This window comes from Pseudomonas sp. P20 (assembly GCF_016463925.1).
Classification (GTDB): Bacteria; Pseudomonadota; Gammaproteobacteria; order Pseudomonadales; family Pseudomonadaceae; genus Pseudomonas; species Pseudomonas aeruginosa.
This window is the reverse complement of sequence record NZ_JAEMVM010000035.1, coordinates 56343-168833: the sequence shown is the minus strand read 5'-3', so window position 1 is coordinate 168833 and position 112491 is coordinate 56343. Positions and strand designations below refer to the sequence as shown.

At 68.1% G+C, this 112491-nt stretch carries 100 protein-coding genes (1 of these 100 cut by a window edge); 42 read left to right on the top strand and 58 right to left on the bottom strand.

Going from position 1 to position 112491, the window contains the following annotated elements; all coding sequences use genetic code 11:
* Positions 1–804, bottom strand: the 5' portion of a protein-coding gene (locus tag JHD77_RS29265) for a LysR family transcriptional regulator (protein ID WP_003089777.1). Its footprint begins 111 nt before the window's first position; 804 of the gene's 915 nt are visible here — the first part of the coding sequence; the start codon lies at positions 802–804; its stop codon lies beyond the left edge, outside the window.
* Between the two features lie 124 nt (positions 805–928).
* Between JHD77_RS29265 and gtdA the strand changes: the two genes are divergently transcribed.
* The 5 genes from gtdA to JHD77_RS29240 all read left to right on the top strand — a co-directional run bounded on the left by gtdA (position 929) and on the right by JHD77_RS29240 (position 5735).
* A complete protein-coding gene (gene gtdA, locus JHD77_RS29260; RefSeq protein ID WP_016852839.1) occupies positions 929–1990 on the top strand; it encodes a gentisate 1,2-dioxygenase in 1062 nt (353 codons plus the stop codon).
* 12 nt (positions 1991–2002) lie between these two features.
* On the top strand, positions 2003–2701 hold the full coding sequence (locus JHD77_RS29255; protein ID WP_003089781.1) for a fumarylacetoacetate hydrolase family protein: 699 nt from the start codon (positions 2003–2005) through the stop codon (positions 2699–2701).
* A 77-nt stretch (positions 2702–2778) separates the two neighbouring features.
* Positions 2779–4125 carry an MFS transporter gene (locus tag JHD77_RS29250; RefSeq protein WP_003160377.1) on the top strand — a complete coding sequence of 449 codons (1347 nt, stop codon included), beginning with the start codon at positions 2779–2781 and terminating at the stop codon, positions 4123–4125.
* Positions 4126–4137: 12 nt separating this feature from the next.
* Positions 4138–4782 (top strand): maleylacetoacetate isomerase, encoded by a 645-nt coding sequence (maiA, locus tag JHD77_RS29245; protein ID WP_003109561.1) that lies wholly within the window; start codon positions 4138–4140, stop codon positions 4780–4782.
* Between the two features lie 41 nt (positions 4783–4823).
* On the top strand, positions 4824–5735 hold the full coding sequence (locus JHD77_RS29240) for a SphA family protein (RefSeq protein WP_031755333.1): 912 nt from the start codon (positions 4824–4826) through the stop codon (positions 5733–5735).
* Here JHD77_RS29240 and JHD77_RS29235 read toward each other — a convergent pair.
* From JHD77_RS29235 to dsbD, 4 genes are all read right to left on the bottom strand, one after another.
* Positions 5717–7051: a cytochrome P450 gene (locus JHD77_RS29235; RefSeq protein WP_031755331.1), complete on the bottom strand. Its 1335-nt coding sequence runs from the start codon at positions 7049–7051 to the stop codon at positions 5717–5719. The genes JHD77_RS29240 and JHD77_RS29235 overlap by 19 nt on opposite strands.
* Positions 7052–7123: 72 nt before the next feature.
* Positions 7124–7894 (bottom strand): thiol:disulfide interchange protein DsbG, encoded by a 771-nt coding sequence (dsbG, locus tag JHD77_RS29230; protein ID WP_003089790.1) that lies wholly within the window; start codon positions 7892–7894, stop codon positions 7124–7126.
* Positions 7891–8727, bottom strand: coding sequence for a TlpA family protein disulfide reductase (locus JHD77_RS29225; RefSeq protein WP_003089792.1), 837 nt, complete (start codon positions 8725–8727; stop codon positions 7891–7893). Before JHD77_RS29225 ends, dsbG begins: the two co-directional genes overlap by 4 nt.
* A complete protein-coding gene (gene dsbD, locus JHD77_RS29220) occupies positions 8727–10490 on the bottom strand; it encodes a protein-disulfide reductase DsbD (RefSeq protein ID WP_191519438.1) in 1764 nt (587 codons plus the stop codon). Before dsbD ends, JHD77_RS29225 begins: the two co-directional genes overlap by 1 nt.
* Before the next feature lie 162 nt (positions 10491–10652).
* On the opposite strand from dsbD, the gene JHD77_RS29215 reads away from it, so the two are divergent.
* Both JHD77_RS29215 and JHD77_RS29210 read left to right on the top strand, forming a co-directional pair.
* Positions 10653–11333 carry a response regulator gene (locus JHD77_RS29215; RefSeq protein ID WP_031755329.1) on the top strand — a complete coding sequence of 227 codons (681 nt, stop codon included), beginning with the start codon at positions 10653–10655 and terminating at the stop codon, positions 11331–11333.
* Complete coding sequence (locus JHD77_RS29210; RefSeq protein ID WP_003103567.1) at positions 11330–12652, top strand: ATP-binding protein; 1323 nt, start codon at positions 11330–11332, stop codon at positions 12650–12652. Before JHD77_RS29215 ends, JHD77_RS29210 begins: the two co-directional genes overlap by 4 nt.
* A gap of 175 nt (positions 12653–12827) precedes the next feature.
* Here JHD77_RS29210 and JHD77_RS29205 read toward each other — a convergent pair whose 3' ends face one another.
* The 4 genes from JHD77_RS29205 to JHD77_RS29190 all read right to left on the bottom strand — a co-directional run bounded on the left by JHD77_RS29205 (position 12828) and on the right by JHD77_RS29190 (position 16234).
* A complete protein-coding gene (locus JHD77_RS29205; protein ID WP_031755328.1) occupies positions 12828–13703 on the bottom strand; it encodes a c-type cytochrome in 876 nt (291 codons plus the stop codon).
* On the bottom strand, positions 13700–14353 hold the full coding sequence (locus JHD77_RS29200) for a c-type cytochrome (protein ID WP_015648902.1): 654 nt from the start codon (positions 14351–14353) through the stop codon (positions 13700–13702). Before JHD77_RS29200 ends, JHD77_RS29205 begins: the two co-directional genes overlap by 4 nt.
* A 114-nt stretch (positions 14354–14467) precedes the next feature.
* Positions 14468–15469: an LLM class flavin-dependent oxidoreductase gene (locus JHD77_RS29195; protein ID WP_003089806.1), complete on the bottom strand. Its 1002-nt coding sequence runs from the start codon at positions 15467–15469 to the stop codon at positions 14468–14470.
* 150 nt (positions 15470–15619) lie between these two features.
* A complete protein-coding gene (locus JHD77_RS29190; protein WP_003089808.1) occupies positions 15620–16234 on the bottom strand; it encodes a TetR/AcrR family transcriptional regulator in 615 nt (204 codons plus the stop codon).
* Between the two features lie 187 nt (positions 16235–16421).
* Between JHD77_RS29190 and JHD77_RS32915 the strand changes: the two genes are divergently transcribed.
* Together JHD77_RS32915 and ptrC are read left to right on the top strand one after the other, a co-directional pair.
* Positions 16422–16541: a PA2485 family small membrane protein gene (locus JHD77_RS32915; RefSeq protein WP_279632135.1), complete on the top strand. Its 120-nt coding sequence runs from the start codon at positions 16422–16424 to the stop codon at positions 16539–16541.
* Between the two features lie 16 nt (positions 16542–16557).
* Positions 16558–16752, top strand: a complete 195-nt coding sequence (gene ptrC, locus JHD77_RS29185; RefSeq protein ID WP_003089814.1) for a type III secretion system co-regulatory protein PtrC — start codon at positions 16558–16560, stop codon at positions 16750–16752.
* 25 nt (positions 16753–16777) lie between these two features.
* On the opposite strand, the gene JHD77_RS29180 is transcribed toward ptrC, so the two are convergent.
* Positions 16778–17050: a hypothetical protein gene (locus JHD77_RS29180; protein ID WP_003089816.1), complete on the bottom strand. Its 273-nt coding sequence runs from the start codon at positions 17048–17050 to the stop codon at positions 16778–16780.
* A gap of 97 nt (positions 17051–17147) precedes the next feature.
* On the opposite strand from JHD77_RS29180, the gene JHD77_RS29175 reads away from it, so the two are divergent.
* From JHD77_RS29175 to JHD77_RS29165, 3 genes are all read left to right on the top strand, one after another.
* On the top strand, positions 17148–17912 hold the full coding sequence (locus JHD77_RS29175) for an AraC family transcriptional regulator (RefSeq protein WP_003122659.1): 765 nt from the start codon (positions 17148–17150) through the stop codon (positions 17910–17912).
* Positions 17913–17938: 26 nt separating this feature from the next.
* Positions 17939–18754 (top strand): AraC family transcriptional regulator, encoded by an 816-nt coding sequence (locus JHD77_RS29170; protein WP_003113300.1) that lies wholly within the window; start codon positions 17939–17941, stop codon positions 18752–18754.
* Between the two features lie 80 nt (positions 18755–18834).
* Positions 18835–19209, top strand: a complete 375-nt coding sequence (locus JHD77_RS29165; protein ID WP_003089825.1) for a cupin domain-containing protein — start codon at positions 18835–18837, stop codon at positions 19207–19209.
* A 58-nt stretch (positions 19210–19267) separates the two neighbouring features.
* Here JHD77_RS29165 and mexS read toward each other — a convergent pair whose 3' ends face one another.
* Positions 19268–20287 (bottom strand): oxidoreductase MexS, encoded by a 1020-nt coding sequence (mexS, locus tag JHD77_RS29160; RefSeq protein WP_003103552.1) that lies wholly within the window; start codon positions 20285–20287, stop codon positions 19268–19270.
* A gap of 220 nt (positions 20288–20507) precedes the next feature.
* Here mexS and mexT point away from each other — a divergent pair, with 220 nt between their 5' ends.
* The 4 genes from mexT (at position 20508) to oprN (ending at position 27522) form a co-directional block, all read left to right on the top strand.
* Positions 20508–21422 (top strand): multidrug efflux system transcriptional regulator MexT, encoded by a 915-nt coding sequence (mexT, locus tag JHD77_RS29155; RefSeq protein ID WP_003089829.1) that lies wholly within the window; start codon positions 20508–20510, stop codon positions 21420–21422.
* Between the two features lie 230 nt (positions 21423–21652).
* Positions 21653–22897 (top strand): multidrug efflux RND transporter periplasmic adaptor subunit MexE, encoded by a 1245-nt coding sequence (mexE, locus tag JHD77_RS29150; RefSeq protein ID WP_003103549.1) that lies wholly within the window; start codon positions 21653–21655, stop codon positions 22895–22897.
* A gap of 21 nt (positions 22898–22918) precedes the next feature.
* Positions 22919–26107, top strand: coding sequence for a multidrug efflux RND transporter permease subunit MexF (gene mexF, locus JHD77_RS29145; protein WP_003089834.1), 3189 nt, complete (start codon positions 22919–22921; stop codon positions 26105–26107).
* Complete coding sequence (gene oprN, locus JHD77_RS29140) at positions 26104–27522, top strand: multidrug efflux RND transporter outer membrane subunit OprN (RefSeq protein ID WP_003089836.1); 1419 nt, start codon at positions 26104–26106, stop codon at positions 27520–27522. The genes mexF and oprN overlap by 4 nt, the downstream gene beginning before the upstream one ends.
* A 154-nt stretch (positions 27523–27676) precedes the next feature.
* On the opposite strand, the gene JHD77_RS29135 is transcribed toward oprN, so the two are convergent.
* The gene (locus JHD77_RS29135; RefSeq protein WP_003089838.1) at positions 27677–28192 is read right to left on the bottom strand and encodes a DinB family protein; all 516 of its coding nucleotides are present in this window, start codon (positions 28190–28192) and stop codon (positions 27677–27679) included.
* 58 nt (positions 28193–28250) lie between these two features.
* A complete protein-coding gene (locus JHD77_RS29130) occupies positions 28251–29129 on the bottom strand; it encodes a LysR substrate-binding domain-containing protein (protein WP_003116874.1) in 879 nt (292 codons plus the stop codon).
* A gap of 127 nt (positions 29130–29256) precedes the next feature.
* Here JHD77_RS29130 and JHD77_RS29125 point away from each other — a divergent pair, with 127 nt between their 5' ends.
* The 3 genes from JHD77_RS29125 to JHD77_RS29115 are packed head-to-tail and all read left to right on the top strand — an operon-like array spanning position 29257 to position 31585.
* Positions 29257–29889: an ankyrin repeat domain-containing protein gene (locus JHD77_RS29125; RefSeq protein ID WP_003109549.1), complete on the top strand. Its 633-nt coding sequence runs from the start codon at positions 29257–29259 to the stop codon at positions 29887–29889.
* Positions 29890–29906: 17 nt separating this feature from the next.
* Positions 29907–30362, top strand: a complete 456-nt coding sequence (locus tag JHD77_RS29120) for a nucleoside deaminase (RefSeq protein WP_003122651.1) — start codon at positions 29907–29909, stop codon at positions 30360–30362.
* The gene (locus JHD77_RS29115; protein WP_003120087.1) at positions 30359–31585 is read left to right on the top strand and encodes a CynX/NimT family MFS transporter; all 1227 of its coding nucleotides are present in this window, start codon (positions 30359–30361) and stop codon (positions 31583–31585) included. Before JHD77_RS29120 ends, JHD77_RS29115 begins: the two co-directional genes overlap by 4 nt.
* Before the next feature lie 43 nt (positions 31586–31628).
* On the opposite strand, the gene JHD77_RS29110 is transcribed toward JHD77_RS29115, so the two are convergent.
* Together JHD77_RS29110 and JHD77_RS29105 are read right to left on the bottom strand one after the other, a co-directional pair.
* Positions 31629–31796, bottom strand: a complete 168-nt coding sequence (locus JHD77_RS29110) for a hypothetical protein (RefSeq protein ID WP_003089849.1) — start codon at positions 31794–31796, stop codon at positions 31629–31631.
* Between the two features lie 103 nt (positions 31797–31899).
* Entirely contained in the window at positions 31900–33240 is a 1341-nt protein-coding gene (locus tag JHD77_RS29105; protein WP_031755873.1) for a leucine-rich repeat-containing protein kinase family protein, read from the bottom strand.
* Between the two features lie 117 nt (positions 33241–33357).
* Between JHD77_RS29105 and JHD77_RS29100 the strand changes: the two genes are divergently transcribed.
* Entirely contained in the window at positions 33358–34611 is a 1254-nt protein-coding gene (locus tag JHD77_RS29100) for an ankyrin repeat domain-containing protein (protein ID WP_023118541.1), read from the top strand.
* A gap of 3 nt (positions 34612–34614) precedes the next feature.
* Here JHD77_RS29100 and JHD77_RS29095 read toward each other — a convergent pair whose 3' ends face one another.
* Positions 34615–35232 carry an immunity protein Imm33 domain-containing protein gene (locus JHD77_RS29095; RefSeq protein ID WP_003089860.1) on the bottom strand — a complete coding sequence of 206 codons (618 nt, stop codon included), beginning with the start codon at positions 35230–35232 and terminating at the stop codon, positions 34615–34617.
* A 251-nt stretch (positions 35233–35483) separates the two neighbouring features.
* Complete coding sequence (locus JHD77_RS29090; RefSeq protein ID WP_003109544.1) at positions 35484–36830, bottom strand: OprD family porin; 1347 nt, start codon at positions 36828–36830, stop codon at positions 35484–35486.
* Between the two features lie 362 nt (positions 36831–37192).
* Here JHD77_RS29090 and JHD77_RS29085 point away from each other — a divergent pair, with 362 nt between their 5' ends.
* Positions 37193–37411 (top strand): hypothetical protein, encoded by a 219-nt coding sequence (locus tag JHD77_RS29085; RefSeq protein WP_003089862.1) that lies wholly within the window; start codon positions 37193–37195, stop codon positions 37409–37411.
* Positions 37412–37568: 157 nt separating this feature from the next.
* Here the strand turns inward: JHD77_RS29085 and catA are convergent, their stop codons facing one another.
* From catA to JHD77_RS29070, 3 genes are read right to left on the bottom strand one after another with little or no spacing between them, the layout of a single operon-like run.
* Positions 37569–38501: a catechol 1,2-dioxygenase gene (gene catA, locus JHD77_RS29080; RefSeq protein ID WP_003089863.1), complete on the bottom strand. Its 933-nt coding sequence runs from the start codon at positions 38499–38501 to the stop codon at positions 37569–37571.
* Between the two features lie 44 nt (positions 38502–38545).
* Positions 38546–38836, bottom strand: coding sequence for a muconolactone Delta-isomerase (catC, locus tag JHD77_RS29075; RefSeq protein ID WP_003089864.1), 291 nt, complete (start codon positions 38834–38836; stop codon positions 38546–38548).
* A 31-nt stretch (positions 38837–38867) separates the two neighbouring features.
* Positions 38868–39989 (bottom strand): muconate cycloisomerase family protein, encoded by a 1122-nt coding sequence (locus JHD77_RS29070; protein ID WP_003120080.1) that lies wholly within the window; start codon positions 39987–39989, stop codon positions 38868–38870.
* Between the two features lie 161 nt (positions 39990–40150).
* Here JHD77_RS29070 and JHD77_RS29065 point away from each other — a divergent pair, with 161 nt between their 5' ends.
* Entirely contained in the window at positions 40151–41023 is an 873-nt protein-coding gene (locus tag JHD77_RS29065; protein ID WP_003089870.1) for a LysR family transcriptional regulator, read from the top strand.
* 8 nt (positions 41024–41031) lie between these two features.
* Here JHD77_RS29065 and JHD77_RS29060 read toward each other — a convergent pair whose 3' ends face one another.
* The gene (locus tag JHD77_RS29060; RefSeq protein ID WP_003116868.1) at positions 41032–42033 is read right to left on the bottom strand and encodes an AraC family transcriptional regulator; all 1002 of its coding nucleotides are present in this window, start codon (positions 42031–42033) and stop codon (positions 41032–41034) included.
* Positions 42034–42349: 316 nt separating this feature from the next.
* Between JHD77_RS29060 and antA the strand changes: the two genes are divergently transcribed.
* Genes antA through antC form a run of 3 tightly spaced genes read left to right on the top strand, consistent with a single transcriptional unit; the run spans position 42350 to position 45273 of the window.
* Positions 42350–43744, top strand: a complete 1395-nt coding sequence (gene antA / locus JHD77_RS29055) for an anthranilate 1,2-dioxygenase large subunit (RefSeq protein WP_003113310.1) — start codon at positions 42350–42352, stop codon at positions 43742–43744.
* On the top strand, positions 43741–44232 hold the full coding sequence (antB, locus tag JHD77_RS29050; RefSeq protein ID WP_003116865.1) for an anthranilate 1,2-dioxygenase small subunit: 492 nt from the start codon (positions 43741–43743) through the stop codon (positions 44230–44232). Before antA ends, antB begins: the two co-directional genes overlap by 4 nt.
* 18 nt (positions 44233–44250) lie before the next feature.
* Positions 44251–45273 (top strand): anthranilate 1,2-dioxygenase electron transfer component AntC, encoded by a 1023-nt coding sequence (gene antC / locus JHD77_RS29045; RefSeq protein WP_031755875.1) that lies wholly within the window; start codon positions 44251–44253, stop codon positions 45271–45273.
* A 5-nt stretch (positions 45274–45278) separates the two neighbouring features.
* On the opposite strand, the gene JHD77_RS29040 is transcribed toward antC, so the two are convergent.
* The 8 genes from JHD77_RS29040 to JHD77_RS29005 all read right to left on the bottom strand — a co-directional run bounded on the left by JHD77_RS29040 (position 45279) and on the right by JHD77_RS29005 (position 56215).
* Positions 45279–46040 (bottom strand): 1,6-dihydroxycyclohexa-2,4-diene-1-carboxylate dehydrogenase, encoded by a 762-nt coding sequence (locus JHD77_RS29040; RefSeq protein ID WP_003113313.1) that lies wholly within the window; start codon positions 46038–46040, stop codon positions 45279–45281.
* A 24-nt stretch (positions 46041–46064) separates the two neighbouring features.
* Positions 46065–47078 (bottom strand): benzoate 1,2-dioxygenase electron transfer component BenC, encoded by a 1014-nt coding sequence (gene benC / locus JHD77_RS29035; RefSeq protein WP_031755877.1) that lies wholly within the window; start codon positions 47076–47078, stop codon positions 46065–46067.
* Positions 47079–47111: 33 nt separating this feature from the next.
* The gene (gene benB / locus JHD77_RS29030) at positions 47112–47600 is read right to left on the bottom strand and encodes a benzoate 1,2-dioxygenase small subunit (protein ID WP_003113314.1); all 489 of its coding nucleotides are present in this window, start codon (positions 47598–47600) and stop codon (positions 47112–47114) included.
* The gene (benA, locus tag JHD77_RS29025) at positions 47597–48964 is read right to left on the bottom strand and encodes a benzoate 1,2-dioxygenase large subunit (RefSeq protein WP_003113315.1); all 1368 of its coding nucleotides are present in this window, start codon (positions 48962–48964) and stop codon (positions 47597–47599) included. The genes benB and benA overlap by 4 nt, the downstream gene beginning before the upstream one ends.
* A gap of 116 nt (positions 48965–49080) precedes the next feature.
* On the bottom strand, positions 49081–50037 hold the full coding sequence (locus JHD77_RS29020; protein WP_003109534.1) for an AraC family transcriptional regulator: 957 nt from the start codon (positions 50035–50037) through the stop codon (positions 49081–49083).
* A 206-nt stretch (positions 50038–50243) separates the two neighbouring features.
* Positions 50244–53399: an efflux RND transporter permease subunit gene (locus JHD77_RS29015; protein WP_031755879.1), complete on the bottom strand. Its 3156-nt coding sequence runs from the start codon at positions 53397–53399 to the stop codon at positions 50244–50246.
* Positions 53400–53421: 22 nt separating this feature from the next.
* Positions 53422–54876 carry an efflux RND transporter periplasmic adaptor subunit gene (locus JHD77_RS29010; RefSeq protein ID WP_003109532.1) on the bottom strand — a complete coding sequence of 485 codons (1455 nt, stop codon included), beginning with the start codon at positions 54874–54876 and terminating at the stop codon, positions 53422–53424.
* A 52-nt stretch (positions 54877–54928) separates the two neighbouring features.
* Entirely contained in the window at positions 54929–56215 is a 1287-nt protein-coding gene (locus JHD77_RS29005) for a TolC family protein (RefSeq protein WP_003113317.1), read from the bottom strand.
* Positions 56216–56727: 512 nt separating this feature from the next.
* On the opposite strand from JHD77_RS29005, the gene JHD77_RS29000 reads away from it, so the two are divergent.
* Positions 56728–57402, top strand: coding sequence for a heavy metal response regulator transcription factor (locus tag JHD77_RS29000; protein WP_003089900.1), 675 nt, complete (start codon positions 56728–56730; stop codon positions 57400–57402).
* The gene (locus JHD77_RS28995; RefSeq protein WP_003089902.1) at positions 57399–58817 is read left to right on the top strand and encodes a sensor histidine kinase; all 1419 of its coding nucleotides are present in this window, start codon (positions 57399–57401) and stop codon (positions 58815–58817) included. Before JHD77_RS29000 ends, JHD77_RS28995 begins: the two co-directional genes overlap by 4 nt.
* Positions 58818–58825: 8 nt before the next feature.
* On the opposite strand, the gene JHD77_RS28990 is transcribed toward JHD77_RS28995, so the two are convergent.
* The 5 genes from JHD77_RS28990 to muxA all read right to left on the bottom strand — a co-directional run bounded on the left by JHD77_RS28990 (position 58826) and on the right by muxA (position 68201).
* Positions 58826–59059: a hypothetical protein gene (locus JHD77_RS28990; RefSeq protein WP_016561952.1), complete on the bottom strand. Its 234-nt coding sequence runs from the start codon at positions 59057–59059 to the stop codon at positions 58826–58828.
* A gap of 133 nt (positions 59060–59192) precedes the next feature.
* Positions 59193–60689 carry a multidrug efflux RND transporter outer membrane subunit OpmB gene (gene opmB / locus JHD77_RS28985; protein ID WP_031755881.1) on the bottom strand — a complete coding sequence of 499 codons (1497 nt, stop codon included), beginning with the start codon at positions 60687–60689 and terminating at the stop codon, positions 59193–59195.
* Positions 60686–63796: a multidrug efflux RND transporter permease subunit MuxC gene (gene muxC / locus JHD77_RS28980; RefSeq protein ID WP_003089914.1), complete on the bottom strand. Its 3111-nt coding sequence runs from the start codon at positions 63794–63796 to the stop codon at positions 60686–60688. Before muxC ends, opmB begins: the two co-directional genes overlap by 4 nt.
* Positions 63793–66924, bottom strand: a complete 3132-nt coding sequence (muxB, locus tag JHD77_RS28975) for a multidrug efflux RND transporter permease subunit MuxB (RefSeq protein ID WP_003089920.1) — start codon at positions 66922–66924, stop codon at positions 63793–63795. Before muxB ends, muxC begins: the two co-directional genes overlap by 4 nt.
* A complete protein-coding gene (gene muxA, locus JHD77_RS28970) occupies positions 66921–68201 on the bottom strand; it encodes a multidrug efflux RND transporter periplasmic adaptor subunit MuxA (RefSeq protein ID WP_003111498.1) in 1281 nt (426 codons plus the stop codon). Before muxA ends, muxB begins: the two co-directional genes overlap by 4 nt.
* A gap of 256 nt (positions 68202–68457) precedes the next feature.
* On the opposite strand from muxA, the gene JHD77_RS28965 reads away from it, so the two are divergent.
* The 3 genes from JHD77_RS28965 to ptaA all read left to right on the top strand — a co-directional run bounded on the left by JHD77_RS28965 (position 68458) and on the right by ptaA (position 72537).
* Entirely contained in the window at positions 68458–69891 is a 1434-nt protein-coding gene (locus tag JHD77_RS28965; RefSeq protein WP_003113321.1) for a TldD/PmbA family protein, read from the top strand.
* Positions 69891–71216: a TldD/PmbA family protein gene (locus JHD77_RS28960; RefSeq protein ID WP_003113322.1), complete on the top strand. Its 1326-nt coding sequence runs from the start codon at positions 69891–69893 to the stop codon at positions 71214–71216. Before JHD77_RS28965 ends, JHD77_RS28960 begins: the two co-directional genes overlap by 1 nt.
* 196 nt (positions 71217–71412) lie before the next feature.
* On the top strand, positions 71413–72537 hold the full coding sequence (gene ptaA, locus JHD77_RS28955; protein WP_003113323.1) for a pyoverdine biosynthesis transaminase PtaA: 1125 nt from the start codon (positions 71413–71415) through the stop codon (positions 72535–72537).
* A 149-nt stretch (positions 72538–72686) separates the two neighbouring features.
* On the opposite strand, the gene tpx is transcribed toward ptaA, so the two are convergent.
* The 3 genes from tpx to JHD77_RS28940 form a co-directional block, all read right to left on the bottom strand.
* The gene (gene tpx / locus JHD77_RS28950) at positions 72687–73184 is read right to left on the bottom strand and encodes a thiol peroxidase (protein ID WP_003089950.1); all 498 of its coding nucleotides are present in this window, start codon (positions 73182–73184) and stop codon (positions 72687–72689) included.
* Positions 73185–73318: 134 nt separating this feature from the next.
* Positions 73319–74668 (bottom strand): alanine/glycine:cation symporter family protein, encoded by a 1350-nt coding sequence (locus JHD77_RS28945; RefSeq protein WP_003113324.1) that lies wholly within the window; start codon positions 74666–74668, stop codon positions 73319–73321.
* A gap of 155 nt (positions 74669–74823) precedes the next feature.
* The gene (locus JHD77_RS28940; protein ID WP_003120066.1) at positions 74824–75735 is read right to left on the bottom strand and encodes a LysR family transcriptional regulator; all 912 of its coding nucleotides are present in this window, start codon (positions 75733–75735) and stop codon (positions 74824–74826) included.
* Between the two features lie 118 nt (positions 75736–75853).
* Here JHD77_RS28940 and JHD77_RS28935 point away from each other — a divergent pair, with 118 nt between their 5' ends.
* The gene (locus JHD77_RS28935; protein WP_003113326.1) at positions 75854–76849 is read left to right on the top strand and encodes an aldo/keto reductase; all 996 of its coding nucleotides are present in this window, start codon (positions 75854–75856) and stop codon (positions 76847–76849) included.
* 230 nt (positions 76850–77079) lie between these two features.
* On the opposite strand, the gene JHD77_RS28930 is transcribed toward JHD77_RS28935, so the two are convergent.
* The 9 genes from JHD77_RS28930 to JHD77_RS28890 form a co-directional block, all read right to left on the bottom strand.
* Complete coding sequence (locus JHD77_RS28930; protein ID WP_003089962.1) at positions 77080–78015, bottom strand: phosphatidate cytidylyltransferase; 936 nt, start codon at positions 78013–78015, stop codon at positions 77080–77082.
* A gap of 1 nt (position 78016) precedes the next feature.
* Positions 78017–78646, bottom strand: a complete 630-nt coding sequence (locus tag JHD77_RS28925) for a lysophospholipid acyltransferase family protein (protein WP_003113327.1) — start codon at positions 78644–78646, stop codon at positions 78017–78019.
* Between the two features lie 11 nt (positions 78647–78657).
* A complete protein-coding gene (locus JHD77_RS28920) occupies positions 78658–79110 on the bottom strand; it encodes a hypothetical protein (RefSeq protein WP_003158539.1) in 453 nt (150 codons plus the stop codon).
* Positions 79103–80452, bottom strand: coding sequence for a phosphatase PAP2/dual specificity phosphatase family protein (locus JHD77_RS28915; RefSeq protein WP_034022990.1), 1350 nt, complete (start codon positions 80450–80452; stop codon positions 79103–79105). The genes JHD77_RS28920 and JHD77_RS28915 overlap by 8 nt, the downstream gene beginning before the upstream one ends.
* The gene (locus JHD77_RS28910) at positions 80452–82212 is read right to left on the bottom strand and encodes a bifunctional alpha/beta hydrolase/class I SAM-dependent methyltransferase (RefSeq protein ID WP_004349997.1); all 1761 of its coding nucleotides are present in this window, start codon (positions 82210–82212) and stop codon (positions 80452–80454) included. The genes JHD77_RS28915 and JHD77_RS28910 overlap by 1 nt, the downstream gene beginning before the upstream one ends.
* Before the next feature lie 89 nt (positions 82213–82301).
* Positions 82302–82937 (bottom strand): CDP-alcohol phosphatidyltransferase family protein, encoded by a 636-nt coding sequence (locus tag JHD77_RS28905; RefSeq protein ID WP_003104477.1) that lies wholly within the window; start codon positions 82935–82937, stop codon positions 82302–82304.
* A gap of 134 nt (positions 82938–83071) precedes the next feature.
* Positions 83072–86737, bottom strand: coding sequence for a translocation/assembly module TamB domain-containing protein (locus tag JHD77_RS28900; protein WP_031756735.1), 3666 nt, complete (start codon positions 86735–86737; stop codon positions 83072–83074).
* Complete coding sequence (locus tag JHD77_RS28895; RefSeq protein WP_003122638.1) at positions 86734–88473, bottom strand: autotransporter assembly complex protein TamA; 1740 nt, start codon at positions 88471–88473, stop codon at positions 86734–86736. Before JHD77_RS28895 ends, JHD77_RS28900 begins: the two co-directional genes overlap by 4 nt.
* Before the next feature lie 133 nt (positions 88474–88606).
* Entirely contained in the window at positions 88607–89320 is a 714-nt protein-coding gene (locus JHD77_RS28890; RefSeq protein ID WP_003139068.1) for a GNAT family N-acetyltransferase, read from the bottom strand.
* Between the two features lie 144 nt (positions 89321–89464).
* Between JHD77_RS28890 and xthA the strand changes: the two genes are divergently transcribed.
* Positions 89465–90277, top strand: coding sequence for an exodeoxyribonuclease III (gene xthA, locus JHD77_RS28885; protein WP_003104469.1), 813 nt, complete (start codon positions 89465–89467; stop codon positions 90275–90277).
* A gap of 110 nt (positions 90278–90387) precedes the next feature.
* Here the strand turns inward: xthA and JHD77_RS28880 are convergent, their stop codons facing one another.
* The gene (locus JHD77_RS28880) at positions 90388–90819 is read right to left on the bottom strand and encodes a VOC family protein (protein WP_003124543.1); all 432 of its coding nucleotides are present in this window, start codon (positions 90817–90819) and stop codon (positions 90388–90390) included.
* Between the two features lie 94 nt (positions 90820–90913).
* Here JHD77_RS28880 and JHD77_RS28875 point away from each other — a divergent pair, with 94 nt between their 5' ends.
* From JHD77_RS28875 to JHD77_RS28860, 4 genes are all read left to right on the top strand, one after another.
* Positions 90914–91828, top strand: coding sequence for a LysR family transcriptional regulator (locus JHD77_RS28875; protein WP_075604361.1), 915 nt, complete (start codon positions 90914–90916; stop codon positions 91826–91828).
* Positions 91829–91887: 59 nt separating this feature from the next.
* Positions 91888–93282: a substrate-binding domain-containing protein gene (locus JHD77_RS28870; protein ID WP_003139062.1), complete on the top strand. Its 1395-nt coding sequence runs from the start codon at positions 91888–91890 to the stop codon at positions 93280–93282.
* A gap of 149 nt (positions 93283–93431) precedes the next feature.
* Positions 93432–94475 carry a TerC family protein gene (locus JHD77_RS28865; RefSeq protein ID WP_003104462.1) on the top strand — a complete coding sequence of 348 codons (1044 nt, stop codon included), beginning with the start codon at positions 93432–93434 and terminating at the stop codon, positions 94473–94475.
* A complete protein-coding gene (locus JHD77_RS28860; RefSeq protein WP_003089995.1) occupies positions 94432–94623 on the top strand; it encodes a hypothetical protein in 192 nt (63 codons plus the stop codon). The genes JHD77_RS28865 and JHD77_RS28860 overlap by 44 nt, the downstream gene beginning before the upstream one ends.
* 42 nt (positions 94624–94665) lie before the next feature.
* Here the strand turns inward: JHD77_RS28860 and JHD77_RS28855 are convergent, their stop codons facing one another.
* Positions 94666–95895, bottom strand: coding sequence for an acyl-CoA dehydrogenase (locus tag JHD77_RS28855; protein ID WP_003089998.1), 1230 nt, complete (start codon positions 95893–95895; stop codon positions 94666–94668).
* A gap of 173 nt (positions 95896–96068) precedes the next feature.
* Here JHD77_RS28855 and JHD77_RS28850 point away from each other — a divergent pair, with 173 nt between their 5' ends.
* Complete coding sequence (locus JHD77_RS28850) at positions 96069–97001, top strand: LysR family transcriptional regulator (RefSeq protein WP_003090000.1); 933 nt, start codon at positions 96069–96071, stop codon at positions 96999–97001.
* Positions 97002–97117: 116 nt separating this feature from the next.
* On the opposite strand, the gene JHD77_RS28845 is transcribed toward JHD77_RS28850, so the two are convergent.
* The 6 genes from JHD77_RS28845 to JHD77_RS28820 all read right to left on the bottom strand — a co-directional run bounded on the left by JHD77_RS28845 (position 97118) and on the right by JHD77_RS28820 (position 104962).
* On the bottom strand, positions 97118–98245 hold the full coding sequence (locus tag JHD77_RS28845) for an acyl-CoA dehydrogenase family protein (RefSeq protein WP_003090001.1): 1128 nt from the start codon (positions 98243–98245) through the stop codon (positions 97118–97120).
* A 28-nt stretch (positions 98246–98273) separates the two neighbouring features.
* Complete coding sequence (locus tag JHD77_RS28840; RefSeq protein ID WP_003108823.1) at positions 98274–99464, bottom strand: acetyl-CoA C-acyltransferase; 1191 nt, start codon at positions 99462–99464, stop codon at positions 98274–98276.
* A 17-nt stretch (positions 99465–99481) separates the two neighbouring features.
* Positions 99482–100249 carry a 3-hydroxyacyl-CoA dehydrogenase gene (locus JHD77_RS28835; RefSeq protein ID WP_003102518.1) on the bottom strand — a complete coding sequence of 256 codons (768 nt, stop codon included), beginning with the start codon at positions 100247–100249 and terminating at the stop codon, positions 99482–99484.
* A 19-nt stretch (positions 100250–100268) separates the two neighbouring features.
* Complete coding sequence (locus JHD77_RS28830; RefSeq protein WP_003102517.1) at positions 100269–101936, bottom strand: acyl-CoA synthetase; 1668 nt, start codon at positions 101934–101936, stop codon at positions 100269–100271.
* A gap of 177 nt (positions 101937–102113) precedes the next feature.
* Positions 102114–103199 carry an AraC family transcriptional regulator gene (locus JHD77_RS28825; RefSeq protein WP_023130680.1) on the bottom strand — a complete coding sequence of 362 codons (1086 nt, stop codon included), beginning with the start codon at positions 103197–103199 and terminating at the stop codon, positions 102114–102116.
* A 68-nt stretch (positions 103200–103267) separates the two neighbouring features.
* Positions 103268–104962 carry an AMP-binding protein gene (locus JHD77_RS28820; protein ID WP_003113337.1) on the bottom strand — a complete coding sequence of 565 codons (1695 nt, stop codon included), beginning with the start codon at positions 104960–104962 and terminating at the stop codon, positions 103268–103270.
* 220 nt (positions 104963–105182) lie between these two features.
* Here JHD77_RS28820 and JHD77_RS28815 point away from each other — a divergent pair, with 220 nt between their 5' ends.
* Both JHD77_RS28815 and JHD77_RS28810 read left to right on the top strand, forming a co-directional pair.
* Positions 105183–105875, top strand: a complete 693-nt coding sequence (locus JHD77_RS28815) for an MgtC/SapB family protein (RefSeq protein ID WP_003102512.1) — start codon at positions 105183–105185, stop codon at positions 105873–105875.
* Positions 105876–106011: 136 nt separating this feature from the next.
* Positions 106012–106158 (top strand): PSPA7_2676 family Cys-rich small protein, encoded by a 147-nt coding sequence (locus JHD77_RS28810; protein WP_003090016.1) that lies wholly within the window; start codon positions 106012–106014, stop codon positions 106156–106158.
* Positions 106159–106197: 39 nt separating this feature from the next.
* On the opposite strand, the gene JHD77_RS28805 is transcribed toward JHD77_RS28810, so the two are convergent.
* Positions 106198–106740, bottom strand: a complete 543-nt coding sequence (locus tag JHD77_RS28805) for a DUF4946 domain-containing protein (RefSeq protein WP_003090018.1) — start codon at positions 106738–106740, stop codon at positions 106198–106200.
* 318 nt (positions 106741–107058) lie between these two features.
* Here JHD77_RS28805 and srfA point away from each other — a divergent pair, with 318 nt between their 5' ends.
* On the top strand, positions 107059–107289 hold the full coding sequence (gene srfA, locus JHD77_RS28800; protein ID WP_003090022.1) for a stress response facilitator SrfA: 231 nt from the start codon (positions 107059–107061) through the stop codon (positions 107287–107289).
* 74 nt (positions 107290–107363) lie between these two features.
* On the opposite strand, the gene plzR is transcribed toward srfA, so the two are convergent.
* Positions 107364–107651 (bottom strand): type 4 pili assembly inhibitor PlzR, encoded by a 288-nt coding sequence (gene plzR / locus JHD77_RS28795; protein WP_003102510.1) that lies wholly within the window; start codon positions 107649–107651, stop codon positions 107364–107366.
* A gap of 168 nt (positions 107652–107819) precedes the next feature.
* Here plzR and ctpH point away from each other — a divergent pair, with 168 nt between their 5' ends.
* A complete protein-coding gene (gene ctpH / locus JHD77_RS28790; RefSeq protein ID WP_014602850.1) occupies positions 107820–109526 on the top strand; it encodes a methyl-accepting chemotaxis protein CtpH in 1707 nt (568 codons plus the stop codon).
* A 126-nt stretch (positions 109527–109652) separates the two neighbouring features.
* Here ctpH and JHD77_RS28785 read toward each other — a convergent pair whose 3' ends face one another.
* Positions 109653–110165, bottom strand: coding sequence for an anti-virulence regulator CigR family protein (locus JHD77_RS28785; RefSeq protein WP_003090028.1), 513 nt, complete (start codon positions 110163–110165; stop codon positions 109653–109655).
* 356 nt (positions 110166–110521) lie between these two features.
* Between JHD77_RS28785 and JHD77_RS28780 the strand changes: the two genes are divergently transcribed.
* The gene (locus JHD77_RS28780) at positions 110522–112009 is read left to right on the top strand and encodes a SulP family inorganic anion transporter (protein ID WP_031756733.1); all 1488 of its coding nucleotides are present in this window, start codon (positions 110522–110524) and stop codon (positions 112007–112009) included.
* A 250-nt stretch (positions 112010–112259) separates the two neighbouring features.
* On the opposite strand, the gene JHD77_RS28775 is transcribed toward JHD77_RS28780, so the two are convergent.
* Positions 112260–112469, bottom strand: a complete 210-nt coding sequence (locus JHD77_RS28775; protein ID WP_003102501.1) for a hypothetical protein — start codon at positions 112467–112469, stop codon at positions 112260–112262.
* Positions 112470–112491: the final 22 nt, after the last annotated feature.

Sequence of the window (112491 nt, the reverse complement as noted above, 5' to 3'; positions counted from 1 at the left end):
CAGCGCCAGCCTGGCCACCAGGCCGAGCCCGGCAAGGTGCTCGACCACCCGCGCCGAGCCGATGGACAGCATGTCGCTGCCACGCAACAATTCGATGTTGGCCAGCATCGACGATGACTCCAGGCGGTAGGCCGGCGGCTGCCGGCCGCCCTGGGTCAGGGCCATGTCGAGCTTGCTGCGGATCGGCGAGCCGGGCGGCCAGACGATCCAGTCGTAGCGCCGCACGTCTTCCCAGTCCAGCGCGGCGGCCTGGGCCAGGGGGTGACCGGGGCGCGCCATCACCACGATCGCCTCGCTGTAGAGCACCTCGCAGCGCAGGCTGGCGCGCGGCGCATAGTTGTCCAGGCGCCCCACCACCACATCGAGCTGGCGTTTCTCCAGCCGCTCGAGAAGGCCGTTCATGGTGCCTTCGAGCAGTTCCACCTGGGCCCCGGGGTAGCGTCCGAGGAACGCCCGCAATGCGCGCGGCACCAGGCTCGGCGCGGAGGCCGGCGACGTGCCGAGGAGCACCCGGCTGCCGCTGCCGCTGCGCATCGCCTCGAGGTTCTGCCGCGCCCGCTCCATCTCGGTGAGCACGCGCTGGGCGTGGTTGAACAGGGTCATGCCATAGGGCGTCGGGCGCAGGCCACGGGCGTGACGCTCGAACAGCGGCGCGCCGACGTCCTCCTCCAGTTCCTTGAGCCACTTCGACAGGCCCGGTTGGGTGGTGTGTGCGGCCCGGGCGGTGCCGCTGAGGTTGCCGGTCTCCATCAGGCTGACCAGCAGTTGCAGGTGTTGCAGGCGCAGGCGGCGGGTCCAGTCCATCGCAAGCCATCCTCAAATACGTATAGGTCGATGTCTAAATATCATTATTCGGTTATGCCTTCACCTCGAATAATGACTACCAGACCGAGGCGGCCCCGCCTCCTCCCGCCGGAGATTCATCGGTATGCATAACGACAATTCCACCGAGAAGCGCGCCGACTTCTATCGACGCATCCGCCAGCAGCACCTCACCCCGCTCTGGGAAGCCCTGCACAGCCTGGTCCCGGCGCAACCCGCCGGCGGCTGCCAGGCGGCGCTGTGGCGCTATCGCGAACTGCGCCCGTTCCTGCTCGAGGCAGGCGACCTGATCAGCGCCGAGGAAGCGGTGCGCCGCGTGCTGGTGCTGGAGAACCCGGACCTTCCCGGCCAGTCGGCGATCACCCCGAGCCTCTACGCCGGCCTGCAACTGATCCTGCCGGGCGAGATCGCCCCCAGCCACCGGCACACCCAGTCGGCCCTGCGCTTCGTCGTCGAGGGCTACGGCGCCTACACCTCGGTGGACGGCGAACGCACCCGCATGGAGCCGGGCGACTTCATCATCACCCCGTCCTGGACCTGGCACGACCACGGCAACCGCGCCGCCGCGGAAGGCGGCGAGCCGGTGGTCTGGCTGGACGGCCTGGACATCCCGATGCTGCGTTTCTTCGGCGCCACCTTCGCCGAGAGCTACGGCGAACCGGTGCAGCCGTTGCGACGTGGCGAAGGCGACAGCCTCGCCCGCTACGGCAGCAACATGCTGCCGCTGCGCCACCAGCCGACGACGCCGACCTCGCCGCTGTTCAGTTACCCCTACGCGCGCAGCCGCGAGGTCCTCGAGCGCCTGGCGCGCCTCGAACGGCCCGATCCCTGGGAAGGCCACAAGCTGCGCTACGTCAACCCGGCCACCGGCGGCTGGGCCATGCCGACCATCGCCACCTGCCTGCAACTGCTGCCGGCCGGCTTCTTCGGGCAGCCCGCGCGCAGCACCGACGCCAGCGTCTATTCGGTGGTGGAAGGCAGCGGCGTGGCGCAGATCGGCGACCGGCGCTTCGCCTTCGAGGCCAAGGATCTGTTCGTCGTGCCCTCCTGGGTCGAGCTGCGCCTGGAAGCCGGCGCCACCGACTGCGTGCTGTTCAGTTTCTCCGACCGCCCAGTGCAGCAGGCGCTCGGCATCCTCCGCGAATCCCGCGAAACCCTCGCCCACTGAAGGACCCGTCCCATGAACCATCTCTTCGCGCCCGAAGCACCCGTCAGCCTCACCATCCATGGCAGCGACCAGACCTTCCCGGTGCGGCGGGTCTACTGCGTCGGCCGCAACTACGCCGCCCACGCCCGGGAAATGGGCTTCGATCCCGAGCGCGAGCCGCCGTTCTTCTTCTGCAAGCCGGCCGACGCGGTGGTCCCGGTCGCCGCCGGCAGCACCCTGGAGCTGGCCTACCCGAGCCAGACCGGCAACTACCACTACGAGATCGAACTGGTGGCGGCGATCGGCAAGGGCGGCTGCGACATTCCCCTGGAGCAGGCCGAGGAACACGTCTGGGGCTACGCGGTGGGCCTGGACATGACCCGCCGCGACCTGCAGATGCGCATGCGCGAGATGGGCCGGCCCTGGGAGATCGGCAAGGCCTTCGACCGCTCGGCGCCGATCGGCCCGCTCTACCCTGCCAGCCAGGTCGGCCATCCGCGCCACGCCGCCATCAGCCTCCAGGTCGACGGCGAGGATCGCCAGCGCAGCGACATCGACCAGTTGATCTGGTCGGTGGCGGAAACCGTCAGCTACCTGTCGCGCTTCTTCGAGCTGCGCCCCGGCGACCTGGTCTTCACCGGCACCCCGGAAGGCGTCGGCGCGGTCGAGCGCGGCGAGCGGATGCTCGGCGCCATCGACGGCCTCGGCGAACTCAGCGTCCGCGTGGTCTGACCCACCGCCCGCGCACGGCGCGGGCCCACCCTGCCCTTCATCCGGGCTGTCGCCGCGGCGACGGCCGAGGAACGCTCATGCCTACGCCCGACAAGAACAACAAGATCGACGTCCAGGCTTTCATCGATGCGCAGGCGGTTTCCGCCTTCCAGTTGCGAGTGCTGTCGCTGTGCTTCCTGATCGTCGCCATGGACGGATTCGACACCGCCGCCATCGGCTTCATCGCCCCGGCCCTGGCCCACGACTGGCAACTGAGCCCGGCGCAACTCAGCCCGATCCTCGGCGCCGCGCTGGCCGGCCTGGCCCTCGGCGCCTTCGCCGCCGGCCCGCTGGCCGACCGTTTCGGACGTAAGAGCGTGCTCCTGCTCTCGGTGCTGTTCTTCGGCGGCTGGAGCCTTGCCTCGGCCTACGCCGGTTCGGTGGAAACCCTGGCCCTGCTGCGCTTTCTCACCGGCCTCGGCCTGGGCGGGGCGATGCCCAACGCGATCACCCTGACCTCCGAATACTGCCCGCGCCGGCACCGCGCGCTGATGGTCACCGCGATGTTCTGCGGCTTCACCCTCGGCTCGGCGCTGGGCGGCCTGCTCGCCGCGCGGATGGTCCCGGCGCTGGGCTGGGAAAGCGTGCTGCTGCTCGGCGGCGGCCTGCCCCTGGCGAGCCTGCCGCTGCTCTGGGCATGCCTGCCGGAGTCGGTGCGCTTCCTCGCCCGCCGCGCACCGGACGCGGCGCGCCTGCGGCGCATCCTCGAACGCCTGGGGCGCCTGCCCGACGGCTGGGCCGGACGCCTCGAACTGCCCGCCGACGAGTCCGACGGCACCTCGCCCCTGCGGCAGATCCTCGGCGCCGAGCTGCGCGGCGGCACCCTGCTGCTCTGGGCCACCTTTTTCATGGGCCTGCTGATCATCTACCTGCTGACCAACTGGCTGCCGACGCTGATCGGCGGCACCGGCTTCAGTCTCGGCGAGGCGGCGACGATCAGCGCCATGTTCCAGCTCGGCGGCACCCTCGGCGCACTCCTCCTGGGCAGCGCCATGGATCGCTTCGACGCGCACCGGGTGCTGAGCCTGGCCTACGTCGGCGGCGCCCTGTTCATCCTCGGCATCGCCAGCCTCTACCACAGCTTCGCCCTGCTGGCGCTGTGCGTCGCCGGCGTCGGTTTCTGCATCAGCGGCTCGCAGGTCGGCGCCAACGCCCTGGCCGCCGATTTCTATCCGACCCGCAGCCGCGCCACCGGGGTCAGCTGGGCCCTCGGCCTGGGCCGCATCGGCTCGATCGTCGGCTCCCTCAGCGGCGGCGCCCTGCTCGGCCTGGGCCTGGGCTTCAGCGGCATCCTCGCCCTGCTGGTGATCCCGGCGCTGCTCGCCGCCGTGGCCGTGCATCGCCTGGGCCGGCGCCGGGCCAGGCCTTCTTCCGTCACTCTCTGAACAGGACTTCCCATGCAGCTCTACAGCTTCTTCAACAGCTCCACGTCCTATCGGGTGCGTATCGCATTGGCCCTGAAAGGCCTGGATTACCAGGTAGTGCCGGTCAACCTGCGGCAGGGCGAGCAACTGCGCCCGGCCGACCGCCAGCGCAACCCGATGGGCGCGCTGCCGACCCTGGTCGACGCCGACGGCCGTCGGTTCAGCCAGTCGCTGGCGATCATCGACTACCTCGACGCCGTGCAGCCCGAACCGCGCCTGATCCCTCTCGACCCGCTGCATCGCGCCCAGGCGCTGGAACTGGCCCTGCTGGTGGCCTGCGACATCCATCCGCTGAACAACGTGCGGGTGCTCAAGTACCTGACCCAGGTCCTCGGCATAGACGCCGAGGACCGCCAGCGCTGGTACGCGCACTGGGTCGCCGAGGGCCTGGCGGCGGCGGAGACCCTGCTGAACCGACACCGTCGCGGCGCCTTCTTCGCCGGCACCGCAGCGGGCATCGTCGAGTGCTGCCTGGTGCCGCAACTGGCCAACGCCCGGCGCATGGGCTGTGTCCTGGCGCCCTACCCGGCGTTGCTCGAACTGGAGGGGCGCTGCCTGGCGCTCGAAGCCTTCCAGCGCGCCAGCCCCGAGCGCCAGCCCGACTACCTGCCGGACTGACGCGCTGCCCCGTGGAAAACAACAACAAGAAGGACACGCCCATGACCACCCGCATCCGGGCCAGCCTGCTGGCCCTGCCCCTGCTGCTGCCCTCGTTCCAGGCTATCGCCGCGCTGCCGGGGATGAACCTCGGCCAGACCTCCTTCCTCGACGGCAAGGCCCTGCCCGGCACGCTGTTCCAGCAGTTCGTGAATATCTACGAGGCCGACGACTTCATGGACGCCAACGGTCACCGGCGCCCGCTCGACAACCGCCTGCGCACCCTGCTCGCCACCAGCCACTTCGCCCACATCAGCCAGCACCAGCTGTTCGGCGCCTACTACGGCGCGGAAATCCTCGTCCCGGTGCTGCTCGCCGATCCCGACTTCGAACCCCACGCCGGCAGCGCCAACGGCCTCGGCAACCTGATCGTCAGTCCGTTCATCCTGCAATGGCCGCAGACCGAGCTGTTCGGCCGGCCCTACTGGCAGCGCCTGAACCTCGCCTTCCAGTTACCCACCGGGCGCTACGACAGGCATCGGGCGATCAATCCCGGCAGCAACCACTGGAGCTTCAACCCGCACTACGCGCTGACCTGGGAATTCGCCGAAGGCTGGGAAGCCAGCGCTCGCCTGCAGTACCTGTTGCCGGGCAAGAATCGCGACCCGGCGCCGCCGTTGGCCGACGACTACCTGCAACCGGGCCAGGCGTTCCACGCCAACTACTCGGTATCGCTGGCGCTGGATGCGCATTGGCGGCTCGGGTTGTCCGGCTACAGCCTGCGACAGATCACCGACGAGCGGGTCGACGGCCACGACCGCCCGGACTCCCGCGAGCGGGTCGATGCCATCGGCCCGGCGCTGATGTTCGGCTGGGGCAAGTCGCGGCTGTTCCTCAACGCCTATCACGAATACGGCGCACGCAACCGCAGCGAGGGCAGCCGGCTGATCCTGCGCTACTCGCTGGTCTTCTGAGCGTCGCCTTCCGGGACGATCGGCAAGCGCTCCAGGGTGCGGAACACCGAGCTGCGCCGCCAGCGCAGGTCCGTCGGTTCCGAGGCCAGGGCGAAACGGCGACGCACCAGGCCGCGCAATGCGCATTGCAATTCGAGCCGGGCCAGGTACGCGCCCAGGCAGTAGTGCGGACCATGGGCGAACGCCACGTGCTGCTTGGCGTTCGCTCGCTGCAACTGCAGGCGGTCGGGGGCGGCGAACATCTCCGGGTCGCGGTTCGCCGCGAGGAAGCTCAGCCAGACCTTCTCTCCAGGCGGAATCCGCTGGCCGCCGATCTCCACCTCCTCCAGGGTGCAACGCACGCCGCCGCGCACCGCGCCATCGAAGCGCAGCAGTTCCTCCACCGCGTTCGCCGCCAGCTCCGGGCACCGCCGCAGCAGGTCGAGCTGGTCGGGATGGGTGAGCAGCGCCAGCGTAGCGTTGCCGACCATGCTGATGGTGGTTTCGAAGGCGGCCATGAACACCATGGCATAGGCCGCTACCAGGTCCTCGAGGCCCAGTCCGGCCTCCAGCATCGCGGCGCCGTCGAGGATGCTCGGCGCCGCGCCGGACGGCGGGCGCGAAGAGCCATCGCTCCAGCCGCGCGCCTGGCGTTGCAGGTAGTCGCTGAAGGCGGCCGCGCTGCGGTTGATCTGCCCGGCATCGCCGTGGCTGGCGGCGAGATCGAGCCCGGCGGCCAGATCGCGGCCCCAGGGCAGCAGTTGCCCGGTATCTTCGCGGGGAAAGCCGAACAGCTCGGCGGCCACCCGGATCGTCAGCGGTTCGGCGAAATCCCTGAGCAGATCGGGCTCGCGGCGCTCCAGCAAGCTGTCGAGGAGTTCTTCCACCAGCACCTCGATGCGCGCTTCCCAGCGGCGCACGGCGTCGGGGCCGAAGGCCGGAGCGAACAGCCTGCGCAGGCGGGTGTGCCGCGGCGCGTCGTTGAACAGCATGAAGTTGTCGTAGAAGCGCGCCAGCGGTTGCAATTGCTGGTGGCCGAACCAGCTGGCGCCGCCCTGGCGGACGCCGGCGGCGCCAAGGCGAGCGGGGTCGGCGGAGAAACGGCGGTCGCGCAGGCACGCCGAAACATCGGCATAGCGACTGATCCACCAGATCGAGGCCTGGTCGCGGCAGACCGGCGCACGGGAGCGGATCAGCCGCAACAGCGGATAGGGATCGGCGACGAAGTCGGGATGGTAGGTGTGGATGTCGAAACCGTCGCTCCGCGGGGCCAGCGCCGGACGCTGAGCGTCATGGCGCGGCTGCGCGCTGCCTTCCTCGCTGAATGCGTCGTCCATGGCCCTTGCTCCGCTGGGTTGGCGTAACGCAGGGAGTATAGATGGCCGGCGGCTCGGCGCCGGCCCGGAGGATCAGCGCGGACCGAGGATCTCCGCCAACTGGTCCGGCTGCGGCGCGCCCTGTTGCTGCTGCATGCGCCCCTCGGCATTGAGATAGAAGATCGCCGGGGTCGCCGCGGCGCCCATCGACTCCATCAGTTCCATGTTGCCGGCGAGCTGCTTGCGCACCGCCGCCGGGATCTTCGCCAGCGGCTTCAGGGTGCTGGCCTTGCCCGCCTGCTCATGGTCGTGCAGGGCCTTCTGCGGGTCCTTGCTGGCCAGCAGCGCGGCGGACTTGGCTTCGCTGTCCTCGCGGATGATGCCGACCATGATATGCCGCAACTGCACCTTGCCGGCATCCACCCAGGGTCGCGCCTGCTCCCAGAACATGGTGCAGTACGGGCAGTTCGGGTCGCTGAACAGGTAGACCACGCGCGGCGCGTCGGCACGGCCATCGGCGATCCAGGCGCTCTGCTCCATCTTCTGCCACATTTCCTTGGCCAGCGGCGCATACACCAGGCGCTCCAGCGGTTCGCGGCTGAGGTCCTTGCCCTGGGCGTCGAACAGGTGGCCGGTGAGTACGTGCTTGCCGTCGGGCGTCAGGTACAGCGCCATGCCCTGGTTCTGGTATTCGGCGGCATAGCCGCGCAGGCCATCCGGGGCGTCGAAGCTGCCGAGGATGCGGGCGCCCTTCTCCTGGACCATGCGGATCGGCGCCGGCAGCTCCTCCGCCGCCGTGGCCAGGCCGGCGTTGAGGAGGGTCAGGCCCAGGCCAAGGGTGATCAGGTTGCGCGGCAGTCTCATTCGGAACTCCTGGTTGCGGGGGCGGCAGCGGCCGGCTCGAAGGCTTCGAGGTAGCGCGCCAGGCTGCCGCGGGACAGTTCGCCGAGATGGCTGCCCAGCAGGCGGCCCTCGGCGGTGTAGAAAACGGTGGTGGGCAAGGCGACCGAGCCGACCTGCTGGCCAAGCTGCCCGCCGTTGTCGAACAGCAGGTTGTCCAGGCGCAGGTTCTCGCCCTGGAGGAAATGGCGCACGGTCTCGGCGCTCTCGCCCTGGTTGGCGAAGAGGAACACTACGTCGGGATTCTCCGCCTGCGCCTGTTGCAGCACCGGCATCTCGCGCCGACACGGCGGGCACCAGCTGGCCCAGAGATTGATCACCAGCGGGCGGCCCCGGAAATCGGCCAGTTGCACCGACTCGCCGGCGGCGTTGCGCAGGCTCAGTTCGGGCAGGCGCGTACCGCGCTCGTAGATGCCCAGGCCCAGGCTGCCAAGCAGCCAGAACGCCAGTCCGAGGCTGGCGCCGACACCCAGCGAGCGACGTAGCGCCGGTCGCCGCCAGGCCCAGAACAGCGCGCCGAGCACGGCGGCGAGCAGGCCTGGCCAGGCGAGGAAACCGCCATCGCGGATATCCAGCATCTGTGCGAAGTCGCCGCGGTACTGCGGCCAGTAGCGCACCACGAAAGCCAGGCGCGCCACCAGCAGGCCGAGCAACAACAGGTTGAACAGCACCGGCTCGGCGTTGCGCCCGCCACCGCGCGCCGCCAGCCAACCGCCGAGCAGCGCGGCGCCGAGGGCGAGGAACAGCAGCAGGTGTTGCAGCGAGACCACCAGCGGCCCCAGGGAAAAACTCAGCATCAGCCGCGCTCCCGGGTCGCCTGCCAATGGGCGAGGAAGCCGCCGGCGTCGACTTCGCCGGTCAACCGGCGCGCGCGGCGCTCCTCGCCTTCCGGGCCGATCCAGATCAGGCTCGGCGGGCCGGGTACCTGGTAGCGGTGCAGCAGCTCGCGGCTGGCGGCGTTGTCCGCGGTCACGTCGAGCCGCAGCAGGCGCACGCCCTGCAGGGCGGCGAGCACATCGGGCTTGGCGAACACCTGTTTCTCCATGATCCGGCAGGACACGCACCAGTCAGCGTAGTAGTCGAGCAGCACCCATTGTCCCTCGGCCTTGGCCGCAGCCAACTGACGGTCCAGCTCGGCCGGCTGGCTCACCGTGAGGAACGCCTCGTGCGCGCTGGCCGTCGGCGTAGCGCCCCGGTTCGCCGCCGCATACACCTGTAGCGGACGCCAGGGGTCGTCGGCCCCGGCCGCGGCGCCCAGCAGCATCGCCGCGCCCCAGAGACCGAAGATGCAGCCCGCCGCGCCGAACAGCACCGCGTGCCGCGCCAGGCCTCGCGCCGTGTGCAGCGCGGCGTAGGCCAGGACCAGCAGCAACGCGCCGCCAAGGCCGATCCACAGCGCCTCGCCGAGCAGCGGACGCAGGAGTATCCAGGCGGTGCCGAGGAAAAGGAAGCCGAACACGCCCTTGACCAGGTTCATCCAGGGACCGGGCTTGGGCAGGAAGCGGCTGCCGACCGTCACCAGCAGCAACAGCGGCATGCCGATGCCGAGGCCCAGGCTGAACAGCACCAGGCCGCCATGCAGGGCATTGCCGGTCTGCGCGATATAGAGCAAGGCGCCGGCCAGCGGCGCGGTCATGCACGGTCCCACCAGCAGCCCGGACAACGCGCCGAGCGCAGCGGCACCGGCCAGGCTGCCGCCCTTGCGGCCGCGACTGAGACCGTCGAGGCGGTCGCGCAGGGCAGCCGGCAGTTGCAGCTCGAAGAAGCCGAACATCGGCAGCGCGAGGAACACGAACAGCGCGGCGAAGCTGCCCAGCAGCCACGGCTGTTGCAGCCAGGCCTGCAGGTTGCCGCCAAGCAGCGCCGCGACCACCCCGAGTCCGGCGTAGACCAGCGCCATGCTCAGCACGTAGCTACCGGCCAGCAGCAGGCCGCGACGAGGGCCGGCGCCGCTGCCGACCACCAGCCCGGCGAGGATCGGCAGCATCGGCAGCGAACAGGGAGCGAACGCCAGCAGCAGGCCGAGGCCGAAGAACAGCAACAGGCTCCAGGCCAGGTTGCCGGCCTGCAGGCTGCCGGCCAGGCCCTGGTCCTCGGCGACTTCGCCGCTCATCCCGGCGGCGGCAGGGCCGGTACCGCCCAGGTCGAGCGCCTGGCTCTGCGGCGGATAGCACAGGCCGGCATCGGCGCAGCCCTGCCAGCCCAGGCGCAGTTGTCCGGCGGCGGCCGCCGGCAGGGTCAGTTCCAGGCTCTGGCGATAGACCTGCGACTCGCCGAAGAACTCGTCGCTGTGGCTTTCGCCGGGCGGCAACTGCGGCTGCAAGGCCGGGTCGAGTCCGTCGAAACGCAGGCGCTTCTGGTACAGGTAGTAGCCCGACGCGATCTGCCAGCGCAGTTGCACCTGGCCGTCGTCGAGGCGCTCCCAGGTGAAGCGGAAGGCTTTCTCCACCGGCAGGAAATCCGTCTGCGTCGCGCCGCGCGGCGCGAACAGGTCGTCGCCCGGTTGCGCCTGGGACAGGCCCGGCAGCAGGAGCATCAGGAGCAGGATCAACACACGCATGGATAACGCCTTCTACGATGAACTCGGCGGCAGCATGGCCAGCGACGATTAACAGGCCGTTAACGCGGCCACGGGAAAACCCCGGCGACGCGCCGGGCGGGGCATAATCCTGGCTTAATTCGCCCGCTTCAGACTCCTATCCCTTTAACCAGCGATACCGCCATGCATGTACTGCTCACCGAAGACGACGACCTGATCGCCAGCGGCATCGTCGCCGGCCTCAACGCCCAGGGCCTGACCGTGGACCGGGTGGCCAGCGCCGCCGATACCCAGGCGCTGCTCCAGGTGGCGCGCTTCGACGTGCTGGTCCTCGATCTCGGCCTGCCCGACGAGGACGGCCTGCGCCTGCTGCAGCGCCTGCGCCAGCAGGGCGTCGACCTGCCGGTGCTGGTGCTGACCGCGCGCGACGCGGTGACCGACCGGGTCGCCGGGCTGCAGGCCGGCGCCGACGACTACCTGCTCAAGCCCTTCGACCTGCGCGAACTCGGCGCCCGCCTGCATACCTTGCAGCGGCGCTCCGCCGGGCGTTGCGTCAACGTCATCGAACACGGCCGCCTCAGCTACGATCCGAGCACCCGCGAAACCTGGCTCGACGGCCGCTCCGTGGAACTGTCGCGACGCGAACAGGCGCTGTTGCAGGCATTGCTCAACAACCGCGGGCGGATCCTCAGCGGCGAGCAGCTCAAGGACAGCGTCTATGGCTTCGGCGACGAGGTCGAGAGCAACGCCCTCAACGTCCACATCCATCACCTGCGGCGCAAGCTCGGCAACGCCATCGTGCAGACCGTGCGCGGCCTCGGCTACCGCCTCGGGCCGGCGCGCGGCGACGGAGACGACGCATGAGCCTGCGCCTGCGCCTGACCCTGATCCTCGGCTCGGCCTTCATCCTGCTCTGGTCGCTGGCCGCGGCCTGGATGCTCTGCGACCTGCGCGGGCAGATGATGCGCTCCTTCGACCAACGCCTGGCGGCCTCGGCGCGGATGGTTGCCGGCCTGCTCCAGCAGTTGCCACAGCCGCAGCCGGCGGACGGCCAGACCACGCGCCTCAGCGCGGAGCAACTGGGAATTCCCAACGGCATGGCCTGCCAGGTCAGCTCACTGCGCGGCGAAGTCCTGGCGCAGAGCCATGCCACCCCGGAGCGGGCGCTGGACAGCACCGCCAGCGGCTTCCGCGACCAGGAAATCAACGGCGTGCTGTGGCGCAGCTTCACCGTGCAGGCCGGCGATCTGCGGGTCAGCACCGCCGACCGCCTGGAAGAGCGCGACGTGCTGCAACGCTCGGTGGTGGTGGCCGCCGCGGTGCCGGTGACGGTCGCCCTGCTCGGCAGCCTGGCCCTGCTCTGGCTCGGCGCCGGCCAGGGCCTGGCGCCGCTCAAGCGGATTCGCGACGCCCTCACCCGACGTGGCGCCGACTCGCTGGAGCCACTGGAGCTGGCGGCCCTGCCGAGCGAACTGAAGCCGCTGGTGGAAACCCAGAACCAGTTGTTCCAGCGCATCGCCCAGGCCATCGAACGCGAGCGACGCCTGACCGGCGATGCCGCCCACGAGCTGCGCAGCCCGCTGACCGCGATCAAGACCCACCTGCAGGTCGCGCGCATGACCGAGGGCGCCGCCGCCGAGCAGGCCCTGGCCCACGCCGAGGAAGGCGCCGACCGTCTGCACCGGACGCTGGACCAGCTGTTGCTGCTGGCGCGGGTGGAAGGCAGCCTGTCGTTCGACGACGGCGTGCAATGCAGCGCCGAGGACGCCGCCCGGGTAGCCATGCACGACGCCGGCCACGGCGACGTGCGGATGTTCGAGCTGAAGCTGGCCGACGGCTTGTCCGAGGCGCCGCTGGAAGTCCCCTCGGTGCTGGCCATCGCCGCGCTGCGCAACCTGCTGGACAACGCCCTGCGCCACACCGCCGCCGGCACCCGGGTGGAGCTGGCGGTGGAAACCGCGCAAGGCTGCGCGCGCTTCCACGTCCGCGACCACGGTCCGGGCATCGCCGAAACCGACCTGCCGCACCTCACCCGGCGTTTCTGGCGCCACGGCAAGAGCGGCGGCAGCGGGCTCGGCCTGGCCATCGTCCAGGCTATCGTGCAACGCTGCCAATGCCGGCTGGACTTCGACAGCCGCGCGGACGGCCTGCGGGTGACGCTGGAAATGCCGCTGCGCGAGTGATGCGCGGGCCCACCCGCCAACCGGCCCCCGTAGGGCGAATAGCCGCCCGCGGCTATCCGCCGGACCGAGGCCCAGGCATCGGCGGATAACGCCGTTGGCGTTATCCGCCCTACCCCCGCGCCGACCTGCTTCCGCCGGACCGGGTCTCCGTCCTGCGGACGCCAGGCCACGAGGGTCAGATTCCCTGTCCCAGCAGCACGCCGTTGACCTTCTGTCCGTACAGGTTGACGCCGTCGTTGGCATGGAACTTCTGCCGCGTCTTCTCCACCGAACCGTCCACCAGGCGCGGGTCCTGCGGGCGCTCGTGGCTGTTCATGAAGGCGGCGACGTCCCAGGCGTCGCGGTCGCTGAGGGTACCGGGCTTGCCCAGCGGCATGTTGTACTTGATGAAGGAGGCCGCGGTGTTGATGCGGTGCATGCCCGCGCCCCAGTTGAAGGACTGCGCGCCCCACAGCGGTGGGAACACCGTCTGCCCCAGAGCCATCTGGCCCTGGCCGTCGGCGCCGTGGCAGATCGCGCACTGCGCGGCATAGACCTTGGCGCCGCGCTCGATGCTGTAGCCGCCTTCCGGCGGGGCCACGTCCGGATAGCCGCGTCCGGGCAGGCTGACCCCGGTCGGCGCCTGGCTCGCCAGCCAATAGGCGTAGACGGTCAGGGCCTTGATCTCCGGGCTGTCGGCCGCCGGCACCTTGCCGTTCATGCTGAACTGGAAACAGCCCTGCAGGCGCTCGGCGAACGTATTGACCTTGTTGTTCTTGGCGCGGAACGCCGGATAGACCGGGTAGGCCGCCCACTGCGGCGCGGAGTTGGCCCGGCGGCCCTGTTCGAGATGGCAGTTGACGCAGTTGAGCTGGTTGCCGACCAGATGCGGCGCGTTCTTCCGGGTTTCCACGAACAGCGCCTGGCCCTGGCGGACCATTTCGCCGAAGGCGTTGTCCGGGAGGCTGCTTTCCGCCGGCGGCTGGAACGGATCCAAGGGCGCCGTTGCCGCGTGGACGGGAGCGATCAGCAGGCCAACGACGGCCAGGGAAAGGATCGACGGCATGTTCATGGCTGGCCTCCTGCCTGACCGAGGGTGGCGAAGAACTGGCTGACGCTGCGGATCTCCTCTTCGCTGAGGGATTTGGCGATATGTCCCATCAGATCGTTCGGGTCGTTGCGGCGAGTGCCAAGCTGCCAGGCGCGCAACTGGTTGCTCAGGTACATCTCGCCCTGCCCCTGCAACGGCGGGAAGGCCTCCCCCACGCCGCTGCCGGCCGGACCGTGACAGGTCACGCACTCGGGAATGTTGCGCTCCCAGGCGCCACGCACCGCCAGGGTCTCGCCGGGGCTGCGCGGGGTGGCCACGCGCGACAGCGCCACCGGCTTGGGCGCCGGCATTGCCGCGAGGGTAGTGGCGAGCGCCTGGATCTCGTCGTCGCCGAGAGCATCGGCTATGCCCTTCATCACCGGGTGCTCGCGACTGCCGCCCTGCTTGAGGTCGTGCAGCTGCTTGCTCAGGTAGGCGGCGGGAAGGCCCGCCAGGCGCGGAAAGCCGGCGGCGGCCAGGCCCATGCCATCGGCGCCGTGGCAGGTGACGCAGGCCGCGGCGGCCGGGTTGGCGCCGCCCTGTGTGTAGAGTTTCTGGCCGTCGACGGCGGCCTGGGCCGTCGCCGCCAGCAAGGCGGTCAATGAAAACAGCAGTCGGTGTGCAACCGGCATGGCAGGGTTCCTCTCTGGCTTATTGTTTTTAGTTCTAAGTTTAGAACCAAAAAACCTATCGCCGAAAGACCCTACCGCACGCAGGTCTACATCATTTTCCCTACAGGCCCCGGATCACGCCCCTTTCAGCCCCGCGACGATTTCGCAAGAGCGCAGCCGATGGGCGTGCTCGTAGAAGTCGCTGGTGAAGATAAGCTCGTCGGCGCCGGTCTGCTCCAGGAGGATCTCCAGGCGCGCACGAACCTTCTCCGGACCGCCGATCACCGCCAGGCCGAAGAAGCTGCCGACCGCATCCTGCTCGTGGGGCAGCCACAACGGCGCCATACTTTCCACCGGCGGCTTCTGTTTCAGGCTCTCGCCGCGGATCAGCGCCAGCACGCGCTGGAAGGCGGTAGTGGCGAGGAACTCGGCCTCTTCGTCGGTAGGTGCGGCGATCAGCGGCACGCCGATCATCGCGTAAGGTTTGTCGAGTACCGCCGAGGGCTGGAAGTTGCTGCGGTAGATGCGCAGCGCCTCGTGCAGGTAACGCGGTGCGAAATGCGAAGCGAAGGCATAGGGCAAGCCTTTCTGCGCCGCCAGGTGGGCGCTGAACAGGCTCGAACCGAGTAGCCAGATCGGCACCTGGGTACCCTCGCCCGGCACCGCCAGCAGGCTCTGCTGGGAACGGCGCGGGCCGAGCAGCATTTCCAGCTCGGCGACCTGCTCGGGGAAGTCGTCGCCGTTGCCCAGGCGGTCGCGACGCAAGGCGCGCATGGTCGCCTGGTCGGCGCCGGGGGCGCGGCCAAGGCCGAGGTCGATGCGGCCCGGGTAGAGCGTCTCCAGGGTGCCGAAGTTTTCCGCCACCACCAGCGGCGCATGGTTCGGCAGCATCACCCCACCCGAGCCGACGCGGATCCGCGAGGTGCCGCCGGCGATATGGCCGATCAGCAGCGCGGTGGCGGAGCTGGCGATGCCATCCATGTTGTGGTGCTCGGCCAGCCAGAAACGGTTGAAGCCCAGGCGCTCCACATGGCGCGCCAGGTCCAGGGAGTTGTGCAGGGCTTCGGCCACGCTGCCGCCGGTGCGCACCGGCACCAGGTCGAGCATGGACAGGGGAATATCAGCAAGCGTTGTCATGAAAGCTCCAATCGGCAGCGGGCGATGGCCGGGGCGCGAGACACGCGCGGAAGGACCTCGCCCGGGGTTTGGATCAATTCTATATCACGCGTTATAGTTTTTGCCCACGGAGAATCCATGGGCTTTTTCCAGTCAAGGCGCGCTGTGGCGTCAGGCGGCCTCGACCGCCAGCAGGGAATCCCAGGCCGCCATCGCGCAGCGGCCGATGGCCAGCAACTGCTGGCGGCTGGCGCCGTCGCGGGCCTGGATCGACAGGCCCTGGAGCACGCTGCTGTAGAAACTGGTGAGCGCGTCGAGATCGGCTCCGGCCGGCACGTCGCCGTCGGCCACGCCTCGTGCGAAACGCTCGCGCAGCAGGCGCGCGGCGCGCCGCCGGTGATCGCGCAGGTAGTCTTCGACGCCTTTGTTGGCCGGCGAGAAATTGGTCGTGCTGAGGTCGACCAGGCAACCGCGCGGCTTGCCTTCCGTGGTGTAGCTGACGGCGGCGCTTTCCAGCAGCGCGGCGATCGACTCGCGCGCCGTCGGCAGGGCGAAGGCGCCCTTGGAAAGCTGGCACTCCTGGCTCAGGTAGAGTTCCACCGCCGAACGGAACAGCGCCTCCTTGGAACCATAGGCGGCATACATGCTCGGCGCGCAGATGCCACCCATGGCCTCCTTCAGCGCGGCCATGGTCGCGCCTTCGTAACCGGCCTCCCAGAACACGTCGAGCGCCCGGCGCAATGCCTGTTCACGATCGAAGCCGCAGGGGCGTCCACGCTTGGCCATGGGAATTCCTGAGAAAAAAACACGTCATATGGTAACACCGGCGAACAGTCGCAAGGCTGGAGGGGGTCGCTTGATCCATCACCGCGCTCGATATACACCATGCAGGCTTTTTACTTCTGCCGGTTCTCCCGCTGGGCAAACATGCTCTCCAAGGGCAGACGCCCACCCTTCCCCAGGAGAACCGATCATGTCCAGCTTCAGCGCCCTCGCCAGCTACTTCGCCGCTTCCGCGTTCTACAGCAATGCAGTGCCCCCTACTCGCCCGGTTCAGGCCAGCGCGCCCGCATCGACCAGCGAGAAGAAATGAACCCAAGGAGGCATCCATGCTCTCAGCCCGCTCCCGCAAGGCCCCGACCTATGGCGTCACCTATGTGAGCCTCGAGGATTGCACCCTGCACTTCGAGACCGAGTACATCATCGAGCGCCGCGACGGCAGCCTCGCGCACATGCCGATGCGCACGCCGGTCAGTGAGCGCGAAGCCCTGCAACGCCTGATCGAAAGCTGCATCGACGACTGATACCTCCAGTGCCCGTGTGCCGCTCTCAGGAGCGGCCAGCGGCGTTTTCCCAATCCGCCACCAGCGTCCGCAGTCGCGCGTCGCGCAGTTCGAAGAGTTCCAGCAGCCCCAGTGCCCGGATCGCCGGCAGCAGGGCGCGCAGGTCTTCTTCAGCCTGCCGCCGTTGCGCCGCGGGCAGTTCCTCCTCAAGCAGCAGCCGGGCGTTGGCGATGAACGCGCCGACGCTGCCCTTGCGTATCTCCACGCCGCCCAGGCGGATGCGGTCCTGTCGGTCGGGAAGGATGTCTTCGGCTTTCATGGCGTGCTCCAGGCAAGAATGATGAGCCGCCAGGCTACATCCGCAGTCGAATGGCCTATTATCCATCCCGAGCCAATCATCGTCGCTTTTCCGCCAAATGCTTCCGGAACCCCTGCCCGTCCCGCTCTTCGCCCTGCGCATCGACCGCGCAGCCAGCCGCACGGCCTCCCACCGCCATGCCTGCGGCCAGCTCTACTGCCTGGAGCGCGGCCTTCTGGTGGTCGAGGACGAGCATGGCCGCCAGGCCCTGCCTCCGCGCCAGATCGCCTGGATCCCACCGGGTCACCCACACTCGGCGCACTCCCACGGCAGCCTGGCGGGCTGGAGCGCCTACCTCGCCGCCGAACACTGCCGCGACCTGCCCCGGCACCCCGGCGTGCTCGCCTGCTCGGCTTTCGTGGCGCTGATCGTCGAACGCGCCACCCGCTGGCCGACCGGCTCCGCCTGGAGCACCGAACGCGAGAACCTGCTGCGCGTGCTGCTGGACGAACTGCGCCACGCCGTGCCCCAGCGGACCCGCCTGCCCTATCCGGGGGATTCGCGCCTGCGCAGGATCGCCGAGGCATTGCTGGCCAACCCCGGCGATCCGCGGCCGGCGGCCGAATGGGCACGCTGGGCGGGCCTCAGCAGCCGTAGCCTGAGCCGGCTGTTCGGCGCCGAGACCGGTATGAGCTTCGCGCAATGGCGGCAACTGGCGCGACTGCACGCGGCCGTCGAACGGCTGGCAGCGGGCCAGGCGGTCGGCGAGGTCGCCTGGTCGCTCGGCTACGAAAGCCCGAGCAGCTTCGCCAGTGCCTTCCGCACAGTATTCGGCGAGACGCCGTCCGGCTATTCCAGTCGCGCCAACGAAGCGCTAGCCTGAACCTTCCGCGCCACGAGCCTTTCCCCATGAGCCACGCCAATACGCCCCGCGACTGGGTTCGACGCGCCCCGCAACACGGTGCGGTGGAACGCATCGAGGCTTACTTCGCCGGCCACGGCTACGATCCGCATCGCCACGACACCTATGCCATCGGCCAGACCCTGGCCGGGGTGCAGAGCTTCCGCTATCGCCGCAGCCAGCGCCACAGCCTGCCGGGCGGCTGCCTGGTGCTGCATCCCGACGAGCTGCACGACGGCGAGGCCGGCAGCCAGGAAGGGTTCCGCTACCGGATGCTCTACGTCGAGCCGGCGCTGATCCAGCAGGCCCTCGGCGGCCGGCCGCTGCCGTTCGTGCGCGGGGGCTTGTCCGACGACCCGCGCCTGATCGCCGCCAGCCGGGCCCTGCTACAGGCCATGGATACCCCGCTGGAGCCGCTGGAAGAACAGGACGCCCTGTTCGAACTGGCCCACGCCCTCGACGCCGTGGCCGGCAACCGGGCGCGCGGCAGGCGCCACTTCGACTTCGTCGCCGCCGAGCGCGCCCGGCAGTACATCCACGCGCACCTGGAGCGCCCGCTGGGCCTCGACGAACTGGCGCAGGTCGCCCAGCGCGAACGCTGGAGCCTGTCGCGCGATTTCCGCGCGCTGTTCGGCACCAGCCCCTACCGCTACCTGATCCAGCGCCGGCTGGACATCGCCCGCCGGCTGATGCTCGGCGGCCAGACGCTGGCCGAAGCCGCGCTTGCCGCCGGTTTCGCCGACCAGAGCCACATGACCCGCCATTTCGGCCAGAGCTACGGCCTGCCGCCGGCACGCTGGCTGCGTATGCTCGGCCGCGCCTAGCCAGGTTGCACGATCATCCAAGACCGCCCGCTCCGTAGCCGCCTACCCTGGCGCCAGAGACCAACCACCGGAGCGCACCGATGTCCACCAGCACAACCCAAGCGATCAACTTCGCCGCCAAGCTCGCCCTGTTCGACGACCGCTGGCAACCCAGGGTGATCGCCCAGATGAACGACTACCAGTTCAAGCTGGTGAAGATCGAAGGCGACTTCGTCTGGCACAGCCACGCCGACACCGACGAGACCTTCATCGTCCTCGCCGGTCGCCTGCGCATCGATTTCCGCGACGGCGCGGTGCACCTGGGCCCCGGCGAGATGTATGTGGTGCCGCGCGGCGTGGAGCACAAGCCGTTCGCCGAGGGCGAGGTGCGCATGCTCCTGGTGGAGCCCTGCGGCGTGCGCAATACCGGCGACCAGGGCGGCGAGCGGACGGCGGTCAACGATCTGTGGATCTGAAACCGCGCCCATGAAAAAGCCCGGCTCGATGGCCGGGCTCTTTCGCTGCGGGTCGTCCTCAATCGGCGACGTGGATCACCACCCGGCCACGCTTCGGACAGGTTTCCATGTAGCGGTGCGCCTCGACCACCTGGTCGAACTCGAATACCCGGTCGACCACCGGCTTGAGCAGGCGATCGCGGGTCAGTTGCTCGATGTGCGCGAGGGCCTTGCTCACCGACTCGTCGTTGCGTTCCAGGCCCATCTCCGGATGACCGGTGAAATCCATCAGGCAGTGGCGGTAGAACTGCAGGTGCTTCTTGAACGCGGCGCAGGCCGGGAACGCCGACTCGTTGCCGCCGTTGCAGCCATACAGCACCAGCTTGCCGCGGGTGGCGGAGACATCGCCGAGCAGGGTCATCTGCGGGCCGCCCAATTCGTCGAGGATGACATTGACGCCCTTGCCCTCGGTGAAGCGCTCGACTTCCAGGACCAGGTCCTGCTCGTCGGTCACCACCACCTTGTCGGCGCCCTGCTCGCGGAGGAACTCGCGCTCCTCGGCGGACTTGGTGGAAGCGATCACCCGCGCGCCGAGAGCCTTGGCCAACTGGATCGAGACCGGCCCGTACATGCGCGCCGCCTCGGTGATCAGCACGGTCTGCCCGGCCTTCAACCCGGCCAGGTCGACCAGGCCGAAATAGGCCACCAGCAGGCCGGTGTAGTAGACGCTGGCCTCCACCGGGGTGAGTACCTCGGGGTAGACCGCCAGGGCCGCGCGCGGCATCAGCACCACGTCGCCATAGGCCGGATAATGATCGGGGGTATGGGCGGGGAAACTGGCCACGCGGGAACCCAGCGGCAGGTCGCCGACGCCGGCGCCGACCGCCAGCACCTCGCCGGCCAGTTCGAAGCCGAGACCGGACGGCAGCGCAGCCTGCTCCGGGGCCAGGTTCTGACGCCAGAGCACATCCTTCCAGCTCACGCCGATCGCCTGGACACGCACCAGGACTTCCCCTGCGGCCGGCGCCGGGGTCGGCAGCTCTTCGCATTTGAGGACCTCTGGCGGGCCAAACTGATGAAAACGGATCACTCGGGACATCGCAAACCTCTGCAGTGCATCACGGGGTGAATAACCTCATGGGTTGTGACTGTATCCGCCCATGCCTGACAAAACCACCCGTCGTTATTGATAATGGCTATGCCTGTCAGTGATCCTATGCCCCTCCGGCACCTCGCCAGGCCCCGCCCCGTCTCGCACGCAAGGCTTGACGGCGAGCCCCCGCGGTTGCAGCCTCTAGCCCCTGGAAACGAGGAACGCCATGAACCGAAACGACCTGCGCCGCGTCGATCTGAACCTGCTGATCGTGTTCGAGACTCTGATGCACGAACGCAGCGTGACCCGCGCCGCAGAGAAACTGTTCCTCGGCCAGCCGGCCATCAGCGCCGCGCTGTCGCGCCTGCGCACGCTGTTCGACGACCCGCTGTTCGTCCGTACCGGACGCAGCATGGAACCCACCGCGCGAGCCCAGGAAATCTTCGCCCACCTGTCGCCGGCGCTGGATTCCATCTCCACCGCCATGAGTCGCGCCAGCGAGTTCGATCCGGCGACCAGCACCGCGGTGTTCCGCATCGGCCTTTCCGACGACGTCGAGTTCGGCCTGTTGCCGCCCCTGCTCCGCCGCCTGCGCGCGGAGGCGCCGGGGATCGTCCTCGTCGTGCGCCGCGCCAACTATCTATTGATGCCGAACCTGCTGGCCTCGGGGGAGATCTCGGTGGGCGTCAGCTACACCGACGAACTGCCGGCCAACGCCAAGCGCAAGACCGTGCGCCGCAGCAAGCCGAAGATCCTCCGCGCCGACTCCGCGCCCGGCCAGCTGACCCTCGACGACTATTGCGCGCGACCGCACGCGCTGGTGTCCTTCGCCGGCGACCTCAGCGGCTTCGTCGACGAGGAGCTGGAAAAATTCGGCCGCAAGCGCAAGGTGGTCCTGGCGGTGCCGCAGTTCAACGGCCTCGGCACCCTCCTGGCCGGCACCGACATCATCGCCACCGTGCCCGACTACGCCGCCCAGGCGCTGATCGCCGCCGGCGGCCTACGCGCCGAGGACCCACCGTTCGAGACCCGGGCCTTCGAACTGTCGATGGCTTGGCGCGGCGCCCAGGACAACGATCCGGCCGAACGCTGGCTGCGCTCGCGGATCAGCATGTTCATCGGCGATCCGGACAGTCTCTGAGCCCTCCGGCAGCTACCCGCACGAGGCGTCGCAACGGGAAAATCGATCGCGCGCCGCGGGTGTGCGGCTTATTCCATCGAAAGCACTGTCCATAACCATCGACTGTTACAGAAAACGAAAAACCATGTATCACTGTTCGTGATAATCAAAATCTCGTCGTTCGATTAGTTCCCTGCCGGAGCAGCCCGCAGACTTCGCCAATCCCGAAAAACCGACTGGCGGAGTCAAGCATGGAACAGTCATCCCACTTCTCCTGGCGCTACCCCCTCGCACTCGCGGCCGTACTGGTCCTGAGCGCCTGCGGCAAGGCCCCGGAAACCACCCAAGGCATGGCGGCGCCCAAGGTCAGCGTCGCCGAAGTCATCGAACAACCGCTGAACGAGTGGGACGAATTCACCGGCCGCCTGGAGGCCCCGGAGTCGGTGGAGCTGCGCCCGCGGGTGTCGGGCTACATCGACCGCGTGGCCTTCCATGAAGGCGCACTGGTGAAGAAAGGCGACCTGCTGTTCCAGATCGACCCGCGCCCGTTCGAGGCCGAGGTCAAGCGCCTCGAAGCCCAGCTGCAACAGGCCCGCGCGGCCCAGGCGCGGAGCGTCAACGAAGCCCAGCGCGGCGAACGCCTGCGCGCCAGCAACGCGATCTCCGCGGAACTCGCCGACGCCCGCACCACCGCCGCCCAGGAAGCCAAGGCGGCGGTCGCCGCGACCCAGGCGCAACTGGACGCGGCGCGCCTGAACCTGAGCTTCACCCGGATCACCGCGCCGATCGACGGTCGCGTCAGCCGCGCCGAGGTCACCGCCGGCAACCTGGTCAACTCCGGGGAGACCCTGCTCACCACCCTGGTCAGCACCGACAAGGTCTACGCCTACTTCGACGCCGACGAGCGCGTGTTCCTCAAGTACGTCGAGCTGGCCCGCCAGGCCGGTCGCGACACGCGCAGCGAGAGCCCGGTGTACCTCGGCCTGAGCAGCGAGGACGGCAACCCGCACCTGGGCCGGCTGGACTTCCTCGACAACCAGGTCAACCCGCGTACCGGCACCATCCGCGGCCGCGCCGTGTTCGACAACGCCAAGGGCGAGTTCACCCCGGGCCTCTACGTGCGCCTGAAGCTGGTCGGCAGCAAGACCTACGCCGCCACCCTGATCAAGGACGAAGCGGTCGGCACCGACCTGGGCAAGAAGTTCGTGCTGGTCCTGGATGGCGACAACAAGACCGTCTACCGCACCGTCGAGATGGGACCGAAGCTGGAGGGCCTGCGCATCGTCCGCAGCGGCCTGAGCAAGGGCGACCGGATCGTCGTGAATGGCCTGCAGCGGGTCCGCCCGGGCATGCAGGTGGATCCGCAGAAGGTCGAGATGGCCAGCGCCGACACCCTGGCCACCCTCGCGCGCCTGCGGCAGTCGGTCGGCGACAGCGAACCACCGAAGGTGGCGGCGTCCAAGGACAACGCCACTCGCAACGAGCCGCGCGGCTGAGCGCGGCGATAGGAAGAACCGATGAATTTCTCCCAATTCTTCATCCAGCGGCCGATCTTCGCCGCGGTGCTGTCGCTGCTGATCCTGATTGGCGGCGCCATCTCCCTGTTCCAGCTACCCATCAGCGAATACCCGGAAGTGGTGCCGCCGACCGTCGTGGTCCGCGCCAACTTCCCCGGCGCCAACCCGAAAGTCATCGGCGAGACCGTCGCCTCTCCCCTTGAACAGGCGATCACCGGGGTGGAGAACATGCTCTACATGTCCTCCCAGTCGACCTCCGACGGCAAGCTGACCCTGACCATCACCTTCGCCCTCGGCACCGACCTGGACAACGCCCAGGTGCAGGTGCAGAATCGCGTCACCCGGACCGAGCCGAAGCTCCCGGAAGAAGTGACCCGGCTCGGCATCACCGTCGACAAGGCCTCGCCCGACCTGACCATGGTCGTGCACCTGACCTCGCCGGATAACCGCTACGACATGCTCTACCTGTCGAACTACGCGGTGCTCAACGTGAAGGACGAACTGGCCCGCCTCGACGGCGTCGGCGACGTCCAGTTGTTCGGCCTCGGCGACTATTCGCTGCGCGTCTGGCTGGACCCGAACAAGGTCGCCTCGCGCAACCTCACCGCCACCGACGTGGTCAACGCCATCCGCGAGCAGAACCGCCAGGTCGCCGCCGGCACCCTGGGCGCGCCGCCGGCGCCGAGCGATACCAGCTTCCAGTTGTCGATCAACACCCAGGGTCGCCTGGTCACCGAGGAAGAGTTCGAGAACATCATCATCCGCGCCGGCGCCAACGGCGAGATCACCCGTCTGCGCGACATCGCCCGGGTCGAGCTGGGCTCCAACCAGTACGCCCTGCGTTCGCTGCTGAACAACAAGCCGGCGGTGGCGATCCCGATCTTCCAGCGTCCCGGCTCGAACGCCATCGAGATCTCCAACCTGGTGCGGGAGAAGATGGCCGAGCTGAAGCACAGCTTCCCGCAAGGCATGGACTACTCCATCGTCTACGACCCGACCATCTTCGTCCGCGGCTCCATCGAGGCGGTGGTGCACACCCTGTTCGAAGCCCTGGTGCTGGTGGTGCTGGTGGTGATCCTGTTCCTGCAGACCTGGCGCGCCTCGATCATCCCGCTGGCCGCGGTGCCGGTGTCGCTGATCGGCACCTTCGCGGTGATGCACATGCTCGGCTTCTCGCTCAACGCGCTGTCGCTGTTCGGCCTGGTACTGGCCATCGGCATCGTGGTGGACGACGCCATCGTGGTGGTGGAGAACGTCGAGCGCAACATCGGCCTCGGCCTCAAGCCGGTGGAAGCCACCAAGCGTGCCATGCGCGAGGTGACCGGGCCGATCATCGCCACGGCGCTGGTGCTCTGCGCGGTGTTCATCCCGACCGCGTTCATCTCCGGCCTCACCGGGCAGTTCTACCGCCAGTTCGCCCTGACCATCGCGATCTCCACGGTGATCTCGGCGTTCAACTCGCTGACCCTGTCGCCAGCGCTGGCGGCGGTCCTGCTCAAGGGCCACCACGAGCCGAAGGACCGCTTCTCGGTGTTCCTCGACAAGCTCCTCGGCAGTTGGCTGTTCCGTCCGTTCAACCGTTTCTTCGACCGCGCCAGCCATGGCTACGTCGGCACGGTGAACCGGGTCCTGCGCGGCAGCTCGATCGCCCTGCTGGTCTACGGCGGACTGATGGTGCTGACCTACTTCGGCTTCTCCAGCACGCCGACCGGTTTCGTCCCGCAGCAGGACAAGCAGTACCTGGTGGCCTTCGCCCAGTTGCCCGACGCGGCCAGCCTGGACCGTACCGAGGCGGTGATCAAGCAGATGTCCGAGATCGCCCTGGCGCAGCCCGGCGTGGCGGACTCGGTGGCCTTCCCCGGCCTGTCGATCAACGGCTTCACCAACAGCCCGAACAGCGGCATCGTGTTCACCCCGCTGAAGCCGTTCGACGAGCGCAAGGACCCGAGCCAGTCGGCCGGGGCCATCGCCGCCGCGCTGAACGCCAAGTACGCCGACATCCAGGACGCCTACATCGCGATCTTCCCGCCGCCGCCGGTACAGGGGCTGGGGACCATCGGCGGCTTCCGCCTGCAGATCGAGGACCGTGGCAACCAGGGCTACGAGGAGCTGTTCAAGCAGACCCAGAACATCATCACCAAGGCCCGTGCGCTGCCTGAGCTGGAACCCAGCTCGGTGTTCTCCAGCTACCAGGTCAACGTGCCGCAGATCGACGCCGACATCGACCGCGAGAAGGCCAAGACCCACGGCGTGGCGATCAGCGACATCTTCGACACCCTGCAGGTCTACCTCGGCTCGCTGTACGCGAACGACTTCAACCGCTTCGGCCGTACCTATCAGGTCAACGTCCAGGCCGAGCAGCAGTTCCGCCTCGAACCCGAGCAGATCGGCCAGTTGAAGGTGCGCAACAACCTCGGCGAGATGGTCCCGCTGGCGTCCTTCATCAAGGTCAGCGACACCTCCGGTCCGGACCGTGTGATGCACTACAACGGCTTCATCACCGCCGAACTCAACGGCGCCCCGGCCGCGGGCTACAGCTCCGGCCAGGCGCAGGCGGCGATCGAGAAGCTGCTGAAGGAGGAACTGCCCAACGGCATGACCTACGAGTGGACCGAGCTGACCTACCAGCAGATCCTCGCCGGCAATACCGCGCTGTTCGTCTTCCCGCTCTGCGTGCTGCTGGCCTTCCTCGTGCTGGCCGCCCAGTACGAGAGCTGGAGCCTGCCGCTGGCGGTGATCCTGATCGTGCCGATGACCCTGCTGTCGGCGATCACCGGGGTGATCCTGGCCGGCAGCGACAACAACATCTTTACCCAGATCGGCCTGATCGTTCTGGTGGGGCTGGCGTGCAAGAACGCGATCCTGATCGTCGAGTTCGCCAAGGACAAGCAGGAGGAAGGCATGGACCGCGTCGCCGCGGTGCTGGAAGCCTGCCGCCTGCGCCTGCGGCCGATCCTGATGACGTCCATCGCCTTCATCATGGGCGTGGTGCCGCTGGTAATCTCCACCGGCGCCGGCGCCGAGATGCGCCATGCGATGGGCGTGGCGGTGTTCTCCGGGATGATCGGGGTGACCTTCTTCGGCCTGCTGCTGACGCCGGTGTTCTACGTCCTCATCCGCCGCTTCGTGGAGAACCGCGAAGCGCGCCGCGCCGCCAACGACAAAGGCCTGCCAGAGGTGCATGCATGATTCACGCGCAGTCGATCCGGAGCGGGCTCGCGCCCGCCCTGGGTCTGTTCAGTCTGCTGGCGCTCAGCGCCTGCACGGTGGGTCCGGACTACCGGACCCCCGACACCGCGGCGGCGAAGATCGACGCCACGGCGAGCAAGCCCTACGACCGCAGCCGCTTCGAAAGCCTGTGGTGGAAACAGTTCGACGATCCGACCCTGAACCAGTTGGTCGAACAGTCGCTGAGCGGCAACCGCGACCTGCGCGTGGCCTTCGCCCGCCTGCGCGCCGCCCGCGCCCTGCGCGACGACGTGGCCAACGATCGCTTCCCGGTGGTCACCAGCCGCGCCAGCGCCGACATCGGCAAGGGCCAGCAACCGGGAGTGACCGAGGACCGGGTCAACAGCGAGCGCTACGACCTTGGCCTGGATAGCGCCTGGGAGCTTGATCTGTTCGGGCGCATCCGCCGTCAGCTGGAGTCCAGCGACGCCCTCAGCGAAGCGGCCGAGGCCGACCTGCAGCAACTGCAGGTCAGCCTGATCGCCGAGCTGGTGGACGCCTACGGCCAGCTGCGCGGCGCGCAACTGCGCGAGAAGATTGCCCTGAGCAACCTGGAGAACCAGAAGGAGTCGCGCCAGCTCACCGAGCAACTGCGCGACGCCGGGGTCGGTGCCGAACTCGACGTACTGCGCGCCGATGCGCGCCTGGCGGCCACCGCCGCCAGCGTGCCGCAACTGCAGGCGGAAGCCGAGCGCGCCAGGCACCGTATCGCCACCCTCCTCGGCCAACGGCCGGAAGAGTTGACAGTGGACCTTTCGCCGCGCGACCTGCCGGCGATCACCAAGGCCCTGCCGATCGGCGATCCCGGCGAGCTGCTGCGCCGCCGACCGGACATCCGCGCCGCCGAACGGCGCCTGGCCGCCAGCACCGCCGACGTCGGCGTGGCCACCGCCGACCTGTTCCCGCGGGTCAGCCTCAGCGGCTTCCTCGGTTTCACCGCCGGGCGGGGCTCGCAGATCGGCTCAAGCGCCGCCCGCGCCTGGAGCGTCGGCCCGAGCATCAGTTGGGCCGCCTTCGACCTCGGCAGCGTGCGTGCCCGCCTGCGCGGCGCCAAGGCCGACGCCGACGCCGCGCTGGCCAGCTACGAACAGCAGGTGCTGCTGGCCCTGGAAGAATCGGCGAATGCCTTCAGCGACTATGGCAAGCGCCAGGAGCGCCTGGTCTCGCTGGTCCGCCAGTCGGAAGCCAGCCGCGCCGCCGCGCAACAGGCGGCGATCCGCTACCGCGAAGGCACCACCGATTTCCTGGTGCTGCTGGACGCCGAACGCGAGCAACTCTCCGCCGAAGATGCCCAGGCCCAGGCCGAGGTCGAGCTGTACCGCGGCATCGTGGCGATCTACCGCTCCCTCGGCGGTGGCTGGCAACCCAGCGCCTGAACCGGCTATCCCCCGGCCGATGGAAATCGGCCACTCCAGCCCCGCGATTGCAGCTCCTGGTCGCGGGGCTTTTTTATGCGCAGCGCGGGGGCTCGGTCGAGCCCCACGTCGTTTCTCGGCGATGGCGTAGAGGCTCGGCGGGCATTGCCGCGGGCTATTCCCGCCGCTCCGGCTGCGCGGAGTGGATATACAGGGTGTAGGTATCCGCCGGCCGGGGCGCGCCCGCCAGGTCGAGGGCATGACCGATGGCGCCGCGATGGTAGGTGCCATGGTTGACGATATGGAAGAGGATCTCCTGGCGCGTCATGCCGCCGTCGCGGCCATCGGCGAAGCGGAAGCGCAGCCATTCGCCGCGACGCTCCAGCGGCAGCTCGGCGACATAGCCGGCGAACCAGGCGGCCGAATCCTCCAGCCGGCGACGCAGGACGTCGTAGCCAGGCACCACCTCGCTGTTGGTCTGTTGGTGGGGCGCCGGCTCGCCCAGCAGGCGCGCCCTGAACAGTTCCTCGACGATCGCCATGTGATTGAGCTGTTGCAAGGCGAAGGCCAGCGAGGCCGGGAACGCCTCGGCGTCGATCCGGGCGATGGCATCGAGGGTGCGGCGGTCGGACCAGGCCTTGTAATTGAAGGACTCGACCAGCAGGTCGACTTGCAGGGTGGGTCGGGACATGTGGCGGGCTTCCGTGTCCATTCGCTGAGGGAGCCGGATCATAGCCCGGAGACAGCGCTCAGCGCTCGCCCTGCAACCCTTCCAGGCGTGCATCGCAGAGGTCGCGCAGGCGGTCGCGGAGGGTGCGCCCGGCGCTGTCCAGCTCGGGCCGCGCGTAGAGCGCCAGCTCCAGGCCAGCGATGGGCGGGAAGCCGGACTGCGCGCCAAGCAGGCGATGCTCGGGCCCGACGCAGCCCAGCGGCAGCAGGCTGACCCCCAGTCCGGCGCCGACCGCGGCCACCAGGCTGGCCAGGCTGGCGCTGGAATAGCCGATGCGCCAGCGACGCCCGATGCTCTCCAGGGCATGGATCATCTCCTGGCGATACAGCGCGCCGACCGGGAACACCACCAGCGGCACCGGCTCCTCCGGCGAACCCTCGCCGAACGGCCGCGCGGCGCTGCCGAACCAGCCCAGCGGCTCGGCCCAGCGTGCATGGCAGTCGCTGTCGGCCCCCCACTGCTTGACCAGCAGCAGGTCCAGCTCGCCGCTGCGATAGAGGCGCAGCAGGTGATGGCTGAGACCGCTCTCGACCTCCAGGCGCAGTCGCGGACGCTCTTCGGTGAAGCGCGTCAGCACCGGCATCAGCACTTCGCCGGCGAGGTCTTCCGGCACGCCGAGGCGCAGCACGCCGTCGCCATGGGCCGGGCTGAGGGCCTCGCTGGCCTCGTCCGAGAGCCGCAGCAGGCGCCGCGCGTAGCCAAGCAGACGCTCGCCTTCCTCGGTCGGCAAAACCTGCCGCTGGCTGCGGTCGAGCAGGCGGCAACCGAGGTTCTGTTCGAGGCGGATGACCTGCTGGCTGACGGTGGACTGGGTCAGGTGCAGGTGTTCGCCGGCGCGGGTGAAGTTGCCGGTGTCGACAACGCTGACGAAGGTACGGAGCAGGACCAGATCGAGCATGCACACTCCCACTGAAAGGCATTACATCATTTAATTTCAGCATACATGACATCGACGCCATACTTTTCGCCAACGCCTATCGGAGCCCATCGACATGTCCCTGGCCAATCTATGCAGGAGCGGAGCCATGCTGGTCTGCGCAGCATTCAGCGGAGGCGCCGGCGCGAGCGACGCCGGAGCATTGCTCGAAGCCGCGCGTCGCGGCGATACCGCGCAGGTCGCCAGCCTGCTCGAACGCAAGGTCGAGGTCGACGCGCCCAGCGCCGACGGTAGCACCCCGCTGCTGCTGGCCACCGCCAACGACCACCTGGCGGTGGCGCGCCAGTTGATCGAGGCCGGCGCCGACGTCAACCGGCAGAACAGCCGGCTCGACAGCCCGTATCTGCTGGCCGGCGCCGAGGGCCGCCTGGAAATCCTGCGCCTGACCCTGCTCCACGGCGCCGACCTGAAGAGTACCAACCGCTATGGCGGCACCGCGCTGATCCCGGCCTGCGAACGCGGCCATGTGGAAGTGGTGAAGACGCTGCTGCAAGCCGGGGTCGATCCCAACCATGTCAACAAGCTCGGCTGGACCGGGCTGCTCGAGGCGATCCTGCTGAGTGACGGTGGTCCGCGCCACCAGGAGATCGTGCGCCTGCTGATCGACGCCGGCGCCGACGTCAACCTGGCCGATGCCGACGGCGTCAGCCCGCTGGCCCACGCCCGCCAGCGCGGCCAGGGCGGGATCGAGCGGCTGCTGCTGGCCGCCGGCGCCCAATGAAAGCGAAGGAGAAAGACATGTCCGATGAAATCTTCATGCGCGAGGCCATCGCCCTCGCCCGCGCCAACGTCGAGGCCGGCGGCCGCCCGTTCGGCGCCGTGCTGGTGCGCGACGGGCGGGTCCTGGCCCGCGGCGTCAACCAGATCCACGAGACCCACGATCCCAGTGCCCACGCCGAACTGCAGGCGATCCGCCAGGCCAGTCAGGCGCTCGGCAGCCCGCGTCTGGACGGTTGTGTGATCTACGCCAGCGGCCATCCCTGCCCGATGTGTCTGGCCGCCATGCATCTCTGCGGCATCCAGGCGGCCTGGTTCGCCTATTCCAACGAGGACGGCGAACCGTTCGGCCTGTCCACGGCCACGCTCTACGCCGAGATGGCGCGCCCGCCACAGCGGCAGAGCCTGCCGCTACGCGCCCTGCGTCCTGCCGGCGAAGAGGGTCTGTACCGGCAATGGCGGCAACGCCAGGCATGAGCGCGCGAATCCCTTCTGGCGGCCAGGCCGCCAGCGGCGTCGGCGCGGCGGAGGTCAGTTGGGTCGGCCTGCTGGTGATCTTCTGCCTCGGCATCAACCTGCGACCGATCCTCACCGGCATCGGCCCGCTGCTCGAGGAAATCACCGCCGGCACCGGTCTCGGCTTCCAGGGCGCGTCGCTGCTGACGGTGTTGCCGGTGCTCTGCATGGGCCTGGTGGCGCTGTTGCTGCCCTGGCTCGGGCGCTGGCTGGCCGAGCACCGCGGCATCGTCTGCGGACTGCTGGCCATCGCCGCGGCCTGCCTCTGGCGCCTGGAACTGGATAGCGGGCTGGCGCTGATCGCCAGCGCCGCGCTGGCCGGCAGCGGCGTGGCGATCATCCAGGCGCTGGTACCGGGCGTGGTCAAGCGCTGGTTCCCGAGGCGGGTCCCGGCGGCGATGGGCCTCTACTCGGCCTCGCTGATGGCCGGCGGCGGAACCGCGGCGGTGCTCAGCCCGCGGATCGCCGAACACTTCTCCAACTGGCAGGCCGGCCTCGGCGCCTGGGCCGTACCGGCCCTGCTGGCGCTGCTGCTGTGGATGTTCGCGCGGCCAAGGGAGGTGCTGCCGAGCGCTGGCGAGGGGCCGGTCCGGCACTTCTTCGGCAATCGCCGTGGCTGGCTGCTGGCGGTGTATTTCGGGCTGATCAACGGCGGCTACACCAGCATGGTGGCCTGGTTGCCGGTGTACTACCGCCAGCTCGGCTGGAGCGCCCAGGACAGCGGCGGGCTGGTCGGGATCATGACCATCTTCCAGGTGCTCGCCGCGCTCAGCGTGCCGCTGCTGATTCGCCGCCGCCTCGACCGCCGGCCCTGGCTGCTGGCCGCGCTGCTGGTCCAGCTCGGCGGCTTCTGCGGCCTGCTGCTGATGCCGCTGCAGCACGCGGCGCTGTGGGTGGCGTTGATCGGCTACGGCCTGGGCGCCTGCTTCGCCCTCAGCCTGACCCTGACCCTCGACCACCTCCACGAGCCGCGTGCGGCGGGAAGCCTGGCGGCCTTCGTGCAAGGCATCGGCTTCATCATCACCGGCATCGTGCCCTACCTGACCGGCTGGCTGCGCGACGTCACCGGCAGCTTCCAGGCCTCCTGGCTGCTGCTCGCGGCGAGCGTGGTGGCGATGTTGCTGGTGACCCTGCGCTTCGCCCCGTCCGGCTATGCCCGGGCCATGGGCGAGACGCGCGACTGAGCGGCGGACCTCCGCGCCCGCCATTGCAGGCGCGGGTGGCGCTTCAGTAATGGGTGGCGATATAGATGCGGTAGCTGATGATGGCCAGCATGCAGATCACCCCGACCCACATGAGGAACAGGCCGAACGGCGTGTCGCGCTTGGTGAAACCCGTGCCGATGAAGAGCATGCCCAGCACGATGATTGCGAAAGTGACGCCGTAGGAATCCATGTTTACCCTCGTTGGCCGCGTTCCTGACATACTTGTCAGTCTAGCTCCAAGCCCGCTAGAACTACGTTGATATTTATCAGCCTGCGGTCAATTTCGGACAAATTCATCGAACTTGAGGAAACGCCTGGCTGCGAGCGGCAAGGTCGCGCAAGATCGCCTGGATCTCGCCGAAGTCCGGCCGCTCGCTCACCCGTGGCAGCGCGCAACGTCGCTGCAACTCGACCAGCGCCGCACGTAGCGAGGCCTGCCCCGGCGGCGCCTCGCTGCGCTCGAGCAACTCTTCCAGCAGGCAGGCGAAGGCACGTACTTCCAGGCGCCGCAGGGCGCCGGCGAGCACGGCGTCGTCCGGGAGAAAGGACGCGGCGCCGAAATCGCCCAGCAGGCAGGCGCCATCCTCGCGCCAGAGGATGTTATGCGCATAGAAGTCGCCATGGCTGATGCCGCGTCCATGCAGATGGGCCATCAACGCGGCGAGCGAGGCCGCCAGGCGCAGCGCCGTGGCCAGCTCGAAGCGCAGTCCCGGCGGATAGACGTCGCGGGTACAGGACTCCAGGCTCGGCGGCCCCGCCAGGTTGCGATAGGCGTCGTCGAGCAGCTCCAGCACCAGCCCGTCGCGCCCTTGCGGATGCCCGGCGAGCTGGCCGAGCACCTCGATCAATTGCGCATGGCGCCCCGCCGCCAGGCAGGCGGCCGTCTCGCTGGCGGGGGTGCCATCGCTGGTCACTTCGCCCTTGAACAGCTTCAGCGCCACCGTGCGCGTCGAGCCGTCCGGCTGGTGCCAGCCGGCGCGATGGATGACCCCGGAGGCTCCTTCGCCGATCAAACCGTCCAGGCTCAGCTCGCTCCAGTCCAGCGCAGCGATGCCGCTGTCGGCCAGCGCCGGCAGACGGCACAACGGGTTGCCGGCGTAGGCCAGCCAGGCCAGGCGCGGCAGCGTCGCCAGCCAGGCCGGCAGGCGCTGGAAACGGTTGGCGGCGATCCGCAGCAGTTCCAGGCCTTCGCAAGCGGCCATGCTCTCGGGCAAGGCCTCCAGGCGGTTGCCGGCCAGCATCAGCTTCTGCAACGGCCGGCGACCCAGTTCCTCGGGCAGCGTGGCAATCCGGTTGTCGGTGAGGATCAGCCAGCGCAGCGCTGGCGGCAGGGCCGCGGCCGGCACCCGCTCGATGCGGTTGAACTTGAAGCCGACCATGCTCAGCGCCGGACAGTCGCCCACCGCCGCCGGCAATTCGTCGAAGTCGTTGGCGGAACAGAACAGCACCTTGAGACGATGCAGCCGCCCGAGGTCGTCCGGCAGGCTGTCCAGGGCGTTGCCGCTGAGGTTGAGCACCTCCAGGGAGTCGGCCAGCTCGAAGATTTCCCGGGGGAACTCGCGCAGGCCGCAGGACAGGTCCAGGCGCGTGGCGCCGGCCAGTTCGCCGCTGCGCAGTTGCTGCAAGGTGTGCATGGTTCGACGGACTCCGGCCAGGGCGGATGGAAAGCCGCGCATGATAGCCAAGGCGTTGCGGAACGCGCACCCTCGCCGTGCTAGAGTGGCCGCCCCGAATCGACAGGACCACAGAGAATGGAACTCTCCCCCGCCGAACGCCAACTCCTGCTGGCCCATCGCCTGGCCGTGTTCGACGGCTGCGTGGTGTACGACGCCCAACCGCCGGTGTCCGCCGAACACGTCCAGCGTCTTGCCGAAGGCCTGGCCGGACCGATTCCAGAAGACCTGCTACGCCTCTGGCGCACCTGTTTCGGCGGGCGCCTCGGCTATGACCTGGAAGTCGACTACGACGGCCACCGCCACCCGTTCTCTTTCAGCGAACTGTTCTATCCGGACAGCGACGGCTACCACGACCTCTGGGGCTGGATCGAACACGAGCGCGAGCTGGCGGCGGAAGCCGCGGCAGAAGAAGGCCGCGACTGGAACGGCAAGCTGGCCTACCTGCCGTTCGGTGGCTTCGAGTACCTGGAGCGGCTCTACGTCTGCGTCGAACCCGGCCCCGAGCATGGCGCGGTAATCGCCTGGAGCCACGGCCTGCCGCCGGCCTGGGCCGGACGCCTGCACCAGGATTCGGTGACGCGCCTGGCCGACGACGTCGGCGGGCTGTTCCGCCTGCTGTCCTTCGAACAGGACCCGTTCGACGCCGAGAACGCCTGCGGCGTGGCCGACGAGCTACTGGAAGCGCTGGACGCCCTGGAGGCCGCTGGGGAGCCCGGCAAGGCGCTGAAGGGCCGCCTGGAAGTCCTGCTGCGCCAGCGCATCCTCGACTGGCGGCCGGCCCTCGCCGACGGCAGCCTGGCCGCCGAACCAAGGCTGCGTCAACTGGCCCTGGCCGAAGCTGCGCAAGACGGCGACATCGACCTGCTGCAACGCCTACGCGATGCCGGCTGCGACTTCGCCGAAACCTTGCGCGGACGCGGCGGCGTGCTGGAGGCCTGCCTCGCCCGCGGGCGCCTGGAGGCCGCCAGATGGCTGCTCGACCAGGGCGTCGCGGTGCACCAGGACAGCCTGCAGATTGGCGCCGCGCACCTCGATGCGGTCCTGGCCGAACGCCTGTTGCGGCTCGGCGCGATCTCCGACCCGAATACGGTGCTCCTCGCCCTGCAATACGGCGACGCCGACGCCGCGCGGATCATGGCGCGACCGCTGCTGGAGGAGTCGCCGACGAGGGCCAGCGCCCTGCGTCTGGCCCTCGCCAGCCGCGCCGAGCGCGAGCGCAGCGACGCCAGGCGGGTCAGGTCGGGAAAGATGGGCAGCAACCGCAGTCCCGACGACTACCTGGCCCTGGCCGAGCGCCTGGAGCGCTTCCTCGCCGAGCTGCCAGGCTGAGGCTCAACCCTCCGGTCCCTGCACCTCGATGAAGGAACCGTCGGCCAGCCGCTCGAACGCCCGTCCCGGCGGCGCGTCGAGCAGCGGCAGGATGCTGTCGTCGGCGTTCAGCACCGAGCCCAGGCTGACGTAGGCGGTGGTCCCGGCGGTATTCATGTAGTCGTCCGACTCGTCGCCGGCCATCAGTCGCCAGCCGCTGTCGTTTTCCTCTTCCGGCGCCTCGCGGTAGAGGTAGCCGACCGCCTTCCCCTCGTCTATCACCCGGCGCGTCACGAAGCAGCGCCGGGCATAGCGCGAGATCGGCGTTTCCCGCGGGTCGTGCTCGGTGTTGATGATGTGCCGCGCCTCGAAGACGATGCGCTCGCCCAGCGACAGGTCGCGGATGTATTGCGGATAGTTGTCCAGGCGGCCGCTGAAGGCGCCATCCGCCTCGATGCCCTCGACCGTCACCCAGAGCCGCTCGGCGCGCGGCGCATCGGGGTTGTCGGTATCGAAGGCGAAGATCAGCTTGACGCTTTCCCCGGCGGCGACCCGGTCGATGGTCTCCGCGTCCGGTTTGTAGAAGGTGTAGGGATGGCGGACAGCGATCGCGCTGGCGTCCACCAAGGTCCACGAGGCCATGTCGACTCCCGCTTGGCTGGCTACGCGGCGCCCGTAGCCTGGGCTGCCACGGGCACGCCGGTGCCCGGGCGGCATGGGTGGAATGGCGTGGCCGAGGTTCGGGTCGCGGCGCCCACCGGCAGGTCGAAGCCATGCCCGGCCAGGAACCGCCCTTCGGCCCGCCTACCCAGAGGAAAGTAGCAGCGCCGCCGCGCAGCCGCCAGCAACGGGCTGTCGCAGAGCGCCGCCCCGGATGGGGCGGCGGCGCGCCTTCAGAGGACTTGCAGCGGGTATTCGACGATCAGGCGGACTTCGTCGAGGTCCGACTCGAAGCTGTCGGAGCGCACGGTGGCCTGGCGCACGCGGAACGCCAGGTCCTTGGCCGCGCCACCCTGCACCACGTACTTGACCTCCACGTCGCGTTCCCAGCGGCCCTGGTTGGTCAGCGGGTTGCCGTTGGCGTCGGTGCGCATGTAGACGCTGTTGGCATTCGAATAATCGGCGTCCCAGCCCTTGCCATAGCGGGTCATGAAGCTCAGCCCCGGCACGCCGAAGGCGGCCATGTCGAGGTCGTAGCGGAGCATCAGCGAGCGTTCCTTGGGCGAGTTGAAGTCGCTGTACTGGATCGAGTTGTCCAGGTAGATGGAGTCGGTCTGGCGCAGGTAGTCGAAGTCGTCGTCGCCGTTGTTGCGCTGGTACGACAGCAGCACCTGGTGCGGACCGTAGGCGAAGCCGCCGCGCACGCTCCAGATGTCGTTGTCGAGTTCGCCCATCACCTGCCTGCCCTGGTCCTTGACCTTGTAGTAGTTGGCGCCGCCGAGCAGGGACAGCTTGTCGTCCAGCGGATAGTTGAAGCTGGTGCCGGCGTAGTACTGGTCCCAGGCGTCCTTCTGGCGGCTGCCGTAGAGGCTGACGCTCCAGTGCTCGGTGGCCTGGTAGTCGCCGCCGGCGTAGGCGACCCACGGCGAGTCGATGCGCCGGCCGGTGTAGAAGCTGTAGAAGTCGTCGCTGCCGCTGGTGCTGTTCGGCTGGGTCATCGAGTTCAGCTTGCCGGCCTGCAGGGTCAGGCCCTTCGCCAGGCTGTCGTTGACCAGGGTGAAGCCACGGAAGCTGGAGGGGAACAGCCGGCTGTTGCCGTACTGGATTACCGGGGTTTCCGGGAACACGTCGCCGACCCGCAGCACGGTGCCATACCAGCGCAGCTTGACCGCGCCGCCGGCTCGCGAATAGTCGTCCTGCGGCCTCCCCTGGTCGTCATAGGGCAGCAGGTCGACGCTACCGCCGGCGCCGGAACGCCCGCCGCCGCTGTCCAGGCGCACGCCGAGCTGGGCGAAGGCGTCGATGCCGACGCCCAGCGTGCCCTGGGTGAAGCCCGAGGAGAAGTTGGCCATGAAGCCCTGCACCCATTCCTCGGTGTAGCCGCCGCCCGCCGGGCTCGATTGGCCCTTGCGGAAGTCGCGGTTGAAGTAGAAGTTGCGCAGCAGCAGGTTGACCTCGCTGCCCTCGATGAAACCTTCCTTGCTCCGCTCGGCGTTCTCCTCGGCGACGGCCGAGGCCATCAGTCCGGCGCCCAGCAGCAGTGGAAGCGTCCACAGTCGTTTCTTTCCATCCCCTTGCATGGCGATTGCTCCAGATCGGTTCATGTCTGTTTTTCTTCTGCGGCCATGCCTTGCGGCGCTGGCTGTGCGTGAACTTCTGGTCGATCGCGCCCCCGCGCAGTCCTGCCGCAACCGGCATTGACCGTGGGGCTGATTCTGGAACCGGGGAAATGACGCAGACATGAGGCGGGGATTACTTTTCCGCAATCTTAACTCGCACTTAATGCGCTTCGCGCAGACTCCTCCGCCATGCAACGGAGCATCGCCGAAGTTATCGGAAACGTAATTCTCCACTCACCCTCGGGTAATCCGTCCGCTCTTACTCTTTGCTCAAACGGGACGAATACCTCGCCCCGGCGACGAGCCAACCCGAGAGGTTTGCCATGAAGATCATCCCGATGCTGCTGGCCGCCCTGCTGGCGACCGGCGCCGCTACTGCCCAGGCCCAGGACGGCAGCGAACGCTCCTGGCAGTACAACGCCGAATTCCGCGCCGCGCAGAAAGAACTGCGCGAAAAGCGCCTGCAGAAGCAACAACTGGAAGCGCAAGCGCAGAAGACCGACCGCAGCAAATGCGCCGAGCGCAAGAACGGCAACGGCTGAGCAGCCTTTCACCGAGCAATACACTTGTCCTTTTTGGGTTGCTCCTTTGGACAAGTCCTGAGGCGCCAGTCATGGCGCCTTTTTTTATCCGCCGTCGCGCCTGGCGGAAGAAGGCGGCATGGTCGCCAGCGACCAGCCGCCCTCCCCGTTTCCCACCTTACTCCTGCAATGCCCGCGGCCGCTGGCTGCGGCGCTCGGCGGCGGGTGCCGGGCTGGCCTGGAGCTGGAAGTCGAAATCCAGTTCGGCGAAGCGTCCGCCCTCCACGCCGCGGTCGCGGGCCGCGGCGGGGTCGTCGTTGAAGCGCAGGTCGCCGATCAGCCCATCGCGGGTGGCATAGGCGAAGTCGTCCCACAGGTAGCGGTCGCCCGCCAGGTTGATCTGGGTGGTCAGGTGGCGATGGCCGGGCGCCGAGACGAAGAAGTGAATGTGCGCCGGCCGCTGGCCGTGGCGGCCGAGGCGGTCGAGCAGTTCCTGGGTCGGGCCGTCGCTCGGGCAACCGTAGCCGGACGGCACGATACTGCGCGCACGGTAGCGGCCGTCGGCGTCGGTGCGGATGCGCCGGCGCAGGTTGTATTCGGACTGGCTGCTGTCGAAGTAGGAATAGGTGCCTTGGGTATTGGCATGCCAGACATCGACGATGGCCCCGGCCAGCGGCTGGCCGTCGGGACCGCTGACGCGGCCCTGGAGGAACATCACGGTGCCGGCGTCGCGGCCGTCGTCCATCCGTGCCTCGCCATCGCTCAGCGGCGCGCCGGCGACGTACAGCGGCCCTTCGATGGTGCGCGGCGTGCCGCCGGTGAGGCCGGCCTCGGCGTCCTGGGCGTCGAGCAGCAGGTCCAGGTAATGCTCCAGGCCCAGCCCGGCGGCCAGCAGGCCGGCTTCCTGGCGGCTGCCCAGGCGGTTCAGGTAGTCCACCGCTTTCCAGAATTCGTCGGGCGTGACCTGCATCTCTTCGATCAGCTTCGCCGTGTCGTCGAGGATGCGCCGCACCAGGGCCTTGGTGCGCGGATCGCCGCGTTCGTTGAGCTGGCCGCTGGCCTCTTCGAAGAAGCGCTGGACATCGGCAGTCTGGGAAATCTTCACGGTCATGGCGTTTGCCTCTGCTTGTTGTTGTCGGGCGTGGGAAGGGAATCTCAGCGGTCGTCGGCATGGATCGACGAGGGATGCCGGCAAAGCCCGTCGATCTCGATGTCCATGTAGGGAAACAGCGGCAGCCGGGTCAGGGTGTCGTGCAGTGCCTCGACGCTGGGCAGGTCGAACAGGCTGTAGTTGGCGTAGTGCCCGGCGATCCGCCAGAGGTGCCGCCAGCTGCCCTCGCGCTGGAGGCGCTGGGCCATTTCCTTCTCCTCGGCCTTGAGCCGCTCGGCCTGTTGCGGGTCCATGTCGACGGGCAACTTCACGGTCATCTTCACGTGGAACAGCATCGGTCGTTTCTCCTCTGTCTGCGGGACGGCTTCAGCGCCGGCGGAAGCGCGCCAGGCGCTCCTCGTCGAGCGCCAGGCCGAGACCCGGCGCACGCGGCACGTGCAAGTGGAAATCCTGGTAGCGCGGCGACTCGAGGAGGATGTCCTCGGTCAGCAGCAACGGGCCGAACAGTTCGCTGTGCCAGGCCAGGCGGTCGAGGGTGACGAAGGCGTGGGCGGCGGCCAGGGTGCCGATGCCGCCCTCGAGCATGGTCCCGCCGTACAGGCCGATCCCGGCCGCCTCGGCGATCGCCGCGCTACGCAGCACCGCGCGCGGTCCGCCGTTCTTGGCGATCTTCAGGGCGAACACCGGGGCGGCGCCCTCGCGAGCCAGATGGAAGGCATCCTCGACGCTCTCGATGGCCTCGTCGGCCATGATCGGCGCGCCGCCGCGGCTGCTCAGGCGCGCCAGGCCGACGCGGTTGTGGCGGGCAATGGGCTGTTCGATCAGGGCGATGCCGTTGTCGCCGAGCGTCGCGCAGGCACGCTGGGCAACGCCTTCGTCCCAGGCCTGGTTGACGTCCACCCGCACGCTGGCGCGCTCGCCGAGGGCGCGCTTGATGGCGATCGCGTGGGCCACGTCGGCATCCACCTCACCGGCGCCGATCTTCAGCTTGAAATGCCGGTGGCGGCGCAGGTCGAGCATCCGCTCGGCTTCCTCGATGTCGCGGCCGGTGTCGCCGCTGGCCAGGGTCCAGGCCACCTCCAGGCTGTCGTGCAGGCGGCCGCCGAGCAGTTCGCTGACGGCCAGGCCGAGGCGCTTGCCATGGGCGTCGAGCAAGGCGGTCTCGACCGCCGAGCGGGCGAAGGTGTTGCCCCTGATGTGTCGGTCCAGGCGCTGCATCGCGGCATTCACGTTGTCCGCCGGCTGGCCCAGCAGCAACGGGGCGAAATGCGCGTCGAGATTGCTCTTGATGCTCTCCGGGCTCTCGCTGCCGTAGGCCAGGCCACCGATGGTGGTGGCTTCGCCGAGGCCCTCGATGCCGTCGCTGCAACGCAGGCGGAGGATCACCAGGGTCTGCCGGTTCATGGTGTGCATGGCCAGCTTGTGCGGGCGGATGGTCGGCAGGTCGACGATGATCGACTCGAGGCTTTGGATCACGGCTTGGCTCATTCTCGGGGGTCCACCAGGGTTGCGGTCGGGTTTTCGACGGTTCGCTGCTCAAGGCTCGCTCGATACCGAGCGGGTTTCGCCGTCGTTTCGGCCAAGCATCCATCGCCTTCTTCACTGGGGTCCAATATCATCTTCCTCTCGAACCATACCCTGGAGGTATCATGGAGCTTCGTCACCTGCGCTACTTCCAGGCGCTGGCCCGGACCCTCAACTTCACCCGCGCCGCCGAGCAGTTGCACATCGCCCAGCCACCGCTGAGCCGGCAGATCCAGCAACTCGAGGAAATGCTCGGGGTGGCCCTGCTGGAGCGCGGCCGGCCGCTGCGCCTGACCGAAGCCGGGCGCTTCTTCCACGAACAGAGCGCGACGCTCCTGGACCAACTGGAAAGCATCTGCGACAGCACCCGGCGGATCGGCCAGGGCCAGCGCCAGTGGTTCGGCATCGGCTTCGTGCCCTCGGCGCTGTATGGCGTGCTGCCGGAGCTGATCCGCCACCTGCGCGGCGACCCGGAGCTGGAGCTGGGCCTGCTGGAGATGACCACCCTGCAACAGGTCGAGGCGCTGAAGAGCGGGCGTATCGACATCGGTTTCGGACGCATCCGCATCGACGACCCGGCGATCCGCCAGAGCGTGCTCAGCGAAGAGCCGCTGGTCGCCGCCCTGCCCGCCGGGCACCCGTTGCTCGGCCAGCCGCTGAGCCTGGAGCGCCTGTCGCGCGAGCCGTTCGTGCTCTACCCCGGCCAGCCGCGGCCGAGCTACGCCGACCACGTGCTGGCGCTGTTCGCCACCCACGGCCTGAGCCTGCGCGTGACGCAATGGGCCAACGAGATGCAGACCGCCATCGGCCTGGTCGCCGCCGGACTCGGCGCGACCCTGGTGCCGGCCTCGGTGCAGTTGCAGCACCGCGACGACGTCGCCTACCAGGCCCTGGCCGACGCCTCCCTGACCTCGCCGATCATCGTCAGCCGGCGCCAGGGCGACGGCTCCCCGCACCTGCGGCGCTGCCTGGCGCTGATCGGCCGCGAGGACGCCTGAACGCCCTCTCAGGAGCGCCGCGCAGCGCGGCGCTGGGTCATGCTCGGGGTTTCCTCGAAGCGCTTGCGGTAGTCCACGGAGAAGCGTCCGAGGTGGCTGAAGCCCCAGCCCAGGGCGATCGTCGAGATGCTGCGGGCGCCGCCGCTGGCGAGGATTTCCTCGCGCACCGCGGCGAGCCGGTAGTGCTTCAGGTAGCTCATCGGCGACACCCCGAAGTAGCGACGGAAGCCCTCGAACAGCTTGAACCGCGAGACCCCGGCGGCGCGTTCCACGTCCTCCAGGCTCAGGGTCTCGCGGGCGTTGGCCTGGAGAAACTCGCGGGCGCGCAGCAGGTAGTGCGGCGGGCGCCCGCCAAGGCCCTGCTGCAGGGCCTCGCTGTAGTTGTTCGGCTGGGCCAGGATCAGTCCCTTGATCAGCGCGCGTTCCAGGTCGCTGCTGAAAAACGCCTGGGCGTAGAGTTCGCTGCGCGCCATCTCCTCGCTGATGTGCCGCACGGTGCGCCACCAGGACGCGGAGGCGCCGTCCAGGGCATCCATCTCCGGATCGAAGCGCAAGGGCGTATCGATCGGCCGCTGCAACATCTCCTCCAGGACCTTGCGCATCGCCGTGCGGCCGATCACCACCTGCAGCTTGCGGCAGTCCCCGGCGATGCTCAGCTCCTGGCGCTCGTTGGGCGCGATGATCACCCCGCGGCGGACGTCGGAGAGCAGGCGCAGCCCGCCCCGGCACAGCTCCTGCTCGCCGCTGAGTGGCAGGCTCAGGCTGTAGGCGTTGAACGCCGCGGCATCCTCGACGGTGATGGTGACGTCGGTACCGTAGCCGATGTAGCCAAGGGTGGTGCACATCGACTTCAGCACGTTGCCGTGGTGCTCGAACTGCACCAGTCCCGGGCTCGCCGCTTCGAGCCGGTGCGGCCCGCAGACCTTCGACATCCAGGAACGGGCGGCGGCCAGGTCCAGGTGGTCGGCATGGAGATCGCCACGATCGGCGACGGGATGGGTCCTCATCATGGTTCGGCACTCGACACGGCAAGGCTGGGGGTGCGCTCTGCTGGCGCTCTGTTTTCAGCAAAATGCAAGGCATATGCCGGCGCAAGGCCGGCTCCCCGCATCCTCCACTATCCGGATAGCGTTCGCCGACTTTCCGGACAAAGCGTCCGCCGCAAGCGCCGCTCGAACCTCGGCCGAGCCCTCCGCGAGCCCCCCGGCCACTCCTCGGCGGCTGCGGATTTTCGGGATGCGCATCGTCGACTAAGCGGATAGCCCGCCCCCGCTCGCGGCCGTTGAATGGGTCACCCATAACGACAACGCACAAGGGTGAGAACGCATGAACGCTACCCGCAGAAGCCTCGAACAGTGGCGCGACTATGTCGGCGGCTGCCTCGACTTCCGTCCCGAGGAAGGCATCTTCCGCATCGCCCGGGACATGTTCACCGAACCGGAGCTGTTCGACCTGGAGATGGAGCTGATCTTCGAAAAGAACTGGATCTACGCCTGCCACGAAAGCGAACTGGCCAGGCCCCACGACTTCGTCACCCTGCGCGCCGGACGCCAGCCGCTGATCGTCACCCGCGACGGCAACGGCCAGTTGCACGCGCTGGTCAACGCCTGCCAGCATCGCGGCGCGACCCTGGTGCGGGTCGGCAAGGGCAACCAGTCGACCTTCACCTGTCCGTTCCATGCCTGGTGCTACAAGAACGACGGCCGGCTGGTGAAGGTCAAGGCGCCGGGCGAATACCCGGAAGGCTTCGACAAGGCCACCCGCGGCCTGAAGAAAGCGCGCATCCAGAGCTACAGGGGCTTCGTCTTCGTCAGCCTGGACGTCGCCGGCGAGGACGACCTGGTGGACTTCCTCGGCGACGCCCGGGTGTTCCTCGACATGCTGGTGGCGCAGTCTCCCAGCGGCGAGCTGGAAGTGTTGCCCGGCACCTCCACCTACACCTACGAAGGCAACTGGAAGCTGCAGAACGAGAATGGCCTGGACGGCTATCACGTCAGCACAGTGCACTACAACTACGTAGCCACCGTGCAGCACCGCCAGCAGGTCGAGGCCGAGCGCGGCGGCGTGGCCGCCACCCTCGACTACAGCAAGCTCGGCGCCGGCGACGCGGCCACCGACGACGGCTGGTTCTCCTTCGCCAACGGCCACAGCGTGCTCTTCAGCGAGATGCCCAACCCCGCCGTACGCCCCGGCTACGCCAGCGTGATGCCGCGGCTGGTGGCGGAATACGGCCAGGCCCGCGCCGAGTGGATGATGCATCGCCTGCGCAACCTCAATCTCTACCCCAGCCTGTTCGTCATCGACCAGATCAGCTCGCAGCTGCGCATCGTCCGCCCGCTGGCCTGGAACCGTACCGAGATCGTCAGCCAGTGCATCGGCGTCAAGGGCGAGTCGGACGCCGACCGGGAGAACCGGATCCGCCAGTTCGAGGACTTCTTCAACGTCTCCGGGATGGGCACGCCCGACGACCTGGTGGAGTTCCGCGAAGCCCAGCGTGGCTTCCAGGCCCGCCTGGAGCGCTGGAGCGACATCTCCCGCGGCCACGGCAAGTGGCTCGAAGGCGCGACGCCGAACAGCCAGGCGCTGGGTATCGCGCCGCTGCTGACCGGCACCGAGATCACCCACGAAGGCCTCTACGTCAACCAGCACGCGCATTGGCGGCGCTTCCTCCTCGACGGCCTGGAGCGCCTGGCCCTGCGCGCGAAGGAGGTGACCCCATGAACGCCGGACTGCAGTACCGCGTCGAACAGTTCCTCTACCGCCACGCCGAACTCTGCGATGCCCAGGACTGGGACGGCTACCTCGCGCAGTTCGACGAACAGTGCGAGTTCCACCTGCCGCAGTGGGAGTCCGAGCAGCGCTACACCCGCGATCCGAAGCGCGAGATGTCGCTGATCTACTACCCCAGCCGTGCCGGCCTGGAAGACCGGGTGTTCCGTATCCGCACCGGCAAGGCCGCGTCCACCGTGCCGATGCCGCGCACCCTGCACCAGATCGGCAACGTGCGCATCGCCGAGGAAGGCGAAGGCCTGCTGCGAGTGCGGGTCAACTGGCAGACCCTGTTCCAGCGCCTGGACCAGACCGGCAGCTTCTTCGGCCATGCCACCTACCGCCTGAAACCCCATGGAGAGGCCTGGCTGATCGCGCGCAAGCACATCGTCCTGCTCAACGACCGGATCGACTCGGTCCTCGACTTCTACCACCTCTGAACGGCGGGACCCGTCACGATGAATCACAAAGTCGCCCTCAGCTTCGCCGACGGCAAGACCCTGTTCCTGCCCGTCGGCCACGACGACCTGCTCCTCGACGCCGCCCTGCGCCACGGCATCAACCTGCCGCTGGACTGCCGCGAAGGGGTCTGCGGCACCTGCATGGGCCGCTGCGAGGCGGGCAGCTACAGCCTGGACTACGCCGACGAGGACACCCTCTCCGCCGCCGACCTGGAGCAGCGCAAGGTGCTCGCCTGCCAGACCCGGGTGCGCTCCGACGCGGCCTTCTACTTCGACTTCGCCTCGACCCTCTGCCATGCCGCCGCGGCCCAGGCGCACAGCGGCGTGGTGCGCGAACTGCGCCTGCTCTCCGAGGACACCGCGCTGCTCCGCCTCGACGCCGGCGCCGCGGGCCGCCAGCTGGACTTCCTGCCCGGCCAGTACGCGCGCCTGCAAGTACCCGGCAGCGACTGCCGGCGCGCCTACTCCTTCGCCAACCGGCCGAATCCGCAGAACCACCTGCAATTCCTCATCCGCCTGCTCCCGGGCGGCGCCATGAGCGACTACCTGCGCCAAGGGTGCCGGGTCGGCGACGAGATCCGCTTCGAGGCGCCGCTGGGCACCTTCTACCTGCGCCAGGTGGAGCGCCCGTTGCTGCTGGTGGCCGGCGGCACCGGCCTGTCGGCGTTCCTCGGCATGCTCGACGAACTGGCCGAGCGCGGTTGCGAGCGGCCGGTGCATCTCTACTACGGGGTACGCCGCGCCGACGATCTCTGCGAATTGCAACGGATCGCCGGCTACGCCGAGCGGCTTCCCGGCTTCCGCTTCGTCCCGGTGCTCAGCGAGGCGGACGCCGACTGGGATGGCCGGCGCGGCTACCTGCACGAGCATTTCGACGCCGCCCGCTTGCGCGACGAAGCTTTCGACCTCTACCTGTGCGGGCCGCCGCCGATGGTCGAGGCGGTCCGCCAGTGGCTGCGCGAGCGCTCCCTGGAGCATCTGCGGCTGTACCTGGAGAAGTTCACCGAAAGCGGCGACTGAAGCGCTCAGCCGAGGTCGCCGCCAGCTACCGGCAGGGTCACGCCGGTAATGTAGGACGCCTCGTCGGAGGCGAGGAAGAGGATCGCCGCGACCTGCTCGTCGATGCTGCCGTAGCGCTTCATCAGGCTGCTGTCGAGGGTCTGCTCGACGATCTGTCGATACCAGCGCCGCTCCTCCTCGCTCTGCGCCGCGGCGTTGCGCGGAATCCTTCGCGGCGGCGCGTCGGTGCCGCCCGGCGCCACCGCGTTGACGCGGATGCCCTGGTCGGCGGTCTCGAACGCCAGGCAGGCGGTCAGCGCGTTCACCCCGCCCTTGGCGGCGCCATAGGGCACCCGGTTGACCCCGCGGGTGGCAACCGACGAGACGTTGACGATCGCCCCGCTGCCCTGCCCCAGCATCGCCGGCAGCGCCGCTCGGCAACACCACAAGGTGGGCAGCAGCGAACGCCGCAGCTCGGCCTCGATCTCGTCCTCGGCGTAGTGTTGGTAGGGCTTCGCCCAGAGGGTGCCGCCGACGTTGTTGACCAGGATGTCCAGCCGGCCGAAACGCTCCAGGGTCCGCTCCAGTACCCGCTGGCATTCGGCGTAGCGCTCCAGGTCGGCGGTCAGGCACAGGCAGGCGTCGCCGGCCAGTTCGTGGACCAGCTCGGAGCGGTCCACCGCCACCACCCGCGCGCCTTCCTCCAGCAGGCGCCGGGCCACCCCCAGGCCGATGCCCTGGGCGGCGCCGCTGACCAGGGCGACCTTGTCGCGGAATCTGTCGTTCATGGGAATCTCCTTGGCTGCTCGGGTTCAGGCCGCGCTGGCAGCGAACTTTTCGTAGTAGAAATTCGCCGGGCGCACGCCCTGCTCGCGCAGGTAGCGCTCGACCGCCTCGACCATCGGCGGCGGCCCGCACAGGTAGATGTCGACGTCGCCCTCGTGCAGGTACTGCGCGGCGATGTGCTCGGTCACGTAGCCCTTGCGCGGATAGTCGCTGTCGGCGCTGGCCACGCAGGCGCTCCAGGTGAAGCCGGGAATCCGTTCGGCGAACGCCTCCAGGCGCTCGAGACCGACCAGGTCGACGTCGTGGGTCACCCCGTAGACCAGGTGCAGCGGGTGCGCGCTGCCCTGTTCGGCGATCCGTTCGAGCATCGCGGTGAACGGCGCCAGGCCGGTGCCGCCGGCCAGCATCAGCAGTGGCCGGTGAATCTCGCGCAGGTAGAAACTGCCCAGCGGGCCGTCCATCGCCAGGCTGTCGCCGGCCCTGGCCGTGCCACTGAGGAAGCCGCTCATCAGCCCGCCGGGGACGTTGCGGATCAGGAAGCTGACCTCGCCGTCCTTCGCCAGCGAGCTGAAGGAGTAGGCGCGGCGCTGCTCGCTGCCGGGTACCTGGAGGTTGACGTACTGCCCGGGCAGGAACGCCAGGCTGGCCAGCGCCTCGCCGCGCAGCGACAGGCCGATGGTGCTCGGCGACAGTTGCCGGACTTCGCTGATGCGCGCCTCGTAGCGCGCCTGGCCGGTCCTGCACAGGGTCGAGGACGCCGGCACGCGCAGCACGCAGTCGCTTTCGGCGCGCATCTGGCAGGTCAGCACGTAGCCGCGGGCGGCTTCCTCGGCGCTGAGGGCATCGTCGATGTAGTCCTGGCCCAGCGCATAGCGCCCGGCCTCGGCCAGGCACTTGCAGGTGCCGCAGGCGCCGTCGCGGCAGTCCAGGGGGATGTTGATGCCCTGGCGGTAGGCCGCGTCGGCCACGGTCTCGCCGGGCGCGGCATGGATGAAGCGGGTCACCCCGTCTTCGAAGTTGAGTGCGATCCGATGGTTCATGGCATGTCCCTCGACAGCCCGCCGGCGCGGGCGTCAGACGTGGTAGACGTCGATCAGCTGGCGAACGTAGTCGTTCTTCAGGATCACTTTCTTGGCCTTGATCAGCGGACTCTCGCCGCGTACGTCGAGGTCGTAGAAGGTGGTGCCGAAGTAGCTGTCCACGGTCTTGTAGCGATAGCTCAGGGTGTGCCAGTTGCAGCGCACGCGGCAGATGCCGTCGTCCTCGCCGAGCAGTTCGATGTTGCTCAGGTTGTGCGAGGTGCGGGTGTCCGGCAGGGTCGCGCTGGAGCGCTCGGTGCGGATGCGGAATACCCGGTCCTCCAGGCCGCCGCGGTTGCCGTACCAGATCAGCGAGATTTCCCGCTGCGGGTCCTCGGTGAGCTGGTCGCGGTCGTCCCAGGACGGCATCCAGAAACTGGCGTCCGCGGCGTACAACGCCAGCCAGGCGTCCCAATCCTTGTCGTCGAGATAGCGCGCCTCGCGGTAGAGGAAATCGCGCAGGGCGTCGTAGCCCAGGCTCATGACGCCACCTCCCGCAGCGCCACGCGCTGCGTCCGTTCGCGCTCCAGGGCGGCGAGCAGCGCCTCCTGCCAGTAGCGATGCTGCAATACGAACAGCCCTTCGTCCTCGGTGCGCACGCCGCTCAGGCGCGGCCGCAGGTCGATGGCCGCGGCCGCCGCGTCGGCGCCCTCTATCCAGTGTTCGGCGCCGCGCGACAGGTCGTTCCAGCCGACCACGCTGCCCTGGTAGCCCTGCTGGCAGGAACGGAACTCCTCCAGGTCGTCCGGGGTGGCCATGCCGCTGACGTTGAAGAAGTCCTCGTACTGGCGGATGCGCCGGGCGCGCGCCTCGGCGCTCTCGCCTTTCGGCGCGATGCAGTAGATGGTGATTTCCGTGCGGTCCACCGACAGCGGCCGGGCGATGCGGATCTGCGAGCTGAACTGGTCCATCAGGTACACGTTGGGGTACAGGCAGAGGTTGCGCGAGTTCTCGATCATCCAGTCGGCGCGGGCCTCGCCGAAGTCGCGGGCAAGCTCGGCGCGGCGCTCGAAGGCCGGCCGGTCCTCGGGGTTGGCCCAGCGACTCCAGAGCAGCATGTGACCATGCTCGAACGAGTAGAAGCCGCCGCCCTGCCGGGCCCAGCCCGCGGCGCTCATGGTCCGTAGCGGGTCCGCGGCGTCGCGCTGCTGGCGCTGGCTCTGGGTCGCCGCGTAGTTCCAGTGCACCGAACTGACGTGATAGCCGTCGGCGCCGTTCTCGGCGGTGAGCTTCCAGTTGCCTTCGTAGACATAGCTGGAAGAGCCGCGCAGCACCTCGAGGCCTTCCGGCGACTGGTCGACGATCATGTCGATGATCTTCGCCGACTCGCCCAGGTGCTCGGCCAGCGGCCTGACATCGGGGTTGAGGCTGCCGAACAGGAAGCCACGGTAGGACTCGAAGCGCGCCACCCGGGTCAGGTCGTGCGAGCCCTCGCAGTTGAAGCCCTGCGGGTAGCCGGCCTCGGCCGGGTCCTTGACCTTGAGCAGCTTGCCGGAGTTGTTGAAGGTCCAGCCGTGGAACGGACAGGTATAGCTGCTGCGATTGCCGCTCTTGTGCCGGCAGAGCATCGCGCCACGGTGGCTGCAGGCGTTGATGAAGGCGTTGAGCTGGCCGTCGCGGTTGCGCGCGATGACGATCGACTGGCGGCCGATCTGGGTGGTCAGGTAGTCGTTGACTCCGGCAACCTGGCTTTCGTGGGCGAGATAGACCCAGTTGCCCTCGAAGATGTGCTTCATCTCCAGTTCGAACAGGCGTGGATCGGTGAACATCTCCCGCTTGCAGCGGTAGACGCCGCGCTCGGGGTCTTCCTCGAGCAGAGAACGCAAGTAATCGCTACCCAGGGACATGGCCGGGGCCTCCGTTGTTATTGTTCAGGCCCGGTCAGGTTAGGTAGCGCGTGCTGCTGGGGATATCCGTTGCCTGCGGATCGCTGGCCGATTCCTGCACGCCGTGGCGGTCGGCGCTAGGCGCGCCGGCGCAGGGTTTCCGAAGGCAGCTCGCCGAACTGCCGGCGATATTGCTCGGCGAAGCGGCCGAGGTGGGCGAAACCGAAGTCCAGGGCCAGTTCGGTGAGGTTGCGTACCCGGCAGCCGGGGTCTTCCAGGCAGGCGCGGATGCGCTCCAGGCGCAGCCGGCGAATGTATTGCCGAGGGCTCTCGCCAAGCTGGCGCTCGAACAGCGCGTACAGCGAACGGGTGCTCATGTGCGCCTGCTCGGCCAGCGCCGCGACCTCGATCTCGCTCTGCAGATGGCGGCGGATGTAGGCATCGAGGCGGGCGAAGACGACCTGCGCATCGCCGGGGTCCTCGCGGCTGACGTTGGTCTTCAGCAGGGTCAGCAGCTTGCTGCCGAGGATCTGCTCGAAGTGGCTGTCGACCCGCGCCAGCCGCTCGCCGGACTCGGCCTCGCGGCAGACCAGGGCGAGCAGGCCGACGAAGCCTTCCAGCTGGTCCAGGCGATAGCGATGTTCGAGGAAACGCACGCCGCGCGCCGGATGGCTCCAGCGCTGCTCGGCGCAGATCGCTTCGAGCAGCGCGCAGGGCAGCTTGACGATGAATTTCTCGCAGTCCGCCGAATAGGTCAGGTCGACCGGATCGTCCGGGTTGATCAGCAACAGCTCGCCCGGCGCCAGGGCGTGTTCCTGCCCGCCGCCGCGCCACAGGCAGTGGCCGCGCAGGAGGATCTGCAGGTGGAAGATGCTCTCCAGCGCCGGCGAGGTGACCCGTACCGCCGCGCCGTAGCTGATCCGGCACAGGTCGAGGCTGGCGAAGGTGCGGTGGTCGAGGCTGGCTTGCGGCCTGCCGGCGGCCGGCAGGCGTATGCAGTGCGTACCGACGTGCCGGTTGACATAGCCGGACACCGCATAGGGGTCGGCACGTTCGAACACCCGGCTGCGCTCGCTGAGCAAGGAGGCATTCATGGGCAGGACACTCAGGCTGCTATCGTTGTTGTTATCGCCGCGCGGCGCCAAGCGCCGGGCGCGGAACGTCCACCCACACTACGCAAGCCCTCCGCCGGCGACAATCCGGGCCGGCAATCGCGTGCGGTAATCGAACGGAATCCGTCCAACGGCCAACGAAAAAGGGCCGCCAGGGTTTCCCCTGCCGGCCCGCTTGCGCGCCCGCTTCAGCCGGCCGCCGGCGTCTCCTCGCGCGGTCCGGCGTCGCGCCCGTGGGTCCAGCGATAGAGCACCGGCAGCACCAGCAGGGTCAGCATGGTCGAGGACAGGATGCCGCCGATCACCACCGTCGCCAGCGGCCGCTGCACCTCGGCGCCGGTGCCGGTGGCCAGGGCCATCGGCACGAAACCGAGGGACGCCACCAGGGCGGTCATCAGCACCGGACGCAGGCGGGTGATGGCGCCCTCCCACACCGCCTGGTCGAGGCTGCGTCCTTCCTGCAACAGGTTGCGGATGAAGGAGATCATCACCAGGCCGTTGAGCACCGCCACCCCGGACAGGGCGATGAAACCCACCGCCGCCGAGATCGACAGCGGTATCCCGCGCAGCCACAGGGCCAGCACCCCGCCGGTGAGGGCGAAGGGGATGCCGGTGAACACCAGCAGGCCGTCCTTGACGTTGTTGAACATGGCGAAGAGCAAGGTGAACACCAGCAGCAGCGCCACCGGCACCACTACCTGCAAGCGCTTGGCGGCGGACTGCAACTGTTCGAACTGGCCGCCCCAGGTGGTCCAGTAGCCGGCCGGGATCTTCACCCCGTCCTGCAGCTTCTGTTGCGCTTCCAGCACGAACGAGCCGATGTCGCGGCCGCGCACGTTGGCGCTGACCACGATGCGCCGCTTGCCGTTCTCCCGGCTGATCTGGTTCGGTCCCGGCGAGAGGTCGAGGCGCGCCACGTCCGACAGCGGGATGAAGTCGATCCGCGCCAGGTTGTTCGGCGGCAGCGGGATCAGCAGGTTGGACAGTGCCGGCAGGTCGGCGCGCAGGGTTTCCGGCAGGCGGATGACGATGTCGAAGCGGCGGTCGCCCTCGAACAGGGTACCGGCGTTGCGTCCGCCGAGGGCGGTGGCCACGGTGTCCTGGATGTCGCCGACATTGAGGCCGAAGCGTGCCGCCTTGTCGCGGTCGATGTCCACCGTCAGCACCGGCAGGCCGGTGGTCTGCTCGACCTTCACCTCGGAGGCGCCGTCGATGCCTTGCAGCACCTTGGAGATCTTCTCCGCGGTGTCGTTGAGCACCTGCATGTCGTCGCCGAAGACCTTCACCGCGACGTCGCTGCGCACCCCGGAGATCAGTTCGTTGAAGCGCAACTGGATCGGCTGGGAGAACTCGTAGACGCTGCCCGGCACCTCAAGGGCCGCGGCCTGCAATTCTTCCAGCAGCGCCTCCCGCGACTTCTTCGGGTCCGGCCACTGGCTCTGCGGCTTGAGCATCACGTAGCTGTCGGAGGCGTTCGGCGGCATCAGGTCGGAGGCGATCTCGGCGGTCCCGGTGCGGGCGAAGACCCGCTCGATCTCCGGGAACTTGCCCATCAGCTTCCTCTCCAGGGTCTGCTGCATCTCGACCGACTGGGTCAGGCTGGTGCCCGGCACCCGCAGGCCCTGCATGGCGAAGTCGCCCTCGCTGAGGCTGGGAATGAACTCGCTGCCCATCCGCGAGGCCACCAGCCCGGTGAGCAGGATCGCGCCGAGGGCGCCGCCGACCACCAGCGCGCGGTGCCCGAGCACCCAGCGCAGCGCCGGTTCGTAGGCCAGACGCGCGCGGCGCATGACGAAGTTCTCCTCCTCCTTGACCTTGCCGGTGATGAACAGCGCGATCGCCGCCGGGACGAAGGTCACCGAGAGGATCATCGCGCCGAGCAGCGCGGTGACCACGGTGAACGCCATCGGGTGGAACATCTTCCCCTCGACCCCGGTGAGGGCGAAGATCGGCAGGTACACCACCATGATGATGATCTGGCCGAAGACCAGCGCCCGGCGCGCCTCCCTGGACGCGGCGAAGACCTCGTGGAAACGTTCCGCGCGGGTCAGCTGGCGGCCGTGGCGGGCCTGGGCGTGGGCCAGGCGGCGGATGGCGTTCTCGACGATCACCACGGCGCCGTCGACGATGATGCCGAAGTCCAGCGCGCCGAGGCTCATCAGGTTGGCGCTGACCCTGTTGCCGACCATCCCGGTGAAGGTGAACAGCATCGACAGCGGGATGATGGTGGCGGTGATCAACGCCGCGCGGATGTTGCCGAGGAACAGGAAGAGCACCGCGATCACCAGCGCCGCGCCTTCCACCAGGTTCTTCTTCACCGTGGCCACGGCCTTGTCCACCAGGGTGGTGCGGTCGTAGACGGTGATCGCCTTGACCCCCTTGGGCAGGGTCCGGTTGATCTCCTCCAGGCGCTGGCCGACCGCCTGGGCCACTTCCCGGCTGTTCTCGCCGATCAGCATGAACACCGTGCCGAGCACCACTTCGCGGCCGTTCTCGGTGGCCGCGCCGGTGCGCAGCTCCTTGCCCAGGCCGACCTCGGCGACGTCGCGGATACGGATCGGCACGCCGTCGACGTTGGAAACGATTATCCCGCGGATATCGTCCATGTCCTTGACCTGGCCCGGCGCGCGGATCAGCAACTGCTCGCCGCGCCGCTCGATGTAGCCGGCGCCGACGTTCTCGTTGTTGCGCAGCACGGCGTTCTGCAGGTCGCCGAGGGTCAGCTTGTAGGCCGCGAGCTTCTTCGGATCCGGGGCGATGAGGAATTGCTTGGCGTAGCCGCCGATGGTGTTGATCTCGGCCACGCCCTTCACGTTGCGCAACTGCGGACGGATGATCCAGTCCTGGATGGTGCGCAGGTCGGTGGGCGTGTAGGCGCTGCCGTCCTCCTTGGTCGCGCCCTCCTCGGCCTCAACCGTCCACAGGTAGATCTCGCCGAGACCGGTGGAGATCGGCCCGAGGGTCGGCGAGATGTCTTCCGGCAGTTGCTCGCGCGCCGTGCTCAGGCGTTCGTTGACCTGCTGGCGGGCGAAGTAGATATCGGTGCCCTCCTCGAAGATCACCGTCACCTGGGAAATCCCCGGCCGCGACAGCGAACGGGTTTCCTGCAAACCCGGCAGGCCGGCCATGACGGTCTCCACCGGGTAGGTGATCCGCTGCTCCACTTCCAGCGGCGAGTAGCCGGGGGCGGCGGTATTGATCTGCACCTGGACGTTGGTGATGTCCGGGACCGCGTCGATGGACAGCTTCTGGTAGCTGCCGATGCCGACCCCGGCCATCCCCAGCACCGCCAGCAGGACCAGCCAGCGTTGCTCGATGGCGAATTGGATGATGCGTTCGAACATGCGAAGACTCCTGGAGCGGGACTCAGTGACCGTGTTCCGCCGAGCCCTTGCCCAGTTCGGATTTGAGGATGAAGCTGCCGCTGGCGGCGACCTGGCTGCCGGCGCGCAGGCCCTCGAGGACCTCGACGCGCTGGCCGTCGCTGATGCCCAGCTTGACCGGCTGGACCACGAAGCCATCGGCCACGCGGACGAACACCACGTCCTCGCCGTCGACGTTCTGCACCGCGCCGTCGGCGACCGTCAGGACTTCCTTGCGGGTCGCCTCGGCCACCTGCACGGAAACGAACAGGCCCGGGCGCCAGGTGCTCTCGGGGTTGCTCAGGGTGACCCGGGCGGTGGCCGCGCGGGTCTGCTCGCCGAGCAGGTCGCCGATGTAGGACACGGTGCCCTCCACCTCGCTATCCAGCGCCTGGGCGAGCACCTTGACCTTGCTGCCGACGCGGACCTGGCCGAGCAGTTGCGCGGGCACGTTGAAGGTGGCCCAGACCGAGGACAGGTCGGACAGGGTGAAGACGTTGGCGGTGCCGTCCACCGGCTCGCCCTGGGTCAGGTGCTTTTCCACCAGCACCCCGGCGAACGGCGCGCGCAGCTCGTAGCGGTTGCCGCCCTGCAGGCTGGGATTGCCGCCGAGCGCGGCGATCTTCGCCCGCGCGTTGTTCAGCGCGATCTCGGCTTCCTGCAAACCCTGGCGGGCGAGCAGGAATTCCTGCTCGGCGGAAATGCCCTCCTTCCACAGCTGCTGCTCGCGCTTGTAGGTGCTCTGCGCCAGGCTCAGGCGGCGCTGGGCGGCGGCGAATTCGCTGCGCTGGTCGGACAACTGCGGGCTGCTGATCACCGCCAGCAGCTCGCCCTGCTTCACCGCCTGGCCAAGATTGGCCGGCACGCTGTCGACGATCCCCGGCAGGCGCGGGACGATATGCGCGGTGCGGTCCTCGTTGAAGCGGATCTCGCCGGGCAGCGAGACCACCTGGGCCAGGCTGATCGTCCGCGCCGTATCGAGGGTGATGCCGGCGGCCTCGATCTGCTCGGCATCCAGCTCCAGCTTGCCCTCCTCGCGGGTGAAGGCGAAGTCGTAGCCCTGCTTGCCGGCCATCAGCTTGAGGCGCGCGGTGAAGGCATGCGGCTCGGCGATCCCGGCATTGGCCACCAGGCCATCGCCGCTGGCCTTGAACAGCAGGTCCTCGACCTCGCCGGTGGCACGCTCGACGTCGGCGCCGAGGACCACCTCCTGCGGCGCCAGCGCCTTGCCGCCGCGCTCGACCCAGGCCTTGAGCGGGCTGCCGTCCTCCGGCACCAGCAGTTCCAGGGTCAGGTCGCCCTGGCGCAACAACATGCCGCCGCGCGGTCCGCTGCCCTCGCCCTCGGCGGCCGCTTCGCCGGCGCCGGCCGGCGCCTTGCCGCCCAGCTCCAGGTAGGCGCCGCCGCCCAGGCCGAGCAGTGCCAGTGCGGTCACCGCGATAATCGTCTTCTTGCCCATTCTGTTCTCCCGAACCGTTCGGGGGGCGCGCCGGCGGCCCGCCCCGGAAATCTCACTGGCCGAGGTGGCCGATGTCTTCGCCGAGCAGGCGCTCCATGCTCACCCGCGCCTGTGCCGCGGCGTCCAGCGCGCGCACGTACTGGGCACGGACGCCGACCAGGGTGCGCTGGGCATCGAGCACGTCGAGGAAGTTGAACTTGCCCATCTCGAAGCCGCGGGTCATCGAGTCCAGCGCGCTCTGTGCGCCGGGCAGCAGGTCGCGACGGACCAGCGCCAGCTCCTGTTCCGAGGTGCGCAACTGGTCGTAGGCCTGTACCGCTTCGCTGCGCAGGCGCAGCAGGGTCGCGCGCTGCAGGTCGCGGGCCTGGTCGGCGCGGCTCTGGGCGGCGTAGATGTTGCCCTGGTTGCGGTCGAACAGCGGCAGCGGCATCGACAGGCCGATCAGGTTGACCCGTTCGCCACGTCCGTCGCGGGCGGTCTGGTCGTACTTGCTGCCGATGCTGACCGTCAGGTTGGGGATGCGCTGGCGCTTCTCCAGGTCGACCTGGGCCTCGCCGCGCGCTACCTCCTGGGCCGCCAGGCGCAGGGTCGGCGACTCGTCGAGATGGCGCAGCAAGGCGCCACGGGTGATGCTCGCCGGCACCGCGTCGAGCGCGCCGCCGACCCTGGCGAAGCCTGGCTGCGGCTCGTCCCAGGTGCTCGACAGCTGCACATAGGTGCGCTGCTGCTCCAGCTCCGCCTGGCTCAGGTCGAGCTGGGCGTTGTCCGCCAGGACCTGGGCGCGAACCCGTTCCACCGAGGAGATGCTGCCGGCCTTGACCCGTCGGTCGGCGGCCTGCAGCGCGCGCCTGGCCAGGTCCAGGGAGGTCTTCGCCAGGCGCACCCGCTCCTGCGCGGTCAGCGCCGCGTAGTAGGCGCCGCGGACCTGGGCGCGCAGTTCGGCGCGACGGACTTCCAGTTGGGTCCAGGCGATCTCGCTGCCGCGTTTCGCCACCTCCACCCGCGCACCGCGCTTGCCGCCCAGCTCCAGCGGCTGGGCGATGCTGACGCTGGTCTGGCGATTGCCCTGGCGGGTGTCCTCGACGCTCCAGGACAGATCCGGGTTGGGGATCAGCCCGGCCTGCTGCCGCGCGCCGCTGGCGATCTCGGTCTCGCGCCCCACCGCCGCCAGCTCGGGGTTGCTCCGCAGGGCCCGCTCCAACGCCTGCTCGAGGCTGATCGAAGTGCCGTTGAAACTCACCGGCGCTTCGTTCGCCAGGGCCGGCAGGCCCAGGCAGAGTCCCATCAGTAGCCAGCAGGCGCGTTTCCCCGCGCTGGCCAGTGGCCGAAGTATCGGCATGTTCCGCTCCTCGTCTGCTGATCGTCGTCGGCGACGGCGATCCATTACCGGCCCGGAACCACGCAACCGTTCATCGGCGATATCTCGCCGGCGATATTCGAAGTTGCACTTCCGGGATGCGGCAGATGTTAGGTAGCGGGGCTTATCGGCAAGGTGACGGAAGAATTACAAGTCGGTAATGAATATTCTCCACGGACAATTAGCGGTTACACTTCGGCAACCTTCGAAGAGACTGGCAATAGTTGGATGAAACATAGGGACAAAAGCAACATGCGCTTACAAAAGGCATTGCCCCTCACGCCCAGCGGTGCTTGCGCCGCGGACATTTCCAAAGTTCTCAGGCGGACTCCCGAGAGAACTACCCGGTCATTCGATAATTATCATCGAAGCAGCGCAACGATATGAAATTACATTTCCAGGATTCTATCCAGGCAACGCCCGCAATGTAACTTTATAGCAATGCACTTAAACATTTACTTGCAAATGAATCCATACTTTATATAGGGGCGAACATGCGCATCCTTATTATCGAAGATGAAGTCAAGACTGCCGACTACCTGCACCAGGGCCTGACCGAAAGCGGCTACATCGTCGACCGCGCCAACGATGGCATCGACGGCCTGCACATGGCCTTGCAACACCCTTACGAACTGGTGATCCTCGACGTCAACCTACCCGGCATCGACGGCTGGGACCTGCTCCGCCGCCTGCGCGAACGCAGCAGCGCGCGGGTGATGATGCTCACCGGGCATGGCAGGCTGACCGACAAGGTGCGCGGCCTCGATCTCGGCGCCGACGACTTCATGGTCAAGCCGTTCCAGTTCCCCGAACTGCTGGCGCGGGTCCGCTCGCTGCTGCGCCGCCACGACCAGGCACCGATGCAGGACGTCCTGCGGGTCGCCGACCTGGAGCTGGACGCCAGCCGCCACCGGGCCTTCCGCGGCCGGGTGCGGATCAACCTGACGACCAAGGAGTTCGCCCTGCTGCACCTGCTGATGCGGCGCAACGGCGACGTCATCACCCGGACGCAGATCATCTCGCTGATCTGGGACATGAACTTCGACAACGACTCCAACGTGGTGGAAGTCGCCATCTGCCGCCTGCGGGCGAAGATCGACGACGGCTTCGACCTCAAGCTGATCCATACCATTCGCGGCGTCGGCTACGTCCTGGAAGCGCGCCGATGACGCCACCAGGCCGACTGTCGCTGCGCCTGGCCCTGCTGGTCGGCGCCCTCGGCGCGCTGCTGGCCCTGGCGCTCGGCGCAATGGCGCACTGGAACCTCGGCCGCGAGCTGGAAGCCCGCGAGCGGGAAAACCTGCAATTGAAGCTGGAGCAGATCCGCCACAGCCTGGAAGACGATCTCGACCTGCGCAGCGACCCGGCCGTACAGGCGCATGCCCTGCAGGACCAACTGGTGGCGCACAGCGGCCTGCACCTGAGCATTCTCGACAGCCGCAGCGGCCAGCCGCTGATGAGCTTCGGCGACCAGGCCGCGGCCAGCGTCGCGGCCAACCGCGCGCTTCTCGCCCGCTTGCAGGCGGATGCCCGCCAGCCGGTGTTCCAGAGCTGGAGCACCGGCAACGACCAGCGCCTGCTGAGCATCGGCGCTTCCATGCGCATGAAGAACGGCACCCCGGTACAGGTGTTGCTGAGCAGCGAGCGCAACGCCGACGAGCGCCTGCTCGACGGTTTCCTCCGCGCCACCCTGCTGGCCCTGCCCTTCCTCCTGCCATTGATCGCCCTGGCCGCCTGGTGGGTGGTGCGTGCCGGCCTCGAACCGTTGAACCGCTTCCGCCGGGTGGCCGCCCAGGTCAGCCCGCAGGATCTCTCCTACCGCATCCCCGAGCAGAACCTGCCGCGCGAGCTGGACAGCCTGGCCCGCAGCTTCAACCACATGCTCGGCCGCCTCGAGGATGGCGTACGCCAGCTCTCGCAGTTTTCCGACGACCTGGCCCACGAACTGCGCGCGCCGATCTGCAACCTGCTGGTGCGCAACCAGGTGCTGCTCAGCCAGCATCGCGACAGCGCGGCATACCGCGAAGCCCTGGAGTCCAATGCCGAGGAACTGGAGCGGCTGTCGCGGATCGTCACCGACATGCTGTTCCTGGTGCAGGTGGACAACCCGGCGATCCAGGCCCAGTTCGGCTGCGTCGCCCTGCACGAGCAGGCGGCCAAGGTCATCGACCTGTACGAGATGGTCGCCGAGGACAAGGGCGTCGAACTGCGCCTGTCCGGCAGCGGCTTCGCCCACGGCGACAACCTGATGATCCAGCGCGCCATTTCCAACCTGGTGTCCAACGCCGTGCGCCACACCCCGCAAGGCGGGCGCATCGACGTGCGGATCGGGGAGCGCGCGGGGCACACCGAGGTGAGGGTCAGCAACGACGGCCCGGGCATCCCGCCGGAGTACCTGCCGCACCTGTTCGAGCGCTTCTACCGCCGCGCCGGACGCCAGACTGGAGCCCAGGCCGGCACCGGCCTGGGACTGGCCATCGTGCAATCGATCATGGCCTACCACGGCGGCCGCGCCGAAGCGGAAAGCGTACCGCAGCAGAAGACCCACCTGCGCCTGCTGTTCCCTTCGACGGGCGCTGCCTGACGCCGGTTTCAGCAACCGGCGCGGCGCCGCCACAGCCGGTACTCGCCGCAGAAACCGGCGAGGAACAGCGCCAGGCCGAGCGCCAGCAGGGTCCAGGGCGTCCGCAGCGGGGCGCGCTGGAGCGGCGGATCGCCGTGCAGCAGGACGAAGCATTGCAGCAGCGCCCAGAACATCGCGGCGACGCCGCCAAGCATGGCCAGGCGGCACAACCAGCCGAGCCAGTAGCCTCGGCGCGAGGGCATTTCCGGAAACTTCCCCGACACGTATTCACCTCCACATCCGCCGCCGTACTCTAGCCGAGACGCGGACGGCGGTGTGTCATGCAAGCGCAATAGCGGGGAAAGGCATTCGTCAGGAACAGGCAGCGAGAAGAACTCAGGGCGAAGGCGGCAGGCCCTCTTCGACCCGGCCGAGCCGCTCGTCGGTCCGCTCGATGTCGGCGCTGTCCCAGCCGCCGCCAATTGCCGCGATCAACTGGACGCTGGCGGTCAGGCGGCTGCCGAGCAGGGTCAGCACGGTGCGTTCGTTGCTCAGCGCGGTGGCCTGGTTGGTGACCACGTCGGTGTAGTCGACGGTGCCGGCCTTGTACTGGTTCTCGGCCAGGCGCAGTGCCTCGCGGGCCGACTCCAGGGCTTCGCGCTGCACCCCGCTCTCCTCGTCGAGGACGCTCAATTGCACCAGGTAGTCCTCCACCTCGCGGAAACCGTCGAGCACGGTCTGCCGGTAGGTCGCCACGGTCTGGTCGTAGGTCGCCTCGGCCTGGTCCACCTGGGAGCCGATCAGGCCGCCGTCGAACAGGGTCATGGCGAACTGCGGGCCGATCGACCAGAAGCGGTTCGGCGTGCTGATCCAGTTGCTCAGGCTGCCGCTGCGGTAGCCGCCGGCGGCGCTCAGGGTGAGGTCGGGGAAATAGGCGGCCTTGGCCACGCCGATCTGGGCATTGGCGGAAATCACCTTGCGTTCCGCCGAGGCGATGTCCGGCCGTCGTTCGAGCAATTGCGACGGCACCACTGCCGGCAGGTCCGGCAGCTTCGGCACGCTCGCCACCGGCGGCAGGTTGAATTGCGCCGGCGGCAGGCCGACCAGCACGGCGATGGCGTGCTCCAGCTGGGCACGCTGGTACTTCAGGTCGATGGCCTGGGCCTGGGTGCTTTTCAGCTGGGTGCGGGCCTGGGCCACGTCGGCCCTGGTGACGATGCCGGCGCGGTATTTGTTCTCGGCCACCTTCAGCGAACGCTCGTAGGCCGTCACCGTGTCGTTGAGCAGGCGGATCTGTTCGTCCATCACCCGCAGTTGCAGGTAGTTCTGCGCCAGTTGCGACTGCTGGCTGAGGCGCACCGCGGCGAGGTCGGCGGCGCTGGCATGCAGGCTCGCCTGGTTGGCCTCCAGTTGCCGGCGCAGCTTGCCCCAGAGGTCGACCTCCCAGCTGACACTGAGGTTGGTCGAGTAGCTGGTGCTGATCGCGCCAGAGCCGCCGCTGCTCACCGTCGAGCCTCCCGGCAGCAACACGGTGCTGTCGCCGCCGCCCTGGCCGCTGCGGGTCTTGCCCACGTTGCCGGTGATCGACGGGAAGAACGCCGCCCGCGCGCCGCGCACCAGCGCCTCGGCCTGGCGGAACTGCGCCACCGACTGGGCCAGGGTCTGGTTGGAACGTTCCAGGTGCATCTGCAGGTCGTTCAGGGTCTGGTCGCCGTACAGCTCCCACCAGGCGCCGCGCTGGAACACGTCGCGCGGCTCGGCGCGGCGCCAGCCTTCGGCTTCCTTGAATTCGGCGGGCACCGCCAGGTCCGGTCGCTGGTAGTCGGGGCCGATGGCGCAGCCGCCGAGGGCGGCGACCAGGGCCAGGGCGAGCAACGAGGGGGTGTGTTTCATAGGGGTGTCTCCAGCGCACCGTCCGTGCGTACGCCGCGTTTCTGGTTGACCCAGTGGCGCAGGCGGTCGAGATAGAGGTAGACCACCGGGGTGGTGTACAGGGTCAGCAACTGGCTGCCGATCAGCCCGCCGACGATGGTGATGCCCAGCGGCCGGCGCAGCGCGGCGTCGCCGCCGATGCCGAAGATCAGCGGCAAGGCGCCGAGCAAGGCGGCCAGGGTGGTCATCATGATCGGCCGGAAGCGCATCATGCAGGCCTCGAGGATCGCCTCGCGCGGGCTCAGGCCGTGGTTGCGCTCGGCCTCCAGGGCGAAGTCGATCATCATGATCGCGTTCTTCTTGACGATGCCGATCAGCAGGATGATGCCGATCAGCGCGATCAGGCTCAGCTCGCTGCGGCAGAGGATCAGCGCGAGCAGCGCGCCGACCCCGGCCGAAGGCAGGGTCGAGAGGATGGTCAGCGGGTGCACATAGCTCTCGTAGAGGATGCCGAGGACGATGTACACCGCCAGCAGCGCCAGGAGGATCAGCCAGGGCATCTGGTTCTGCGTGTCCTGCACCGCGCCGGCGTTGCCCTCGAAGCTGGTCTGCACGTCCACCGGGATGTGCAGCGGCTCCAGGGCCTGCATGATGGCCTCGCGGGTCGGGCCGATCTGCGCGCCCGGTGCCAGGTTGAAGGACAGCGTGGTGGCGGCGAACTGTCCCTGGTGGTTGACCTCCAGCGGTGCCCGGCTCGGTTCGTAGTGGCTGAACGCGGACAGCGGCACGCGCTGGCCGTCGTTGCCGATCACCTGGACCTGGCGGAGGATTTCCGGGCTCTGCTGGTACTGCTGGTCGACCTCCATCACCACCCGGTACTGGTTCAGCGGGTTGAAGATGGTCGACACCTGGCGCTGGCCGAAAGAGTCGTTGAGCACCGCGTCGACCATTTCCACGTTGATCCCCAGGGTCGCCGCGCGGTCGCGGTCGATCACCAGGCGGGTCTGCACGCCCTTGTCCTGGGAGTCGCTGTTGACGTCCACCAGCTGCGGCAGCTTGCGCATCGCCGCCTCGACCTTCGGCGCCCATTCGCGGAGCAGGGTCAGGTCGTCGCTGCGCAGGGTGAATTCGTACTGCGCGTTGCTGTCGCGGCCGCCCAGGCGCACGTCCTGGCCGGCGTTGAGATAGAGCGCCGCGCCGGGCACCTTGGCGATCCGCTCGCGCAGCCGGGTGAGGACCTTCTCCACCGGGTCGCGCTCGCCGATCGGCTTGAGAGTGACGAAGAACGAACCGGTGTTGCTCGACTGCCAACGGCCGCCACCGATGAAGCCGACTACGTTTTCCACCGCCGGATCGGAAGAGAGGATCTTGCGGTACTCGCCCATCTTCGCGCTCAGGGACTGGAACGAGATGCTCTGGTCGGCCACCGCGTAGCCGCGCAGGCGCCCGGAGTCCTGCTGCGGGAGGAAGCCCTTGGGCACCACCACGAACAACCAGAGGTTCATGGCGATGCAGGCCAGCATGATCACCACCATCAGCCGCGAGTGCTCCAGCGCCCAGCCCAGGCTGGCGCGGTAGCGCAGCATGAAGGCGGCGAAGAAGCGATCGCTGCGCCGCGCCAGGGAAGCGCCTTCGGGCCGTTTCAGCGGACGCAGCAGACGCGCGCAGAGCATCGGCGTGAGGGTCAGGGATACCACCAGGGACACCAGGATCGCCGCCGAGAGAGTCACCGCGAACTCGCGGAACAGCCGTCCGGTGAGGCCGCCCATGAGCAGCAGCGGGATGAACACCGCGACCAGCGAGAGCGTCATCGACAGCACGGTGAAACCGACCTGGCGGGCGCCGGTGATCGCCGCCTGGATCGGCGGATCGCCCTCCTCGATGCGTCGGGCGATGTTCTCCACCACCACGATGGCGTCGTCCACCACGAAGCCGGTGGCGATGATCAGCGCCATCAGCGACAGGTTGTTCAGGCTGAAGTCGCACAGGTACATGACCGCGAAGGTGCCGATCAGCGAGACCGGCACCGCCAGGCTGGGGATCAGCGTGGCGCGGCCGTTGCGCAGGAACAGGAAGACCACCAGGATCACCAGCGCCACCGAGATCAGCAGGGTCAGCTCGGCCTCTTCCAGCGACGCACGGATCGACGGGCTGCGATCGTCCATCACGTTCAGCTTGACCTGCGGCCCGAGCAGTTCCTGCAACACCGGCAGTTGCGCGTGGATGGCGTCGGTGGCCTCGATGATGTTGGCGCCGGGCTGGCGGGTGACGATCAGCAGCACCGCCGGCAGATCGTCGGAAAAGCCGGCGTTGCGCACGTCCTCCACCGAGTCGCTGACCTTGGCCACGTCGCCGAGGCGCACCGCGGCGCCGTTGTCGGCGTTGTAGTGGATCACCAGCGGCTCGTACTCGCGGGCCTTGCGCAACTGGTCGTTGGCGTCCACCTGCCAGTGCTTGTCGTCCTTCTCGACGGCGCCCTTGGGGCCGTTGCTGTTGGCCGCGGCGATGGCCGTGCGCACGCTGTCCAGGGACAGCCCGTACTGGCTCATGGCATCCGGGTTGAGGTCGACCCGCACCGCCGGCAGCGAGCTGCCGCCGATGCTCACCTGCCCTACCCCCTGCACCTGCGACAGCTTGGGCGCCAGCACGGTCGAGGCGAGGTCGTACATCTCGCCGCGACTCTGGGTCTCCGAGGTCAGGGTGAGGACCATGATCGGCATGTCCGAGGGGTTGGCCTTGCGGTAGCTGGGATTGTTCGGCATACCGCTGGGCAGCAGGCTCATCGCGCCGTTGATCGCCGCCTGCACCTCGCGGGCGGCGCCGTCGATGTCCTTCTCCAGGTCGAACACGAGCACCACGGTGGTCGAGCCCAGCGAACTGCTGGAGGTCATCTCGCTGATCCCGGCGATCCGTCCCAGCGAGCGCTCCAGCGGCGTGGCCACCGACGAGGCCATGGTTTCCGGGCTGGCGCCCGGCAGGCTGGCGCTGACCACGATGGCCGGAAAATCGACGTTGGGCAGCGGCGCCACCGGCAGCAGGCCGAACGACAGGGTGCCGGCCAGCAGCAACGCCAGGGTCAGCAGCGTGGTGGCGACCGGGCGGCGGATGAAGGGCGTGGACAGACTCATCGCCCGGCGTCCCCGTCGAACCCGGCCTCGGTGTTCAGGTCCAGCCCGCGCTGCTTGCGCCAGGCCGCCCAGCGACGGGCCAGGCGGTCGAAGTAGAGATAGATCACCGGGGTGGTGAACAGGGTCAGGACCTGGCTCAGCAGCAGGCCACCGACCATAGTGATGCCCAGCGGCTGGCGCAGCTCGGCGCCGGCGCCGCCGGCGAGCATCAGCGGCAGCGCGCCGAGCAGCGCGGCCATGGTGGTCATCAGGATCGGCCGGAAGCGCAGCAGGCAGGCCTGGTAGATCGCCTCATGGGGCGGCTTGCCTTCGTTGCGCTCGGCGTCGAGGGCGAAGTCGATCATCATGATCGCGTTCTTCTTGACGATGCCGATAAGCAGGATGATGCCGATGATCGCCACGATGCCGATCTCCTGCCCCGCCAGCATCAGCGCCAGCAGCGCGCCGACCCCGGCCGAGGGCAGGGTCGAGAGGATGGTCACCGGATGGATGAAGCTCTCGTAGAGGATGCCCAGGACGATGTACATGGTCACCACCGAGGCGAGGATCAGCAGCAGCGTGTTCGACAGCGAGGCCTCGAAGGCCAGCGCCGCGCCGCGGAAGCTGCCCTGCATGCTCAGCGGCAGCTCCAGGCTGGCCTCGACGCCACGGATCGCCTCGACCGCCTCGCCCAGGGAGTAACCCTTGGCCAGGTTGAACGACAGGGTCGCCGAGGGGAACTGGGCGATATGGTTGATCGCCAGCAGGGTATGCCGCTCCTCCACCTTCGCCAGGCTCGACAGGCGCACCTGGGTGCCGTCGCTGGACGGCACGTAGAGCTGCTCCAGGGCCTGCGGGCCGAGCTGGAACTGCGGCGCCACCTCCAGCACCACGCGGTACTGGGTGGCCTGGGTGAAGATGGTCGAGATCAGCCGCTGGCCGAAGGCGTTGTAGAGCACGCTGTCGATGTCGGAGAGCTTCACGCCGAGGCGCGAGGCGGTGTCGCGGTCGATGTTCAGGTAGGCCTGCAAGCCCTTGTCCTGCCAGTCGCTGGCGACGTCGGCGAGCTGCGGCAACTCCTGCAGCCGCGCCACCAGCTTCGGCACCCACTCGGCGAGCACGTCCGGGTCGGCGTCCTGCAAGGTGAACTGGTACTGGGTGCGGGCGACCCGGTCCTCGATGGTCAGGTCCTGCACCGGCTGCATGTACAGCTTGATCCCGGGCAGGTGGTCGAGTTCGGGCTGCAGGCGCTGGATCACTTCGCTGGCGGTGACGTCGCGCTCGCTGTGCGGCTTGAGGTTGATCAGCAGGCGGCCGGTGTTGAGGGTCGGGTTGCTGCCGTCGACGCCGATGTAGGAGGACAGGCTGGCCACCGCCGGGTCCTTCAGCACCACCTCGGCAAGGGCGCGCTGGCGCTCGGACATGGCCTGGAAGGAGATCGACTGCGGCGCTTCGGCGACGCCCTGGATCACCCCGGTGTCCTGCACCGGGAAGAAGCCCTTGGGCATGGCCAGGTAGAGCAGCGCGGTCAGCGCCAGGGTGGCGATGGCCACCAGCAGGGTCAGCGGCTGGTGCCGCAGGACCACCCGCAGGGCCTTGGCGTATTGTGCGATCAGGCCATCGATGACCCGCCCCGCGGCGCGCGCGAAGCGGCCCTGCTGGTCCTCGTCGATGTGGCGCAGCAGCTTGGCGCTGAGCATCGGCGTAAGGGTCAGGGAGACGAAGCCGGAAATCAGGATCGCCACCGCCAGGGTGATGGCGAACTCGCGGAACAGCCGCCCGGCGACGTCGCCCATGAACAGCAGCGGGATCAGCACGGCGATCAGCGAGAAGGTCAGCGAGATGATGGTGAAGCCGATCTGCTTCGAGCCCTTGAGCGCCGCTTCCAGCGGCGAGTCGCCCTGCTCCAGGTAGCGGGCGATGTTCTCCACCATGACGATCGCGTCGTCGACCACGAAGCCGGTGGCGATGGTCAGCGCCATCAGGGTCAGGTTGTTGATCGAGAAGCCGGACAGGTACATCACGCCGAAGGTGCCGATCAGCGACAACGGCACGGCGAAGCTGGGAATCAGGGTGGCGTAGACGTTGCGCAGGAACAGGAAGGTGACCATCACCACCAGCGCCACCGCCAGCGCCAGCTCGAACTGCACGTCCTTGACCGAGGCGCGGATGGTGGTGGTGCGGTCGGTCAGCACCTGCACGTCGAGATTGCCCGGCAGGGTCGATTGCAGCTGCGGCAGCAGCGCCTTGATCCGGTCGACCACCTCGATCACGTTGGCCCCCGGCTGGCGCTGGATGTTCAGCACCACCGCCGGCAGGTTGTTGGCCCAGGCGGCCAGGCGCACGTTCTCGGCGTCGTCCTCGACGCTGGCGACGTCGCGGATGCGCAGCGGCGAGCCGTTCTTGTAGGCGATGATCAGGTCGCGGTAGGCGTCGGCCGAGCGCAACTGGTCGTTGGCGTCCAGGGTCGAGGCACGGGTCGGGCCGTCGAAGCTGCCCTTGGGGCCGTTGAGGTTGTTGCTGGTCACCGTGCTGCGCAGGTCCTCCAGGCTCAGCCCCGCCGCCGCCAGCGCCGTCGGGTTGGCGCGCACCCGCACCGCCGGGCGCTGGCCGCCGCTGATGCTGACCAGGCCGACCCCGGAGATCTGCGAGATCTTCTGTGCCAGGCGGGTATCCACCAGGTCCTGGATCTGCGGCAGCGGCATGCCGTCGGACATCACCGCCAGGGTCAGGATCGGTGCGTCCGCCGGATTCACCTTGCTGAACACCGGCTGGTTCGGCAGGTCGTTGGGCAGCAGGCTCTGCGCGGCGTTGATCGCCGCCTGGACTTCCTGCTCGGCGACATCGAGGTTGCTCTGCAGGCTGAATTGCAGGGTGATCACCGAGGCGCCGCCGGAACTGCTGGAAGACATCTCGTTGAGCCCCGGAATCTGCCCGAGCTGGTTCTCCAGCGGCGCGGTGATCGACGAGGTCATGATCTCCGGGCTGGCGCCGGGGTACAGGGTGACCACCTGGATGGTCGGGTAGTCCACTTCCGGCAACGCCGAGATCGGCAGGAAGCGGTAGGCGATCAGGCCCGAGAGCAGGATCGCCACCATCAGCAGGGTGGTCGCGACCGGCCGCAGGATGAACGGGCGGGACGGGTTCATTCAGCGCTCCCGCTACCCACCGAGTCGCCCTGGAGGCCGCTGGGGCGGCCAGTCTGCGGTTTCTGCGGCTCGCCCTCGAGGACCTGCGGGGAGGCCTCGGCGACACGCACTTCCATACCGTCGCGCAGGCGGTCGGTGCCTTCCACCACCACCTGCTCGCCGGCCTTCAGGCCGCTTTCCACCACCACCCGCTCGTTCTCGCTGGTGCCGATGGCGACGCTGCGCTGGCTGACCTTGTTGTCGGCGCCGACCACGTAGACATAGATACCGTTGGTGCCGCGCTGCACGGCGTTGGCCGGAATGGTCAGCACGCCCTTGAGGGTCTGCGCCAGCAGGCGCACGTTGACGAACTGGTTGGGGAACAGCTTGCCGTCGGCGTTCTCGAAGCGCGCCTTGAGCTTGACCGTGCCGGTGGTGGTGTCGATCTGGTTGTCCAGGGTGGTCAGGGTGCCTTCGGCGAGAACCTTGTCCTGGTTGCGGTCCAGCGCGGTGACCGCCAGCTTGCCGGGGCCGTTCATCTGCTCGACGACGGTGCCGATCTGCTGCTGCGGCAGGCTGAACACCACCGAGATCGGCTTGACCTGGGTGATCACCACCAGCGGCGTGGTATCGCCGCTGGTGACCAGGTTGCCGATGTCCACCTGGCGCAGGCCGAGGCGCCCGGAAATCGGTGCGCGGACCTCGGTGAAGGTCAGGTTGAGGCGGGCGTCGTCGACCTGGCCCTGGTTGGTACGGATGGTGCCCTGCAACTGGCGGACCTGGGCTTCCTGGGTATCCAGGGTCTGCTTGGCGATCGAGTCCTCGGCATACAGCCCCTTGTAGCGCTGCAGGTCGATCTCGGCGTTCTTCAGTTGCGCCTGGTTCTGCATCAGCGTGCCCTCGGCCTGGGCCAGCGCCGCCTTGTAGGTGCGCGGGTCGACCACCGCCAGCAGGTCGCCGGCCTTGACCTCCTGCCCCTCCTGGAACAGCACCTTGACCAGCTCGCCGTTGACCCGCGGCTTGACGTTCACCGTGTTGAAGGCGGTGACGGTGCCAAGCGCGTTGAAATGCAGCGCCAGGTCGCCCTGCTCCACCCTGGCCACGCCGACGGTGAGCGCGTTGGCCTTGGGCAGCGCGGCGCCCGGCTTGCCGCCGCGACCGGGTCGCCCGTCGGAGGACGGTGCCGAGGCGGGCGCCGCCAGCCACATCACCAGGCCGATCACGGCGGCGAAGGCCAGGGCGGTGATCAGCCACGGGCGCAGGGTACGGAACTTGGATTTACCGGTCGTTGGAGTCATGGTTCTTCTTCAGGCTTAGAACGGAGGCGCTTTTTCCAGGCTGCACGATAAGCATTGCAGGGGCCCAGGCAAAGCCTCTTTACCCGCTATTTACCCTTGCTTTACCGATAGTTAGGCATTCCGCCCGCATGCTTCGGCGAGCCACCCGCAGCCTGGCACCAGGCTATGACAACAAACGGCTTGCTCCGTTACGGGCGAAGGCTTGAAATAGAGCGTTCTGCATTCGCCCACTCCGCAATCGGCCAGGGACGCACAGATGATCGACCCGTTGAAACACCGCTTCGCGGCGCTCCGCAGTCGCGCCGAATTCCACTCCTTGCGCTACGTCCAGCGTAGCGGCGAGTACCTCTCGGTGCGCCGCAACGTCAGCGAACCGCCGCACTTCAGCCAGGACCGCGGCGCCATGCTCTGCGTACGGCTGAACGGCGTGGAAGCCTACGCCGCCACCAACGATCTCTCCGCGGCCGGCCTGCAGGCCGCCCTGGAGCAGGCCGAACGGCAAGCCGAGCGGATCGCCCGGCACGCCCTGTTCGACGTCCGCGGATTGCCGCCGGCAAGCGGCCGCTCGCAGTATCGCTCGCCGAACCAGGACGCCCCTTTCCCCTCCCTCGCCGAGTGCTACGAACTGCTCGCCGAGGAGTCCGCCAAGGTGCCGCGCGACGAGCGCCTGGTGAACTGGAGCGTATTCCTCGAAGTCAGCCGCCAGGAACAGCTCTACCTGAACAGCGCCGGCGCCGAGCAATACCACGAGCAGCGCTTCGTCTATCCCGGCGCCAGCGTCACCGCCTACGACGGCCATGACAGCCAGACCCGCAGTTTCGGCGGCCACCATGCCGGCCAGCAGGGCGGCGCCGAAGTGATCGAGCGCCTCGGCCTGGTCGGCGCCGCGCCGCGCATCGCCGACCAGGCCCTGCAACTGCTGGCGGCGCCGAACACCCCGAGCGGCCGCTGCGACCTGCTGCTGATGCCGGACCAGATGATCCTGCAGATCCACGAGTCGATCGGCCACCCGCTGGAGCTGGATCGCATCCTCGGCGACGAGCGCAACTACGCCGGTACCAGCTTCATCAAGACCGAGGACTTCGGTCGCTACCAGTACGGCTCCAGCCTGCTCAACGTCAGCTTCGACCCGGAAATCCCCGAGGAGCTGGCCAGCTACCGCCAGGACGACGACGGCAGCCCCGCGCGCAAGGAATACCTGATCCGCGAAGGCCGCCTGCTGCGTCCGCTCGGCGGCGCCCTGTCGCAACACCGCAGCGGCCTGGAGGGCGTCGCCAACAGCCGCGCCAGCAGTTGGAACCGCGCGCCCATCGACCGCATGGCCAATCTCAACCTGGAGCCCGGCGACAAGAGCTTCGCGCAGCTGGTGGCCGGTATCGAGCGCGGGGTGCTGATGTCCTACAACCGCTCCTGGTCGATCGACGACGCACGCAACAAGTTCCAGTTCGGCTGCGAATGGGGCCAGTTGATCGAGGACGGCGAACTCAAGGGCGTGGTGAAGAACCCCAACTACCGGGGCATCTCCGCGCAGTTCTGGCGCAACCTCAGCGCGGTGGGCGACGCCGGCACCTTCGAGGTGCTCGGCACGCCCTACTGCGGCAAGGGCGAGCCGAACCAGGTGATCCGTGTCGGCCACGCCTCGCCGGCCTGCGTATTCAGCGATGTGGACGTATTCGGGGGAGATACCTGATGCACCAGAGACAGCATTTCGAAGCCCTCGCCGAGGACCTGCGCCGGCATCTGGCCGAGGGCGAGGACTTCACCCTCTGGTACAGCGCCGAGGACTCCGAGTTCATCCGCTTCAACCGGGCGCGGGTGCGCCAGGCCGGCCGGGTGCGCCAGGCCAGCGCGCTGCTCCGGCTGATCCGCGACGAACGCCAGGCGAGCCTCGACCTGACGCTCTCCGGCGCGCCGGAAGAAGACCGCCAGCGTCTGGCCGAAGGCCTTCGGCAACTGCGCCAGAGCCTGGCCTGGATTCCCGCCGATCCCTATCTGCTGCTCGACACCTCGGCCTGGCAGCGAGAGAACCAGGACCTCGGCGCAGCGCCCGACAGCGGCGCGCTGCTGGCCAGCCTCGAACGCCGGGCGCGCGACCTCGACCTGGTCGGCATCTATGCCGCCGGACCGCTGTTCCGTGGCTTCGCCAACTCCTGGGGCGCCTTCGGCTGGCATGCCGGCAGCAGCTTCAACTTCGACTGGAGCCTGTTCCATGGCAACGGCCAGGCGGTGAAGGCCGACTACGCCGGCCAGCGCTGGGACGACGAAGCCTTCGCCCGGCGCTTCGAACAGGCCCGGGAGCAGCTCGGCCACCTGGGCAAGCCGCTGCGCCAGTTGCGCCCCGGCGACTATCGCGCCTACCTGGCGCCGGCGGCGCTCGAGGAAGTCATGCAGATGCTCTGCTGGGGCGGTTTCTCCGCGCGCGCCCTGGCTACCGGCGAAAGCCCCCTGCAACGCCTGCAGAACGGCGACGCCCTGCTCAGCCCGCTGCTGAACCTCGCCGAGCGCCCTGCCACCTCGCCCTCCCCGGCATTCAGCGCGGAAGGCTCGCCGCGCGCCGAGGTCGAACTGGTCGGCAACGGCCGCCTGAGCGGACGCCTGGTGAGTTCGCGCAGCGCCCGCGAATACGGCCTGGTAGCCAATGGCGCCGGCGCCAACGAGGCGCCCACGGCGCTGGACATGGCCGGCGGCAGCCTGGAACAGGCGCGTATCCTCGAGGCCCTGGATACCGGCCTGTACATCGGCAACCTGTGGTACCTGAACTACTCGGACATGCCCGCCGCACGCCTGACCGGAATGACCCGCTTCGCCACCTTCTGGGTGGAGAACGGCCAGATCCGGGCGCCGGTCAGCACCATGCGCTTCGACGACAGCCTGTACAGCTTCCTCGGCGCCCATCTGGAAGACCTCAGCCACGAGCGCGAACTGCGCCTGTCCAGCAATACCTACGGCGAACGCCAGACCGACTCGATGCACCTGCCGGGCGCGCTGACCGGGCGCTTCACCCTCACGCTCTGAATCCACACGGCGCTCCCCGGCGGTTCGCCGCCCGGGAGCGCCGCGTGCGCAATCCGAAGAACGACCGCCGATATTCCGGCGCCATTATCACGCCACCATAAACGGACCGACTCCCTCCTCGTTATCCACTCTGGTGACACACGCCCGAGAGGAACCCACCGCACGCATATCCCATTCGGTACACGGAGGTGAAGCTATGCCCGCTTTGAGTCGTCGTTCGTTCGTGACCCTGACCGCCCTGGCCTCCAGCAGCATCCTGCTGAGCCCGCGAGCCTTCGCCGGGAGCGGCGCGACAAGCGCCGCCGGCAAGCCGCAAGAGACCTTCCTGGATTTCAACGAAAGCCCCTACGGCCCCTCCGCCAAGGCCAGGGCCGCCATGCAGCGAGCGGCCGCGCTCTGCGGTCGCTACGACTACGACGCGCAGGACGCCCTGGTCGGCCTGTTCGCCAAGCAGAACGGCATCCCCGCCGAATGCGTGCACGCCTACTGCGGCTCGCGCCAGCCGCTGCAATACGCCGTCGCGGCGTTCACCGGCAAGGAGCGCGGCCTGGTCATCGCCGATCCCTCCTACGACTCCGTGGTTGGCGCCGCCCAGGCCCAGGGGGCGAAGGTCGCTGCCGTGCCGCTGGACGCCGAGGCGGCCCACGACATCGAGCGCATGCTCGCCGCCGCGCAACGCGACGCTGGGCTGATCTATATCTGCAACCCGAACAACCCGACCGGCACCCTCACCCCGCACGAGCGGATCGTCAGGGCGATCGAACGCAAGCCCGAGCGCAGCGTGGTGCTGGTCGACGAGGCGTATATCCATTTTTCCGACGCACCCAGCGTCGTCGGCCTGGCCGTCCAGCGCCAGGATGTGCTGGTCCTGCGTACCTTCTCGAAACTCTACGGGATGGCCGGCGCCCGGCTCGGCCTGGCCATCGGGCATCCGCAGCTGCTGGCGCGGCTGGAGCGCTTCGGCGGCCACAACGTGGTGCCCTCGCCGACCGCCCACGCCGGGCTGGAAAGCCTGCGTGACGACGATCTGGTGCCACGGCGCAAGCAGCAGAACGCAGAGGTCCGCGAGCGCACCATCGCCTGGCTGCGCCAGCAGGGCTTCCGCTGCACCGCCTCGCAGTCCAACTGTTTCATGGTGGATATGCGCCGTCCCGCCGAGCTGGTCATCGCCGAACTGGAGAAACAGCGGGTGCACGTTGGCCGCCCGTGGGCCTCCTGGCCCAACTGGGTCCGCGTGACGGTAGGCAGCGAGGAAGAGATGCAGGCGTTCCGGAGCGCCTTCGCCAGCGTCAGCCGGCGCCACCAGGTCGCCATGCGCTAGCGCTGCGTCTCTGCGACGCAGGGCGGATGACCGCGCCGCGATTATCCGCCCTGCTCATGGCCCGAAGCGAGCAGCCAAGGGATTCGGGTTCGCCCGTTACCAGCCAGCCTGGCTGACAGTCATGGGACGAAGCGGGTTGGCCGTGGGGCTCAGAGAGCCGCCAGGGCCGCCGCGTAGTTCGGCTCGTCGGCGATTTCGCCGACCAGTTCGCTGTGCAGCACCTTGTTCTGCTCGTCGAGCACCACCACGGCGCGCGCGGCCAGGCCGGCCAGCGGGCCGCTGGCGATGGCCACGCCATAGTTCTCGAGGAACTCGCGACCGCGCAGGGTCGACAGGTTGACTACGTTCTCCAGGCCTTCGGCGCCGCAGAAGCGCTTCTGCGCGAACGGCAGGTCGGCGGAGATGCACAGCACCACGGTGTTGGCCAGCTTGCCGGCCTCGACGTTGAACTTGCGCACCGAGGTGGCGCAGGTCGGGGTGTCGACGCTGGGGAAGATGTTCAGCACCTTGCGCTTGCCGGCGAAGTTTTCCAGGGTCACGTCGGCGAGGTCGCCGCCGACCAGGCTGAAGGCCGGAGCCTGGGCGCCTTTCTGCGGGAGCTGGCCATCGACGTTGACCGGGTTGCCCTTGAGAGTCACTTGAGCCATTGCGTTGATCCTTCTAGTCAGTGAGAAGCCGCCGGCCCTGTGGCCGGCGGCGGAAGCATTCGGGGCCGGCGACGATGCTAGCACGCTTTACCCGAGCGAAAACCTCGGGTTTGAGCGTCGCCGTCCCCCGAGGCTCAACTCCTGGCCTTGGCGAAATACTCCCGGGTCAGGCGGAACACCACCGGACTCAGCAGCAGCAAGGCGATCAGGTTGGGAATCGCCATCAGCGCGTTGAGGGTATCCGCCACCAGCCAGGCGAAGTCCAGCTGGGTCATGGCGCCGAACGGAATCGCCAGGGTCCAGACGATCCGGAACGGCAGGATCGCCCGGGTGCCCGCCAGGTACTCCCAGCAGCGCTCGCCGTAGTAGCTCCAGCCGAGGATGGTGGTATAGGCGAACACCACCAGGGCCAGCGACAGGATGTAGTGGCCGACGCCCGGCATCGCCGCCTCGAACGCCGCCGAGGACAGCGCCGCGCCGCTGGCGCCGCTGGTCCAGACGCCCGAGGTGATGATCGCCAGGCCGGTCAGGCTGCAGATGATCAGGGTATCGATGAAGGTGCCGAGCATACCGATCAGGCCCGAACGCACCGCGCTATGGGTCGTGCCGGCGGCCTGGGCGATGCCGGCGGTGCCGAGGCCGGCCTCGTTGGAGAAGATCCCGCGTGCGACGCCGAAACGGATTGCCGCCATCACCGCTGCGCCGGCGAAGCCGCCGGTGGCGGCGATCGGCGTGAAGGCGTGGGTGAAGATCAGTTGGAACGCGCCGGGAATCGCCTCGGCATGGACCACCAGGACGATCACCGAGGCGACGATGTAGCCGACGCACATGAAGGGCACCAGGGCTTCGGCGACCTTGCCGATACGGCGGATGCCACCAAGGATCACCAGCCCGGTGACGAGCATGGTGGCGACCCCGGTGACCCAGTCGGGCACGCCGAAGGAAACCTCCAGGGCATCGGCCATGCTGTTGACCTGGACCATGTTGCCGATACCGAAGCCGGCGAGCCCGCCGAACAGCGCGAAGGCCGCGCCGAGCCAGGCCCAGCGCTTGCCCAGACCGTTCTTGATGGCATACATCGGACCGCCGACGTGTTCGTTGCGCTCATCCTTCTCGCGGTAGTGCACCGCCAGCACCACTTCGGAGAACTTGGTGGCCATTCCCACCAGCGCGGTGCACCACATCCAGAACAGCGCGCCCGGGCCGCCGAGGAAGATCGCCGTGGCCACCCCGGCGATGTTGCCGGTACCGACGGTGGCCGCCAGGCAGGTCATCAGCGCCTGGAACGGGCTGATCTCGCCGCTGCTCTCGTCATCCTTGCTACGCCCCTGCCAGAGCAGGCGAAAGCCGACTCCCAGGCGCACCAGGGGCATGAACTTCAACCCCAGCATCAGGTACAGGCCGGTGCCGAGAATCAGCACCAGCATCAACGGCCCCCAGACCACGCCGTTCAGGTCGACCACCCACTTCTGCAAGCTTTCCATCAGCGATCCTTATTCTTGTTCGAATGAATGCGGCCTGGCGGCAGCGGGCATCCGGAACTCGGACGAACATCCCTGCTCGACAGGCCAAGGCTGCCGATCCTAACGAGGTTCTCTCGGCGAAATCGAGAAAAATCTTCGCCCGGAAAGCCTGCGTCTCATTGCGTCTCGCCGGCCGCCTGGCGACCGAACAGTTCCACCAGCCAGTCGACGAACACCCTCACCCGCGGCGACAACTGGCGCTGCGAGGGATACACGGCATGCAGCGGCAGCGATGGCGGCAACCATTCTCCGAGCACTTGTCGGAGGCTACCGTCGGCCAGGCCGGCGGCGACGTGATAGTGCGGCGCCTGGATCAGCCCGAGCCCGGCCCGGCAGGCGGCGACGTAGGCATCGGCGTTGTTGACGCTGACCCGGCTGCGCATCGGCAACGTGCGCAGACGCCCGTCGACGCTGAACTCGAAGTCGAAGGTACGCCCGCTGGAAGGCGACTGGTAGTTCACCGCGAGGTGCCCGCCGAGCTCGGCGAGCTGCCGCGGATGGCCATGACGCTCCAGGTAGGCGGCGCTGGCGCAGGTCACCTGCGGCAGGTCGGCCAGGTGCCGGCCGACCAGGCTGGAATCGTGCAGCTCGCCGACCCGCAGCACGCAGTCCGCACCCTCGCGCAGCAGGTCGACCAGGCGATCGTTGCTGCTCAACTGCAGCTCCAGTTCCGGGTAGCGCTCGCAGAACTCCGGCAGGAACGGAATCACCCGCATCCGCCCCAGCGCGCCCGGCAGGTCGACCCGCAAGCGCCCGCGCGGGTTGTTCAGGACGCGTGGAAAGCAGCTTTCCGCCTCCTCCAGGTCCGCCAGCAGGCGCACGCAACGCTCGTAGTAGGCCTGCCCGTCGAGGGTCAGGCTGACCTGGCGGGTGGTGCGCTGCAGCAACTGCACGCCAAGGTGCGCCTCCAGTTGCTGGATCGCCTGGGTCACGCTGGCGCGCGGCAGCTCCAGGCTGTCCGCGGCCTTGCCGAAGGCGCCCAGCTCGACGATGCGGGTGAAGGCCTGCATGGCCTGGAAACGATCCATCGGACACCCTCGATTATTTGGAAAATACGAATGGTAAAACCGTAATTATGGGCTTTATCCAGACCAATGCAGAGCGAAGAATGACGACGTTTTCCTTCCCTCCCGCGAGGCTCGACACATGAAAACCCGTCAACTCGGCCACAACGGCCCTTCCGTCTCCGCCATTGGCCTCGGCTGCATGGGCATGACCGACTTCTACACCACCGGCGGCGACCGCCAGGAGGCCATCGCCACCCTGCATCGCGCCGTGGAACTCGGGCTGAACTTCTTCGATACCGCCGACATGTACGGCCCGCACAGTAACGAGGAACTGCTCGGCGAGGCCCTGCGCGGCAAACGCGAGCAGGTGTTCCTGGCCAGCAAGTTCGGCATCGTCCGCGACCCTGCCAATCCCCGGGCGCGCGGCGTCGACGGCAGCCCGGCGTACATCCGCCGCGCCATCGAAGGCAGCCTGAAGCGCCTCGGTACCGACCGCCTGGACCTGTACTATCAGCACCGCATGGACCCGCAGGTACCCATCGAGGACAGCGTCGGCGCCCTCGCCGACCTGGTGAAGGCCGGCAAGATCCGCCACATCGGTCTCAGCGAAGCCTCGGCGGAAACCCTCGAGCGTGCCCACCGGGTGCACCCGATCAGCGCGTTGCAGAGCGAGTACTCGCTGTGGACCCGCGATCCGGAGGACACCGGGGTGCTCGCCGCCTGCCGTCGCCTGGGCATCGCCTTCGTCCCCTACAGCCCGCTGGGTCGAGGCTTCCTTACCGGCACCCTGAAGCGCCCGGAAGACTTCGCCGCCGACGACTACCGTCGTTTCAGCCCGCGCTTCCAGGGCGAGAACTTCGCGAAGAACCTGAAGCTGGTGGACAAGGTCGGCGAACTGGCCGCAGCCAAGGGCGTGAAACCCTCGCAACTGGCGCTGGCCTGGGTGCTGGCGCAGGGCGATGACCTGATCCCGATTCCCGGCACCAAGCAGCGGCGCTACCTGGAGGAGAACGTCGCCGCGACGGAATTGCGCCTGAGCGCGGCGGAACTGGCCGAGCTGGATGCGATCTTCCCCGCCGAGGCGGTCGCCGGCAGTCGCTATAGCGAGGAAGGCATGCGCCTGGTCAATCTCTGAGACAGTGAAGCTGCGGTCACGTCCCCGTATGCCGGAGCCTGGTTGTAGGGCGAATCACCGCTTGCGGTTATCCGCCGCTTATCCGGGGTTTCGGCGGATACCGCCTGTGACGGTATCCGCCCTACGGGTCTCTATCGCTCGCAATTTCCTGGCTGCCTACACGGCGGGAAAACGACGACGGGGCGGCCGCCATCGGCAACCGCCCCGCTCCCCTCGGCGCCAGGCGAACCTCAGGGCGTCCACCAGTAGCGCACCACGTGGAAGAAGATCGGCGCGGCGAAGCACACCGAGTCCAGGCGGTCGAGCATGCCACCGTGGCCTTCGATCATGTGCCCCCAGTCCTTGACCCCACGGTCGCGCTTGATCGCCGACATCACCAGGCCGCCGAAGAAGCCCAGCAGGTTGATCAGCAGCGCGATCAACGCCGCCTGCCAGAGGTTGAACGGGGTGATCCACCACAGCGAGGCGCCGATGGCGGTGGCCAGGGCGATGCCGCCGACGAAGCCTTCGACGGTCTTCGACGGCGACAGGTTGGGAGCGATCTTGCGCTTGCCGAACAGCTTGCCGCAGATGTACTGCATCACGTCGGAGAGCTGCACGACGATCACCAGGTAGGCGATCAGCAGCAGGTTGCGCCCCTCGAAGCCGGGGATGTCGAGGGTCAGCAGCGCCGGCACGAAGGAGATACAGAACACCGCCAGCATCAGGCCCCACTGCACTTTCGAGGCGCGCTCGAGGAAGTGCTTGGTGTCGCCGCCCAGCGAGGCGAGGATCGGCAACAGCAGGAACACGTACACCGGGATGAAGATCGAGAACATGCTGTACCAGTCGATGTAGATCAGCAGGTACTGCATCGGCAGCACGAAGTAGAACGCCGCCACCAGCGCCGGGTAGTCGCTGCGCCGGGTCGGGGTGAGGGTGATGAACTCGCGCAGGGCGTAGAACGACACGCCATAGAACAGCAGGATCACCGCCGCCTGGCCAAGCCAGAAGGCGAAACCGATCACCAGGACCATCGCCCACCAGGCGTTGATCCGCGCGTTCAGGTTGTCGATCACCGCGTTCGGGCCGGGACCGGCGCGCCACTTGAGGACGAAGCCGACCAGCGAGGCGAGCAGCAGCAGCGCGCCGATCCCGCCGAAGAGCATCCAGGTCTGTTCGTTCATCTCAGGCCTCCTCTTCCGGCGCCAGGTCCAGCAGGGCCATGCGCGCTCGTTCGAGGAACGCCTCCTTGCCTTCTTCCGCCGTGGCGACCAGCGGCTTGCCGAAGCTCAGGGTGCAGAGCAGCGGCAACGGCAGCATGCGGCCCTTGGGCATGACCCGGTTGAGGTTGGCCAGCCAGACCGGCACCAGCTCGACGTCCGGGTGGGCCAGGGACAGGTGGTAGATACCGCTCTTGAATGGCAACAGCTTGACCTCGTCGTCCAGGTTGCGGGTGCCCTCGGGGAAGATGATCAGCGAATCGCCGCCGTCCAGGGCGCGGTCGAGGGGTTCGAGCGGATTGGCATTGGCCTCGCTGCGCTGGCGGTCGACCAGCACGCCGTTGAACACCTTGTTGATCACGTAGCTGCGCAGGCCGGCCTTGTTCCAGTAGTCGGCGCCCGCCACCGGCCGGGTACGCCGCCGCACCTCCGGCGGCAGCGAGGCCCAGAGCAGGACGAAGTCGCCATGGCTGCTGTGGTTGGCGTAATAGATGCGTTGCTTGGGGATCGGCGTGGTGCCCAGCCAGAGGCTGCGCAAGCCGGTGATGGCGCGGGCGCCGGCGATGATGCCATAGGCGACGACTGATTCGAGCATGGGAAGACTCTTCAGGTTTGAGCGTTGAATAGAGGGACCGACAACAGGCACGACAAGGCCAGCAGGAACTGGGCGCCACAGGCCAGCGCCTGCCAGCGTAGCAGGCGCAGGGCGCCGCGGCTGCGCTGGTGCCAGGTGCGCCCTGCGGCGTCCGCTCGGGCCAGGCCGAGATCGGCCAGGGCCCGGTCCAGGTCTTGGGTCTGCGCTTCCAGCCTGTCGCCGACGCGGCTGAAACGTTCGAACAGTTCGGCGTCCAGGGCCACTCGCAGCGCCCAGTACTTCTGCCACAGGCCGAGCAGGGCGATCGCCAGCATCGCCGCAGCGAAATAGCGCCAGCCGATGCCCTGCACGGCCTGGTACAGGCCCAGCCCGATGGCCAGCAGGGTCAGTGCGGCGGACAGCCGGTCAAGCTCGCGGCCACGGCGCAGCAGGGCCGCCACCAGGGCCAGGGTTTGCTCAGGCATGGCGCACCTCGCCCAGTTCCACCGATGGCTCCGGCACGCTCCCGCTCAGCGCCGCGAGGGTCCGCCGCTGGGCCTCGCCCAGCAGCACTTGCGGTCGCGCCCGACGTAACACCGCCACGGCCGACTCGACGTCCGCCGCGCGGCCGCTGAGCAGCAGCCAGGCGGCGACCAGCGTGGCGCTGCGCGAATAGCCCAGGGCACAGGCCACCAGCAGCGGCCCTTGCGCCAGCAGTTCGTCGATCAGCACCGCGGCGCGCCGGCAGTCCTCGACGTCCGGCGCGACCAGGTCGAGCAACGGCAGGCTGCGATAGGCCAGCCCCTGCGGCTCGCAGGAAAGTTCGGCGGTAGCGTCGAGCAATGCGCGGAAGCGGCCGTCGGCCAGTTCCGCGGACGACGGCAGGCGCCCCAACCAGAGGCCCGGCAGCACCTCGTCCGGCTGCGGCCGGCGACGGGTCCAGAGCCAGGCGTTGATCCGCGCGGCAAGCAGATATGGCGCCAGCAGCCAGCGCGCGGCGGCGCTCAGGCGGCCAGTGCTGCCCTTCTGGAAGCCGGCGGCGCCGAACAGCAGGTAGTTCAGCGCCACCAGCGCCAGCGCCAGCGCCGGCCAGCACAGCCACAACGCCGCACCGCCGACGGCAAAGGCGACGGCGGCGCAGGCCAGCGCGCCGAGGCCGTAGCGAGCGGCCAGCCGCCGCCGTTGCCGGTCGCGGCTCAGACTGGCGCGGGCGAACGGCGCGGGCTGCGCCTGCGGCCACAGCCAGACGCACAGCCAACCGGCCAGCGCGCCGGTGGGCACGTCGATGAAATGGTGCTGCCAGGTGGTCAGCACCGACAGCCCGATCAGCGCGAACCAGCCATGCAGCAGCCAGCGCCAGGCGCCGCTGGCGTAGCGCGCGTAGCAGACCCAGAGCACTACCAGCAGGGCGATGTGCAGCGACGGTGCCTGGTTGTACGGTTTGTCGAACCCCATCAGCACGTCGAACAGCCAGCCGAACACGCCGCCCAGTTCCGGCCGTTCGAAGGTGAAGCGCAGGGGGAACAGCAGGAAGCAGGTCACCGACAGCACCTGGGCGCTGAGCAGGCGCAGGCAGTGGGTGTCCAGCTCGCGCTTGTCCCGCGGCAACAACAGCGACAGGCCGTAGAGCAGGTCGATCGACCAGTACGGCAGGATGGTCCAGGGCCACAGCGGCATCCCGCGTTCCCAGTCGAAGACCAGGCTGCCGACGTCGCCGCGCTGGCTGGTCAACCAGTTGGCCAGGCCATAGCTGGCGAAGAAGAACGGGCCGAGGAACAGCAGCCAGAGCACCGCCCGCTTCAGTACCCCCGGCTCGCGCGGCGCCATCAGCGGGCGACCTTCTGCGCCAGCGATACGCTGAAGATGCCCCACTGGTCGACCCGCTGGGTGATCTTGCGGAAGCCGGCGGCGGCCACCAGTTGGTCCATTTCCGCCTGGGTCCGGCGCCGCATCACCCAGGCCTGGCCCTGGCGGTGGCTGGTCAGCGCGCGGGCGATCAGTTCCAGCTGCGGGTGCCAGGGCTGTCCGGTGTAGACCAGGTAGCCGCCCTCCTCCAGCGCCTCGCCGAGGCCGGCGAGGGAGTCGCCGACCATGCGGTTGTCGGCGAACAGCTCGTAGAGCCCGGAAACCACCCCGAGGCTCGGCTTCGGTTGCAGCGCCGCCAGGTCGGCGCGATCGAAGGCATCGCCCTTGACGAAGCGGGCGATGCCGGCGAGGCCCTTGCTTTCGATCAGGGCGCTGCCGTCACGCACGTTGATCTCGCTGTAGTCGCGCAGGAGGATGCTTTCCGGCAGCGGCTCGACGCCTTGCAGGGCTTCGAGGATGTAGCGGCCGTGGCCGGCGGCGATGTCGACGATGCGCACCTCGCGCTGCTCCTCGCGCAACCGCTGCATGGCCAGGCGCAGCAGCTCCTCGGCGTGCAGCTTGCGCTGGCGGATGCCGCGCCAGCCGATGGAGTCCAGGTAGTTGCGGTCGATCAGGCGACCCAGCGGGCCGCTGCCGCTGGGCTGGTTGCGGTAGACATAGTCGAGGGTGCTGCCGGAATCGAAGCCGGTGTCGAAGCCCAGCTTGACCCCGTCCGACCACAGGCTGCCCAGGCGCAGCCCGGCACGGGTGGCGCGCCAGTAGAGATCGCGCGGCGAGTTCTTCGGCAACGGCGCGGCCAGCGCCTCGGCCTCGGCGCAGGTATGGCCCAGGCGGTCGGCATCGAGCAGGCTCGGTCGTTCAGGTGCCGTGGCGAATGCCTCGAGGAGGAAGCGCCGGGCACGGCCGACGGCCAGGTGACGATCGCGCTCGCCAAGGGTGTCGTGGAAGAAGCCGGGCAGGATGTGCTTTTCCTTGCGCAGGCTGCCGAGACGCTCGAAGAAGCGCTCCTGCGGCGCACGATGGACGACGAAGTCGGCCCCGGAAATCAGCAGTTGGGTGGGAATCTGGATCGCCTGTGCGTCCGCTACCACCCGCTCGGCAGCTTCGTAGAGGCCGAGCAGGACGTTCACCGAGATCGCCTTGGCGATCAGCGGGTCGCTGTCGTAGGAGGCGATCCGCTGCGGGTCGTGACTGAGGAAGCGTGCCTTGACATAGCTGTTGACGAAGAAATTGCCGCGCCACAGGCGCATCAGTTTCAGCCCGCTGCGGGCGAACGGCACGTAGAGCTTGACCTGGAACGCCGGCGAAGCCAGCACCAGTGCGCGCACCTTCGGCGCGTAGTCGTGGGCCCAGGTGGAAACCAGCACCGCGCCGACGCTCTGCGCCACCACCGCCATCCGCTCTTCGGCGATACCGTGGACAGCCTGGATATGGTCGACGAAGGTCTGTACGTCGCGCACGCTGGTGGCAAAGCTCGGGCTGTCGCCGCGGGCGCCTGGCGAGAGGCCGTGGCCACGGGCGTCCCAGGCGAAGAAGTCGTGTTCCGGCAGGTCGAGTTCGTCGACCAGGTGGGCGATCCGCCCGGAGTGCTCATGGCCGCGGTGGAACAGCAGCACCGCCTGGCGCGTGCCGTCCGGCGCCGGGCGGCTGGCCGGCCAGTGGCGGTAGAAGAGCTCTACCCCGTCGTGGGTGGTGAAACGCAATTCCTGTACGTCGCGCATGTGATGTCCCTATGTCGTTGCCCCGGCCGGGATCCCGGCGGGGTTGCTTCCTGCGGGCGCCCACCTCCATGGCGTTCGCCCGTTCCCTCTCAGGCCTGGCCGTCGCTGCCCCGTCGACTCGCGGCCAGCTCGGCCAGGCCCTGGCGCACGCGGTTGCCGATGGTCAGCAACAGCAGGGCCGCGATCAGCAACATCAGCCAGTCGATCCAGGCCAGCGGCAACAGGCCGCTGGCCACCCCGGCGCCGATCACGCCGAAACACAGCGCCCGGTCGCTCTTGCCCATCGGGCCGTCGTAGCGGCGCGAAGCGCCGACCATGGTGCCCAGTGCGCCAGCATATTCGCTGATCACCGCCAGCAGCACCACCAGCACCACCCACAGCGGGTTGACTCCCGGCAACAGGGCGAACGGCAGGTACAGGCCGCTGTCGGCGATCACGTCGGTGAGTTCGTTGAGGTAGGCGCCCAGGTCGGATTTCTGGCCGAACTCGCGGGCGAGCATGCCGTCCACCGCGTTCAGCGCCATGCGCAGGAACATCCACAGCGGAACGAGGGCGAACAGCCAGAGATGGCTGGCGAAACCGGCGACCAGCGCGCCGACCAGCAGCGACAGCAGGCAGGCCGCCAGGGTCACCTGGTTGGCAGTGATGCCGCGCTGGTAGAGGCGCTGCACGCCGGGACGAAGAAGATTCTGAAAGCGCGGTTTGAGTTGATAGACGGAAATCATGTCAGCCAGTCCTTGTGCCGAGTTGCTTCGGGCACCGACCTGGCGGTCGGCGCCCGCTCCATTCTACGACGTCGATGCGCCGCTAAAAGTGACACACTTTTATGCGTTACGCATGGTCCGTATCAGCGCATCCGTCAGAAATCGCGCTTGAAGAACAGGTCCAGCGAACTGGCCAGGCCGCTCGCCGCTTCGAGATAGAGGCGTTTGGTCAACTGGTAGCGCAAGGCGATGGTATTTGCCGGTTCGAACACTCCAACACCATAGCGCAGGCTGAGCTTGTCGGTGATATTCCCGCTGGCGACCACGCTGGTGCTGTTGCCGGTGCCCTCGGTGTCCAGCTGGAAGTCCTGGATGCCGAGCTGCTTGGCGATTTCCCCGGTGAGCGGTGCGCTACCGGCCAGGCCCAGGGCCAGGGCCGCCTCGCCGAGCATGTTGCTGTCTTCGCCGGTGCTCATCGGCCGCCCCAGCACCAGGTAGGACAACGCCTGCTCCTGGCTCATCGCCGGTTCGGAGAATACCGCGCTGGTCGGCTGCTCGGCGCTGCCGGTCAGGCGCAGGCCGGCGACCACGTCGTCGACCCGGCGGATCGCCTCAATATCCAGGTACGGCTGGTCGATCGGTCCGGCGAAGAACAGCCGCGCCCTACGGATCGTCAGGCGCTGGCCGTAGGCACGATAGCGGCCCTTGTTCAGGTTCAGCTCGCCGCGGGTATCCAGGTTGTCGCCGATGTGCAGGTGGCCGGCCAGTTCGGCGCTGAGGCCGAAGCCGGAAAACGCCAGCTTGTCCTGGCCGACCTCGACATCGATGTCCATCTTCATCTTCAGCGGCTGCTGCTCGGGCTGCTCGGAGCCGACGATCACCGCGTCGTCGGAGACCTTGACCGTGGATGGCGGCAACTGGCGGATGGTGATGTCGCCACGCGGCACCAGGACCTTGCCGGAGATCGCCAGGTCCTGGCCGGCCATGCCGATCTTCAGGTCCGGTTCCACCTCCAGTTGCGCATAGGGATCGACCACCACCGGCAGGCGGTTGCCACGGATGTTCAGGGCGACGTTCAGCGCCTCGCCCCAGCTCAGGTTGCCGGACAGGCTGCCCTGGCCGTACCTGCCGCTGCGCCAGCCGCCGCCGAGTTCCAGGCTTTCGCCAGCGATGCGAGCGTCGAGGGAAAGGTTCTCGAAGCTGGTCGGCAGCTCGCCGCCGCCGATGTTGCCGTCGCTCAGCGTCACCCGTCCGTCGACCCGCGGCGCCAGCAGGCCGCCGGACAGCCGGCCGCTGCCGTTCAGCCTGCCTTGCAGCTTCTCCACCATCGGCACGAACGGGCGCGCCACCGACAGGTCGAGGCCGGCCAGGCTGAACTCGCCGCTCAGCGGCTTGCTCGCCGGGCGCGGGTCGATCTGCGCCTGCACCCGCAACTCGCCGAGCTTCGGTCCGCGGAAGTCGAGGGAGGTATCGACGCGGTTGGGCGCCAACCGGCTCTCCAGGCGCAGGCTGTCGTAGCCGACGTCGACCCACTGGCCCTGGTCGCGCAGGCGCAGCGTACCGCTGCCGGCGTCCAGGCTGACCACGCCGCTCGGGCCGCGGGCCGGAACGTCCAGTTGCAGGTCGCCGTTCAGCTTGCCCTGCCAGGCGAAGTCCTCGGGGAACCATTGCTTCAGGCTGTCCAGCGGGAAGTCGCGCAGGGTGTAGCGCAGCCGCGGCTCGGGCAGCAGGCGCTGCTCGCCGCCGCAGAGGCTGGCGGCGCCGGATACCCAGCAATGTGCGCCGAAATTGACCCTGCCGTCGGCCAACCGCTCCAGGCGCGCCGGCTGCTGTAGCTTCCAGTCCTGGCCGCCGCTGCTCAACTCGCCGCGCGCCAGGCGACCGCGCCAGTTGCCGCGCTCCAGTTGCCCGTCGAAGGCCAGGCCGAGCTTGAGCAAGGCGCCTTGCAGGTCCAGTTCCAGTTGCTGGCGGCGTTGGTCGCCGCGGGCATTGGCCTTGAACAGGCCGAGGTCGGTTTCGCCGCTGCGCAGGCCGGAAGCGACCAGCGCCAGGGTGCCGTTCTGCCGGGCATCGAGGTTCGCCTGCAGGTCGAGGCCGGCGATGCGCTGCTCGGCGTAGGCGATCTGCTGTCCCTTGAGGTTCAGCCTGCCTTGCGGCGCCGCGAGGCTGCCAGCCAGGTCGAGGCGTCCGTCGAGGCGACCGAAGAGTTGCGGCCAAAGCTGGCCGAGACGGTTCAGGGCGATGTCCAGGCGGCCTTGCAGGCGCTGGTCGAGCGCCCCGCTGCCCTGAACCTTGTTATCCCCCAGGCGCAGGTCGAGGTTGCCCAGCGTCCAGCGCTGCCCCTCGCCCTCGGCGCGCGCCTGGAATAGCGCCGGCTGGCCGCGCAGGCGGCCCTTGACGTCGAGATCCACGCCCAACGCCAGCCGCTCGTCGCGAACACTTCCCCGGCTGCGCAAGGGACCGGCCAGTGAACCCGGCAGCTCGGCGACCCAGTAAGCCGGGTTCAGTTCGCTGAGCTGCAGGGCGGTATCCCAAGCCACGCCATTGTCGAAACGCAACGTCACCCGCCCCTCGGCCTGGCCTTGCCCGGCGCGGAGCTGCAGCGACGGCAGGTTGAGCTGGACGAGGTCGCCGGACACCGGGCTGGCCAGCGTGAAGTCGCCCGCCGGACCGCTCGCCGCCGCGCTGAAATTGCCCAGGTAGCGCTGGTCCTGGTAATGCACTTCCGCCTTGAAGGTCTTCAGCGTCACCGGCGGCGGCTCCGCCAGCGGATACAGGCGCAGCCAGGGGAAATCCTTCCAGTCCAGGGTCGCGTCGGCGGCCAGGCTTTCGCGCCAGTCCAGGCGTCCGACCAGCTCCAGGCGCTGCTCGCCGCCAGCGTCCAGGCGCAGTTGGCGGATATCCGCGCCCTGGGCGTCGACCCGCCCGTCCAGGCTCAACGCCACCGCCCCACCCTCGCCCGGCAGGCTGGCGCCGCCGCGGATCAGGTAACCGCTCTTGAGATCGCCGCTGGCATCGAGCTGGATGGCATTCAGGGTCAAGGTGTCCGGTAGTCCGGCCGCCCCCTTGAAACCGTCGGCGCGGATCAGCAATCGTGCCGGCAGGTTTTCCGCCAGCGCCTGCAACTGTCCTTCCAGGCTGCCGTCCAGGTAACCGCTGCTGCGGCCTTTCAGGGTCAGCGCCTGCTGCAGTTCACCGCCGACCTGGACGGCCAGCTTCCACGGCTTGCCTTCGGGAGCGGGCAGGCCGAGCGTGGCTTCGGCCTGCAAGGGCCAGTCGCCGCTCGGCTGCAAGCGCCCCTGGAGCGCCAGGTCCAGGCCGAAGCCCCGCGCCGTCAGCGAGTCGATGTGCAGGCCGTCGGCCAGCCAATGGGCCGCCAGCTTGAGTTCGGCGACCTGCTGGTTGCCGTCGAGCAGGAAGCTGCCGACCGCCACTTCGCCGAGTTCGATGCTCAGCGGCAGTTTCAGCGTCGGCAGGCTGATCGGCCCACTGTCGGCGCTGTCGCCGCTCGGCGGCAGGTCCAGCGCGACCCGTTCGGCGGCCACCCGCTGCAGGCACAGGCGCAGCCCCGCCAGGCAGCCCGGCGACCAGCGCAGTTCCGGCCGCTCGACGACCAGTTGCGTACCGTCCTGCGCCCAGGACAGCCGCTGTGCCTGCCAGGCGCCACCGAGGCGACCCTCGAAGCCGCTGACCTGCAGGCCCGGCACGCGGCCGAGCAGCCAGGCGCTGCCGGCCTGGGTGCCGAGCAGCGCAGCGAGTCCCAGGAGCAGCGCGAGGAGCAGCCCGACTATGGCCAGCAGGGTGATCTTCAGCGCCTTCACAGTTCTGGCCCCATGGAGAAGTGCAGGCGGAAACCGCCGTCGTCGTCGAGCGCATGGGCCAGGTCGAGGCGCAACGGGCCGACCGGCGAGACCCAGCGCACGCCGAAGCCGACCCCGGTCTTGATCGACGGGAAGTCCAGCGAGTTGAAGGCGTTGCCCTGGTCGACGAAGGTCGCCAGGCGCCAGCGCTCGGCCAGCGGATATTGATACTCGACGCTGCCGGCGATCATGTAGCGGCCGCCGATCTTGTCGCCATCGGAATTCTCCGGCGACAGCGTCCGGTAGTCGTAGCCACGCACGCTCTGGTCGCCGCCAGCGAAGAAGCGCAGCGAGGGCGGGATCGACTTGTAGTCGTTGGTGGCGATTCCGCCTACCTGCAGGCGGCCGAGCAGGCGATGGCCGCCGGCGAAGCTGGTCAGGCCCTTGGCCATGGCGTCGACATGGAGTACGTCGGCGTCGGCCAGCAGGCCTTCCTTCGCCCCCTTGACGTTGAACTGCAGGCGGTAGCCATGGCTGGGGTCGACCTTGTTGTCGGTCTCCAGCAGCGAGTAGCCGATCCCCGGCATCAGGAAGCTGCTCAGCCCGGAGTCGTCGCCCAGCTTGTACTCCTCGCGCATCCAGTTCAGCGAAACCACCCGCTGCCAGCCATCGGGCTGCTTGCTGTGCCATTCGCCGCCAAGGGTCAGCAGCTTGCTCTCGGTGTCGACCAGGTCTTCGAACTGGTAGCCGCTGGTGAAGCGCAGCTTGTCGGTGAGCGGCGGATCGAGGGGAATCTCGTACCAGGCGCCGACGTTCTGCCGTGGTGCGGAGATTTCCGACTCGAATCCCAGGCTATGCCCTTCGGCATTCACCCAATGGCGGGTCCAGTTGAACCTCGCGCGCGCCCCGACGTCGGTCGAGAAACCGAGGCCGACGCCCATGGTCCGGGGCTTGCGCGCCTCCAGCCGGACCGCTACCGGGATCGCCTGGCGCGCGCCGTCGGCCTGCGCCTGGGTCGGCGCGGCGTCGACCCGCACGCCCTCGAAGTAGCCGCTGGATTGCAGGTTCTGGTTGAGTTCGGCGATCAGTTCGGAGTCATAGGGTTGGCCGGCCTTGAACGGCACCATGCGGCGCAACAGTTCTTCCTCGATGATCGAGTCGCCGTCGAAGCTCACCTTGCCGAAGGTGTAGCGCTGGCCGCTGTCGTAGACCAAGTCGATGTCGGCGATGCCGGCGCGCGGATCGATGCTCAGGCGCTGGGTGCTGAAGCGGCCCTGGAAGAAGCCGTAGCGCGAGGCCTGGTTCTGGATCAGCCGCTTGGCGTCCTCGTAGACGCCCTGGTTCAGCTTCGCGCCCGGTTTCAGCTGCTTGCCCGACGGCAAGCGGAAGCTCTCCAGGCTGGCGGCCTCGCCGAGCACCTGGATATTCACCTGGCGCAGGCGCACGGGCTCGCCGGGCACTACCTTGAGCGTGAGCTTCGGCGGCTTGCCGTCCTTCACCTCGCTGTCGATCTGCGCCTGGAAGTAGCCGAGCGCCTGGGCCGCCTTTTCCGCCTGTGCCTCGGCATTGCGGCGGAAACGTTGCAACGCCGCCTCGTCCCGCTCGCCGAGGCTACCCACATAGGCCTCGATATTGGCCTTCAGGGCGGCATTGGCGGGGGTGACGCGCACGCTAAGCTGGCTCTCCGCGAAGGCGGCCGTACTCAGGCACAGCAGCCCGGCCAGCGGGAACCGGAACAATCCTTGAGTCAGTCTCATGGCGCGGATGCTACGCAGGCGGGTGGCGCGCGTCCAGATTTGCGCGGACGCCGCCGACCACCTTCTGACATTCGGGTTTTATGACGCCAAGCGCCTGACAGGCATGGCTTTTCTCGCGCGTCCGGGGGAACGCTCAGGTCGCCGCCGGCGTCTCGCCAGGATGCAGGAGGACGTGCTCGCGCACCGCTCCCAGCGTCACCTCGCCGATCTCGCGGTAGCCGTGCCGCTGGTAGAAGTCCAGGTAGCGCGCATTGCCAGTATCCAGGACCAGCCCCTGCGAAGCGGAGTCCTCGGCGCACCAGCGCTGCACAGCCGCCAGCAACTGCTCGCCGATCTGCCTGCCCTGGTATTCGGGATGCACGCCGAGCATCGGCAACTGGTGGTGGGGGCCGACCGGCAGGCAGGCCTGCACCGCCCGGTGGTAATCCAGGTAGCGCCGGGTCGCGGCCAGGCCGACGCTGAACAGCATGCGCAGGCGCCAGCTCCAGCTCTCGGTGATATCCAGGCGCCGCTGCGGCGGCGTGATCAGGGCCGCCGCGACCAGCCGATCGTCGATGAACAGGCCGATGGCCGGCAACTCTTCGCCCAGATGGCGCTCGACCATCTCCCGGACGCAGGCACGCACGCGCTGGTCGTAGCCGGCGCGCTGCGCATCCATCAGGTAGGCGAAGGTCGGTTCGTGGCGGTAGGCGTGGTAGAAAAGCGAGCGGACTTCGCGGCTATAGCCGTCGTCGAGCAGACGGACATCGGTGACCTGATCAGGCATGGAACGCATTCCTTGTCGGCCGCCGGCGCAGCGACACGCACGCTTCGCCACGGCGATTGGTCGAGCGGATGGCCTGGCCATCCCCGTCCGCGGCAGACCACAGGGCCGGCAAGGCGCCAAGCCACACAGCCATCGGGTACCCGGCGGACACTAGCACAGCGCCTCCAGGGTCGCCAGGCATCCCCCGGCTGGGCTAGCATTCCTGTTTTTGCCAGGACGCCCACCATGAAAATCGTCTCTTTCAATATCAACGGTCTGCGCGCCCGGCCGCACCAGCTGGCGGCGCTGATCGAGCGGCACCAGCCCGACGTGATCGGGCTGCAGGAAACCAAGGTCGCCGACGACCAGTTTCCCCAGGCCGAGATCGAGGCGCTCGGCTACCACGTCCACTACCACGGGCAGAAAGGCCACTACGGCGTCGCCCTGCTCTCCCGCCAGGCGCCCCTGGAACTGCACCGCGGCTTCCCGAGCGACGGCGAGGAGTCCCAGCGGCGCTTCATCTGGGGCACCTTCAGCGACGCCCAGGGCAACCCGATCACCGTGATGAACGGTTACTTCCCGCAAGGCGAGAACCGCGAGCATCCGACCAAGTTCCCGGCCAAGCAGCGCTTCTACGCCGATCTCCAGTCGCTGCTGGAGAACAGCTTCAAGCCCGAGCAGGCCCTGGTGGTGATGGGCGACATCAATATCTCGCCGGAGGACTGCGACATCGGCATTGGCGAGGAAAACCGCAAGCGCTGGCTGAAGACCGGCAAGTGCAGCTTCCTGCCGGAAGAGCGCGAATGGCTGGCTACGTTGAAGAACTGGGGCCTGGTCGACAGCTTCCGGGCCCTGAATCCGGAGGTGAACGACCGCTTCAGCTGGTTCGACTACCGCAGCCGTGGCTTCGAGGACAACCCCAAGCGCGGCCTGCGCATCGATGTGATCCTGGCCAGCCGGGTGCTGCAGTCGCGCTTCAAGGACGCCGGCATCGACTACGACCTGCGCGGCATGGAGAAGCCCTCCGATCACGCCCCGATCTGGCTGGAACTGGCCTGAGGCTCAGCCCAAGGAAAAGGCTCATCCCCCGGATGAGCCTTCAGGCGATCGCTACCTGGTCCGGGCGATCTCGCCGACGCCGCCCCCCTATCCGGCGCGGGGCCTTTCCCTCAGGCAGGATTGTCCACCCGCGGCCCCTTCAGCTCCACTCGATTGCCATCCGGGTCGAAGAAGTACAGCGACCAGCCGTCGCCCTCGGCGCCGAAGCGGATTTCCGCGGGAACCTGCGGGACCAGGCCGAACCCCTCGAGATGGGCGACCAGCGCGGCCTCGTCGAACGGCTCGATGCGCACGCAGAAATGGTCGACGTTGCGCCCTTCCCCACCCGGAGCCGCACCGCCCTCCCGGCCGAGCGCCCCGGACACCGCGACCAGATCGAGCATCGACGTGCCCAGGCGCAGATGGGCCAGCTCCAGGTCGTCGCGCCACTTCACCACCACGCAACCGAGGACATCGCGATAGAACGCGATGCTGCGTTCCAGGTCGCGGACCCGCAGGACGATGTGATCGAGACGTTCGACGACGAAGGGTTGCATGGTCATTCACCTCTTGGACCGTGGACTATGGCAAGACTTTAGCCAGCACACCTCGGGTTGATAATGGTTTAATCCCTGATTCATTGATTACTGACAGTGAATTATCCCCGTGGATCACCTCACCGCCCTCAAGGTCTTCCGCGCCGTGGCCGCGAATGGCGGCTTCGCCGCCGCGGCCCGGCAGATGAATCTCTCGCCGGCCGCCGTGAGCAAGAACGTCGCCGAGCTGGAAGCGCACCTCAAGGTGCGCCTGATCAATCGCACCACCCGCAGCATGAGCCTGACCGAGGCCGGCGAAGTCTACCGGCAGCGCCTGGAGCGCATCCTCGACGACCTCGAGGCCGCCGACGCCGCGCTCACTTCGATGCAGCAGGGCCCCAGCGGCCTGCTGCGGGTCAGCGCCCCGCTGACCCTCGCCCTCACCTGCCTGACCCCGGCCATTCCGGCTTTTCTCCAGCGTTATCCGGACCTGCGCCTGGAACTGCTCCTGCAGGACGGCCGCCAGGACCTGATCGCCGAAGGCATCGACCTGGCCCTGCGTGGTAGCGACCGGGTTGCGGACTCCGGCCTGGTCGCCCGCCCGCTGCTGGTCCTGGAGCACGTGCTCTGCGCGGCGCCGGCCTACCTCAGTCAGCATGGCCAGCCGCTGCGGCCGGAGGCCCTGCGCGAACACGAGTGCATCCGCTTCAGCCTCTCTGGCCATGCCGACCGCTGGACCTTCCGCAAGGACCGCGAGTGCATAGCGGTGCCTATCGCCGGCCGTTACCGGGTGTCCTCCAGCCTGGCGGTGCGCGATGCCCTGCTCGCCGGCTTCGGCTTGAGCCTGATCCCACGGCTGTACGTACAGGCGGAACTGGCCGAAGGCCGCCTGGTTGAATTGCTGGCTGACTGGAAGGCCGACGAGACGGCGATCCACGCGGTCTATCCATCGCGCCAACTGGCCGGCAAGACCCGGGTGTTTCTCGACTTCCTGACCGAGACAATGGCGCAGGGCCATGATTCCCCAACGCTGTAACCTTAGCGTCACCCGTCTGACTTAATCTCGCCGGCAAATCCCTTCCCCCATAGAAGACGATGCCCGCGATGCCACACCGCCAGCGCGCCAGTGACAAAGACCTCTGGAGCCGTACCCTGAGCCTGGTTTTCCTCGGATTCCTCTGTTACGCCTTCCCCTGGTCGGTATTCGCCGCCCCCTTGCCGATCCCCACGGACGACACGCCGGCGCTGCGCATCCAGGGTTCCAACACCATCGGCGCGAAGCTCCTGCCGGCCCTGGTCGAGGGCCTGATGGAAGAGGAAGGCCTGGAGGATATCCGCCGTACCCCCGGAGAACGGGAAAACGAACTCCATCTGCTCGGCAAGAGCCGCGACGGCCGCCTGGTGAGGGTGGAGCTATCCGCCCACGGTTCGAGCACCGGCTTCGCCGCCCTCCTCGAACGCCACGCCGAACTCGCCGCGGCCTCGCGTCCCGTCAAGGACAGCGAAGTTCGCGCCCTGGCCGGCTTCGGCGACCTGCGCAGCCCATATGCCGAGCAGGTGATCGCCATCGACGGACTGGCGATCATCCTGCATCCGGACAACCCGCTGGCCTCGCTGGACACCGCGCAACTGGCGGCGGTGTTCGCCGGCGAGGTGCGTACATGGGAAGAACTGGGCGGCAAGGGCGGCGCCATCCGCCTGTACGCTCGCGACGAGCAGTCCGGCACCTACGACACCTTCAAGGAACTGGTGCTGGCCAGTCACGGCAAAAGCCTGGCCAGCGACGCCCGCCGCTTCGAATCCAACGATCGGCTGGCGGCCGCGGTGAGCGCCGATCCGCACGCCATCGGCTTCGTCGGCATCGCGTCGGTGGGCCGGGCCCGCGCCTTGGCCATCGCCGACGGCGAATCGCTGCCGATGGCGCCCCAGGAAAGCCTGATCGCCACCGAGGACTATCCGCTGTCGCGCCGCCTGTTCCTCTACCTGAAGCCCGGCGAGAAGAACCCCTGGGCCCAGGCCCTGGTACGTTTCGCCCAGGGCCCGCGCGGCCAGGCGATCGTCACCCGCAGCGGCTTCGTCGCGCAGAAGATCCAGGCGGTGCAGATCGCACCGCGCCCGCAGATGCCCGCCGAATACCGCAAGCTCGCGGAACAGGCGCGGCGCCTGACGGTGAACTTCCGCTTCCAGGAAGGCAGCGCGCTGCTCGACAACAAGGCACTGCTCGACGTACAGCGTTTGCTGGACTACCTGCGGCAAAATCGGAAGTTGCAGGAGCGCACCGTGCTGGTGGGCTTCGGCGATCCCAAGTCCGACGCCGAGCGCTCGGTCCTGCTTTCGCGCCTGCGCGCCATGGCCGTGCGCCGCGAACTGGCCCGCGGCGGCGTGAGTTTCCGCGAGATCGCCGGCTTCGGCGACGAGTTGCCGGTCGCCAGCAACGACCAGGAACTGGGCCGACAGAAGAACCGGCGGGTGGAAGTCTGGGTCTACTGAACGCTGTAGCACTTTGTAACCTCGCCGTTTTGCCGGCGCCCGGAGCCTGGTTTATTTTTTCCGAGTGACTGCGGGCCCCTCTGACGGTAAGCAATTGCCGCCATGTCGGAGTCACATGACCATCCGACAATTCGAAGCGAGGGGGCCCAATGGCAGCTCTGCATGCATTTCTCACCGAACCGTTCCTCGGTACGGCTACCTGGTTCTGGCTGGCCTTCCTGGCCATCGTCATCGTTCTCCTGGTCCTCGACCTCGGCGTGCTGCAACGCGACCACCACGAAATCGGCGTGCGCGAAAGCCTGCTGCTGTCCGCCGGCTACTTCGCCTGCGGCCTGGCCTTCGGCGGCTGGGTCTGGTACGCCTTCGGCCCCACCAGCGCGGTGGAGTACTACACCGGCTTCCTGGTCGAACAGTCGCTATCGATGGACAACGTGTTCGTCATGGCGATGATCTTCAGTTTCTTCGGCATCCCCCGCCGCTACCAGCACCAGGTGCTGTTCTGGGGCATCCTCGGCGCCATCGTCCTGCGGGCGATCATGATCGGCCTGGGCGCCGCGCTGGTGAAGGAATTCGACTGGATCATGTACGTGTTCGGCGCCTTCCTGCTGTTCAGCGGCGTGAAGATGCTGTTCAACAAGCACGAGGAAGAACCCGACCTGGAGCACAACCCGGTGCTGCGCTTCCTGCGCAAGCACATGCGGGTGACCAAGGAACTGCACGAGCATCACTTCTTCGTCCGCCTGCCGGACGCCAGCGGCAAGCTGGTGCGCTACGCCACCCCGCTGTTCTTCGCCCTGGTGCTGATCGAGCTGGCCGACCTGGTGTTCGCGGTGGACAGCGTGCCGGCGATCTTCGCCATCACCCAGGACCCGTTCATCGTCTACACCTCGAACATCTTCGCCATCCTCGGCCTGCGCGCCCTGTACTTCTCGCTGGCGGCGATGATCCACCGCTTCGTCTACCTGAAATACGCCCTGGCCCTGGTGCTGGTGTTCATCGGTGCGAAGATCATGCTCCACGGTGTGATCGGCAAGATTCCCGCCGGCCTCTCGCTTGGCGTAACCTTCGGCCTGCTGGCGGGCGGTATCCTGCTCTCCCTGCTGAAGACCCGCACGCCGAAAGCCACCGTCGAGGACAAGGCCGAACCGAATGCCGAACACGCTCTGGATCGAACGTCTGGACACCCACGCTGAACCTTTCTGGCGGGTCCGCCTCGGCACGCGTGGGATCTGCTTCCGCAACGAGCGGGCGGCCCGCGAGTTCGCCGCCCTGCTGCACAGCCGTCGCGCGTGGCAGCTGGAACGCAACGCCGAGGAAAAAGGGGCAGACTCCCCGGAATGAAAAAGGCCCGCACCCGCGGGCCTTTCCCCTATACCACAGCCGTCAGCGGCTGCTGCGCAGCATCTCCCTGGGCACGTACTTGCCCAGCTCGAACTTGCCGATCGCCGCGCGGTGCACCTCGTCCGGACCGTCGGCCAGGCGCAGGGTGCGCTGCATGGCGTACCAGTAGGCCAGCGGGAAGTCGTTGGAAACCCCGGCGCCACCGTGCATCTGGATCGCCCGGTCGATCACCTTCAACGCCACGTTGGGCGCCACCACCTTGATCTGGGCGATTTCGCTCTGGGCGATCTTGTTGCCCACGGTATCCATCATGTAGGCGGCCTGCAGGGTCAGCAGGCGCGCCATGTTGATCTCCATCCGCGAGTCGGCGATGTGGTCGATGTTGCCGCCCAGGCGCGCCAGCGGCTTGCCGAACGCGGTACGGCTGACCGCGCGCTTGCACATCAGTTCGAGGGCGCGCTCGGCCATGCCGATGGAGCGCATGCAGTGGTGGATGCGGCCCGGGCCGAGGCGCCCCTGGGCGATCTCGAAACCGCGGCCCTCGCCGAGGATGACGTTCTCGTAGGGCACCCGCACGTTCTCGAACAGCACTTCGGCATGGCCATGCGGCGCGTCGTCGTAGCCGAACACCGGCAGCGGACGGAGGATCTTCACCCCGGGGGTGTCGACCGGTACCAGGATCATCGAGTGCTGCTGGTGGCGCGGCGCGTCCGGGTTGGTCAGGCCCATGAAGATCAGGATCTTGCAGCGCGGATCGCAGGCGCCGGAGGTCCACCACTTGCGTCCGTTGATCACCCAGTCGTCGCCCTGGCGCTCGGCGCGCGCCTCCATATTGGTGGCGTCGGACGAGGCCACGCCCGGTTCGGTCATGGCGAAGGCCGAGCGGATCTCGCCGCTCAGCAGCGGTTCCAGCCAGGTGCGCTTCTGCTCCTCGCTGCCGTAGCGCACCAGCACCTCCATGTTGCCGGTATCCGGCGCGGCGCAGTTGAAGGGTTCCGGCCCGATCAGCGAACGGCCCATGATTTCCGCCAGCGGCGCGTATTCGTGGTTGGCCAGCCCGGCACCGTACTCGGACTCGGGCAGGAACAGGTTCCACAGCCCTTCGGCCTTGGCCTTGGCCTTAAGCTCTTCCATGATCGCCGTCGGCTGCCAGCGGTCGCCCTCGGCGACCTGGCGCTCGAACACGGCTTCGGCGGGATAGACATGCGCTTCCATGAACGCGCTGACGCGTTCACGCAGCTCCTGGACCTTGGGGGAATAGGCGAAATCCATGGGGGATACCTTCTGACGGGTTGGCAGGCGAGGCATCGGACAAAGGCGCTGGTAACGATGCCGGAACAGGGCTTAAGATTTGCCCAGTCTATTTTTTCCGTCCATGAACATTCATGATCCATATGGGGGTCATCCAAGCCCCCAATAACAAGAAAAGTCGCGGAGCCAGTGCCATGAACCTGAACAAAGTCGACCTGAACCTGTTCATCGTGTTCGATGCGATCTATACCGAAGCCAACCTGACCCGCGCCGGGCAGATCGTCGGCATCACCCAGCCAGCCGTATCCAACGCCCTTTCCCGCCTGCGCGAGACCTTCAACGACCCGCTGTTCGTGCGCACCGCCCAAGGCATGGTGCCGACCCCTATGGCGCAGAACATCATCGGCCCGGTGCGCAACGCGCTGCAGTTGCTGCGGGTTTCGGTGCAGGAGAGCCGCAGCTTCGATCCGCAGCAGGCGAACAAGACCTACCGCATCAGCATGACCGACCTCACCGAAGCGGTCATCCTCCCCCCGCTGTTCCAGCGCTTGCGCCGCCTGGCGCCGAACGTGCATATCGAGAGCTTCCTCGCCAAGCGCCGCGAGACCACCAAGGAACTCGCCGCCGGCCGCCTCGACTTCGCCGTCGACGCGCCGCTGAACACCGATCCCCAGGTGCGCCACGTCAAGCTGATGGAGGACCGCTACGTCTGTGCCATGCGCCGCGGCCACCCACTGGCGGGCAAGCCGAAGCTGGCCCTGGACGATTACCTGGGCCTGACCCACATCCATATTTCCAGCCGCCGCAGCGGCCTCGGCTACATCGACCTGGCGCTGGGCAAGATGGGCATCCAGCGCAAGATCGCGCTGCGCTCGCAGCACTACCTGATGGCCTCCACGGTGGTCCAGCAGACCGACATGGCGATGACCGTGCCGGAACGCTTCGCCCGTCACCACGACCTGCACTACGCGGTGCTGCCGGTGAGCGACGTGCCGAAGCTGGAAACCCACCTGTACTGGCACGAGAGCACCGATCAGGACCCGGCCAACCGCTGGATGCGCGAGCAGATCATCGAGCTGTGCCAGCAGGTCACCGCGCGCGAGAACAAGGCGGCGCAGCCGGCGTGAGCGCCTGCCAAGGGGCGTAGGGCGAACGAGGCTCGGGCATTTGCTTCCGAGGTGCCTCAGTGCGCCCTCTCCCTGAAGGGAGAAGGCGCCGTTGCGGAAACGACGGATAGTCGCCGCTACAGGCTGCGCGCGATCACCAGGCGCTGCACGTCGCTGGTGCCCTCGTAGATCTGGCAGACCCGCACGTCCCGATAGATGCGTTCCACCGGGAAGTCCTTGAGGTAGCCATAGCCACCGAGGGTCTGGATCGCCGCGGAGCAGACTTCCTCGGCCATCTCCGAGGCGAACAGCTTGGCCATCGAGGCTTCGGTCAGGCACGGCAGGCCGGCTTCGCGCAGGCTGGCGGCGTGGTGGACCATCTGCCGCGCCACGGCGATGCGGGTGGCCATGTCGGCCAGGCGGAAGGCCACCGCCTGGTGCTCGATGATCGGCTTGCCGAAGGTTTCCCGCTCATGGGCGTAGTCGCGCGCCGCCTCGAACGCCGCGCGCGCCATGCCGACCGCCTGGGCGGCGATGCCGATGCGGCCGCCTTCGAGGTTGGCCAGGGCGATGCGGTAGCCCTCGCCCTCCTCGCCCAGGCGCAGCGTGGCCGGGATACGCAGGTCGTTGAAGGCCAGCTGGCAGGTGTCCGAGGCGTGCTGGCCGAGCTTGTCCTCGATCCGCACCACCTCGTAGCCGGGCGTGTCGGTGGGCACGATGAACGCGCTGATGCCGCGCTTTCCGGCATCCGGATCGGTGACCGCGAAGACGATCACCATCCCCGCGTGGCTGCCCGAAGTGATGAACTGCTTGGCACCGTTCAGCACGTAGTGGTCACCGTCGCGGCGGGCGCGGGTCTTCAGGAAGCTCGCGTCGGAACCGGCCTGCGGCTCGGTCAGGGCGAAGGCGCCGAGCATCGAACCCTGGGCCAGCGGACGGAGGAAGCGCTCCTTCTGCTCGGCGCTGCCGAACTTGTGGATCGGCATGCAGCCGACCGAGTTGTGCACGCTCATGATGGTCGAGCAGGCGCCGTCGCCAGCGGCGATCTCTTCGAGGGCCATGGCGTAGGCCAGGTGCCCGGTCTGCGCGCCGCCCCATTCCTCGGGCACCAGCATGCCGAGGAAGCCGAGGTCGGCCATCTCGCGGATCGCCTCGGCCGGGAAACGGTGCTCGCGGTCCCAGTCGGCGGCGAACGGTTTCAGCCGTTCCTGGGCGAACTGCCGCGCCATGTCACGGATCTGGATCTCTTCTTCGCAGGGAATCATCGCGGGTTCCTCTTCTTCACTGCCTGCATCAGCGCAAGCGCTCGACGGCGATCGCGGTCGCCTCGCCGCCGCCGATGCAGACCGCCGCCACGCCGCGTTCCAGGTCGTACTGCTGCAGGGCGTTGAGCAGGGTCACGACGATCCGCGCGCCGGACGCGCCGATCGGATGGCCCAGCGCACAGGCGCCGCCGTGGACGTTGAGGCGCTCGTGGGACAGGTCGAGGTCGCGCATCGCCGCCATGCCGACCACGGCGAAGGCTTCGTTGACCTCGAACAGGTCGACCTCGCCCAGCGACCAGCCGGTACGCTGCATCAGACGCTTCACCGCACCGACCGGCGCGGTGGGGAACAGGTTCGGCGCGTCGGCGAACGAAGCATGCCCACGAATCGCCGCCAACGGCGCGAGCCCGCGTCGCTCGGCCTCGGAAAGGCGCATCAGGACCAGCGCGGCGGCGCCGTCGGAAATCGAACTGGAGTTGGCCGCGGTCACCGTGCCGCCTTCGCGAAACGCCGGCTTCAGGGTCGGGATCTTGTCCAGCCGGGCCTTCGGCGGCTGCTCGTCGCTATCCACCAGGCGCTCGGTCTTGCCGGCGGTGACCGTCAGCGGCACGATCTCGGCCTGGAAGCGCCCGTCGCGCATGGCTTGCTGCGCGCGGGTCAGCGAGGCCACGGCGAACTCGTCCTGTGCTTCGCGGGTGAAACCGTAGGCTTCGGCACAGTCCTCGGCGAAGGTGCCCATCAGGCGGCCCTTGTCGTAGGCGTCTTCGAGGCCGTCGAGGAACATGTGGTCGAGCACCTTGCCGTGGCCCATGCGGTAGCCGCTACGGGCGCGCTCCAGCAGGTAGGGCGCGTTGGACATGCTTTCCATGCCCCCGGCCAGCGCGACCCCGGCGCTGCCGGCGAGCAACGTGTCATGGGCGAGCATCAGCGCCTTCATGCCCGAGCCGCACATCTTGTTCAGCGTCGAGCACGGCGTGCCGCGCGCCAGTCCGGCGCCAAGCACCGCCTGGCGCGCCGGCGCCTGGCCCTGGCCGGCGGCGAGCACGCAGCCGAGCACGGCCTCGTCCACTTCGTCGGCTTGCAGGCGCGCCCGCTCCACCGCGGCGCGCACCGCCGCGGCACCGAGGGTAGCGGCGTTGACGTCCTTGAAGTCGCCGAGGAAGCCGCCCATCGGGGTGCGGACGGCGCTGACGATGACGATCGGATCTTCGCGGGTCATGGGATCTTCCTCCTGTATTAGCGGGCGGCCATGCGGATGGCGCCGTCGAGGCGAATCACTTCGCCGTTGAGCATGCTGTTCTCGATGATCTGCCGGACCAGCGCGGCGTATTCGTCCGGACGCCCCAGGCGCGGCGGGAACGGCACGCTGGCGCCGAGGGAGTCGCGCACCTCCTGGGGCATGCCGGCCATCATCGGTGTCTCGAAGATGCCCGGGGCGATGGTCATCACCCGGATGCCGAAGCGCGCCAGCTCGCGGGCGATGGGCAGGGTCATGCCGACCACCCCGCTCTTCGAGGCGGAATAGGCGGCCTGGCCGATCTGCCCGTCGAACGCCGCCACCGAGGCGGTATTGACGATCACCCCGCGCTCGCCGCCCTCGTCCGGCTGGCCCTGGGACATGGCCTCGGCGGCCAGGCGCAGCATGTTGAAACTGCCCACCAGGTTGATGTCGATGACCCGGCGGAAACTCTCCAGGGCATGGATGCCATTGCGTCCGAGGACCTTCTCGGCCGGCGCCACGCCCGCGCAATTGGCCAGGCCATGGAGGCCGCCGAAGGCCTCCAGTGCAGCGGCCACGGCCTGGCGGCCGTCGGCCTCGCTGGCGATGTCGGCCCTGACGAAGCGCGCCTGGGCGCCAAGCTCGGCGGCCTTGGCCGCGCCGGCCTCGGCGTTGATGTCGGCCAGCACCACCTTGCCACCCTGCTCCACCAGCATCTTCGCGGTGGCGGCGCCGAGGCCGGAGCTGCCGCCGGTAACCAGGAACACTCGATTTTCGATACGCACGTCGTTTTCTCCTGCTGAATCAGTTCGCGGCGGCCGCCCGTGGGGCCGCCTCGCGTTGCCGGGCGATCTCCTGGTTGCGCAGGAGAAAGCGCTGGATCTTGCCGCTGGGAGTCTTCGGCAGTTCCTCGAGGAACTCGATCTCCCGCGGGTAGGCGTGCGCCGACAGGCGCTGGCGCACGTATCGCTGCAATGCGTCCGCCAGTTCCGGCGTCGGCCGGTGGCCGGCGCAGAGCACGACGAAGGCCTTGACCAGTTCGGTGCGCTCCGGGTCGGGCTTGCCGATCACCGCCGCCTCCATCACTGCCGGGTGTTCGATCAGCGCGCTCTCCACATCGAACGGGCCGACCCGGTAGCCAGAGGTGGTAATGACGTCGTCGGCGCGGCCGACGAAGCTGATGCTGCCGTCTTCGTTGAGTTCGACGGTATCGCCGCTCAGGTAGTAGTCGCCGACGAAGGCTGCGGTTTCCAGGCCCTGGTAGCCGGGAAACCACATCAGCGGCGAACGCCGCCGGTCGAGGGCGAGGATGCCTGGCTGGCCGGGCGGCAGTTCGTTGAGATCGTCGTCCAGCACTACTACCCGGTGCCCGGGACAGGCGAATCCGGCGGCGCCGACCCGCACCGGATGCGCCAGGGCATGGTGGTTGCACAGCACCATGCCCAGCTCGGTCTGCCCGTAATGATCGTGGATGGTGGTGCCGAGCCTGTCGGCGAACCAGCGGATCACCTCCGGGGTCAACGGCTCGCCGGCGCTGCTGACCGCGCGCAGGCGCCCCTTCAGCGCAGTTTCCGCGGCCGCGCCGGCGGCCATCAGCAGGCGATAGGCGGTGGGCGATCCGGCAAGGTTGGTGATGCCGTAGTCACGGATGATCCGGCAGGTGCTTTCCACGCTGAACGGCCCTTCGTAGAAGGTGGTCGGATGGCCCATGGCGAGGGGACCGGCGACAGCGTAGTAGAGGCCGTAGGCCCAGCCCGGATCGGCGAGGTTCCAGAAGGCGTCCTCGGGGCGCAGGTCCACCGCCTCGCGCAGGTAGCCGACGAAGGCGAGGATCGCCTTGAGCGGCACCGGCACCGGTTTGGCCAGGCCGGTGGTGCCGGAGGTGAACATCATCAGGAACGGATCCTCGCCGCTGCGCGGAACCGGTTCGAATTCGGCCGGATAGCGCTCCAGCTCGGCCCAGAAGCTGAAATCGCCGCGACGGATGCCCTGCCCCTTCGGTCCGCCGACGGTGACGGCCAGAGGCGGATCGGCGAGTTCGTCGAGCTTGTCGCGGTTGGCCGCATCGGTGACCAGCACCTTGCTGCCGGCGGTCGCCACGCGGTGTTCGATGGCCTTCGGGCCGAAGGCGGTGAACAGCGGCTGGTACACCGCGCCCAGGCGCCAGGCGCCGAGGATGGTGACCAGAAGCTCGGGCGTGCGCGGCAACAGGCCGGCGACGCAGTCGCCCGGGCGTACGCCCTGGGCCTGGAGGAAATTGGCGAAACGTCCGGAGAGCGCTTTCAGCTCGCTGAAGGTATAGCTGGCGCGACTGCCATCCTTGCCCTCCCAGAACAACGCGATCCGTCCCGGCAGGGCATGCCGGTCGCAGCATTCGACGCAGGCGTTGAGCGCCTGGAGCGTACCGGAAAGCGTGGCGGCGGCGGTCCGCTGCAAGTCGAACCCGGCGGCAGTGGTGGCGTAGTCGCGCATTGCAGGACTCCTCGGCTTGTTTTTGTATGGAGTAGCCGGAATCTTCACGCCATGGCCGACGCGGGGCAATGTCGAAAGGCTTCAATCTGCCTGAGCGGTTTGGACAATCCGTGCTGGCCGCCTGCCCCGCCGAACCGTTCGCGACATACGGCGGATGACGCTGCGCGGGCATTCACCCTATCGATGGCCGAGCGTTTCGGACAAGACGCCTGACGACTCGGCCGACGCGGTTTCCGCCGCGACCTGCGTCCGGTACCGCCCGGGGGTCGAGCCGGTCCACTTCTTGAACGCCTTGTGGAACGCGCTGCCATCGGCGAAGCCCAGCTCCAGCGCCAGTTCGGCGAAATTCGCCGCGCCGGCGTCCAGCCGCGCGATGGCCAGGTCGCGGCGGACCTGGTCCTTCAGCGCCTGGTAGCTCTGCCCTTCCAGGGACAGCTTGCGGCGCAGGGTCGAGGGCGCCATGAAAAAATGCCCGGCGAGCGCGTCCGCGTCCGGCCAGCGTCCCGGCCGCAGGCTGCGCAGGTAGGCCTTGATCCGCGCCGCCAGGCTCTGCGGATCGCGATAGCGGACCAGGATGTTGGCCGGCGCGCCGAGCAGGAAGCGCCGCAGCTCCCGCTTGTCGCGGCGGACCGGCAAGACCAGGCAGTCGGCATTGAACAGCAGACGGCTGAGGGGACGGGAGAAACGCAGGTTGTCGCTGAACATCACCCGGTAGTCCTCGATGTAGTCCGGCTGCGGACAGCGCAGGTCGATGGCCAGGATCGGGATGCGCCGGCCGACCAGCCAGCAGGCCAGGCCATGGGTGATCATCCATAGGGTGAAGTAGGACAGCGCTCGCCCGTACCGGCCCGGTGCCTCGTCGAGGACGATTTCCGCCAGGCCGCCACGGCGCTGCAGGCGCGGCTGGAAGTCGTCGAACTGCAGGCAGAGGAATCGCAGGATGCCGGTCAGCGCCGGCTCCAGGGTCTGCTCGTGAATCGCACAGCGGCTCATGAAAGCGAAGCTGCCACTCTTCAGGCGCCGCGAGTCCATGCCGAAGAACTCGTCGTCCATGCGCCAAGCGAGATCCAGCCAGAGCCGCGAATAGGCGTGCGAGGTGACCCGCGCGTAGGGTTTGCCGAGCAGCTGCGGATCGATACCGGCGGCCTGGAGGACCTCACCCTCCTCGCCGCCCTGCCGGCGCCACTCCACCAGCGCCTCGCCGACCAGGCGCACCGAGATGGTGCCCTTGGTGCTCGCCTGAGTCTCGCCGTCGTTCTTCACCCGCCCCTCTCGCCTCGCTGCGCGCCGCCCGCCACCTTAGCGCAGGAGCGGGGCGCGGCTCCATCCTCTCAATCGCGCCCCTGGCGCAGCGCGAGTAGGCGAATCTCTTCGATGCTGATCTCGCGCATGCGGAACTTCTGGATCTTGCCGGTAACGGTCATCGGGAACTCGTCGACGAACTTGAAGTGGCGCGGGATCTTGAAGTGAGCGATACGCGCCTTGCAGAACGCCCGCAACTGTTCGTCATCGGCGTGGTGGCCCGGATGCAGCTTGATCCAGGCGACGATTTCCTCGCCATAGCGCTCGTCGGGGATGCCGATCACCTGCACGTCGGCCACCGCCGGGTGAGTGAAGAAGAACTCCTCCAGTTCGCGCGGATAGATGTTCTCGCCGCCGCGGATGATCATGTCCTTGCTGCGCCCGACGATCCGCACGTAGCCGTCGTCGTCCATCACCGCCAGGTCGCCGGTGTGCATCCAGCGCGCCGGGTCGATGGCCTCGGCGGTGGCCTGGGGGTCGTTCCAGTAGCCGAGCATCACGCTGTAGCCGCGGGTGCACAGCTCGCCGATCTCGCCGCGCGGCACCACCCTGCCCGTCTGGTCGACGATCTTGCTCTCCAGCCTCGGCTGGGTGCGTCCGACAGTGGTCACGCGCAGCTCCAGGCCATCGTCCGGACCGGTCTGCAGCGACACCGGACTGGTCTCGGTCATGCCGTAGGCGATCTGCACCTCGGCCATGTGCATGTCGCCAATGACCCGCCGCATCACCTCGATCGGGCAGGTGGCGCCGGCCATGATTCCGGTGCGCAGGCTGGAAAGGTCGAATTCGCGGCGGCGCGGATGATCCAGCTCGGCGATGAACATGGTCGGTACCCCGTACAGCGCGGTGGCGCGCTCCTCGGCCACGGCCAGCAGGGTCGCCTCGGCGTCAAAGCTGGGCGCCGGGTAGATCATGGTCGAGCCGTGGGTGACGCAGCCGAGGTTGCCCATCACCATGCCGAAGCAGTGATACAGCGGCACCGGGATCACCAGGCGGTCTTCCGCGCCGAGTCCGAGGCTTTCGCCGACCATGTAGCCGTTGTTGAGGATGTTGTAGTGGCTGAGGGTGGCGCCCTTGGGGAAGCCGGTGGTACCGGAGGTGTACTGGATGTTGATCGGCTCGTCGAACTGCAGCGAGGCCTGGCGCTGGCGCAGTTCCTCGGCGCCTACCGCGGCGGCCAGCCCCGGCAGGCCCTGCCAGTGCAGGAAGCCCGCCGGCGCCCGCTCGGCCAGGCTGATCACGCCGCGCAGTTCCGGCAGGCGCTCGCTGGCCAGTTCGCCCGGACGCGCCCGCGCCAGCTCCGGCAGCAGGTCGCCGAGCATCGCGTGGTAGTCGCTGGTCTTGAAGGCGTCGGCGCAGATCAGCCAACTGCAACCGGACTGCTTGAGAGCGTATTCCAGCTCGCTGCTGCGGTATGCCGGGTTGATGTTCACCAGGACCGCACCGACCTTGGCGCTGGCGAACTGGGTAATGCACCATTCGGCGCAGTTCGGCGCCCAGATCCCCAGGCGTTCGCCGGGGCGCAGGCCCAGCGCGATGAAGGCGCGGGCGTAGGCATCGACCCGCTCCGCCAGTTGCCGCCAGCTGTAGCGCAGGCGTTGATGCCGCACCACCAGCGCCTCGCGCTCGGCATGACGCGCGACGGTGGCATCGAAGGCGTCGCCGACGGTGGTCGCCAGCAAGGCGACATCCTGGCGACCCGAGGTATAGCTCGGCTGATTCATGGCTTTCCCTTGTTGTGGTTGTTCTGGGAATGTCGCTGAACCGTCGTCCTGCGCCGCCAGGGCGCTACGACGGACACCGGCGAGCGGTGTCGGTGAAGTCGAAGAGCATGTTTACGTTAACGTAAAGGTAAACGCAAGAGGCTTATCCGCCCAGGGCCGTCGGCCCCGGCGCGGCCCAACGGAACGGCGTAGAATGGGCGGTTTTTCACAGGAGCACAGCATGACCCCGGAAATCGCCATCGGCCTGGTGACGGCCCTCGGCCTCGGTGCGCTGGTCGGTCTCGAGCGACAATGGCGACAGCGCTCTTCCGGCATGGCCACCCACGCGATGGTCGCACTCGGTGCGGCCAGCTTCTCGATCCTGCCGCTGTTGCTCGACAACGAGGTCAGCGTGACCCGCATGGCGGCCCAGGTAGTCAGCGGCATCGGTTTTCTCGGCGCCGGCGTGATCATGCGCGACGGCCTCAGCGTACGCGGCCTGAGCACTGCGGCGAGCATCTGGAGCACCGGCGCGATCGGCGTACTGGCCGGCAGCGGTTTCATCCTGGCGGCCTGCATGACGACCGCGCTGATCGTCATCGCCAACCTGTTCCTGCCCGCTCTCGGCCGGGTGGTGGACCGCCACACCTCGGGCGAGGCCGAGCAGGAGCGCTTCTACCAGATCAGCGTGTCCTGCGAGGCGCGCAACGAAGCGCTGGTGCGCATGCAGTTGCTGCAACGCATGGGCGACAACCGCCTGAACCTGCAGAGCCTGGAAAGCCACGCGCTGAAAGGCAGCGGCAACGTGGAAGTGAACGCCGTGGTGTTCACCCTGCACAAGGAGGACTCACTGGTGGAACAGATGGTCGGCGAGCTGTGCCTGGCACCGCAGGTCACCGCCGCCAGTTGGGTGATGAATCCCGCCGCGGAATGAACCGGCGAATTTAGGTTGCCCATTCTAGACGCTTCGCCGCAGGCTTTTCCCACCTCCAGACAAGAACAAGCCGGAGTGAACCACACCACCACTGCCTGTTTCGTGGACGGGGCGAGCCGCCCCGCGGGGAGGAGTCATGCGCTTGCGTTGTTTCTTGCGAGGTTGCCGCTGGGACGAAGGTAGCCTGGTCACGGTAGGCCCCGACCTGATGCTGCGCCAACGTTGCCGGCGTTGCGGCGCCCATCGCTATCTCAGCGTCGAGGCGCCGCCCGAGGAAGCCTGAGCGACGCCGGTCGCGTCCAGGCGTCGAGCGGCTGGCCCTTCAGCGCAGGACCAGGCTGGCCCGGGTGCGCAGGTAGCTCTGCCGGTAGACCACGCTGTTGGCCGGACTGGCGGTATATACCAGGGAGTACATCGCGCGCTGTCCCAGGGCCATCGCCACGATCTGGGTCAGCAGCACCTCGTTGCCCTGGCTGATCCGGCAGTGGGTCTCCAGCGATGCCAGGCCGCCGAGGTTCGAGCGGATCGGTGTGGTGCAGCGCGAGCCCAGCCCGGCCTTGCGGTAGCCCGATTGGACGACATCGAAGACACTCTGGAACTGGCCGTCAATCTCCACCGACTCCTCTTCCATCATCTTCAGGCTGAGCAACTCGATGCTGGCTTCCTTCTCGCCTCCCGGCCCGAGCTTGGTCGCCAGTTGCCGGGAGCCCAGTTGCTCCACGTCGCTGGCCTCGGGTGGGATGCTCTCGGTGATCACCTGCCAGCCGGCCGGCCAGTCGACCTCGGGCTGATAGCCACTGCTGGCGCAACCCGCCACAAGCCCCGCCACTACCACCAGCGCCAAGCCGGACGCCTTGCTTCTCATAGCATTTCCTTACTCGCAAAACCCATCGGAGGGAAAGGTCGGACCTGTCGCCATGGCGCCGTCCGCGCAGTCTCCGAGCCCATGGCGACAACGTTCCCAGCTTACCGGAGAGACGGCGAGCGCCAAGGCGCAAGCCTGAACAAGCTAGCCGACTTGGCGAGGAACGCACAAATTTCATCGGCTGGCGTACAGGTATGGGACATCGGTACCAATAGCGAAGTCGCGCAATCCGTCAGTTTTTTTTGAATTTTTGCCATTGGAAAAAGTCTGTTCAGCGCAGCGTTTTTCCAAGTCCCATCCGGCCCGCAAGGAGAACCCATGGCTGAACCCCAGGACAAGTACACCCGGCGCACAGGCAGGACCTGGGCGGACGACCAGGCGACCTACAACCGTCTGCGCGAAGAAGCCGACGCCGCTCGCCAGAAGCTGCGCGAAAGCGGCTACAGCGGCGCCGAGTATGACCAGTTGCGTCAAGCCGCCTTCGATCTCAACCGCAAGGCCAACCAGTACTGGGAGCAGATGCTCAGCGACCTGCGCCAGGAAGACTGATCAGCGCCACGCCGGGAGACTGCCGCTCTCGGCCCGCACACCCCCTCCACTCTTTGCGTGCTCCTGGCGTCGGCTCATTCGGGCGCATCCGGGTATTGCACCTCGTCCAGCAGGCGAAACCCCACGTTGTCGGCGTCCAGCGCGCTGAGCAGCTCGATCTGTCGATCGATGTCCTGGTTGATATTGGCCAACTGGCCGATGAAGGCATTGGCCGCCTGGCGGGTGCCAGGGTCGGAGCTGCGCGACAGCTCGAAGCCGAGCTGGGTCAGGGCAGCGGCCAGGTGAGCGAGATTGCGCACACTCAACGAGTGCAACTGGCGGGAAACGGCCTGTTCATCCTGAACGGTGGGAGGGACATCCATGAGTCAGATCCTTCGACTGGCACAATGTGACATTCGTCACAGAGATTAACCGAAGCCCCGCAGAACATCCATGCCAGCTATTTCCCTTCGTCGGCTCTGGCCCGGCCCCTGCGTCGTCCTCAAGTTGTCAGATCCGCTGTCGATACTCTGCGAGCCGGAACACGCGCCATGCCCGCCTCGCCGGGCCACAGGGACGTCCTCGGCTGCCTCATCGCAGCCTGCGTGCCGGTCCAACCTGGCAATCCATCGAGGCGTTCCATGCTGCAACAATCCCTACGTGCGCAAATCCTTGTCCTGCTCGGCGGCAGCCTGGCGGCGCTGCTACTCATAGCCCTGGCCTGCTTCGGCTCGCTGACCGGCGACGTACGCGCCTACCGCGAGCTGCTCGGCGGCCCCGTGCGGGCGGCGCAACTGATCGACGAGGCCAACCTGCAATTCCGCGGCCAGGTCCAGGAATGGAAGAACGTCCTGCTGCGCGGACGCCAGGCAGAGGCCCAGACGAAATACTGGAGCCAGTTCGAAGCCCAGGAGCGAGCGGTGCAGGACATCCTCGGGCGCCTGGGCAGCGTGGCCGAAGGCGAGTTGAAGGATCGTGTCGAGCGCCTGCGCGAAGAGCACCGGCGACTCGGTACGGCTTACCGACAAGGCAGGCAACGGTTCCTCGAGGCGGGCGCCGACCCCATCGCCGGCGACCAGGCGGTGACCGGCATCGACCGTGCCACCACCGCGCAGATGCAGGCCCTGCGCGACGAACTGCACCAGGCCAGTGATCTCCATTCCTCCTCCATCAGCGCGGAGGCCCGGCGCACCATGCTGCTCGGCAGCCTGGTGCTGATCGGCGCCAGCCTGGCCGTCGCCCTGCTCAGCCTGTGGCTGGTCAACCGCAACCTGGTCCGTCCGGTGCAACGCCTGATCGAGCACATCGCCCAGCTCAGCCATGGCGACTTCGGCGAGCGCATCGAGATCCGGCGCAAGGACGAACTCGGCAAGCTGGCCCTGGCCGCCAACACCCTGCGCGACTTCCTGGTGGACATCTTCGACCGGCTGCGGCGCAGTACCCGCGACCTGGACAGCGCCAGCGGCTCGCTGAACGCGATCGCCAGCCTGATGGCGGCCGGTACCCGCGAGCAGTTCAGCCGCACCGACCAGGTCGCCACGGCGATGCAGGAAATGTCCGCCACCGCCCAGGAAGTGGCGCGCTACGCCGGCGACGCGGCCAGGGCCGCCGACGAGGCGGACGATTCCGCCCAGCGCGGCGAAGACGTGATGGAAGAAACGATTCGCAGCATCGGCGAGATGCGCAAGGAGATCGACCATACGGTGGAGGTCATCCGCCAATTGGAAAGCGATAGCGGCAGGATCGGCAAGGTCCTCGACGTGATCCGTGGCATCGCCGAGCAGACCAACCTGCTCGCTCTCAACGCGGCCATCGAAGCCGCCCGCGCCGGCGATGCCGGCCGTGGCTTCGCGGTGGTCGCCGACGAGGTCCGCACCCTGGCGCAGCGCACCGCCGAGTCCATCGCCGAGATCCACCAGATCATCGATACCGTGCAGAACGGCGCGGTGAATGCCGCGCGCGCCATCGAAAGCGGGCAGTCGCGCAGCGAGGCCGGTGCCGAGCAGGTTGCCAACGCCGGCACCATGCTGCGCCAGATCACCGCCTCGGTCGAATCGATCCGCGACATGAACCGCCAGATCGCTACCGCCGCCGAGGAACAGACCGCCGTGGCCGAGGACATTTCCCGCAACCTCACGGAAATCGCCTCGATCGCCTCCAGCAACCAGGAACAGGTGGAGCAGACCGAAGCCGCCAGCCGCGATCTCCACGGCCTCTCCGCGCAACTGGGCGATGCCCTGCAACGCCTGCGGGCCTGACCTGGGGTAAGGAAACGACTTCCATGAGGTAAGGCGGACAACCGCAACGCGATTATCCGCCGCTCCAACGGGGGGTCATGGCGGATAGCGTTGTGGCGCTATCCGCCATGCACAGCCAGGGTTCGATCAGTCGAGGACGTTGTCCAGCACCTCGTAGATCAGCCCGGTCGCTACCGCCACCAGCAGCAGGTCGGTGCCGGCCTGCATCCACTCGTAGCCGTCGTAGTGCGGCAGCCGGCCTAGCAGGCGGCCGTCGAGTTTCTTGGCGATGCCGGGCGGCAGCGGCTTGCCGCGCGCCAGGTTCTTCTGGATGCCGGGCGGCAGGGCCGGCCCCGGGTTCCAGTAGCCGCGGTTGTCGCCGAGGATCACCCGTACCCCGCCGACGTCGATACGCGGTCCCGAGTCCCAGTTGCCGCCGCCGTTGCCCTTCTGGCCGGCGCCGCCGCCCTTGTTGCCGGGGCCGCCATGGTTGTCGTGGCCACCCTGGTTGCCTTTGTTGCCCTTGTTACCCTTTCCGCCGTCCATCTGGTTACCGTGCGGGTTGCCCTTGCCATTGCCCGGGTCGGCCAGGACGGCAGGCGTACCGCCGATCAGGGACAGGCTCACGACCAGCGCGAGCACAGAACGAGTGTTGAACATGATGATGTTCTCTCCATGCGAGGACGATCCCTCGATAGCTTAGAACCGTTTCGCTTGTTTGGTTCCATGCCGTCGATCGCGACGCAACCCAGGGAAAGCCCGAGCTGCCGGCTTGGTCGAACCTGTCGAATCGGCTATGCTGCCGCTCCCTGCAAGCGACTACCCGCTACTCCCCGATGACCTGGCTGCCCACTCCGCCATAGCCATGCCTGCCCCTTCCGGCCACGGTCCGAACGACCGTGGCCAGCGTTCGTTCGCCTGAACGCCTGTCGTCATCCCTTGTTTTTTCCAATGCCATCCCGCGGCCCGCGCTGTCGACCGACTGCACGGGCCGTGCCTCGCCCCTGGGTATCCCGATGCTACAGACGCTGAAACAGAACTGGTTCTCCAACCTCCGCGGCGACCTGCTCGCCGGCCTGGTCGTCGCCCTGGCGCTGATCCCCGAGGCCATCGCCTTCTCCATCATCGCCGGGGTCGACCCGAAGATCGGCCTGTACGCCTCCTTCAGCATGGCGGTGGTGATCGCCTTCGCCGGCGGCCGTCCGGGAATGATCTCCGCCGCGACTGGCGCCATGGCGCTGCTGATGGTCAACCTGGTGAAGGACCACGGCCTGCAATACCTGCTGGCGGCGACCCTGCTCTGCGGCGTGCTGCAGATACTCGCCGGCTACCTGCGCCTGGGTTCGCTGATGCGCTTCGTCTCGCGCTCGGTGGTGACCGGTTTCGTCAATGCCCTGGCGATCCTCATCTTCATGGCCCAGCTACCCGAACTCACCGATGTCGGCTGGCCGGTCTACGCGATGACCGCCGCGGGCCTGGCGATCGTCTACGGCTTCCCGCACCTGCCACGGATCGGCCGGCTGCTGCCCTCTCCGCTGGTATGCATCCTGGTCCTCACCGGCATATCCATCTACCTGGGCCTGGACATCCGCACCGTCGGCGTCATGGGTCAGTTGCCCGACAGCCTGCCGCTGTTCCTCTGGCCGGACGTGCCGCTGAACCTCGACACCCTGCTGATCGTCCTGCCCTACTCCGCCGCCCTGGCGGTGGTCGGCCTTCTGGAGTCGCTGATGACCGCCACCATCGTCGACGAGATGACCGACACCGGCAGCGACAAGAACCGCGAATGCAAGGGCCAGGGCCTGGCGAACATCGCCACCGGCCTGCTCGGCGGCATGGCTGGCTGCGCGATGATCGGCCAGTCGGTGATCAATGTTAAATCCGGCGGGCGCAGCCGGCTCTCGACCCTGGTGGCCGGCGTCGCGCTGCTGCTGATGGTGGTGTTCCTCAGCGACTGGGTCGGGCGGATTCCCATGGCGGCCCTGGTGGCGGTGATGATCATGGTGTCCATCGGCACCTTCCGCTGGGAGTCGATCCGCAACCTGAAGCGCTACCCGCTATCGACCAACCTGGTCATGCTGGTGACGGTCGGCGTGGTCCTCGCCACCCACAACCTGGCCTTCGGCGTGGTCACCGGCGTTCTCCTGGCCTCGCTGTTCTTCGCCAACAAGATCGGGCACTACCTCGATATCGACAGCGAACGCTCCGCCGACGGCACCCGCCGCCACTACCAGGTGAGCGGGCAGGTGTTCTTCGCGTCGTCCGGCAGGTTCATCGCCGCCTTCGACCTGAGAGAGACGCTGGAGCATGTGCTCATCGACCTGCGCCACGCCCACCTGTGGGACGTCACCGCCGTCGCGGCACTGGACAAGGTGGTCCTGGGCTTTCGCCAGCGCGGCGTGCAGGTCGACGTGCTGGGCCTGAACGCCGCCAGCGCGACCCTGGTCGATCACTTCGGCGCCTACGACAAGCCGGGCGCCGTGGACATTCTCCCCGGCCATTGAGCGAAGCGCCACTCGGCGGGCAGGCATGGGCTGGCCCTTCCGCTGTGGCGGAGAGCCCGCCGCTCCGTCAGTAAATCGCGGAAGAACTGTTCGAAGATGACGACATGCAGGCTGGCGCGTTATAGCGATCCGGCGATTCGGAAGCTTCCTCCGGGTCAGTGGCTGGCCTGCGAAGACTCTCCACGTATCAGTGCTGACAGGGGGCAGCACGGGGATACAGCGCTGCATCGGTGCCTGCGCGCCCGGAGGCCTAGCGCCCGGGGCGGGAGAAGGCGCGAAAGGTGTCGAACGCCAGCACCAGAAACAGCATCGGCATGAGCAACGGGACGAAGGCGGACATGGCGTCCTGGTAAGGCCGCCCCAGCCACCACAGGAAGAGGCTGGCGCCGCCGATCAGCAGGATGACGAGAAGGATGACGAACTTGCAGAGGCGCGAGGCGAAGGAGAGCGTGTCGGACATGTCTTTTCTCGGTGGAAGCATG

Coding starts and splice junctions, on each gene's coding strand:
- mexF (WP_003089834.1), top strand. CDS start 22,919: ATGAATTTCTCCCAATTCTTCATCCAGCGGCCGATCTTCGCCGCGGTG.
- JHD77_RS29190 (WP_003089808.1), bottom strand. CDS start 16,234: ATGGCCAAGCGTGGACGCCCCTGCGGCTTCGATCGTGAACAGGCATTG.
- JHD77_RS29135 (WP_003089838.1), bottom strand. CDS start 28,192: ATGTCCCGACCCACCCTGCAAGTCGACCTGCTGGTCGAGTCCTTCAAT.
- JHD77_RS29200 (WP_015648902.1), bottom strand. CDS start 14,353: ATGCCGGTTGCACACCGACTGCTGTTTTCATTGACCGCCTTGCTGGCG.
- JHD77_RS29170 (WP_003113300.1), top strand. CDS start 17,939: ATGAGCCACGCCAATACGCCCCGCGACTGGGTTCGACGCGCCCCGCAA.
- JHD77_RS28865 (WP_003104462.1), top strand. CDS start 93,432: ATGGCAGCTCTGCATGCATTTCTCACCGAACCGTTCCTCGGTACGGCT.
- mexS (WP_003103552.1), bottom strand. CDS start 20,287: ATGTCCCGAGTGATCCGTTTTCATCAGTTTGGCCCGCCAGAGGTCCTC.
- JHD77_RS29235 (WP_031755331.1), bottom strand. CDS start 7,051: ATGGACGACGCATTCAGCGAGGAAGGCAGCGCGCAGCCGCGCCATGAC.
- JHD77_RS28850 (WP_003090000.1), top strand. CDS start 96,069: ATGAACCTGAACAAAGTCGACCTGAACCTGTTCATCGTGTTCGATGCG.
- JHD77_RS29115 (WP_003120087.1), top strand. CDS start 30,359: ATGAGCGCGCGAATCCCTTCTGGCGGCCAGGCCGCCAGCGGCGTCGGC.
- xthA (WP_003104469.1), top strand. CDS start 89,465: ATGAAAATCGTCTCTTTCAATATCAACGGTCTGCGCGCCCGGCCGCAC.
- tpx (WP_003089950.1), bottom strand. CDS start 73,184: ATGGCTCAAGTGACTCTCAAGGGCAACCCGGTCAACGTCGATGGCCAG.
- JHD77_RS29215 (WP_031755329.1), top strand. CDS start 10,653: ATGCATGTACTGCTCACCGAAGACGACGACCTGATCGCCAGCGGCATC.
- oprN (WP_003089836.1), top strand. CDS start 26,104: ATGATTCACGCGCAGTCGATCCGGAGCGGGCTCGCGCCCGCCCTGGGT.
- JHD77_RS29125 (WP_003109549.1), top strand. CDS start 29,257: ATGCTGGTCTGCGCAGCATTCAGCGGAGGCGCCGGCGCGAGCGACGCC.
- JHD77_RS28880 (WP_003124543.1), bottom strand. CDS start 90,819: ATGACCATGCAACCCTTCGTCGTCGAACGTCTCGATCACATCGTCCTG.
- gtdA (WP_016852839.1), top strand. CDS start 929: ATGCATAACGACAATTCCACCGAGAAGCGCGCCGACTTCTATCGACGC.
- JHD77_RS28820 (WP_003113337.1), bottom strand. CDS start 104,962: ATGAATCAGCCGAGCTATACCTCGGGTCGCCAGGATGTCGCCTTGCTG.
- opmB (WP_031755881.1), bottom strand. CDS start 60,689: ATGAAACACACCCCCTCGTTGCTCGCCCTGGCCCTGGTCGCCGCCCTC.
- benB (WP_003113314.1), bottom strand. CDS start 47,600: ATGAGCCTGGGCTACGACGCCCTGCGCGATTTCCTCTACCGCGAGGCG.
- JHD77_RS29195 (WP_003089806.1), bottom strand. CDS start 15,469: ATGACAACGCTTGCTGATATTCCCCTGTCCATGCTCGACCTGGTGCCG.
- JHD77_RS29110 (WP_003089849.1), bottom strand. CDS start 31,796: ATGGATTCCTACGGCGTCACTTTCGCAATCATCGTGCTGGGCATGCTC.
- JHD77_RS29225 (WP_003089792.1), bottom strand. CDS start 8,727: ATGCTGAGTTTTTCCCTGGGGCCGCTGGTGGTCTCGCTGCAACACCTG.
- JHD77_RS28855 (WP_003089998.1), bottom strand. CDS start 95,895: ATGGATTTCGCCTATTCCCCCAAGGTCCAGGAGCTGCGTGAACGCGTC.
- plzR (WP_003102510.1), bottom strand. CDS start 107,651: ATGGATGTCCCTCCCACCGTTCAGGATGAACAGGCCGTTTCCCGCCAG.
- muxB (WP_003089920.1), bottom strand. CDS start 66,924: ATGAACCCGTCCCGCCCGTTCATCCTGCGGCCGGTCGCGACCACCCTG.
- JHD77_RS28775 (WP_003102501.1), bottom strand. CDS start 112,469: ATGTCCGACACGCTCTCCTTCGCCTCGCGCCTCTGCAAGTTCGTCATC.
- JHD77_RS32915 (WP_279632135.1), top strand. CDS start 16,422: ATGTCCAGCTTCAGCGCCCTCGCCAGCTACTTCGCCGCTTCCGCGTTC.
- JHD77_RS28780 (WP_031756733.1), top strand. CDS start 110,522: ATGCTACAGACGCTGAAACAGAACTGGTTCTCCAACCTCCGCGGCGAC.
- JHD77_RS29210 (WP_003103567.1), top strand. CDS start 11,330: ATGAGCCTGCGCCTGCGCCTGACCCTGATCCTCGGCTCGGCCTTCATC.
- JHD77_RS28965 (WP_003113321.1), top strand. CDS start 68,458: ATGATCGACCCGTTGAAACACCGCTTCGCGGCGCTCCGCAGTCGCGCC.
- benA (WP_003113315.1), bottom strand. CDS start 48,964: ATGTCCCTGGGTAGCGATTACTTGCGTTCTCTGCTCGAGGAAGACCCC.
- JHD77_RS28890 (WP_003139068.1), bottom strand. CDS start 89,320: ATGGCCAGGCCATCCGCTCGACCAATCGCCGTGGCGAAGCGTGCGTGT.
- catA (WP_003089863.1), bottom strand. CDS start 38,501: ATGACCGTGAAGATTTCCCAGACTGCCGATGTCCAGCGCTTCTTCGAA.
- JHD77_RS28940 (WP_003120066.1), bottom strand. CDS start 75,735: ATGGATCGTTTCCAGGCCATGCAGGCCTTCACCCGCATCGTCGAGCTG.
- muxC (WP_003089914.1), bottom strand. CDS start 63,796: ATGAGTCTGTCCACGCCCTTCATCCGCCGCCCGGTCGCCACCACGCTG.
- JHD77_RS28915 (WP_034022990.1), bottom strand. CDS start 80,452: ATGGCGCCGCGCGAGCCGGGGGTACTGAAGCGGGCGGTGCTCTGGCTG.
- JHD77_RS28805 (WP_003090018.1), bottom strand. CDS start 106,740: ATGAGAAGCAAGGCGTCCGGCTTGGCGCTGGTGGTAGTGGCGGGGCTT.
- JHD77_RS29040 (WP_003113313.1), bottom strand. CDS start 46,040: ATGAACGACAGATTCCGCGACAAGGTCGCCCTGGTCAGCGGCGCCGCC.
- JHD77_RS28785 (WP_003090028.1), bottom strand. CDS start 110,165: ATGTTCAACACTCGTTCTGTGCTCGCGCTGGTCGTGAGCCTGTCCCTG.
- JHD77_RS29130 (WP_003116874.1), bottom strand. CDS start 29,129: ATGCTCGATCTGGTCCTGCTCCGTACCTTCGTCAGCGTTGTCGACACC.
- JHD77_RS28910 (WP_004349997.1), bottom strand. CDS start 82,212: ATGCGCGACGTACAGGAATTGCGTTTCACCACCCACGACGGGGTAGAG.
- benC (WP_031755877.1), bottom strand. CDS start 47,078: ATGAACCATCGGATCGCACTCAACTTCGAAGACGGGGTGACCCGCTTC.
- JHD77_RS29020 (WP_003109534.1), bottom strand. CDS start 50,037: ATGAATGCCTCCTTGCTCAGCGAGCGCAGCCGGGTGTTCGAACGTGCC.
- JHD77_RS29250 (WP_003160377.1), top strand. CDS start 2,779: ATGCCTACGCCCGACAAGAACAACAAGATCGACGTCCAGGCTTTCATC.
- JHD77_RS29095 (WP_003089860.1), bottom strand. CDS start 35,232: ATGGCCTCGTGGACCTTGGTGGACGCCAGCGCGATCGCTGTCCGCCAT.
- JHD77_RS28960 (WP_003113322.1), top strand. CDS start 69,891: ATGCACCAGAGACAGCATTTCGAAGCCCTCGCCGAGGACCTGCGCCGG.
- JHD77_RS28830 (WP_003102517.1), bottom strand. CDS start 101,936: ATGCGCGACTACGCCACCACTGCCGCCGGGTTCGACTTGCAGCGGACC.
- catC (WP_003089864.1), bottom strand. CDS start 38,836: ATGCTGTTCCACGTGAAGATGACCGTGAAGTTGCCCGTCGACATGGAC.
- JHD77_RS29070 (WP_003120080.1), bottom strand. CDS start 39,989: ATGAGCCAAGCCGTGATCCAAAGCCTCGAGTCGATCATCGTCGACCTG.
- JHD77_RS29240 (WP_031755333.1), top strand. CDS start 4,824: ATGACCACCCGCATCCGGGCCAGCCTGCTGGCCCTGCCCCTGCTGCTG.
- JHD77_RS29085 (WP_003089862.1), top strand. CDS start 37,193: ATGAAGATCATCCCGATGCTGCTGGCCGCCCTGCTGGCGACCGGCGCC.
- ptaA (WP_003113323.1), top strand. CDS start 71,413: ATGCCCGCTTTGAGTCGTCGTTCGTTCGTGACCCTGACCGCCCTGGCC.
- ctpH (WP_014602850.1), top strand. CDS start 107,820: ATGCCCGCCTCGCCGGGCCACAGGGACGTCCTCGGCTGCCTCATCGCA.
- JHD77_RS28870 (WP_003139062.1), top strand. CDS start 91,888: ATGCCCGCGATGCCACACCGCCAGCGCGCCAGTGACAAAGACCTCTGG.
- JHD77_RS29090 (WP_003109544.1), bottom strand. CDS start 36,830: ATGCAAGGGGATGGAAAGAAACGACTGTGGACGCTTCCACTGCTGCTG.
- JHD77_RS29175 (WP_003122659.1), top strand. CDS start 17,148: ATGCTTCCGGAACCCCTGCCCGTCCCGCTCTTCGCCCTGCGCATCGAC.
- maiA (WP_003109561.1), top strand. CDS start 4,138: ATGCAGCTCTACAGCTTCTTCAACAGCTCCACGTCCTATCGGGTGCGT.
- JHD77_RS28925 (WP_003113327.1), bottom strand. CDS start 78,646: ATGCTCGAATCAGTCGTCGCCTATGGCATCATCGCCGGCGCCCGCGCC.
- JHD77_RS28905 (WP_003104477.1), bottom strand. CDS start 82,937: ATGATTTCCGTCTATCAACTCAAACCGCGCTTTCAGAATCTTCTTCGT.
- JHD77_RS29255 (WP_003089781.1), top strand. CDS start 2,003: ATGAACCATCTCTTCGCGCCCGAAGCACCCGTCAGCCTCACCATCCAT.
- JHD77_RS29000 (WP_003089900.1), top strand. CDS start 56,728: ATGCGCATCCTTATTATCGAAGATGAAGTCAAGACTGCCGACTACCTG.
- ptrC (WP_003089814.1), top strand. CDS start 16,558: ATGCTCTCAGCCCGCTCCCGCAAGGCCCCGACCTATGGCGTCACCTAT.
- JHD77_RS28840 (WP_003108823.1), bottom strand. CDS start 99,464: ATGACCCGCGAAGATCCGATCGTCATCGTCAGCGCCGTCCGCACCCCG.
- antA (WP_003113310.1), top strand. CDS start 42,350: ATGAACGCTACCCGCAGAAGCCTCGAACAGTGGCGCGACTATGTCGGC.
- JHD77_RS28920 (WP_003158539.1), bottom strand. CDS start 79,110: ATGCCTGAGCAAACCCTGGCCCTGGTGGCGGCCCTGCTGCGCCGTGGC.
- JHD77_RS29005 (WP_003113317.1), bottom strand. CDS start 56,215: ATGCCGATACTTCGGCCACTGGCCAGCGCGGGGAAACGCGCCTGCTGG.
- JHD77_RS29205 (WP_031755328.1), bottom strand. CDS start 13,703: ATGAACATGCCGTCGATCCTTTCCCTGGCCGTCGTTGGCCTGCTGATC.
- dsbD (WP_191519438.1), bottom strand. CDS start 10,490: ATGCGTGTGTTGATCCTGCTCCTGATGCTCCTGCTGCCGGGCCTGTCC.
- JHD77_RS28845 (WP_003090001.1), bottom strand. CDS start 98,245: ATGATTCCCTGCGAAGAAGAGATCCAGATCCGTGACATGGCGCGGCAG.
- JHD77_RS29165 (WP_003089825.1), top strand. CDS start 18,835: ATGTCCACCAGCACAACCCAAGCGATCAACTTCGCCGCCAAGCTCGCC.
- JHD77_RS29120 (WP_003122651.1), top strand. CDS start 29,907: ATGTCCGATGAAATCTTCATGCGCGAGGCCATCGCCCTCGCCCGCGCC.
- JHD77_RS28930 (WP_003089962.1), bottom strand. CDS start 78,015: ATGAACGAACAGACCTGGATGCTCTTCGGCGGGATCGGCGCGCTGCTG.
- JHD77_RS29065 (WP_003089870.1), top strand. CDS start 40,151: ATGGAGCTTCGTCACCTGCGCTACTTCCAGGCGCTGGCCCGGACCCTC.
- JHD77_RS29010 (WP_003109532.1), bottom strand. CDS start 54,876: ATGGGCAAGAAGACGATTATCGCGGTGACCGCACTGGCACTGCTCGGC.
- dsbG (WP_003089790.1), bottom strand. CDS start 7,894: ATGAGACTGCCGCGCAACCTGATCACCCTTGGCCTGGGCCTGACCCTC.
- JHD77_RS28935 (WP_003113326.1), top strand. CDS start 75,854: ATGAAAACCCGTCAACTCGGCCACAACGGCCCTTCCGTCTCCGCCATT.
- antB (WP_003116865.1), top strand. CDS start 43,741: ATGAACGCCGGACTGCAGTACCGCGTCGAACAGTTCCTCTACCGCCAC.
- mexE (WP_003103549.1), top strand. CDS start 21,653: ATGGAACAGTCATCCCACTTCTCCTGGCGCTACCCCCTCGCACTCGCG.
- JHD77_RS28945 (WP_003113324.1), bottom strand. CDS start 74,668: ATGGAAAGCTTGCAGAAGTGGGTGGTCGACCTGAACGGCGTGGTCTGG.
- JHD77_RS29060 (WP_003116868.1), bottom strand. CDS start 42,033: ATGATGAGGACCCATCCCGTCGCCGATCGTGGCGATCTCCATGCCGAC.
- JHD77_RS28895 (WP_003122638.1), bottom strand. CDS start 88,473: ATGAGACTGACTCAAGGATTGTTCCGGTTCCCGCTGGCCGGGCTGCTG.
- muxA (WP_003111498.1), bottom strand. CDS start 68,201: ATGACTCCAACGACCGGTAAATCCAAGTTCCGTACCCTGCGCCCGTGG.
- JHD77_RS29100 (WP_023118541.1), top strand. CDS start 33,358: ATGGAACTCTCCCCCGCCGAACGCCAACTCCTGCTGGCCCATCGCCTG.
- mexT (WP_003089829.1), top strand. CDS start 20,508: ATGAACCGAAACGACCTGCGCCGCGTCGATCTGAACCTGCTGATCGTG.
- JHD77_RS28860 (WP_003089995.1), top strand. CDS start 94,432: ATGCCGAACACGCTCTGGATCGAACGTCTGGACACCCACGCTGAACCT.
- JHD77_RS28810 (WP_003090016.1), top strand. CDS start 106,012: ATGCGCTTGCGTTGTTTCTTGCGAGGTTGCCGCTGGGACGAAGGTAGC.
- JHD77_RS29015 (WP_031755879.1), bottom strand. CDS start 53,399: ATGTTCGAACGCATCATCCAATTCGCCATCGAGCAACGCTGGCTGGTC.
- antC (WP_031755875.1), top strand. CDS start 44,251: ATGAATCACAAAGTCGCCCTCAGCTTCGCCGACGGCAAGACCCTGTTC.
- JHD77_RS28995 (WP_003089902.1), top strand. CDS start 57,399: ATGACGCCACCAGGCCGACTGTCGCTGCGCCTGGCCCTGCTGGTCGGC.
- JHD77_RS29180 (WP_003089816.1), bottom strand. CDS start 17,050: ATGAAAGCCGAAGACATCCTTCCCGACCGACAGGACCGCATCCGCCTG.
- JHD77_RS28990 (WP_016561952.1), bottom strand. CDS start 59,059: ATGCCCTCGCGCCGAGGCTACTGGCTCGGCTGGTTGTGCCGCCTGGCC.
- JHD77_RS28815 (WP_003102512.1), top strand. CDS start 105,183: ATGACCCCGGAAATCGCCATCGGCCTGGTGACGGCCCTCGGCCTCGGT.
- srfA (WP_003090022.1), top strand. CDS start 107,059: ATGGCTGAACCCCAGGACAAGTACACCCGGCGCACAGGCAGGACCTGG.
- JHD77_RS29105 (WP_031755873.1), bottom strand. CDS start 33,240: ATGCACACCTTGCAGCAACTGCGCAGCGGCGAACTGGCCGGCGCCACG.